This is a genomic window from Marinobacter sp. S0848L (assembly GCF_023016065.1).
Lineage (GTDB): Bacteria > Pseudomonadota > Gammaproteobacteria > Pseudomonadales > Oleiphilaceae > Marinobacter.
Genome location: NZ_JALKAQ010000001.1, coordinates 513,692 through 627,611 on the forward strand (window position 1 = coordinate 513,692; position 113,920 = coordinate 627,611).

General features: G+C 56.5%; 110 protein-coding genes and 1 other RNA gene (2 of these 111 cut by a window edge). 64 read left to right on the forward strand and 47 right to left on the reverse strand.

From position 1 onward, the window contains the following. Window positions 1-121: the 3' end of a response regulator transcription factor gene (locus MWU64_RS02440; protein WP_058342435.1), read on the forward strand. Its footprint begins 557 nt before the window's first position; the window shows 121 of its 678 coding nt (coding positions 558-678); the start codon falls outside the window, past its left edge; the stop codon is at window positions 119-121. 19 nt (window positions 122-140) lie between these two features. On the opposite strand, the gene MWU64_RS02445 is transcribed toward MWU64_RS02440, so the two are convergent. The 4 genes from MWU64_RS02445 to MWU64_RS02460 form a co-directional block, all read right to left on the reverse strand. Next, window positions 141-2,387 (reverse strand): NahK/ErcS family hybrid sensor histidine kinase/response regulator, encoded by a 2,247-nt coding sequence (locus MWU64_RS02445; RefSeq protein ID WP_247060768.1) that lies wholly within the window; start codon window positions 2,385-2,387, stop codon window positions 141-143. A 1-nt stretch (window position 2,388) separates the two neighbouring features. Continuing rightward, window positions 2,389-3,660, reverse strand: a complete 1,272-nt coding sequence (gene nosP, locus MWU64_RS02450) for a nitric oxide-sensing protein NosP (protein WP_247060386.1) — start codon at window positions 3,658-3,660, stop codon at window positions 2,389-2,391. Window positions 3,661-3,781: 121 nt separating this feature from the next. Next, complete coding sequence (locus MWU64_RS02455; protein WP_247060388.1) at window positions 3,782-4,879, reverse strand: porin; 1,098 nt, start codon at window positions 4,877-4,879, stop codon at window positions 3,782-3,784. A gap of 174 nt (window positions 4,880-5,053) precedes the next feature. Next, window positions 5,054-6,415 (reverse strand): WS/DGAT domain-containing protein, encoded by a 1,362-nt coding sequence (locus MWU64_RS02460; RefSeq protein ID WP_247060390.1) that lies wholly within the window; start codon window positions 6,413-6,415, stop codon window positions 5,054-5,056. Window positions 6,416-6,746: 331 nt separating this feature from the next. On the opposite strand from MWU64_RS02460, the gene MWU64_RS02465 reads away from it, so the two are divergent. Both MWU64_RS02465 and MWU64_RS02470 read left to right on the forward strand, forming a co-directional pair. Further along, window positions 6,747-7,670, forward strand: a complete 924-nt coding sequence (locus MWU64_RS02465) for an alpha/beta hydrolase (protein WP_247060398.1) — start codon at window positions 6,747-6,749, stop codon at window positions 7,668-7,670. An 84-nt stretch (window positions 7,671-7,754) separates the two neighbouring features. Then, window positions 7,755-8,504 (forward strand): hypothetical protein, encoded by a 750-nt coding sequence (locus MWU64_RS02470; RefSeq protein WP_247060399.1) that lies wholly within the window; start codon window positions 7,755-7,757, stop codon window positions 8,502-8,504. A 6-nt stretch (window positions 8,505-8,510) separates the two neighbouring features. Here MWU64_RS02470 and MWU64_RS02475 read toward each other — a convergent pair whose 3' ends face one another. Continuing rightward, window positions 8,511-8,789, reverse strand: coding sequence for a polyhydroxyalkanoic acid system family protein (locus MWU64_RS02475; RefSeq protein WP_247060401.1), 279 nt, complete (start codon window positions 8,787-8,789; stop codon window positions 8,511-8,513). 116 nt (window positions 8,790-8,905) lie between these two features. On the opposite strand from MWU64_RS02475, the gene ubiE reads away from it, so the two are divergent. The 10 genes from ubiE to MWU64_RS02525 all read left to right on the forward strand — a co-directional run bounded on the left by ubiE (window position 8,906) and on the right by MWU64_RS02525 (window position 15,492). Further along, window positions 8,906-9,688: a bifunctional demethylmenaquinone methyltransferase/2-methoxy-6-polyprenyl-1,4-benzoquinol methylase UbiE gene (gene ubiE / locus MWU64_RS02480; RefSeq protein WP_114334601.1), complete on the forward strand. Its 783-nt coding sequence runs from the start codon at window positions 8,906-8,908 to the stop codon at window positions 9,686-9,688. Then, window positions 9,688-10,329, forward strand: coding sequence for an SCP2 sterol-binding domain-containing protein (locus tag MWU64_RS02485; RefSeq protein WP_247060403.1), 642 nt, complete (start codon window positions 9,688-9,690; stop codon window positions 10,327-10,329). The genes ubiE and MWU64_RS02485 overlap by 1 nt, the downstream gene beginning before the upstream one ends. Continuing rightward, window positions 10,326-11,969 (forward strand): ubiquinone biosynthesis regulatory protein kinase UbiB, encoded by a 1,644-nt coding sequence (gene ubiB, locus MWU64_RS02490; RefSeq protein ID WP_247060405.1) that lies wholly within the window; start codon window positions 10,326-10,328, stop codon window positions 11,967-11,969. Before MWU64_RS02485 ends, ubiB begins: the two co-directional genes overlap by 4 nt. A 32-nt stretch (window positions 11,970-12,001) precedes the next feature. Continuing rightward, complete coding sequence (locus MWU64_RS02495; protein WP_247060407.1) at window positions 12,002-12,469, forward strand: DUF1643 domain-containing protein; 468 nt, start codon at window positions 12,002-12,004, stop codon at window positions 12,467-12,469. Window positions 12,470-12,527: 58 nt separating this feature from the next. After that, window positions 12,528-12,944: a phosphoribosyl-AMP cyclohydrolase gene (gene hisI / locus MWU64_RS02500; protein ID WP_247060409.1), complete on the forward strand. Its 417-nt coding sequence runs from the start codon at window positions 12,528-12,530 to the stop codon at window positions 12,942-12,944. 12 nt (window positions 12,945-12,956) lie between these two features. Continuing rightward, window positions 12,957-13,286, forward strand: coding sequence for a phosphoribosyl-ATP diphosphatase (locus MWU64_RS02505; protein WP_247060411.1), 330 nt, complete (start codon window positions 12,957-12,959; stop codon window positions 13,284-13,286). An 85-nt stretch (window positions 13,287-13,371) separates the two neighbouring features. Continuing rightward, window positions 13,372-13,599, forward strand: coding sequence for a Sec-independent protein translocase subunit TatA (tatA, locus tag MWU64_RS02510; RefSeq protein ID WP_247060412.1), 228 nt, complete (start codon window positions 13,372-13,374; stop codon window positions 13,597-13,599). An 11-nt stretch (window positions 13,600-13,610) separates the two neighbouring features. Next, the gene (tatB, locus tag MWU64_RS02515; protein WP_247060414.1) at window positions 13,611-14,006 is read left to right on the forward strand and encodes a Sec-independent protein translocase protein TatB; all 396 of its coding nucleotides are present in this window, start codon (window positions 13,611-13,613) and stop codon (window positions 14,004-14,006) included. Then, window positions 14,003-14,776 carry a twin-arginine translocase subunit TatC gene (gene tatC / locus MWU64_RS02520; protein WP_247060416.1) on the forward strand — a complete coding sequence of 258 codons (774 nt, stop codon included), beginning with the start codon at window positions 14,003-14,005 and terminating at the stop codon, window positions 14,774-14,776. The genes tatB and tatC overlap by 4 nt, the downstream gene beginning before the upstream one ends. Beyond that, window positions 14,773-15,492, forward strand: coding sequence for a 16S rRNA (uracil(1498)-N(3))-methyltransferase (locus tag MWU64_RS02525; protein WP_247060418.1), 720 nt, complete (start codon window positions 14,773-14,775; stop codon window positions 15,490-15,492). The genes tatC and MWU64_RS02525 overlap by 4 nt, the downstream gene beginning before the upstream one ends. Here the strand turns inward: MWU64_RS02525 and MWU64_RS02530 are convergent. From MWU64_RS02530 to MWU64_RS02550, 5 genes are all read right to left on the reverse strand, one after another. Continuing rightward, window positions 15,489-16,403, reverse strand: coding sequence for a DUF808 domain-containing protein (locus MWU64_RS02530; RefSeq protein ID WP_247060420.1), 915 nt, complete (start codon window positions 16,401-16,403; stop codon window positions 15,489-15,491). The two genes, MWU64_RS02525 and MWU64_RS02530, sit on opposite strands and share 4 nt — an antisense overlap. A gap of 68 nt (window positions 16,404-16,471) precedes the next feature. After that, the gene (locus tag MWU64_RS02535) at window positions 16,472-17,695 is read right to left on the reverse strand and encodes an FAD-dependent monooxygenase (RefSeq protein WP_247060422.1); all 1,224 of its coding nucleotides are present in this window, start codon (window positions 17,693-17,695) and stop codon (window positions 16,472-16,474) included. After that, complete coding sequence (ubiH, locus tag MWU64_RS02540; protein ID WP_247060770.1) at window positions 17,685-18,956, reverse strand: 2-octaprenyl-6-methoxyphenyl hydroxylase; 1,272 nt, start codon at window positions 18,954-18,956, stop codon at window positions 17,685-17,687. The genes MWU64_RS02535 and ubiH overlap by 11 nt, the downstream gene beginning before the upstream one ends. Before the next feature lie 19 nt (window positions 18,957-18,975). Next, window positions 18,976-20,295 (reverse strand): Xaa-Pro aminopeptidase, encoded by a 1,320-nt coding sequence (pepP, locus tag MWU64_RS02545; RefSeq protein ID WP_247060424.1) that lies wholly within the window; start codon window positions 20,293-20,295, stop codon window positions 18,976-18,978. Window positions 20,296-20,307: 12 nt separating this feature from the next. Further along, window positions 20,308-20,907, reverse strand: a complete 600-nt coding sequence (locus tag MWU64_RS02550; RefSeq protein WP_247060426.1) for a UPF0149 family protein — start codon at window positions 20,905-20,907, stop codon at window positions 20,308-20,310. A 180-nt stretch (window positions 20,908-21,087) separates the two neighbouring features. On the opposite strand from MWU64_RS02550, the gene MWU64_RS02555 reads away from it, so the two are divergent. Further along, window positions 21,088-21,642: a DUF2796 domain-containing protein gene (locus tag MWU64_RS02555; RefSeq protein WP_247060428.1), complete on the forward strand. Its 555-nt coding sequence runs from the start codon at window positions 21,088-21,090 to the stop codon at window positions 21,640-21,642. A gap of 2 nt (window positions 21,643-21,644) precedes the next feature. On the opposite strand, the gene MWU64_RS02560 is transcribed toward MWU64_RS02555, so the two are convergent. Beyond that, entirely contained in the window at window positions 21,645-22,160 is a 516-nt protein-coding gene (locus MWU64_RS02560) for a DUF3299 domain-containing protein (protein ID WP_247060436.1), read from the reverse strand. 162 nt (window positions 22,161-22,322) lie between these two features. On the opposite strand from MWU64_RS02560, the gene MWU64_RS02565 reads away from it, so the two are divergent. From MWU64_RS02565 to MWU64_RS02590, 6 genes are all read left to right on the forward strand, one after another. Next, on the forward strand, window positions 22,323-22,931 hold the full coding sequence (locus MWU64_RS02565) for an ABC transporter ATP-binding protein (RefSeq protein ID WP_348645537.1): 609 nt from the start codon (window positions 22,323-22,325) through the stop codon (window positions 22,929-22,931). Continuing rightward, window positions 22,928-24,205 (forward strand): ABC transporter permease, encoded by a 1,278-nt coding sequence (locus tag MWU64_RS02570; protein ID WP_247060440.1) that lies wholly within the window; start codon window positions 22,928-22,930, stop codon window positions 24,203-24,205. Before MWU64_RS02565 ends, MWU64_RS02570 begins: the two co-directional genes overlap by 4 nt. A 118-nt stretch (window positions 24,206-24,323) precedes the next feature. After that, on the forward strand, window positions 24,324-24,530 hold the full coding sequence (locus MWU64_RS02575) for a TIGR02449 family protein (RefSeq protein ID WP_247060442.1): 207 nt from the start codon (window positions 24,324-24,326) through the stop codon (window positions 24,528-24,530). After that, a complete protein-coding gene (locus tag MWU64_RS02580; RefSeq protein ID WP_247060453.1) occupies window positions 24,530-24,826 on the forward strand; it encodes a cell division protein ZapA in 297 nt (98 codons plus the stop codon). The genes MWU64_RS02575 and MWU64_RS02580 overlap by 1 nt, the downstream gene beginning before the upstream one ends. A 61-nt stretch (window positions 24,827-24,887) precedes the next feature. Then, window positions 24,888-25,067, forward strand: a non-coding RNA gene (gene ssrS, locus MWU64_RS02585) — 6S RNA. A gap of 4 nt (window positions 25,068-25,071) precedes the next feature. Continuing rightward, entirely contained in the window at window positions 25,072-25,668 is a 597-nt protein-coding gene (locus MWU64_RS02590; RefSeq protein WP_247060455.1) for a 5-formyltetrahydrofolate cyclo-ligase, read from the forward strand. Here the strand turns inward: MWU64_RS02590 and MWU64_RS02595 are convergent. Next, on the reverse strand, window positions 25,653-25,817 hold the full coding sequence (locus MWU64_RS02595) for a hypothetical protein (RefSeq protein WP_247060457.1): 165 nt from the start codon (window positions 25,815-25,817) through the stop codon (window positions 25,653-25,655). The two genes, MWU64_RS02590 and MWU64_RS02595, sit on opposite strands and share 16 nt — an antisense overlap. A 336-nt stretch (window positions 25,818-26,153) precedes the next feature. Further along, window positions 26,154-27,689 (reverse strand): threonine ammonia-lyase, biosynthetic, encoded by a 1,536-nt coding sequence (gene ilvA, locus MWU64_RS02600; RefSeq protein ID WP_247060466.1) that lies wholly within the window; start codon window positions 27,687-27,689, stop codon window positions 26,154-26,156. Window positions 27,690-27,823: 134 nt separating this feature from the next. On the opposite strand from ilvA, the gene rpiA reads away from it, so the two are divergent. The 3 genes from rpiA (at window position 27,824) to ppa (ending at window position 30,577) form a co-directional block, all read left to right on the forward strand. Continuing rightward, window positions 27,824-28,504, forward strand: coding sequence for a ribose-5-phosphate isomerase RpiA (rpiA, locus tag MWU64_RS02605; RefSeq protein ID WP_247060468.1), 681 nt, complete (start codon window positions 27,824-27,826; stop codon window positions 28,502-28,504). 135 nt (window positions 28,505-28,639) lie between these two features. Next, window positions 28,640-29,779, forward strand: coding sequence for an acyl-CoA dehydrogenase family protein (locus MWU64_RS02610; protein ID WP_247060470.1), 1,140 nt, complete (start codon window positions 28,640-28,642; stop codon window positions 29,777-29,779). 270 nt (window positions 29,780-30,049) lie between these two features. Next, on the forward strand, window positions 30,050-30,577 hold the full coding sequence (gene ppa, locus MWU64_RS02615; protein ID WP_247060472.1) for an inorganic diphosphatase: 528 nt from the start codon (window positions 30,050-30,052) through the stop codon (window positions 30,575-30,577). Window positions 30,578-30,655: 78 nt separating this feature from the next. Here ppa and MWU64_RS02620 read toward each other — a convergent pair whose 3' ends face one another. Both MWU64_RS02620 and MWU64_RS02625 read right to left on the reverse strand, forming a co-directional pair. Beyond that, window positions 30,656-31,708, reverse strand: coding sequence for a DUF2333 family protein (locus MWU64_RS02620; protein WP_247060474.1), 1,053 nt, complete (start codon window positions 31,706-31,708; stop codon window positions 30,656-30,658). A 7-nt stretch (window positions 31,709-31,715) separates the two neighbouring features. Then, entirely contained in the window at window positions 31,716-33,716 is a 2,001-nt protein-coding gene (locus MWU64_RS02625) for an EAL domain-containing protein (protein ID WP_247060476.1), read from the reverse strand. A 211-nt stretch (window positions 33,717-33,927) separates the two neighbouring features. Between MWU64_RS02625 and MWU64_RS02630 the strand changes: the two genes are divergently transcribed. The 12 genes from MWU64_RS02630 (at window position 33,928) to MWU64_RS02685 (ending at window position 47,472) form a co-directional block, all read left to right on the forward strand. Next, on the forward strand, window positions 33,928-35,538 hold the full coding sequence (locus MWU64_RS02630; RefSeq protein ID WP_247060484.1) for a diguanylate cyclase: 1,611 nt from the start codon (window positions 33,928-33,930) through the stop codon (window positions 35,536-35,538). A gap of 259 nt (window positions 35,539-35,797) precedes the next feature. Next, window positions 35,798-36,235 carry a type II 3-dehydroquinate dehydratase gene (gene aroQ, locus MWU64_RS02635; protein WP_247060486.1) on the forward strand — a complete coding sequence of 146 codons (438 nt, stop codon included), beginning with the start codon at window positions 35,798-35,800 and terminating at the stop codon, window positions 36,233-36,235. Between the two features lie 30 nt (window positions 36,236-36,265). Further along, a complete protein-coding gene (accB, locus tag MWU64_RS02640) occupies window positions 36,266-36,724 on the forward strand; it encodes an acetyl-CoA carboxylase biotin carboxyl carrier protein (protein ID WP_247060488.1) in 459 nt (152 codons plus the stop codon). Window positions 36,725-36,742: 18 nt separating this feature from the next. Continuing rightward, window positions 36,743-38,089, forward strand: coding sequence for an acetyl-CoA carboxylase biotin carboxylase subunit (gene accC / locus MWU64_RS02645; protein WP_247060490.1), 1,347 nt, complete (start codon window positions 36,743-36,745; stop codon window positions 38,087-38,089). A 2-nt stretch (window positions 38,090-38,091) separates the two neighbouring features. Further along, a complete protein-coding gene (gene prmA, locus MWU64_RS02650) occupies window positions 38,092-38,988 on the forward strand; it encodes a 50S ribosomal protein L11 methyltransferase (protein WP_247060492.1) in 897 nt (298 codons plus the stop codon). Between the two features lie 73 nt (window positions 38,989-39,061). Further along, a complete protein-coding gene (locus MWU64_RS02655; protein ID WP_247060494.1) occupies window positions 39,062-40,204 on the forward strand; it encodes a DUF3426 domain-containing protein in 1,143 nt (380 codons plus the stop codon). 212 nt (window positions 40,205-40,416) lie between these two features. After that, complete coding sequence (gene dusB / locus MWU64_RS02660) at window positions 40,417-41,412, forward strand: tRNA dihydrouridine synthase DusB (protein WP_247060772.1); 996 nt, start codon at window positions 40,417-40,419, stop codon at window positions 41,410-41,412. Next, window positions 41,409-41,726, forward strand: coding sequence for a DNA-binding transcriptional regulator Fis (fis, locus tag MWU64_RS02665; RefSeq protein ID WP_199005914.1), 318 nt, complete (start codon window positions 41,409-41,411; stop codon window positions 41,724-41,726). Before dusB ends, fis begins: the two co-directional genes overlap by 4 nt. A gap of 102 nt (window positions 41,727-41,828) precedes the next feature. Next, on the forward strand, window positions 41,829-43,409 hold the full coding sequence (gene purH / locus MWU64_RS02670) for a bifunctional phosphoribosylaminoimidazolecarboxamide formyltransferase/IMP cyclohydrolase (RefSeq protein WP_247060496.1): 1,581 nt from the start codon (window positions 41,829-41,831) through the stop codon (window positions 43,407-43,409). Window positions 43,410-43,431: 22 nt separating this feature from the next. Further along, entirely contained in the window at window positions 43,432-44,718 is a 1,287-nt protein-coding gene (purD, locus tag MWU64_RS02675; protein WP_247060509.1) for a phosphoribosylamine--glycine ligase, read from the forward strand. 115 nt (window positions 44,719-44,833) lie between these two features. After that, window positions 44,834-45,802, forward strand: a complete 969-nt coding sequence (locus tag MWU64_RS02680; protein ID WP_247060511.1) for an alpha/beta hydrolase — start codon at window positions 44,834-44,836, stop codon at window positions 45,800-45,802. A gap of 71 nt (window positions 45,803-45,873) precedes the next feature. After that, window positions 45,874-47,472 (forward strand): cation:proton antiporter family protein, encoded by a 1,599-nt coding sequence (locus tag MWU64_RS02685; protein WP_247060513.1) that lies wholly within the window; start codon window positions 45,874-45,876, stop codon window positions 47,470-47,472. Here the strand turns inward: MWU64_RS02685 and senA are convergent. The 3 genes from senA to MWU64_RS02700 form a co-directional block, all read right to left on the reverse strand. Further along, window positions 47,464-48,780, reverse strand: coding sequence for a selenoneine synthase SenA (senA, locus tag MWU64_RS02690; protein WP_247060524.1), 1,317 nt, complete (start codon window positions 48,778-48,780; stop codon window positions 47,464-47,466). The genes MWU64_RS02685 and senA overlap by 9 nt on opposite strands. Window positions 48,781-49,019: 239 nt before the next feature. Further along, a complete protein-coding gene (locus tag MWU64_RS02695; RefSeq protein ID WP_247060526.1) occupies window positions 49,020-52,130 on the reverse strand; it encodes a multidrug efflux RND transporter permease subunit in 3,111 nt (1,036 codons plus the stop codon). Further along, window positions 52,130-53,302, reverse strand: coding sequence for an efflux RND transporter periplasmic adaptor subunit (locus MWU64_RS02700; protein ID WP_247060527.1), 1,173 nt, complete (start codon window positions 53,300-53,302; stop codon window positions 52,130-52,132). Before MWU64_RS02700 ends, MWU64_RS02695 begins: the two co-directional genes overlap by 1 nt. A gap of 158 nt (window positions 53,303-53,460) precedes the next feature. Between MWU64_RS02700 and MWU64_RS15400 the strand changes: the two genes are divergently transcribed. Beyond that, window positions 53,461-54,051, forward strand: coding sequence for a TetR family transcriptional regulator (locus MWU64_RS15400; RefSeq protein ID WP_281496202.1), 591 nt, complete (start codon window positions 53,461-53,463; stop codon window positions 54,049-54,051). Here the strand turns inward: MWU64_RS15400 and MWU64_RS02715 are convergent. Beyond that, window positions 54,048-55,880, reverse strand: coding sequence for an SLC13 family permease (locus MWU64_RS02715; protein WP_247060529.1), 1,833 nt, complete (start codon window positions 55,878-55,880; stop codon window positions 54,048-54,050). The genes MWU64_RS15400 and MWU64_RS02715 overlap by 4 nt on opposite strands. A gap of 330 nt (window positions 55,881-56,210) precedes the next feature. Between MWU64_RS02715 and MWU64_RS02720 the strand changes: the two genes are divergently transcribed. Next, window positions 56,211-57,599 carry a sigma-54 dependent transcriptional regulator gene (locus MWU64_RS02720; protein ID WP_247060531.1) on the forward strand — a complete coding sequence of 463 codons (1,389 nt, stop codon included), beginning with the start codon at window positions 56,211-56,213 and terminating at the stop codon, window positions 57,597-57,599. Next, window positions 57,596-58,669 carry a transporter gene (locus MWU64_RS02725; RefSeq protein ID WP_247060533.1) on the forward strand — a complete coding sequence of 358 codons (1,074 nt, stop codon included), beginning with the start codon at window positions 57,596-57,598 and terminating at the stop codon, window positions 58,667-58,669. Before MWU64_RS02720 ends, MWU64_RS02725 begins: the two co-directional genes overlap by 4 nt. Window positions 58,670-58,698: 29 nt before the next feature. On the opposite strand, the gene MWU64_RS02730 is transcribed toward MWU64_RS02725, so the two are convergent. The 7 genes from MWU64_RS02730 to dauA form a co-directional block, all read right to left on the reverse strand. Beyond that, a complete protein-coding gene (locus MWU64_RS02730) occupies window positions 58,699-59,190 on the reverse strand; it encodes a hypothetical protein (RefSeq protein ID WP_247060535.1) in 492 nt (163 codons plus the stop codon). Window positions 59,191-59,194: 4 nt separating this feature from the next. Then, complete coding sequence (locus tag MWU64_RS02735) at window positions 59,195-59,887, reverse strand: C39 family peptidase (RefSeq protein WP_247060537.1); 693 nt, start codon at window positions 59,885-59,887, stop codon at window positions 59,195-59,197. Between the two features lie 13 nt (window positions 59,888-59,900). After that, entirely contained in the window at window positions 59,901-60,236 is a 336-nt protein-coding gene (locus MWU64_RS02740; protein ID WP_247060545.1) for a hypothetical protein, read from the reverse strand. A 56-nt stretch (window positions 60,237-60,292) separates the two neighbouring features. After that, the gene (locus tag MWU64_RS02745) at window positions 60,293-61,408 is read right to left on the reverse strand and encodes a hypothetical protein (protein ID WP_247060547.1); all 1,116 of its coding nucleotides are present in this window, start codon (window positions 61,406-61,408) and stop codon (window positions 60,293-60,295) included. A 377-nt stretch (window positions 61,409-61,785) separates the two neighbouring features. After that, window positions 61,786-63,384 carry an isocitrate lyase gene (locus tag MWU64_RS02750; RefSeq protein WP_247060549.1) on the reverse strand — a complete coding sequence of 533 codons (1,599 nt, stop codon included), beginning with the start codon at window positions 63,382-63,384 and terminating at the stop codon, window positions 61,786-61,788. Between the two features lie 245 nt (window positions 63,385-63,629). After that, window positions 63,630-65,576 carry an ion channel DMI1 gene (locus MWU64_RS02755; protein ID WP_247060551.1) on the reverse strand — a complete coding sequence of 649 codons (1,947 nt, stop codon included), beginning with the start codon at window positions 65,574-65,576 and terminating at the stop codon, window positions 63,630-63,632. A gap of 23 nt (window positions 65,577-65,599) precedes the next feature. After that, window positions 65,600-67,342, reverse strand: a complete 1,743-nt coding sequence (gene dauA, locus MWU64_RS02760; protein ID WP_247060556.1) for a C4-dicarboxylic acid transporter DauA — start codon at window positions 67,340-67,342, stop codon at window positions 65,600-65,602. Between the two features lie 97 nt (window positions 67,343-67,439). On the opposite strand from dauA, the gene MWU64_RS02765 reads away from it, so the two are divergent. From MWU64_RS02765 to MWU64_RS02775, 3 genes are read left to right on the forward strand one after another with little or no spacing between them, the layout of a single operon-like run. Then, window positions 67,440-67,628 (forward strand): CopG family transcriptional regulator, encoded by a 189-nt coding sequence (locus tag MWU64_RS02765; protein WP_133007315.1) that lies wholly within the window; start codon window positions 67,440-67,442, stop codon window positions 67,626-67,628. Window positions 67,629-67,646: 18 nt separating this feature from the next. After that, window positions 67,647-68,660 (forward strand): ChaN family lipoprotein, encoded by a 1,014-nt coding sequence (locus MWU64_RS02770; protein WP_247060557.1) that lies wholly within the window; start codon window positions 67,647-67,649, stop codon window positions 68,658-68,660. A 28-nt stretch (window positions 68,661-68,688) separates the two neighbouring features. After that, complete coding sequence (locus MWU64_RS02775) at window positions 68,689-69,396, forward strand: SIMPL domain-containing protein (protein ID WP_247060559.1); 708 nt, start codon at window positions 68,689-68,691, stop codon at window positions 69,394-69,396. Window positions 69,397-69,400: 4 nt separating this feature from the next. Here the strand turns inward: MWU64_RS02775 and MWU64_RS02780 are convergent, their stop codons facing one another. Next, window positions 69,401-70,468 (reverse strand): beta-N-acetylglucosaminidase domain-containing protein, encoded by a 1,068-nt coding sequence (locus tag MWU64_RS02780; RefSeq protein ID WP_247060560.1) that lies wholly within the window; start codon window positions 70,466-70,468, stop codon window positions 69,401-69,403. 171 nt (window positions 70,469-70,639) lie between these two features. Between MWU64_RS02780 and MWU64_RS02785 the strand changes: the two genes are divergently transcribed. The 6 genes from MWU64_RS02785 (at window position 70,640) to MWU64_RS02810 (ending at window position 77,470) form a co-directional block, all read left to right on the forward strand. Further along, window positions 70,640-71,683 (forward strand): acyltransferase, encoded by a 1,044-nt coding sequence (locus MWU64_RS02785; RefSeq protein WP_247060562.1) that lies wholly within the window; start codon window positions 70,640-70,642, stop codon window positions 71,681-71,683. Between the two features lie 175 nt (window positions 71,684-71,858). After that, the gene (locus MWU64_RS02790) at window positions 71,859-72,935 is read left to right on the forward strand and encodes a TRAP transporter substrate-binding protein (RefSeq protein WP_247060564.1); all 1,077 of its coding nucleotides are present in this window, start codon (window positions 71,859-71,861) and stop codon (window positions 72,933-72,935) included. A 106-nt stretch (window positions 72,936-73,041) separates the two neighbouring features. Then, complete coding sequence (locus tag MWU64_RS02795) at window positions 73,042-73,587, forward strand: TRAP transporter small permease subunit (RefSeq protein WP_247060566.1); 546 nt, start codon at window positions 73,042-73,044, stop codon at window positions 73,585-73,587. Next, entirely contained in the window at window positions 73,584-74,879 is a 1,296-nt protein-coding gene (locus MWU64_RS02800) for a TRAP transporter large permease subunit (protein WP_247060569.1), read from the forward strand. The genes MWU64_RS02795 and MWU64_RS02800 overlap by 4 nt, the downstream gene beginning before the upstream one ends. Before the next feature lie 156 nt (window positions 74,880-75,035). Next, the gene (locus MWU64_RS02805; protein WP_247060579.1) at window positions 75,036-76,346 is read left to right on the forward strand and encodes a cyclopropane-fatty-acyl-phospholipid synthase family protein; all 1,311 of its coding nucleotides are present in this window, start codon (window positions 75,036-75,038) and stop codon (window positions 76,344-76,346) included. Beyond that, window positions 76,346-77,470 carry an NAD(P)/FAD-dependent oxidoreductase gene (locus tag MWU64_RS02810; RefSeq protein ID WP_247060581.1) on the forward strand — a complete coding sequence of 375 codons (1,125 nt, stop codon included), beginning with the start codon at window positions 76,346-76,348 and terminating at the stop codon, window positions 77,468-77,470. Before MWU64_RS02805 ends, MWU64_RS02810 begins: the two co-directional genes overlap by 1 nt. A gap of 91 nt (window positions 77,471-77,561) precedes the next feature. Here the strand turns inward: MWU64_RS02810 and MWU64_RS02815 are convergent, their stop codons facing one another. The 4 genes from MWU64_RS02815 to MWU64_RS02830 all read right to left on the reverse strand — a co-directional run bounded on the left by MWU64_RS02815 (window position 77,562) and on the right by MWU64_RS02830 (window position 81,664). Beyond that, the gene (locus tag MWU64_RS02815) at window positions 77,562-78,500 is read right to left on the reverse strand and encodes a porin (RefSeq protein WP_247060583.1); all 939 of its coding nucleotides are present in this window, start codon (window positions 78,498-78,500) and stop codon (window positions 77,562-77,564) included. A gap of 35 nt (window positions 78,501-78,535) precedes the next feature. Further along, window positions 78,536-79,180 carry a DUF2057 domain-containing protein gene (locus MWU64_RS02820; RefSeq protein WP_247060585.1) on the reverse strand — a complete coding sequence of 215 codons (645 nt, stop codon included), beginning with the start codon at window positions 79,178-79,180 and terminating at the stop codon, window positions 78,536-78,538. A 183-nt stretch (window positions 79,181-79,363) separates the two neighbouring features. Further along, a complete protein-coding gene (locus MWU64_RS02825) occupies window positions 79,364-81,034 on the reverse strand; it encodes a choice-of-anchor I family protein (RefSeq protein ID WP_247060587.1) in 1,671 nt (556 codons plus the stop codon). A gap of 156 nt (window positions 81,035-81,190) precedes the next feature. Next, window positions 81,191-81,664 (reverse strand): Dps family protein, encoded by a 474-nt coding sequence (locus MWU64_RS02830; protein WP_133007303.1) that lies wholly within the window; start codon window positions 81,662-81,664, stop codon window positions 81,191-81,193. A 223-nt stretch (window positions 81,665-81,887) separates the two neighbouring features. Between MWU64_RS02830 and MWU64_RS02835 the strand changes: the two genes are divergently transcribed. Further along, window positions 81,888-82,187 (forward strand): DUF2061 domain-containing protein, encoded by a 300-nt coding sequence (locus MWU64_RS02835; RefSeq protein ID WP_247060596.1) that lies wholly within the window; start codon window positions 81,888-81,890, stop codon window positions 82,185-82,187. Here the strand turns inward: MWU64_RS02835 and MWU64_RS02840 are convergent. Then, complete coding sequence (locus MWU64_RS02840) at window positions 82,184-83,623, reverse strand: dihydrolipoyl dehydrogenase (RefSeq protein ID WP_247060598.1); 1,440 nt, start codon at window positions 83,621-83,623, stop codon at window positions 82,184-82,186. The genes MWU64_RS02835 and MWU64_RS02840 overlap by 4 nt on opposite strands. Before the next feature lie 136 nt (window positions 83,624-83,759). Between MWU64_RS02840 and MWU64_RS02845 the strand changes: the two genes are divergently transcribed. Beyond that, window positions 83,760-84,431, forward strand: coding sequence for a LysE family transporter (locus tag MWU64_RS02845; RefSeq protein WP_247060600.1), 672 nt, complete (start codon window positions 83,760-83,762; stop codon window positions 84,429-84,431). On the opposite strand, the gene MWU64_RS02850 is transcribed toward MWU64_RS02845, so the two are convergent. Further along, a complete protein-coding gene (locus MWU64_RS02850; RefSeq protein ID WP_247060602.1) occupies window positions 84,376-85,428 on the reverse strand; it encodes a 3-deoxy-7-phosphoheptulonate synthase in 1,053 nt (350 codons plus the stop codon). The genes MWU64_RS02845 and MWU64_RS02850 overlap by 56 nt on opposite strands. A 368-nt stretch (window positions 85,429-85,796) precedes the next feature. On the opposite strand from MWU64_RS02850, the gene MWU64_RS02855 reads away from it, so the two are divergent. Further along, entirely contained in the window at window positions 85,797-86,600 is an 804-nt protein-coding gene (locus MWU64_RS02855; protein ID WP_247060604.1) for a secretin N-terminal domain-containing protein, read from the forward strand. A 1-nt stretch (window position 86,601) separates the two neighbouring features. Here MWU64_RS02855 and MWU64_RS02860 read toward each other — a convergent pair whose 3' ends face one another. After that, a complete protein-coding gene (locus MWU64_RS02860) occupies window positions 86,602-87,117 on the reverse strand; it encodes a DnaJ domain-containing protein (protein ID WP_247060606.1) in 516 nt (171 codons plus the stop codon). Window positions 87,118-87,475: 358 nt separating this feature from the next. On the opposite strand from MWU64_RS02860, the gene MWU64_RS02865 reads away from it, so the two are divergent. Together MWU64_RS02865 and MWU64_RS02870 are read left to right on the forward strand one after the other, a co-directional pair. Continuing rightward, window positions 87,476-88,573, forward strand: a complete 1,098-nt coding sequence (locus MWU64_RS02865; protein ID WP_247060608.1) for an efflux RND transporter periplasmic adaptor subunit — start codon at window positions 87,476-87,478, stop codon at window positions 88,571-88,573. Further along, window positions 88,573-91,662, forward strand: coding sequence for an efflux RND transporter permease subunit (locus tag MWU64_RS02870; RefSeq protein ID WP_247060610.1), 3,090 nt, complete (start codon window positions 88,573-88,575; stop codon window positions 91,660-91,662). Before MWU64_RS02865 ends, MWU64_RS02870 begins: the two co-directional genes overlap by 1 nt. Before the next feature lie 54 nt (window positions 91,663-91,716). Here MWU64_RS02870 and MWU64_RS02875 read toward each other — a convergent pair whose 3' ends face one another. The 3 genes from MWU64_RS02875 to MWU64_RS02885 are packed head-to-tail and all read right to left on the reverse strand — an operon-like array spanning window position 91,717 to window position 93,294. Continuing rightward, window positions 91,717-92,502 carry a helix-turn-helix domain-containing protein gene (locus MWU64_RS02875; RefSeq protein WP_247060612.1) on the reverse strand — a complete coding sequence of 262 codons (786 nt, stop codon included), beginning with the start codon at window positions 92,500-92,502 and terminating at the stop codon, window positions 91,717-91,719. 30 nt (window positions 92,503-92,532) lie between these two features. After that, complete coding sequence (locus tag MWU64_RS02880) at window positions 92,533-92,682, reverse strand: hypothetical protein (RefSeq protein WP_247060614.1); 150 nt, start codon at window positions 92,680-92,682, stop codon at window positions 92,533-92,535. Between the two features lie 57 nt (window positions 92,683-92,739). After that, entirely contained in the window at window positions 92,740-93,294 is a 555-nt protein-coding gene (locus MWU64_RS02885) for an EAL domain-containing protein (protein ID WP_247060616.1), read from the reverse strand. A gap of 91 nt (window positions 93,295-93,385) precedes the next feature. Here MWU64_RS02885 and MWU64_RS02890 point away from each other — a divergent pair, with 91 nt between their 5' ends. From MWU64_RS02890 to MWU64_RS02905, 4 genes are all read left to right on the forward strand, one after another. Next, entirely contained in the window at window positions 93,386-93,697 is a 312-nt protein-coding gene (locus MWU64_RS02890) for a DUF3301 domain-containing protein (protein ID WP_023009553.1), read from the forward strand. A 111-nt stretch (window positions 93,698-93,808) separates the two neighbouring features. Next, window positions 93,809-94,735 carry an alpha/beta fold hydrolase gene (locus MWU64_RS02895; RefSeq protein WP_247060618.1) on the forward strand — a complete coding sequence of 309 codons (927 nt, stop codon included), beginning with the start codon at window positions 93,809-93,811 and terminating at the stop codon, window positions 94,733-94,735. A gap of 7 nt (window positions 94,736-94,742) precedes the next feature. Continuing rightward, window positions 94,743-95,825: a lipase secretion chaperone gene (locus tag MWU64_RS02900; protein WP_247060620.1), complete on the forward strand. Its 1,083-nt coding sequence runs from the start codon at window positions 94,743-94,745 to the stop codon at window positions 95,823-95,825. Between the two features lie 79 nt (window positions 95,826-95,904). Then, on the forward strand, window positions 95,905-97,287 hold the full coding sequence (locus tag MWU64_RS02905) for a HAMP domain-containing sensor histidine kinase (RefSeq protein WP_247060622.1): 1,383 nt from the start codon (window positions 95,905-95,907) through the stop codon (window positions 97,285-97,287). Here MWU64_RS02905 and MWU64_RS02910 read toward each other — a convergent pair. Next, entirely contained in the window at window positions 97,220-97,879 is a 660-nt protein-coding gene (locus tag MWU64_RS02910) for a response regulator transcription factor (RefSeq protein ID WP_247060624.1), read from the reverse strand. The two genes, MWU64_RS02905 and MWU64_RS02910, sit on opposite strands and share 68 nt — an antisense overlap. A gap of 206 nt (window positions 97,880-98,085) precedes the next feature. Here MWU64_RS02910 and MWU64_RS02915 point away from each other — a divergent pair, with 206 nt between their 5' ends. From MWU64_RS02915 to MWU64_RS02925, 3 genes are all read left to right on the forward strand, one after another. After that, window positions 98,086-99,405 carry a substrate-binding domain-containing protein gene (locus MWU64_RS02915; RefSeq protein WP_247060626.1) on the forward strand — a complete coding sequence of 440 codons (1,320 nt, stop codon included), beginning with the start codon at window positions 98,086-98,088 and terminating at the stop codon, window positions 99,403-99,405. Between the two features lie 131 nt (window positions 99,406-99,536). Beyond that, window positions 99,537-100,832, forward strand: a complete 1,296-nt coding sequence (locus MWU64_RS02920) for an aminotransferase class I/II-fold pyridoxal phosphate-dependent enzyme (protein WP_247060628.1) — start codon at window positions 99,537-99,539, stop codon at window positions 100,830-100,832. A 50-nt stretch (window positions 100,833-100,882) separates the two neighbouring features. Further along, window positions 100,883-101,707: an inositol monophosphatase family protein gene (locus MWU64_RS02925; RefSeq protein WP_247060630.1), complete on the forward strand. Its 825-nt coding sequence runs from the start codon at window positions 100,883-100,885 to the stop codon at window positions 101,705-101,707. A gap of 11 nt (window positions 101,708-101,718) precedes the next feature. Here MWU64_RS02925 and slmA read toward each other — a convergent pair whose 3' ends face one another. The 9 genes from slmA to MWU64_RS02970 all read right to left on the reverse strand — a co-directional run bounded on the left by slmA (window position 101,719) and on the right by MWU64_RS02970 (window position 110,255). Further along, the gene (gene slmA, locus MWU64_RS02930) at window positions 101,719-102,306 is read right to left on the reverse strand and encodes a nucleoid occlusion factor SlmA (RefSeq protein WP_247060639.1); all 588 of its coding nucleotides are present in this window, start codon (window positions 102,304-102,306) and stop codon (window positions 101,719-101,721) included. An 83-nt stretch (window positions 102,307-102,389) separates the two neighbouring features. Beyond that, window positions 102,390-103,199, reverse strand: a complete 810-nt coding sequence (locus tag MWU64_RS02935) for a thiazole synthase (RefSeq protein WP_247060641.1) — start codon at window positions 103,197-103,199, stop codon at window positions 102,390-102,392. 80 nt (window positions 103,200-103,279) lie between these two features. Beyond that, entirely contained in the window at window positions 103,280-103,480 is a 201-nt protein-coding gene (gene thiS, locus MWU64_RS02940) for a sulfur carrier protein ThiS (RefSeq protein ID WP_247060643.1), read from the reverse strand. A gap of 17 nt (window positions 103,481-103,497) precedes the next feature. Next, window positions 103,498-103,818: a DUF423 domain-containing protein gene (locus MWU64_RS02945; RefSeq protein WP_247060784.1), complete on the reverse strand. Its 321-nt coding sequence runs from the start codon at window positions 103,816-103,818 to the stop codon at window positions 103,498-103,500. Window positions 103,819-103,882: 64 nt separating this feature from the next. Next, window positions 103,883-104,686 carry a symmetrical bis(5'-nucleosyl)-tetraphosphatase gene (locus tag MWU64_RS02950; RefSeq protein WP_247060645.1) on the reverse strand — a complete coding sequence of 268 codons (804 nt, stop codon included), beginning with the start codon at window positions 104,684-104,686 and terminating at the stop codon, window positions 103,883-103,885. Beyond that, complete coding sequence (gene rsmA, locus MWU64_RS02955; protein ID WP_247060647.1) at window positions 104,679-105,509, reverse strand: 16S rRNA (adenine(1518)-N(6)/adenine(1519)-N(6))-dimethyltransferase RsmA; 831 nt, start codon at window positions 105,507-105,509, stop codon at window positions 104,679-104,681. The genes MWU64_RS02950 and rsmA overlap by 8 nt, the downstream gene beginning before the upstream one ends. Continuing rightward, window positions 105,509-106,516 carry a 4-hydroxythreonine-4-phosphate dehydrogenase PdxA gene (pdxA, locus tag MWU64_RS02960; protein ID WP_247060649.1) on the reverse strand — a complete coding sequence of 336 codons (1,008 nt, stop codon included), beginning with the start codon at window positions 106,514-106,516 and terminating at the stop codon, window positions 105,509-105,511. The genes rsmA and pdxA overlap by 1 nt, the downstream gene beginning before the upstream one ends. Continuing rightward, a complete protein-coding gene (locus MWU64_RS02965) occupies window positions 106,513-107,862 on the reverse strand; it encodes a peptidylprolyl isomerase (protein ID WP_247060650.1) in 1,350 nt (449 codons plus the stop codon). Before MWU64_RS02965 ends, pdxA begins: the two co-directional genes overlap by 4 nt. 68 nt (window positions 107,863-107,930) lie before the next feature. After that, window positions 107,931-110,255 (reverse strand): LPS-assembly protein LptD, encoded by a 2,325-nt coding sequence (locus MWU64_RS02970; protein WP_247060786.1) that lies wholly within the window; start codon window positions 110,253-110,255, stop codon window positions 107,931-107,933. A 239-nt stretch (window positions 110,256-110,494) separates the two neighbouring features. Between MWU64_RS02970 and MWU64_RS02975 the strand changes: the two genes are divergently transcribed. The 5 genes from MWU64_RS02975 to MWU64_RS02995 form a co-directional block, all read left to right on the forward strand. Beyond that, window positions 110,495-111,541: a phosphotransferase gene (locus MWU64_RS02975; protein WP_247060652.1), complete on the forward strand. Its 1,047-nt coding sequence runs from the start codon at window positions 110,495-110,497 to the stop codon at window positions 111,539-111,541. Then, window positions 111,538-112,230, forward strand: coding sequence for an N-acetylmuramate alpha-1-phosphate uridylyltransferase MurU (murU, locus tag MWU64_RS02980; RefSeq protein ID WP_247060654.1), 693 nt, complete (start codon window positions 111,538-111,540; stop codon window positions 112,228-112,230). Before MWU64_RS02975 ends, murU begins: the two co-directional genes overlap by 4 nt. After that, window positions 112,227-112,976: a molecular chaperone DjlA gene (locus tag MWU64_RS02985; RefSeq protein ID WP_247060656.1), complete on the forward strand. Its 750-nt coding sequence runs from the start codon at window positions 112,227-112,229 to the stop codon at window positions 112,974-112,976. Before murU ends, MWU64_RS02985 begins: the two co-directional genes overlap by 4 nt. Window positions 112,977-113,072: 96 nt before the next feature. After that, a complete protein-coding gene (gene rpe, locus MWU64_RS02990) occupies window positions 113,073-113,759 on the forward strand; it encodes a ribulose-phosphate 3-epimerase (RefSeq protein WP_247060658.1) in 687 nt (228 codons plus the stop codon). Beyond that, window positions 113,756-113,920 carry the beginning of a phosphoglycolate phosphatase gene (locus MWU64_RS02995; protein WP_247060661.1) on the forward strand. Its footprint extends 525 nt past the window's final position, so only the first 165 of its 690 coding nucleotides appear in the window; the start codon lies at window positions 113,756-113,758; its stop codon lies off the right edge, out of view. Before rpe ends, MWU64_RS02995 begins: the two co-directional genes overlap by 4 nt.

Here is a 113,920-nt window from a genome sequence, read left to right on the forward strand (position 1 = left end):
CGCAGAAACCACGGTCAAGGCCCACGTCTCCGCGATCCTGAGAAAGCTCGGTGTTCACAACCGGGTACAGGCTATCCTATCGGCTGGGGATGTGGACTTCAGTCAATATCTCAAACGCTGAACGCAGCCGGCATCAGCACTCAGCAACGCATCACGTGATTGAGTACACTCCTGAGCTTAAGCGGTTTGACCGGTTTGTTCATCAACAGGTAACCAAGCTCCCGGATATGCTGTTTCAGTTCATTGGTGTAGTTGGCGGTGATCATCAGGACCGGCGCTGGCTGTGAGCGCTGAGCATTGATCACTGCCACCGCGTCGACGCCATTTTCATCATTATCCAGGTGATAATCCGCCAGTATCAGATCTACCGGAGCCCTTGCCACATCTACCTGCCCTGCCAGGCCCTCGGCAGAAACAGCTGTGGTGACCCGGCAACCCCAGCCCTCCAGCAAGGTCTTCATCCCCTGGCAGATAGCCAGATCATTATCGATCACCCACACCCGGGCGCCTTTCAAACCACTATCGAGCATCGGCAGGTGAGGCCCTCGGGGTGCCGGTTGGGCTGACTGAAGTTCTCCGAGGGGCACCCGGACGCTGAACACGGAGCCTTTTCCCTCAACAGATGATACCGAGATCTCATGGCCCAACATCCGGGCAATCTTGTCAACGATAGCCAGGCCCAGGCCCAGCCCTTTGTCTGCCTGGGCACCCTTGGGGCGAATCCGTTTAAACTCCTGAAAGATTTCGGTGAGCTTGTCTGCCGGAATACCTGGCCCGGTGTCCCAGACCTGCAGCAACACGTGGTCATGCTCGCGACGGCAACCAAGCAGAATCCGGCCCTGGCCGGTATAACGAATGGCATTGGTCAGGAAGTTTCGCAGTATCCGCGCCAGCAACTGTGAATCCGACTGAACCACTGCAGAGCAGGGTACGAAATCCAGCCGCTGCCCTTCAGCCAGAGCCATCTGCCGGAACTCCCGGGCGATGTTATTGAGCAGATCCCGGAGATCAAAGGCGGTCACGTCCGGAGTGATCACTCCGGCATCCAGCTTGGAAATATCCACCAGTGTGCCCAGCAGATTCTCTACATCATCCAACGAAGTACTGACCGAACGCACAAGGCTCTCGGCCTTGGGCCCGAAGCTCTGCTCAAGTAATGCACTGGTGAACAAGCGTGCGGCATTAAGCGGCTGCAGCAGATCGTGACTGACAGCAGCCAGGAACTTGGTTTTAGAAAGGTTGGCCTGTTCAGCCTCCTGCTTCGCTTCCCGGAGACGGGCTTCCACTGCAGAACGTTCCGAAATTTCCTGCCGGAGTTGCTGGTTCAGGCCTGTCAAGGCGGCGGTGCGCTCTCGCACCCGGTGCTCCAGGTCGTCGTAGGCCTGCTCCAGCGCAATCGCGGTCTTGCGCCTTTCGGTGATGTCTCGGATCAGAACAAAAAAGCCGGTCACCTCGCCGGTTTCATCCCTGTTGGGCACATAGGAACGCAACATGTACCGCTGTTCACCATGCTCGCCGGTTTCCTCGAACTCAAAGTTCACACTGTGCCCGTCCAGTACTTCCAGTATCTGGGGCAGCAGACGCTGGTAGAACTCATCGGAATGCACTTGCTCCAGACGCTTGCCCAGTGGTGACACACCATTACGGCCATACCAGGCCTGATAAACCTTGTTGCAGAACTGGACGGTGAGGTCTGCCCCTACATAGGCAATCAACGCCGGCACATGGTCGGTGACGACCCGGATCCAGCGCTCGCTTTCTTCCAGCGCCTTGATGCGACGGGCCATTTCACTGTTCTTGACGTCGGTAATGTCAGAGTACAACACCACCAAGCCCCCCTCACGGGTAGCTCGTTCGGTCATCTGCACCCAGCGACCATTGGAGAGTAGGAAAAGTACCCCCTCAACATCCTCCTGACGATGCTCTTCCACAATCAAACCGGAACTCTCGGCAAGAGCTTTTACCGCATCGATATGGGTACCCGCTTTCGGCACCGACACGCGGGCATGGCGCCAGTAGCTCCGGAAACGGCTGTTGGTTTGAATCAGACGATGATCACAGTCAAACAGTACGAAGCCATCAGCGATGTTCTCAATGGCATCGCTCAGCCGCTGCCTCGAGGTTTCATCCTCTTCCCGAGCCCGGCTCAGCGCTTTATGACTCGCTTTAAGCTCATCCATGGCCAGGTTCAGGGCTTCGGTGCGTTCCCGTACCTGCTCGGCAAGAATGACCGAATGTTCAAACGCCGCATAGGGCGCAGGCTTATGTCCGGCACCGGATTCCACGCGAACAATCAGGGCATCTCGGATACTTCGGAGCCGCTGATTCTCCGCTTCCAACTCCGCAATCCGGCGGTCTTTATCATCCGGCAGGGGCTGCCCGTTCATACTAGCCGGGGAAGTCAGGCTGACCAATGACCACCCCCGTAAAAGTCTGGTTTATGTGCATTCCGTTGAACTGCTCCCCGTAGGAGTTAAAACCGACCACCTTATGTTCCCTCAGAAACGCCGAGACGGCATCCGATTGCTCGGTCAGCTCGGCTTCCAAACGCCGTAAAAAACAATCACAGGCAAGAGTCACCAAAGGCTTACCGACCACCCGCTCGGAGGCATCAAGCTGCGCCCGCACACTCTCAAGCAAAGACCCCGGATTCATAGCAGTCATCACAATGCCGGTCTCAACCGCACAATAAAACGTGAGACTGCCATCAGGGTTCACCCGCTGTATCGAACGGACAAAATAATTACCCCCGACTTTTACCCCCAAGGGCTGCAAGGCAAAAACCTCCCGGTCCAGTTGGGCAACGGGAACACTGACAGTGCGGGCGTATACCTCTGCAGCAGGCTCCGCGTTCAACTCAAAGACGGTACGCGTCTCTGGACAAGCTCGGGTTACCACAAGCTTATCCGCCTGTTCCTGCATGTGGTGCGTCGAAAACACTCGAAAATCCAGCGGTGTATTCACCAGCATCACCGTCGCCGCACTGCTGTGAAAGCGCCCGTCGAAAAAGACATGGGTACCGGCCAGGCGCTCATCGTCTCCGGCAGAACCACCGAACTGGGGTATCGAACCCAAAGCCGCATTCAGGGTTGCCAGAACAAGCTCTTCCCGACTCGAAAGGCCATCAAGCATGGTTATCGCGAAGGTATTGCCTTTAACGGGCGCCAAGCGGGCGTCACGACAAGTATTAAGCAACCGGTCAATCACACTCTGTGCGTTCTGCAGCGTGAAGCCGTCAAATTCATCGATCAGCGCGCAATCAATGGCAAAGTAGCGGGCATCAAACCCCAGCGCGCTGATGCAACCCCGGTCATACCCCTGCTCGGTGATCTCTCCCGCAGACGTACAGCCGTAGACTCGCGCATTCGGAAACGCCGCTTGAATCGCAGGCCCAAGGCGTTCCAGGTCAAATTCAACAGAGCAAAAGAACAGCACGCATCCGAGGTTTTCATGCTGAAGCTGCTCGGCAAGGTGCGCAGCGGCAAGTTCTGGTTCCCGTACGCTAACGCTGGCGGTTCGGACCGCCGGTTCCTGATTGTCTGCGTGCATTGAAAGGGCCCTTGGGCAACGGGGAGATTGCTCCGATTCTACGCCGTTGTCAGAACAGAGGAATTCGACTTCAGTGCTTTTTATTGGCTCGCCAAAACGGTGATAACCCATTGATTATTAACCTCATAAATCAATGGCCGGTGACACAGCCTAATTTCGGCACAAGAAAACCGGCACTTTAGTCGGAATAACAGGCGGGTGCCGGTGCCAGAACGGGCACCGGCCGGGCAGATTAGAAGGTTACAATCGCGCCCACAGCCAGGGTGTCAGTATCGACGACAGTGACATCCGATGACTTGGTTTTCTGCTCAAACAGGTTGTACTCGGCCACCAGTTTGAAGTTGCTGTTGACGTCGTGGAACACCGCAAACGAGGTGTTCTCGGTGTCAAAATCGCCCTGTTCCGAATCTGTTTCGCCATAAGACACCACAAACCGGTTCGCACCCAGAGAGTAAGAACCCTGTAGCAAGTAACCATCCGCATCGTCTTCTGACGCCAGAACAGAGTCGCTGATCAACACCGGCACATCCCCTTCCGATTTAAAACCGGACGCAGTCAACGAGAAACCCGCTACCGCTGCTTTTAGACCATAACCGACGCCCTTACTGTCAATTTCCGTTGTAGCATTCTCTGAGCTCTGGTGGCGACCATTTAACCAGCCGGTCAGAGCCAGCCCTTCAACATCAACACTGTAGGTAACCTCTGCTTCAAAACGAGGAAGCGATTGTTCAGAGCCCACGCCGGTTGTATTGGCCGGTTCAAAGATACCCGCAGCCACCTTCAGGCCACCCAAGTCCGGTGACCGATAGGTAATCTGCGCCGAAGGGTTTGGATAGGGATAACCGGTGCGGATATTACCGAAGGAGACCCCCGTCGCCGCGCCGGGAGAGCCAAACCCCATCAGTAATTCATCAAGGAAAATGTTGGAACGGGCATACAACCCGAAATCCTTACCGATCAGCACCTGACCAAAGTCACCGTCGACCGTGGCGTAGAGCTGGCGCACGTCAATACTGGTGTCGGTAGGCGACTGCAAACTGTCATTAATGGTGCTCCAGAATGAAGAGCGGCCACCAAGAGTCAAATCCCCTACTTCTTTACTGAAGTTGAAGCCGATGGTGTTGGGCAGAAAACCCATTTTGACGTCGGAATTGCGAACATCGCCGACCTTGTCATCACGATTCACATAAAAAGCATTGAAATAACCATCCGCGGAAAAAGCGGTTCCATCCTGATTGTAGATCTCAACGGCGGCCTGAGCCCCTGCGCTCCCTCCCATCACTACGGCTACCGCAAGTAACAACCCTGACTTTCTCATCTTATTGTTCATACATCCCCCGGTTATTGTTTGAAATCTGGGATCAGGAGCCATTGAACAGAACAACAGCCCCAGGCACATTTGCGCGCCTGAGGACCATAGTCAGGGAATGGAAAGTGGGAAAACATTGTTCGTGAGAGCAGGTTGCCTGCTTATTTGGGAGGCACTAAATATGGAACTTTCGACTTACGACTCACTGGAAAACTGCTCCAGTTCAGACAAACAATCCTCTAAAAAAGCATCAGGCGCTGCCAAAACGGCTTCATCGGCCACCACACCAAACTGCACCTGACCCGCATAACTGACCACGCTCACACCCAAACCGATATCGCCGGCCTGGGGCACCCAAAACATCTGCTCTTTAATCGCGCAACCGGCGAGGTATCGAGTTTCAGGCGTGCCGTGGACGTTGGATACCACGGCAGACGCTTTACGAAAAAACAAATCCGCCAGAGGTTTTCTTCCAACTTCCGGCAATAACGGTGCGCAAGCCGTTAGCCCCCAGGCGAGGCCCGGTTGAATGCTTTTTTTGAGCTTTCGGGTTTCATGCTTCACGCGGAACAAGCGCTCCAGCGCGCTCTCCCCGTCCACCGGCAAAGGTACGAAGACTGTACCAAAGCAATTACCGAGTTCACCGTCCTCCGGTTTGATGCCTTTGGGCATCTGAACGCGAATATCCACAGGCACCGCCGCATGCATCACCGCATCGGTCAGTTGTTCCGGTGTCAGCCCGAGCTTCGGGCGAACTGCGGCGGCCACGCAGGCCAGCAACACGTCATTAATGGTTGTATGGGTGTTTTTGGCGATCTTTCGGAAGCGTTCCAGCTCCACCGGTGTCGACCAACTGCAGCTTCGCCGTCCGAGCAAAGGTTGCTTGAGGTCAGACGGTGAATCTTCTTCCTCGATCAGAAACTCACTGATCTTGTGCACTAGGCGCGCACCGCTTTGTACGGCTTTACCCATCTGCTTTTGCGCCGCACCTGCGTTCGCCGCTGCGCGAGGGCCCCCCGTAGCACCCAGCTGGGTTAACATCGAGGTCAACCAGTGCTGGGCGGTTTCTGTCCACTGCCCCAGCTTAGGCTCTTCCGGCGCACCGTACAAAGCCGGATACTGTCGGGGAGATGACGGGCACAATTGTTCGAAAACGCCCAGCAGTGACAAGCCATCTGCGTAACAGTGATGGATCCTCAACACCAGCGCTGCCCCACCCTCGGCGTTGGGCGCCAGCCAAAACTTCCAGAGCGGACGATAAAAAGGTAAAGGGTCGTTTAAACGTTCGGCCACCCAGTGCCTTAACTGGGCCGGATCGAACGGGTCCTGAACAATGTCCAGATGGCGAGCGGGATTGAACGTGCGGTCTTCCTGCCAATACCAAGCAGGGGTTCGCCACACCGGGCGGTATCGAAAACGCTCCCAAGCGACCCAATAAACGTTCAGAAACTCCCGAAAGCGGGCTGCCGTCAGGCCTTCAACCCGAAGCATGACAGTGATGGTCATGGGGTTATCCGGCTGTTCCAAAGCCAGCCAGGCCGAATCCGAAGGCAGCATTAGATGCGATTGCTCTTGGCTCAAACCTGAAGTTCCCCGATGGCTGTCTTATTATTGAGTGTCCTGCATTGTGCCAGAGTCAGGGTACCGTCTCCATATACTAACCACCCCTCATAATTACAAAAAGTTACGTTACTCTTCGGTTTGACTCTATACTGAAGATATCGCTTAGTGCGATTGTTATACAAACGACAACCGAGCAAGTGCTTGGCCTAAAATCGTTATTTGTGCGGGCAACCGTGCCACTCCACAAATAGAACAATCGCGATACAACTGGAACACAAGCTACGAATCCCCCAATAACAAGTAGCTGTGCCGGGAGAAGCAAACTATGAAAGCCAGTCACATCCGCAAGCTGATCAAGCCGATCGACATCGCCTACTCCGAGATGTTCTCGGGCCGGGTCTACACCGTCGGTAAAGGTGCGGTATCCACTCGCAACCACAGCGGTGCGGCAGAGCACACGGTTATCGGCGTGCACGGCTTTCTGGAAAACCATTGTTACTTCACCCAGACCTACGATGCCCCCACAACGGAGCTGATTCTGCTCACCTGCAGCAATTACCACATCCCGGTCAACGGCGTGACACCTGAGCAGGCGGAGTGGGAAGTTCCGATCAAATACTTGGAAGGCACCATCGAATACGATGCCTGCATTCTGAACCAGGCTCTGCAGAATCTGCCGTCTACCCGAAATGTTCGAGTGCATGGCCATTCCCGGGGTGGCGCAGTCATTCTGGAAGCCATTCGCCAGTGGCCCGAACGGTACGAAGATGTGGAAGTCGTTCTGGAAGCCCCGGTTCTACCACAAGGCAAACTGCACGCGCTGGTTACAACCCTGCTCGAACCTGTCAGCCACGGCATGTGGCCCTGGATCATTCGATTGATCAACAGCGCTCCGCAGTCGGCCTACGGCCAGACGTTTTTTGGCAAGATGAACCCACGAAAACGCCAACTCCTGAGCAAACTGTTCTGCGCCACCAAAGATCACCTGACCATCGTGCGCAACATTGAAGACATCATGGAATGGATGGAACGTACCGATTGCTCGGTGTATCAGCACATTCGTTATGGAACCTTCCTGATCCCGGCCACCGACCACGTTCTCGACCGCACGGCTATGCTGGCCAGCGCAAAAACCAGCCCCACGACCATGCGCATTATCGAAACCGAAGCACCAAGCCACTTCGTTACCCTCGACAGCGTCGAATGGCTTCCGGACTTCGAGTCGCTCCCCAACACGGCCCAAGCCTGACCTTCGCCCGCACACCGCGGATGCACCCACGCCATGGCTTCGCTAAACTGAACGCTTTCAAGTTCAGCTTAGTGGAGCTCTGGCATGTATCGTGACCGCCTGATCACAACCGAAGTGCATACGGAAAATGCGCACAGGCTTAAACGCTTACTGCTCGAATACCACGATTTCCGCCAACTCAAATCCAGTCACCCGCTGCAAGAAGACACCCTCAAGCTGGCGGATTGGCAAGCCGAACGCTTGAAAGCCACCCATCATGATCTCTACCAACACCCGGGCTACCACACGGGCCTGGAATTTCTGCTGTCTGACCTCTATGCACCGGCCGGCATGACCCGCCGCGATGACAACGTTGACCGCATTTTCCCGAAAATGGTGAAGTGGTTACCCGACCATCTGCTGGGCACTTTTGCCGGTCTGGTGGAGCTGAACCTGGTCACCCAAAGCCTGGATCTGGAGTTGGCCGAGTGGTTTCATAAAAACGGCCGTGATGCCGAGCAAATTACCGCCGAAGATTGGTGTGAAGCCTACCGAGCCAGCGGCCAGCTAGAGATTCGTAAACGTCAGCTGGAACTGGTTGCCATCACCGGCCAGCAAATGGATCGATACGTGCGTAACCGCAGCTTAGGCTGGCTGCTGTCGATGACCCGGGGCGCCGCGGAGCGCGCCGAGCTGGCGGATCTTCACGGGTTTATACACCGTGGCTACACGGCGTTCCGGAAAATGGACAAAGTGGACGTGCTGATTGCGCGACTGATCAGCCGGGAGCAACGGGTAATGGAAAACGTACTGGCAGGCCACCCGGAGCCTTTCTCGCTATCGGGCGACCTGTAAGGCGGCTTACGCTTTGGTGATCTGGTCCAGCTGGGTATGAATTTCCTGCTCGATGCGAGACTTGAACGGACGCAGCATCAGCCCCAACTCCAGACGAATGTGCAGATCAGATTCCGCAATGTTGAGCTGGCCTTTCACGCCACTGCGCTTGAACTTGAGCTGATCGCCTTCCCACAGATAGTTCAGATCAAATTTCTGCGACAGGTCTTTGGCCAGAGTTTCGGCCGCCTCGCGAGCGTGTTCTTTGTCCAGTTCATGGGCACGGTGGATATCGATAACAGACATGAATCAGTTTTCTCAGCTATTTGGAAACGGTTTTACAGTGTAAGCCGGTAATAAACTTGTAGCCAACACCTCAACGGTTAGAATACAGCATTCAGTTTCTGACAGGACCATCTCCCATGAGCGAGCAGCAAACGCCAGGCACCCCCGGCAACAGCCAGGACGAAGTGACACATTTCGGTTTCCGGAACGTGCCGAAGAGCCAGAAAGCAAGCCAGGTGGCCGAGGTTTTCCACAGCGTCGCGGGCAAGTACGACCTCATGAACGACTTGATGTCGATGGGCATCCACCGCTTGTGGAAGCGCTTCACCATTGAGCTGAGCGGCGTTCGCCCCGGCCATCAGGTGCTCGACATTGCCGGCGGTACCGGCGACCTGACCATGAAGTTCTCCGATTTGGTAGGGCCTTCAGGCAAAGTGGTTCTGGCCGACATCAACGCGTCCATGTTGCAAGTGGGACGCAGCCGTCTGACCGATCGCGGTTACGCCGGCAACATCGAGTACGTTCAGGCCGATGCCGAACACCTGCCGTTCCCGGACAACAGTTTCAACGCCGTGTCCATCGCCTTCGGTCTGCGCAACGTCACCGATAAAGATCAGGCCTTGCGCGACATGACCCGTACCCTGAAGCCGGGCGGCAAACTGATGGTGCTGGAGTTCTCCAAACCCACCAATCCCCTGCTAAGCAAGGCCTACGACACCTACTCATTCAGCGCTCTACCGCTGATGGGGCAACTCTTTGCCGGTGACAGCGAAAGCTACAAATATCTGGCCGAGTCCATCCGTATGCACCCGGACCAGGACACCCTGAAGGGCATGATGGAAGACGCCGGCCTGGTGAACTGCAAGTACTACAACATGACCGGCGGCATTGTCGCGCTGCACGTAGGGATCAAACCCTGATGTTTCCCGGCCCCACGCTGTTGTCTGCGGCCAGCGCCATTGTCGAGACGGCCTTGAACCGGGCGCTGGCTTTGGACCCAAGCGGTCGTGATGCGTTGCTGAAGGCTTTGATAGGGCCCGTGCAATTCAACATCACCGCCCCGTTCGCCACCAGTTGGACCTTGACGCGGGTCGGTGACCAGGTGCAGGTGCGCAGCCAGCCGGACGACCAGGCCGTGCTCAGCATTTCCGGCAAACCGGTTGCTTTTGCCGCACTAGCGTTGGGCGACGATCGGGTATTCGCAGACGAGCGGCTTCGGGTGGCCGGTGACACAGCCTTGGCGCATCAACTGCAACGAGCAATGGACCAACTCGAACCCGATTGGGAAGCGGCGATGGCCCGGCACATTGGCGACGTGCCGGCCCACTTGCTGGGCAGAAGCATCCGCAACGCCGTGCAGTGGAGCCGCAACGCGTTCAACACCATGAACGCCAACATCGAAGAATACCTGCACGAAGAAAGCCGTGCCCTGCCCGGGCGCCGCGAACTGGAAGCCACTTTTGCGGACATCGACGAGCTCAACCTGCGCGCCGAACGTCTGGAAGCCCGCCTGAACCAACTGGAACTGTCTGGTAGCGATACCGATACGGAGAACCTGTGACACGCCTGCAACGCCTGTTCCGAATTGCCTGGGTATTTTGCCGTTATCGGCTCGACATCTTCTTGCCCCTGGCGGAACTGCCCACGCCTCTGAAAATCTTTTTCCTGCTGGCCCCCTGGCACCTGTTTCCTCAGCCCAAACTGAGCCGTGGTGACCGCTTACGCCTTGCCCTGGAAGAATTGGGGCCGGTCTTCGTCAAATTCGGCCAGATTCTGTCTACCCGGCGGGATTTACTGCCAGACGACATGGCGGCATCGCTGAAACAGCTACAGGATCGAGTACCACCCTTCCCCAGCGATCAGGCCCGAGGCATTATCGAACGCTCTCTGGGCGCTCCTGTATCGGAGCTCTTCGCCGAATTTGGTGCAGACCCTATGGCCTCCGCCTCTGTGGCGCAGGTACACCCCGCAACCTTGCGCAATGGCCAGCAAGTGGTGGTCAAAGTTCTTCGCCCGGGCATCGAAAAGGTCATTCGCCAGGACTTGGCGCTGATGTACCTGATGGCCGGTTTGCTCGAAAAATACTGGTCCGAAGGTAAGCGCCTGCACCCGGTCGAGGTGGTTGCCGATTACGACGCCACCATCCACGACGAACTGGACCTGCAACGGGAAGCCGCCAACGCCAGCCAGTTGCGCCGCAACTTTGACAATTCGCCGCTGATCTACATTCCGTTTATCGATTGGGATTACACCAGCAAGTCCGTGCTGGTGATGGAGCGCATCCACGGCATTCCCATCGCCGATGTTGAAGCGCTGAAAGCCGCCGGCGTGAACATGAAAGTGCTGGCGGAAAAAGGCGTGGAGATTTTCTTCACACAGGTGTTCCGTGACAGTTTCTTCCACGCCGACATGCATCCCGGCAACATCTTCGTGGACGTCTCTAACCCGGCAGACCCGCAATACATCGCCATCGACTTCGGCATTGTCGGCACGCTGGCTCCCGATGATCAAAGCTATCTGGCCCGCAACCTGCTTGCGTTCTTCCGCCGCGATTACCGTCAAGTGGCCCAATTACACATTCAATCCGGCTGGGTACCACCGGAAACCCGGGTTAACGAATTCGAGGCCGCCATCCGCACCGTGTGCGAGCCCATCTTTGAGAAGCCGCTCAAAGACATCTCGTTCGGGCACTTCCTCTTGCGCCTGTTCCAGACCGCCCGCCGTTTCGATATGGAAGTGCAGCCTCAGCTGGTACTGCTGCAAAAAACCCTGCTGAACGTCGAAGGGCTGGGCCGTCAGCTCTATCCGGATCTCGACTTGTGGAGCACCGCGCAACCGTTTTTGGAGAACTGGATGCGTAAGCGCATTGGCCCGTCAGGCTTAATCAAATCCTTACAGACGCACTTGCCGTCCTGGCTGGAGCAGTCACCAGAAATGCCTCAACTGGTTCACGATGCGTTACTGCAACTGCGAAGCGCCGGGCCGACGGAGCAACAAAATCAGGACACGCTGGCGTTACTGCGCGAACAGCAGCGCAAAACCGACCGCCGCTGGCGCCGGGGCATCATTGCGCTGGCACTGGTCGGTGTTGGCATCGCTGGAACCCAGCCGGGCGCAACCGAATGGGCGCAGAACGTGCCGCTGTGGTCGTGGGCACTGTTCGCCGGCGCGGGTGCGCTGGTGCTTCGGGGTAGCCGTTAATCATGTTCGTAACCACCAAGCGCTGAATCAAGATGGATACCCAAACCCATCTTTCGCCCTGTGGACGCTACCGCTATGCCCTCAGCCGGACCTGGGATGCGGACAAACCAAGCGTGATGATTATCGGCTTGAACCCTTCAAAAACCGACGATAACCCCACCATCACCCGCTGCACCAATTTTGCGAAAAGCTGGGGTTTCGGCGGGGTTCACGTGACCAACCTTTTCGCCTTTCGTGCCGCCACGCCGAATGAGCTGATAACCGTAGCCGAGCCAATTGGCGAAGCAAACGACGAGTGGCTGACGCGATGCGCACAACAATCGGCACTGGCGGTGGCAGCCTGGGGCAATTACGGCGCGCACCTGCAACGTTCAGCGCAGGTCAAACAACTGTTGCCTGATTTGCACTGCATCCGAATGAACAAGTCGGGTGAACCCGCCCATCCTTTGTACTTGAAGGCCAGTCTTATGCCTGTAAAACTACCGGTGCAATCTCGATGATGCGGGTTGAGCCTCGTACTTTTCGCCCTTGCACCTACCCTGTTCAGGATTCATCGAAATGAAAGATTTAGCAGATAACCTAAGCTCCTCCAGCTGGTTGGACGACATACTCTGGACCGAGGACGGCCTAGTACCCGCCATTGCACAAGACGCCGAAACCGGCGACATCCTGATGATGGCCTGGATGAACCGGGAATCGCTTCAGCTGACCGTTGAGGAAGGCCAAGCCGTGTATTGGTCACGCTCCCGTGGCAAGCTCTGGCGCAAGGGCGAAAGCTCCGGGCATCAGCAGGTGCTGAAAGACATCCGGCTGGACTGCGATGCCGACGTCATCTTGCTAAAAGTGGAGCAAAAAGGCGGCATTGCCTGTCATACTGGCCGCAGAAGCTGTTTTTACCGAACCCTGCAAGACGGCGAATGGGTCAGTGCCGAGCCGGTCCTGAAAGACCCAAACGCGATTTACGGCAGTAACTGAGGAGCAAACACCGTGAGTGATGTACTGGAACGCCTGGCTGAGGTGCTCGAGGCCCGCAAAGAAGCCGCCCCCGACAGCTCTTACGTCGCCAGTCTGCACGCCAAAGGCCTGAACAAGATTCTGGAAAAGGTCGGAGAAGAGTGCACCGAAACCTTGCTGGCGGCGAAAGATGCCGAACACTCCGGAGATACTCAGGATGTGATCTACGAAACCGCCGATTTGTGGTTTCACACCATGGTCATGCTGTCTCGCCTCGGCCTGAGCCCGAAAGACATTACTGACGAGCTGGCTCGTCGCTTCGACCTGTCCGGCTTGGAAGAAAAAGCGTCCCGGCAATCTTAAAGGGGTACCCCTAAGGAGTATTTCCGCCCAAGGTTGTCATTGGCGTACAATGTGAATAACAGAAACAATCGAACGAGGACCCCTCATGGGTATCAGTATCTGGCAACTTCTTATCGTACTCGGCATCGTTATTTTGCTGTTCGGAACCAAGAAACTCCGTAACATCGGCACCGATCTCGGCGGTGCAATTCGTGGCTTCAAAAAGTCCATGAATGACGAAGACGAGAAATCCGAGGAAGCTGACACTTTGGAAGGCCAAAAAGCCGAACAAACTCAGGCTGACGCGAAAACACAGGAAAAGCAAAAGAGCTGAGCGCCAACTGAATGTTCGATATTGGCTTTGTTGAGCTTCTTATTTGCGGCATCATCGCACTGCTCGTCCTTGGTCCGGAGCGGCTGCCGTCTGCTGCCCGGACGGCTGGCCGGTGGGTCGGTGGTGCTCGCCGTATGGTCCGACAATTCACGTCCGAACTGGACCGCGAATTGAAAGCGGAAGAGCTTCGGGAACAGCTGCGCAAAGCCGGTGATGTAGGATTGGAAGATGTCGAGAAGACCGTCAAAGGCGCACTCGACGAAGCCAAAAAGTACGAACACATGATTCTGCCGGAGAACAACTCGGCAAAGAGCAAACCCGCTCAGCCTGAAAGCGCCATATCGAACGACCAGCCAAGCAGCAATACAGACTCAACCTCAGGGAATTCGCCGGAAAGCCGTTCATGAGTTCATCACCCGAAGGCCAACAAGCGCCAGAAATGCCGCTCATAGAGCATTTGCTTGAGCTGCGTAACCGCTTACTGAAAATGGTTTTGGCCGTCATCATCTGCTTTGCAGTGATTTACCCCTTTGCCAACGACTTGTACCTGCTGCTGTCCCAGCCCCTGCGCGACTTGCTTCCCGAAGGTCAGATGATGATCGCTACAGACATCACCTCGCCCTTCTTCGCGCCTCTGAAGCTGGCTTTGGTCTTGGCAGTGTTTGCCGCCATTCCCGTCATTCTTTATCAGCTCTGGAGCTTTGTCGCGCCGGGTCTGTATGCCCATGAAAAACGCCTGGCGTTCCCGCTGCTGTTTACCTCGGTTGTGCTGTTTTATGGTGGCGCCACCTTCGCTTACTTTGTGGTATTCCCGCTGGTATTCGGCTTTTTTACCGCCATCGGGCCGGAAGGCATCATCGAATTGCCGGATATTGCCAGCTATCTGAACTTTATCCTGAAGATGTTCTTCGCTTTCGGCGTCGCCTTCGAGATCCCCATTGCCACGGTGCTCTTGATTCTTACCGGCGCAACCACCCCCAAAGATCTCGCCGCCAAGCGGCCTTATGTGGTGGTCGCCTGCTTCATCATTGGCATGCTGCTGACCCCGCCTGACATCATTTCCCAGACCCTGCTGGCAGTTCCCATGTGGATCTTGTTCGAATTCGGCATTTTATTCGGACGGCTGGCCTACAAAGAGCGGCGGGATACCGACGAGGAAGAGCTGGGCAGCCAATGAACCTGGCCTTATTGTTTGACGACGACTTCATCGCTTCGGACCGCGTACGGCTGCGCGGTCGTCGCTTTGAGCACCTGAAAACCGTACTCAAAGCCGGAGCAGGCCACAAACTGCCTGTGGGCCGCGTGAACGGTGCCATGGGTTATGGTGAGGTTATCCATCTCACGGACTCAGAAGCCGAGCTGCAGGTCTGTCTGGAGCACCCTGCGCCCGCGCCCTTGCCGCTGACTCTGATTCTTGCCATGCCCCGTCCCAAGATGTTCCGGCGCACGCTGCAAACCTGCGCCTCGCTGGGCGTGAAAGACATCTGGCTGATCAACAGCTATAAGGTGGAGAAAAGCTTCTGGCAAACGCCCTGGCTGTCCGAGGATAATCTGCGCGACAACCTGACGCTGGGGCTGGAACAATCCAAAGACACTCTGATGCCACAGGTGCACATTCGCCAGCTGTTCAAGCCGTTTGTTGAAGACGAATTGCCTGCGCTATTGGCCGGCAAACGGGCACTGGTTGCCCACCCGGGCACGGCCATTCCCTGCCCGACACATCTGAACGAGCCGGCGGCAATATGCATCGGCCCCGAAGGTGGTTTTACCGATTACGAAGTGAGAAAGCTGGAGGAAGCGGGTTGCCAAAGCGTGCACCTTGGCCCCCGGATTCTTCGAGTGGAAACGGCTGTTCCGGTGTTGGTCAGCCGTTTGTTCGACGCCTGCCTTTAAGCGTTTCGATTTTGCCAAAGCTTTATAACCGGCGTGAGAACGGCCACTAACACACCGCCGGCGATTAGCCCGAACAAGCCATCACCCAGGGTGGGAATTAAAACAGCACCAATGCCGCCTACCTCGGCCGCGAATCCTCGAATGGCCTCGTAAACCGGCGTTATGCCGTGTGTGAGAATACCTCCACCCACCAAAAACATGGCAATGGTGCCAACAATGGTCAGAGTCCTCATCATGTAAGGCGCTAACCACAGAATGCCGTCCCCGATGCGCTGAAGGACCGCCGAGTCTCTCTGGCTCAGGTACAGCCCTCCATCGTCAATTTTCACGATACCCGCCACCAAACCGTATACCACAACAGTCACCATCACCGCGACGACCGTAAGCACAGCAAACTGAATTCCAAGACTTTTCTCGGCCACGATGCCTAGAGTGATCGCAATGATCTCGGCGGACAGGATGAAATCGGTTCGAATAGCGCCTTTGATTTTTTCCCGTTCGACTTCTTTTAGATTAGCCTCGGGATTCTTTAGGGCTTCCCGAAGATTTTCCTTGTGCGCCTGCTCTTCCTTGCCGTGCAAGAATTTGTGGGCCACTTTTTCGAAGCCTTCGAAGCACAAGAAAGCACCACCAAGCATCAACAGCGGAATAACCAACCACGGAAGGAAAAAACTGATCGCTACGGCGGCGGGCACCAGAATGCATTTATTCAGCATCGAGCCTTTGGCAACGGCCCAAACCACCGGCAATTCCCGAGCGGGTTTAACACCGGCGACTTGCTGGGCATTGAGCGCCAGATCATCCCCCAACACGCCTGCGGTTTTCTTGCCGGCGACCTTGGTCATTAAGGCCACATCATCCAACATCGTCGCGATGTCATCGAGAAGGGTAAGAAGGCTGGCACCTGCCATAAACAATTCCTTTGTCTGCTGGGGTCTGGTTCGATCAGGAAAAGTTTACGGAATAGTCTGGGGCAGCGCTACCCGTCAATGCCCATGGCTTCGGCAGCAATTCGATTCTTTAGCGGTGCCAGCTTATTGAACCAGCGCATACCGGCATTGCGTAGCCACCGAACCGGCAATTCATCCCGGGCAAAGAGCTGCTTGAAGCCCTCCATCCCCGCCATCATGGTAAGGTTTTCGCCCTTGCGACGACGCTGGTAACGGGCCAGAACCAACTCATCGCCCGGGTTCAGGCCCAGCTCCTTCGCCCGGCCCAGCTCGTCCAGCAAAACCCGGACATCACCGTAACCGAGATTTGCGCCCTGCCCCGCCAATGGATGAATGGTATGGGCCGCATCGCCCACCAATGCCAGACCGTCGGTGACGTAATCTTTGGCGTGGCGCTGACGTAGAGGGAAGGAAAATCGTTTGGAAACTTCCCATACCTCACCGAGTTCACGTTCAATCGCCGCTTCGAGCTCTTGCCGGAAACTATCGTCATCGAGCGCCATCAGCCGACGCGCTTCAGCGGTGTCCTGTGACCAGACGAACGAACAGAAATGCTCGTCGCCAGCTTCGTTATTTAACGGCAAGAACGCCAGTGGCCCGGTGGGGGTAAAGCTTTGCCACGCAGTGAAGCGATGCGACTGACTGGTGCGCACCGTGCCCACAATGGCGTGCTGGTCGTAATCCCATTCCCGGGTAGCCAGGCTACTCCATTGGCGCAGGCGAGACATAGCACCATCCGCACCAACCACCAGATCAGCGGCTAGCAGGCGGCCGTCTTCCAGCTGAACACCCTCACCGCGCACCCAGCCTTGCACCCGCACGCCGTCAATTAGAGCAACGTCGCTCTCAACCAGGGATTCAAACAGGCCACGGACTATGTTCCGGTTTTCCACAATCGTGCCTAATGTGCGAGCATGGAGTTCAGCAGCATCAAAATGCACGCGACCCGTGCCGTCGCCGTCCCACACGATCATTTCCCGGTAGCCGCAATGCCGCCCCGCCTGCACGCGAGGCCAGGCTCCTAAATTCTGCAGTAAGCGTTCACTGGCCAGCGAAATCGCGCTGACTCTTGGCTCGAAGCTTTCAACGTCGGTCGCAGGTGACGGTTGATCGAGCAAATGCTCAACCGGCGCACCTTCCACCAGTCCTACCTGCCAGCCTTGCCGGGACAGCCCCAGCGCCAGTGCCGAGCCAATCATGCCCCCACCGACCACCAATATGTCGAAGCGCTGCTCCCCGGACTCATGACTCATGACGAACGGCCTCCTGATCGGCTTTAACGGACGGAATTGCAGCTTTGCGTCCACCTGTACCCATGGCCTTACGGGCAAACCAGCGTTTGGCTACGGGCACCAGATCCAACCCCATCAACCCCGCATCCCGAGCAAGCGCCAAAGGCGGCAGGGATTGCCCGAACACCCGAATCAGCGAATCCGAGAACTGCACGGTTTGCTGCCAGTCCTGGCGGTGCCTTTGCTGGTATTCGTTCAGCACCGACAACGAGCCAATCGATACGCCGTTATCTGTAGCCACGCGAAACTGTTCCACCAACGCCATCAAACCCCGTAATGCAAGGTTGAAGCCCTGCCCGGCCACCGGATGCAGAGCGTGGGCCGCATTCCCGACAAGAACCACGCCCGGGCGAACCGCTTCGTCCACGGTGGTCAGTTTTAAGGGGTAGTGGTTGCATTGGCCAATGCGCGTGATGCGCCCCAAACGCCAGCCGAAGCGCTCTTGCAGGGAGCGGCATTTGTCTTCGTCGGCCTGCTCAAGCAAGGTTTCCAGTTCCTCATCGCTCAGGGTCCAGACCAGCGCAGAGTCGTGTCCGGCACGGGCCGGTGAGCCTTGGGGCAGCATGGCCATGGGGCCAGACGGTGTAAAACGTTCAAAGGCCGTGAACTGGTGAGCCTCGCTGGTGGTGACGTTGGCAATCAATGCATTTTGGCCATAATCCACCGTGCGCGGCTGAAAACCCAGTTTTTCCCGCAAGCCGGAACGGCCGCCATCGGCCACCACCAGACACTGGCCCGTCAACTCCTGCTCTTCGCCATCCTTGCGGATGCTGACTCGTACGCCTTGACTGAGCGGTGCCATATCGGCCACTTCAGCCGGCGCTTCCCAGCGAATATTGGCCGCCAGTAAGGCTCGCATCAGGCACAGCCCCATCCAGCGGTTATCCGCTACATAACCCAAGGCTTCCTGCTGGTGATCTTTGGCGTGCAGACGAGTCGCCCCGAACCGGCCACGATCCGAAACATGAATGTGCCGAATTGGCGTGGCGTGTTCCGCCAGCGCGGACCAGAGCCCAAGCTCTTCAAAAATAACCCGGGAACCCCAGGCCAGTGCCGTGGAGCGGGCATCGTAACTGGGCTGATAATCGTCCGGCAGCGCGTCAGGCGACAACGGAAAACTCTCGACCACGGTCACCCGAAGTTCCGGCACCACTCGCGCCACGGCCAGCGCCAAAGTCGCGCCAGCCAGACCGCCGCCGGCGATGATCAGATCGGTATCCATTCGGGTGTCGGTCACAGGGTCAGTCCGCCATCAACGCTTCAATATCGGCTACGGTTTTCGGCACACCGTCGGTCAATACCCGGCAACCGTCTTTGGTGACCACAACATCGTCTTCAATGCGAATGCCGATGCCACGCCATTTTTCATCAACGCTGGTGTTGTCCGGCGCAATGTACAACCCCGGTTCCACCGTGAGCGCCATACCGGGCTCCAGCTGGCGCCAGGCATCGCCGACCTTGTAATCACCCACATCGTGAACATCCAGACCTAGCCAGTGGCCGGTCCGGTGCATGAAAAAGGGTTTGTAAGCTTCTTCAGCAATAGCGTCATCCACACCTCCCGACAACAGGCCCAGATCGATCAGACCTTGAGTCAGCACCCTCAGTGCCGCTTCATGGGAGTGGTTCCAGTGGTTGCCGGGGCGGACCGCATCAATGGCAGCGTACTGTGCTTCCAAAACCACTTCGTAAAGCGCTTTTTGCTCCGGGCTGAACTTACCGCTGACCGGGAAGGTGCGGGTAATGTCCGAGGCGTAGCAATCGAGCTCGCAACCGGCATCGATCAATACCAGATCACCCTCTTTCAGGGGCGCACTGTTCTCGATGTAATGCAAAATGCAGCCGTTTGCACCACTGCCAACGATCGACGGATACGCCGTTGAACGGGCCCCGTGATCCATAAAGGTACGAATCAGCTCAGCTTCCAGGTTGTATTCGTAGCCACCCTTGCGAGCGCGTTTCATGGCGTTGCAGTGAGCCTCGGCACTGATCTCGGCGGCTTTGGCCATCACCTTCACTTCGCCGGCGCTTTTGTACAAACGCAGGTCGTGCAACAGATGTTCAAGAGCGACAAATTCCCCGGGGGGATGGGCGCCCGCCCGCACTTTGCTGCGAATCACTTTGACCCAATCCATGACCCGGGTATCGAAGGCATCGTCTTTACCCAGCGGGTAATACACCCGGCTTCGGCCTTCGATCATGCCAGGCAAGATGTCGTCGATATCTGCGATGGGGAAGGCATCATCCAAACCATACTGCTCGATGGCACCTTCGGGGCCCACCAAAAAACCATCCCAGAGTTCTTTCTCGGGGTTTCGCTCTTTACAGAACAGCACCGCTTCGCCGTGCTCCCGCCCCGGAATCAGGGCCAAGACGGCTTCCGGCTCGCCAAAGCCGGTCAGGTATTGAAAATCACTGTCTTGGCGAAACGGGTGCAGTACGTCCCGATTTCGAACCCGTTCCGGCGCTGCCGGCAGGATCGCAATGCTGTCCGGTGCCATCAAGCCCATTAACTTGCGACGGCGCTCAGCGAACTCTTTGGTCGAAATCGTTACAGCCATGATGTCTCCTGATCAGTGCAAAGTCGGCGCGTTGCCTGCGGGTTTCTCAGGCTCGTTGAATTCGGTGAATACGGTCAGCGCGCCCAGCCGAACATACTCGGTAATTTCCAGTAATTGCTGTTCACTTTCTTCATCCGATTCTTCTTCGTCCGACAGCTGGCTGATGGCCACCAGGTCTTCTATCAGCTCACGGATTTCATCCGGTGCCTGACCCAGTGATGCGCCGGCCGCCAGTGCCATGCCTTCCAGAAAACCGCGAACCCAAGACACCAGGGCTTCGAGGCGCTGTTCAATGGCGTAGTCGTCGTCCGGCAACAAAGGCTGGAAGCTCATGTCCGAAGACTGCAGCTGCGCCAGTGTTTTCGCGTACGCGCCGTTCATGAATGGCGCCAGCTTTTCAGACTCTTCCAGAGCCTGTTCAGCCAACCCCATGTGATCACAAACCATGGCCAGCCATTCCTGCTCGGTGATACGAGTGCCTGCCGACAATTGACCACACAGTACGCCGTGCAGCTCGGACGGATGGCTGAAGGCCTTATGGGCGGTGAACACGTTGGCCCATTGCTCAAACTCTGCAGCTCGGGCGGCAGCGGTGGTATCAGTTTCAGACATGAAACAGCAGCTTCCTGTATCGGGGGAGTCACTTGCCAGGCAAGGAACTCCGGTCATATTTAGGGCTATATCCTAGCATTCCACGGCACGTGTGGCACGGTCGTCGGTTCTCGGGCTTGCTTTTCTGAACGCCCAAGAAGAATATGTTATAACATATCCAAAATTCGCAAAGGCAACCCAATGAAACTCAAGCACTCTCTGACGCTTACCGGCGCTCTGACATTTGCACTTTATGGCGGCCCAACAGTCGCGCAGCAAAATCTTCAGGCACACCAGCATGGAATGGCCGAGCTGCAAGTGGCGGTTTCAGGCGAACAAATCGATGTGCTGTTGCGATCACCCGCTTACAATCTGGTTGGCTTTGAGCATCCGCCACGTTCCGCCGAACAGCATCAAACGGTCAAATCCGCCGTTGACTGGCTTAAGCACACCGCCTTGGTCGATACCCCTCAGCAACAATGCTCGCCCGAGCAGTCCGATGTGCTGACCAGTTGGAACGACCCGCACGCCGATCACCATGACCAGAGTCATGATCACGACCACTCAGGACACAGCGATATCGAGATCACCCAACGCCTGCACTGCCCCGGGCTTTCCGATACGAATAAACTACAAACCACGCTCTTTCAGCGTTTCCCCGGTTTGGAACAGCTCAATGCGCAATGGGTCAGCCCGAAAGGCCAGAACGGCACCCGTCTGACGCCCGGCAAGCACCGGTTTCAGCTTGGCCGATAGCGTCACTCGGTATAGGGTTCAACGGCGCTGGCCTTGATCGAATAGGACGACGCACCAATGGCATTTTCCGTTTTTTCGAGGGTCAGTTTCCCCTCAATCCAGACCGGGTCGTACAGCGCCTGCAAGGTGAACCCGTCCGGATATTTCACATGGATAATCTGGTTGGGCGGTGGTGGCGGCACATGAATGCACGCGCCGTAGTATGGCACCAGAAAGAATTCGAGGATGCGCATGTCTTTGGTGGTTTTCAGAGGTACCACGAAACCGGGAATCCGGGCTTCCACATTGGCCATTTCGGGCACCACCCGACCGGTCATAATTTCATCCGGAAGCAAAGCCGGCCCGTCACCTTCGTGCACTACCTCCGGCAGATTTTCAAGCAACGCGAGGTCTTCGGCCGGCATCAACTCAAGCCAATCAATTTCTCTGGGTTTAGCCTCAACCAGGCCGGAAACCAAAACGAGGACAAACAGTCCAAAGCCCGCCAATATTGCACGAGCATTCAAGGCCAGTGACATGAAACGCTGCTCCACTTGGGGTATGTCAAACGATTACGGCCATCATACAACGGAACTCAAACAGCCGACATGAACATAGAGACAGCTCAACCTCCTTCCGGTTCACTCGCCATCCAAACCCGCCAACTCCGGTTTCGATGGCCAAAACAGCAAGCCCCCCTGATGTTTCCCGACATCCAGCTCCATCGCGGCGAACATCTTTTTTTACGCGGCGCCAGTGGCACTGGGAAAAGCACACTGCTCAGCTTGCTGGCAGGCATGATGTTGCCGGAAACGGGGGCCGTGAACCTGCTTGAAACCAATCTGAGCACGCTAAAAGGCGGCGCCCGGGACCGGTTCCGGGCCGACCATATGGGCGTTATTTTCCAGCAATTCAATCTGGTGCCTTATCTGAGCGCACTGGCCAATGTCACCCTACCGTGCCGTTTATCCACAAGGCGCCGGAACCAAACTCAAGGTAACCCCGAGACAGCCGCAACAGCCCTGCTGCAACAGCTTTCGATTCCCGACGCGCTCTGGCACCGACCGGTCACCGAGATGTCCATTGGCCAACAACAACGGGTAGCCGCAGCACGCGCCCTGATCGGCTCACCGGAAATCATCCTGGCGGATGAACCCACGTCGGCACTGGATACCGATAACCGCGACCGCTTTATCGAGCTACTCCTGACGCTGGCCCACGAGCACCGTTGCTCCGTCGTGTTCGTCAGTCACGATCAGAGCCTCGCGAATCATTTCCACCACCAACGGTCACTGGGAGGTGAATCATGAGCAAGCTTCGCCTAACGCTCTCGTTGGCAACCGCCAGCCTCTGGTACCGCCGCCGGGTGTTGGCCATGGTATGCCTGACGCTTACTCTCAGTGTCACACTGTTGCTGGGCATTCAATACCTGCGCACCGAAGTTCGGCAATCGTTCACCAGTACCATCTCCGGCACCGACTTGATCGTCGGCGCCCGCAGCGGACAGCTGAACCTACTGCTGTACACCGTTTTCCACATCGGGAACGCCACCAACAACATCCGCTGGAGCAGCTTCAAACATATTGAAGACGACCCGCGGGTTAACTGGGCCGTTCCGATTTCTTTGGGAGACAGTTACCAAGGCTACCGGGTGGTGGGCACCAACGGCCGGTTTCTGGAAAGGTTTCAGCATGGCAACGACCAGCCACTGAAGCTGGCTCAGGGCCAATGGTTCTCACAACTGTTCGATATCACCCTTGGTGCGGAAGTCGCCCGGCAGCTTCAACACCAATTGGGCGATCAAATTGTGTTGTCTCATGGTGGCGGGCGCACCAGCTTCTCCAACCACGCCGACCTGCCCTTCCGGGTTTCCGGCATACTGCAAGCCACCGGCACGCCGATTGATCAAGCGGTTTATATCAGCTTGGAGGCGATGGAAGCCATGCACGTGGGCTGGGAATCCGGTGTTGCCATCCCGGGCCGCACTTTGTCGGCCAGCTCGGCCGAGGCCCGCTCCTTCACCCCAGACGCTATCACCGCCATCCTGCTGGGTCTGAAAAATCCGATTATGACCTTCCAGCTGCAACGTGAACTGAGCCAGTTTCCGGGCGAGCCACTGTCGGCCATCTTGCCCGGCGTCGCACTCAGCGAACTGTGGCGTATGATGGGCCAGTTTGAGCAGGTTCTTCTGGGGATCAGTGTGTTCGTCGTCGCCACCAGCCTGATCGGTTTAATAGCAGTGCTGTTAACGATTCAGTCGCAACGCCATCGGGAAGTGGCGATTCTGCGCGCTGTGGGCACGCCTCCGAGCCTGATCGCCGGGCTCTATAGTTTGGAATGCGTTCTGCTCGCGCTCGCATCCTGCAGCTTCAGCCTGTTCATCGGCGCAGCGCTCATAGCGAGCCTCAGCCCCTGGCTGCTGACGCATTACGGCATTCACATCGGCTTACGTGCGTTGAATCCGGATGAATGGCTGCTGCTCAGCATGGTGCCGGTGGTCGCGTTTGCGGTTTCGCTGGCGCCAGCCTGGCACCACTGGCGGAAAAGCCGAACCTTATCGTTCGGCAACAACAACCCGAACTAACCTGACTTCAAAGGTGACACACTTCACGGAGCCCGCGCCATGACAATGCGGTAAATTGACCGCTGTGGTGCGGGCACTTATAGTTACTGCAATCCAAATTACTCACACTGAGCACGTCATGGAACAGTCCGAAGTACAGTTGTTAGCGGACAAGCTGGACAAGTTGATCGAGCGCTGCGAAAAGCTCGAGAGAGACAACGCTTTACTGCGTGAATCGCAGGACGATTGGAATCGGGAGCGGGCCCAGCTTATGCAAAAAAACGATCTTGCCAAAAACAAGATTGAAGCCATGATTGGCCGCCTTCGGGCACTGGAGCACCACTGATGTCACAGCAGTCAACCACCGTTGAAGTCCGGATTCTCGACAAAGAGTACCTGGTGGCCTGTCCGCAGGAAGAGCAAGAGGCGCTACTGCGTGCCGCTCGGCATCTGGACAACAAAATGCGTGAAATCCGCGCTACCGGCAAAGTGTTCGGCACCGAGCGCATTGCCGTGATGGCCGCATTGAATATTACGCATTCCCTGCTGGAGCGAGACACTATGTCTGAAGCTACCAGCACCCTGCTAAAAGCCATGGATAACCGCCTGGACAAGGCGTTGGGCGAATCCTCTGACCGCTAATCTCAGAAAGTCTCGGCGAAGGGGGTTGCAATCGGGGCCGGCCTTGGCCCTATAATGGTTCAACTTCCTGGGCTGTTCGCTGGTCGGGTACGTCCTCGAGCCGATGCGCTTTACCCAGGTGACCACTTCAGGGCATTGTGAGCACGTCCCCCGCGGGGGAAAGCCTAATATGTCACAGCGGTCGCCGACCTTGAACTTTGGGTTCAAGGGCTACATCCGATAACGGCAGCCCGGGAAGCTTTATTTTGAACACCCTTTCCAGAAGCGATCTCCGCAAAGAATTGCGCAGCCTGCGCAACGATCTCTCTTTCGAACAACAGCAACAAGCCTCAGAGCACCTCGCCCTGAATCTGCTTCGTCATCCCGATTTATATCGCGCGAAACACATCGGCATTTATCTGGCAAATGATGGCGAAATCGACCCGCATTTGTTTATTGATCTGGGGCGGCACAAGAACATTCACTTCTATTTGCCGGTGTTGCATCCGGTTTATCCCGGAAAGCTGGTCTTCAGCCCCTATCGGGATGGCACGGAACTAACGCCGAACCGTTTCGGCATTCCCGAGCCCCCGTTCCCGGAAGCCAGATGCAGGCCTGCCTGGTCTTTGGATGCGGTTCTGTTTCCGCTGGTGGGCTTTGATGAGCAAGGCGGTAGATTGGGTATGGGCGGTGGCTTCTATGACCGCACCTTTGCGTTCAGCAGAGTTCGGCCGGCTATGGCACCGAAGCTGATCGGGCTTGCCCATGAGTTTCAAAAGGTGGAAGCGTTACCGATCGAACCGTGGGACGTGCCTCTCCACGGCGTGGTTACTGATAAGCAGTGTTATCAGTTCCGGCGGTAGTCGGCTGACTGGACCAAGCTGGTAGCGGGAACGTCTCTGGCAGATCGTTTGTCTTCAGAGGCTTGAAGGGTTGTGGTCACACCGGTAATTACCAGACCAACAGCAAAGATGAACACAATGGTGCGGATGATGTCTGGCTTGTTACCCATGGGGCGTATTCCCGTTATTCTTTGAACTAAATGGCTGGAAAATCAGGTGGCTATTCTTGATATCAAGAATTAGACGAAAGACTAACATCTAATTTCAGTTTTACAATTTTTGACGGATTACGATTACGTAAGGGTTTGATGACGTTTGCGTGACAAACCCAAAAGCTATGGTAACGGCGATTGGCCGGCCGAAGCAGTGGCTGAACCCCCTGTCGAAACACGCTCCTTCGGCCCATCCTTGGGGCGCTTGGGCTCCGCCATCCATGGCTCCGCACAGTTTCGACAGGGGGTTCAGCCACTACTTCTACTTAGGGTTCCTGCTTGCAAACTAGCGTTTTACTCGGACTTGCCGTTACCGGCTCCCAAGAACAGCTTGTAGGCTTCGTTGTCGGTCATGTTCTCGTAACGGAAACCGACCTTCTCCAGCATCTCTTCGAACGCCGAGGTTTCGTCAGGGTTCACCTGCGCGCCAAGCAGAACGCGGCTGTAGGCGGCGCCATGGTTGCGGTAGTGGAACAGGGAGATGTTCCAGCGGGTGCCGAGTGACATCAGGAACTTCAGCAACGCACCCGGGCGCTCGGGGAATTCAAACTGATACACCACTTCGTTGGTGATCGAGGGCGCGTGGCCGCCGACCAGGTGGCGAATGTGTTGTTTCGCTATGTCGCTGTCGGTGAGGTCGGTAACGGAATAGCCGTTTTCGCGCAGGTCTTGCAGCAGTTCTTCCCGGCCTAGCCCTCCAGCTTGTATCTGGATACCCACGAAGATCACCGCCTGCTGGGCATCCGCGTAGCGGTAGTTGAACTCTGTGATGCTGCGCTTGTGCAACGCTTTGATGAAGGTTTTGAACGCGCCGGGCTGCTCCGGGATGGTCACCGCCAGCACGGCTTCGCGCTTTTCACCGATTTCGGTGCGTTCGGAGATATAACGCAAGCGGTCGAAGTTCATGTTGGCACCGCTGAGTACACCGGCCAGATTTTCGCCTTCGAGCTGCTCCCGCGCGATGTATTTTTTGATACCTGCCACAGACAACGCACCCGCGGGTTCTGCGATGGAACGGGTGTCTTCGAACACGTCTTTGATGGCCGCACAGATTTCATCGGTGCTGACGGTGATCACTTCATCGACGTTGTCTTTGCAGATGTTCCAAGGCTCTTCACCAATCTGCTTAACCGCAACGCCGTCGGCAAAGATGCCTACTTCGTCCAGCACCACCCGTTCACCGGCGGCCATGGCGGCCTGCAGGCAGTTGGAATCTTCCGGCTCTACGCCGATGACTTTAATATCGGGGCGCAGGTATTTGATGTAGGCGGCCATGCCAGCGATCAAACCACCACCGCCAACCGGGATAAACACAGCATGCAACGGCTGAGAAAACTGCCACATCAATTCCATGGCTACCGTGCCCTGCCCGGCAATCACGTCCGGGTCATCATAGGGCGGGATGTAGGTATACCCGTGTTTGGCAATCAGTTCCTGCGCATGAGCGGCCGCTTCGTCAAAGGCATCGCCTTTAAGCACCACTTTGGCCCCTCGCTCGCGCACGGACTTCACTTTAATGTCCGGTGTGGTTTGCGGCATGACGATGACCGCTTTGATGCCCAACTGCTTCGCCGACATGGCCACACCCTGAGCGTGGTTACCGGCGGACGCGCATATCACGCCCTTGGCTTTTTGCTCGTCCGAGAGCTGAGCAAGCCGGTTGTACGCGCCACGAATCTTGAAGGAAAACACCGGCTGCAGGTCTTCACGCTTGAGCATAATATTGTTGCCAAACCGTGCGGACAGACTACGGGCTTCAGTGAGCGGTGTTTCGATGGCGATGTCGTACACCCGCGCATCGAGGATCTTCTTGATGTAACGTTGCGGCATGATGGTTCCGGTTGCTGATGATCGGATTGGAAAAAACGTACAGTTTAGGAAGTTTGCACGGTTGCCGTCTACAAGCAGAACGCCCGCAGGCGTATAATGCGGTTAAATTCATCCGATCTCACCCGGAGCGCCCCATGACTCAGGACGAACTCAAAAAAGCCGTGGCCAAAGCCGCCATGGACCATATTGCCCCACACCTGAATCGCAAAAGCGTTGTCGGGGTTGGCACCGGCAGTACGGCGAACTTCTTCATCGATTTTCTGGCCGATTACAAAAACGAGTTTGACGGCGCCGTCGCCAGCTCCGAAGCTACCGCTGAGCGCCTGAAGGGGCACGGCATCCCGGTGTACGACCTGAACGCGATCGACGAACTGGAATACTACGTAGACGGTGCCGATGAAACCAACGAACGATTAGAACTCATCAAAGGCGGCGGCGCAGCGCTTACCCGTGAAAAAATCGTCGCAGCGGTCGCCAAAACCTTCATCTGCATCGCCGACGACTCGAAAAAAGTGGATATCCTGGGCGCATTTCCCCTACCGGTTGAAGTCATCCCCATGGCCCGCAGCCACGTTGGCCGCGAGATCGTAAAACTCGGCGGCGACCCGGTGTATCGTGACGGTGTCACCACCGACAACGGCAACATCATCATCGACGTTCACAACATGGACATCTCCCGCCCGATTCAAGTGGAAGAACGCATCAACAACATTGTTGGCGTGGTTACCAACGGCCTGTTCGCACGTCGCCCAGCCGACTTGTTGCTACTAGGCACCAGCGAAGGCGTAAAAAGCATTCCTCGCCAAGGCGATTAATACCGCTGCGCAAGGTCCCCAAAAGCCGGTTTATCAGCCGGCTTTTTTACAGTGCAACCATAAAACCAAGCGCTTGCTTGGTGCCAATATTTGAGCGACACTTGGGCTACTCCAAAAATAACAAGGAACGCCAACGTGTCTGACTACTTCAACGAAACCCACGAACAGGTGCGCCTGACCGCCCGTAAATTCATCGAAACCCACGTTCGACCTTATATCGACGACTGGGAAGAAGCTGGCGAGTTTCCACGAGACATCTACCAAAAAGCCGGTGACGCCGGCCTTCTCGGCATAGGGTTCCCTGAAGCACTAGGGGGCATTGGCGAAGGCGACATCTTCATGAAAGTAGCTGCCTCCGAAGAACTGATGCGCTCCACCTCCGGCGGTTTCGTGGCCAGCCTTGGCTCCCTCGATATCGGTTTACCGCCCGTTGCCAAGTGGGCAAAGAAAGAGATTCGGGAACAGCTCGTACCCCCGGTACTGCGCGGCGAAAAAATCTCCGCCCTCGCCATCACTGAACCCGGCGGTGGCTCCGACGTCGCCAACATCAAAACCCGAGCGGTTCGCGAGGGTGACCACTACATCGTCAACGGCAGCAAAACCTTCATCACCAGCGGCACCCGCGCCGACCACTACACCGTTGCCGTGCGCACCGGAGGCGAAGGCCACGCGGGTATCAGCCTGCTGCTGATCGACCGCGACATGCCCGGCTTCTCCAACGGCAACAAACTCCGCAAAATGGGCTGGTGGGCCAGCGACACCGCCGAACTCTACTTCGAAGACTGCCGAGTCCCCGCCAACCGCCTGATCGGCGCCGAAAACGCCGGCTTCATCGCCATCATGAGCAACTTCCTGGCCGAACGCCTGAGCCTGTCCATCATGGCCTACATGACCGCCCAACTGGCCTACGAAGCGGCACTGGATTACACCAAACAACGCCAAGCCTTCGGCCGCCCTGTCTCCGGCTTTCAGATCACCCGCCACAAACTCGTGGACATGGCCACCCAAATCGACATCGCCCGGGAATACACCTACCGCTGCGCAGCCCTCATGCAAGCGGGCAAAAACCCCATCAAACAAGTGGCGATGGCGAAAAACTTCTCCGTGGACGTCTGCGAAAAAGTCACCCGCGAAGCCGTGCAACTGTTCGGCGGCATGGGCTACATGCGCGAATCTGTGGTTGATCGCCTGTACCGCGACGCCAAGATTCTCTCCATCGGCGGCGGCACCACTGAAATCATGAAAGAACTGATTGCCAAACAGATCAGACTGTAGATTTCGGAAATTACTGAATCGGGCTTGCCCTGAAGCTGGAAAGGGCCTCTGGTGGCCCTGTCCGAAAACGTGGAGCGCCAAGGATGGCGCGACCGAGCCCTACAGGGACGTATTCACGGGCGTTTTTCGGACAGGGCTGCCAGAGGCCCGCTTGCACCCAAAGCCAAGCCGCCACCAACGTTTAGTTTCGAATGCCTGTAGAGTCCCGTATAATTGCGCCCACTTTTCGAACACCGTTAAACGAACCTAACGTATCAGGAAGGAACTCACATGCAATTCGACAACATCCCAGCGGGCAAAAACCCGCCAGAAGACATCTACGTAGCCATCGAAATCCCGGCCAACAGCTCCCCGGTCAAGTACGAACTCGACAAAGACATGGGCGCCCTGCTGGTAGACCGCTTCATGGCCACCCCCATGTTCTACCCGGCCAACTACGGCTTCATCCCTCACACCCTGGCTGACGACGGCGACCCGCTGGACGTACTGGTTGTGACCCCATACCCGATCCAGGCGGGCTCTGTTATCCGCTGCCGTCCGGTTGGCGTACTGAACATGGAAGACGAAGCCGGTGGCGACGCCAAACTGGTTGCCGTACCCCATGACAAGCTGACCACCATCTACCACGACGTCAAAGAAATCGACGACCTGCCAGCGCTTCTGCGCGACCAGATTCGTCACTTCTTCGAGAACTACAAAACTCTCGAGCCAGGCAAGTGGGTAAAAGTACAAGGCTGGGGCAACGCTGCCGAAGCCAAGCAAGCCATCGTAGACTCGGTTAACGCCTACAAAGGCTAATCGCGTTTCGGGCATAAAAAAACCGGGCGACTCTTTAGAGCAGCCCGGTTTTTTATTCAACAAACATCCAAACGGGCATCAGCCCCGCGACAACAAGTCCCGCATATCACTGATCGCTGCGTTCGCCCGCGACAAGTAAGCCGCCATCGTCAACGAGTGGTTCGCCAACACACCAAACCCACTGCCGTTCAGAATCACCGGGCTCCACATAGACGCTTGGGTGCCTTCCAGCTCGATGATGATCTGCTGCACACTCGCCATCGCATTCTTGTCTTGCAGCACCTTGCGGAAGTCCACCTCCATCGCCCGGAAAATATGCAACAACGCCCAAGCCGTGCCGCGCGCTTCATAAAACACGTCATCAATCTTGGTCCAGTCGGTTTTCACATCCTCACCGTTGACCGCCTCAGACAGCGGGTCACCGTCGTCCATATTCGCCATAGTTTCACTGACCGAAGCTTTACCGACACTTTCACTCAGAGTTCGGGACAAGCTGCCCAAACGCGTTTCCAGGTCTGCCAGCCAGTTGTTCAGGTTGTCTGCCCGGGCGAAAAACTGAGCATTGCTTTGCTCAGGATCCGACAAACGGTTCAGGTAGCGTTTCAGTGCATTGATGCCGCGACGGTATTCGTTTTCCGTGGACGGAATCGCCCAGCTTTCACTGTCAAAGTGTAACTGCGGCTCGGCAATGGTCAGGTCCGGATCTTCCGCAGACTGGCTCTGCGACCGGCTGATGTCTTTGCGAAGCGAACGGGACAAATCCCGCAGTTGCACCAGCACGCCGTATTCCCAGTTCGGCATGTTGTCCATCCAGAGTCCGGGAGGAAAGATATCATTCGAAATGTAGCCACCCGGCTTATCCAGCAGCGTTTCAGCCAACCGGATCATAGTGGCCGTGGTGGCAAATCCGGCTACCGGTTCACGTTCCATCGAACTGGCCAACGTGCGGGTATGCTCCCGCACCGAGAAGCTGTCCGGCTCACTGCTCCAGATGACGCCCAACACAATGGTAATCAGCAGGTACACCACAAGCAGCGCCAAGATAAACTTGCCGATTACGCCGCTGCCACCGGTGTAATCCTGAACATCTTCTTTCTTGTCCTTGAAGTACTGTCTGATTTTCCCCGGCATAAAACGTTTACTCTCCTGTTGATTTCTCGTCGGCCGCAAAGGGTCGGCCCAAATGGTAGCCCATGGCGCCATCGATACCCAATTTACAGAGTACCGAGTATTCCGCACCTCTTTCTACACCCGTAGCGAAAACTTTCACACCCCGACTGCGGGCAATGCCGATAACCGACTCGAGCCAGAACCGGTTATCCTCGTGGCTATCCAGATCATGAACAAAACTGTTATCAATTCGCAAAGCGCTCAACGGCAGGTTCCGCAAGTAATTGAACGGCACCCCACCCACACCAAAGCGGTCCACCAAAACCGGAACGTTCCGTTTAACCAGTGCCCGAATCAATTGACTCGCCTGCGCGCGGTGGTGGTGCAGAGTCATTTCAGAAATGCCTACCCACAAACGGCGATTGAGTGTGTCGGCAGAACCCAGCATCTCCAGCAGGTCTTCCCGGAACGTATCATCGGCTACCGAGGCCGAACCTAACGAAATCGCGAGCTTTTCGTCTGGTTGATTCTCAAGGCGCTCAAGAACGCTGGCGACCAGCGCTCGATCAATATCGGCAATCAACCCGAGGCGTTCCGCCATCGGCACAAACGCGCCCGCCTTCAATACACCCTCTGGCGCGCAAATTCTTGAAAACACCTGATAATACTGAAGTTCCTGATCAGGGCCCTGCACCATTGGCTGCAACCAAAGTGACAAGCGCTTCTCTTGAATAGCATCGTTAATGATGTCGCGCCATGTGTCCATCGTGTGATTACTGTTGCCACTGGCATCCTTGATCCAGCAACAGGACTCCTCACGTTGCTGAGCAGTCCGCAACGCCGTGTCTGCGGCCGCCAGCAAATCCCGGACATCCGCCTCTTTCGATGCAATCGCCAGCCCCGCATGCACAAACGTTTCAAGTGGCGCGGCCATATCCGCATACAGCCCATCAAGCTTCTCGACTATTCCCTCACACCACACTTTCACATCCACAGCCGAGGCACCGGGCAGATACACGGCAAATTCCGCCCCGGTTCGTCGGCCCGCAAATGCTCCGGCGTGTTTCATCACAAACGCCTTAACAACCTTGCCCACCTGCCTCAGCACCTCGTCGCCGTCTTCGCGGCCGTGGCTTTGGTTGTAGTCAGCAAAACAGCTCAGCTGAAGCAGCATCAGCACCCCGGGTGCGGATTTCTCCTCGGATTCAACCTCCACCTTCAGGCGCTGATCAAACGCGCTGCGGCTTGCAAGCCCGGTCACCGCGTCTTCGTTGTTCACTTTTCGCAAATGCTGGATCAACTTTCCCTGGCCGGCGAACAGCTGGCCCAGATCGTCCGCCATCTGATTCATCGCCTCGGTCACCTGGTTCAACTCCCGGGTAGAACGCATCTCCACCCGTTCTCTGAAATCCCTACGACTTAGTGCCCGGGCCTGCTTTTCCAATGCTTTCAGCGGCTTCAGCAAACGCCGTAGCAAAAGCCCTAAAGCCAGCATGCCGATACCGCCAATGACAACCACCCCGGCCAACAAGCCCACCGTAATTCGCCAGAGATCGTCGTAAGCCCGGCCCAGGTTGCTGACCACCTGCACCGTGCCCAGCTGCGCCCAACCACGTACCACTTGCGCCGTCCCTTCCGGTTTGGGCAATGTCGCCAGCTGCACGAACCAAGCGGGGGCTATCCGCGTTCTTAAGGGCATAGAACGGCCCGCCAGCATAATTCCTTCATGACCAACAAATTTCACTGACAGGTAGCTACCGCTATCGAAAACGGCATCAATCAACGAGGAAGCGGCAACGATGTCGGAGGCATCAACGGCTTTGGATAACGCCACGCCGGTGGCGGTTGCCGCGTCTTGTGCGTGCTCTAAGTGCTGCGACGAAACGTAATCCCGGAAGGTATTAAAGGTCACCGAAAAAATGGCCAGCAATATGAGCACCAATAAACTGCCGGTGAAGAGCAACAACAATGCCCGAAGGCTCAGCACGCCATATTGCCGCTGCCTGTTCGCTACCTGCACCATTGCCATATAGCTCCAAGACCTGGGACTGAATCCAAAGATGCCCTCAACTCTGTGACCACTTTCAAGAGTTGACAAACATTTACAAAGTGCCGTCTACGTCGACAACATTAAACACTATAGACTCTACCCAAGGACTATGAAGCCTTTGTCTAACCTGATCACGAAATAAGTTCGTCCTGCCGGACAGAACAACCTATAACAGAAAGGCACGAGCACAATGAGCGACGAAAGCCAGAAGGAAAAACTCAGGCAACATTTTGCCCGCCGCGTCACCACCCAAGCGCGCGTTGTTCTGGATACCTGGCAAAAAATTCACGATGACCCTGCGCAAGCCCAACTGTTCCGGGAAGCACTGGAATCCGCCGCCGACAAATTGGTGCGCTACGCCCGTCGCTTCGAGATGGAAGCCCACGCTCGCGCCGGCGACCGCATCCTGGACGCGCTGACCCAATGGCAGACGGGCACCTCGCTCAGTGCCGATCATCAGCAAACCCTTGAAGGGTCGATGGAAGCGTTGCGTCACTGCACTCAACGCCGCAGCGACGAAAACAATGATGCGCCCCACCCGTTCCGCCGAACCCCCGTTTACCTCGCGCTTGCTGACGAAGAGTCGGCAGCCAGACTGATCAAGCAACTCGAATTCTTCGGTTTCCGCGCTTCGGCCTATCAAACGCCCAACGAGTTGATGGCGGCGTGTGCAGTAAGCAAACCTGAAACTATCCTCATCGACATCAACTTTGGCGGGGGAGCGTCTTCGGGCATATCCACCATTGAGCACCTGCAGGAACAGCACGACACCCCCATCCCCATTATTTTCATGAGCGACGAAGACGGCTCGATCGAAACACGACTGAGAGCGTCCCGGTGTGGTGGCGAAGAGTTTTTCTACCCGGCGGTTGATCCGGGCCAGTTGATCGAAAAAATCGAAACCTATACCCACGGCAATACCGTCGAGCCCTACCGGGTATTGGTGCTCGACGACTCCCGAGCCCAGGCGAAATTCATGGAAACCGTGCTGAAAAAAGCCGGCATGAACGCCCACATCATCACCGACCCGATGCGGATCATTACCGCTCTGGAGGAATTCTCGCCCGAGATCATCCTGCTGGATATGTACATGCCCGGTTGCACGGGCATGGAGATTGCCCGTGTCATTCGCCAACAGGACAGATTTCACAGCGTACCGATTATCTATCTGTCGGCCGAAGACGACGTTGGTAAACAACTGCACGCCATGAGCCTGGGCGGCGATGATTTTCTCACCAAGCCGGTTGACCCCAAGCACCTGATCGCCACGCTGCATAATCGGGGCCGCCGTGCCCGCTCGTTACTGGCACTGATGATTCGCGACAGCCTGACGGGGCTGTTCAACCACACCCATACTCTGTATCTGCTGGAGCAGGAAATCGGTCGGGCGCGCCAGAAAGATCAACCGCTGTGCTTCGCCATGATCGATCTGGACTATTTCAAGAAGGTGAACGATACCTTCGGCCACCCTATTGGTGACCGGATCCTTCGAAGCCTGTCGATGTTCCTGAAACAGCGGCTGCGCAAAACCGACCACATCGGTCGCTATGGCGGTGAGGAGTTCGCACTGATTCTGCCCAACACCCGCCCCAGCGACGCTCGAAACGTGGTCAACGAAATCCGGGAACGGTTTTCCGAACTTGTGCAAGAGGCCGGTGATCGCCAATTCAACGTTACCTTCAGCTGCGGGCTGGCCGCATGGCAGGGCGACAGCTCACAATCGCTGTGTGAGCGCGCTGACCGGGCCTTGTACGTCTCGAAAGCCAATGGCCGAAACTGCGTGACACTGGCCGAAGATTGATCTCCTCCGGACCGGGCTTTCTGCCCGGTCCATGAAACCAATGTCGAATACCCGCCCTGATCGCCATCGCCGACAATGCTAGCCATCAACGAAATGTCATCGCGCGTGAGGCAATTGCTGTGTAATCTTTTTCAGGATCAAAAGTCGTATCCGAAGATTGTCAAAAAGTGTTGATCTGAAGCGAATAAGTACGCACCATTCAACCAAACTGTCGTTATCTTCGGCGATCCTGTCAAAAACAAACAAGGCAAATTTCATCATGTCGACCATACTTGTCCTACATGGCCCCAACCTTAATATGCTCGGCACACGCGAGCCGGAGGTTTATGGCCATGAGACGCTGGCAGACATTGACGACCGCTTGCGCCAACAAGCTTCGGAACAAGGCCATCATCTGCTGCATCTGCAATCCAATGCAGAGTACGAATTGATTGACCGCATTCACGAAGCCCGGGCTGAAGGGGTGGACTTCATCATTATCAATCCTGCTGCTTTCACCCATACCAGTGTCGCCTTGCGGGACGCATTGCTGGCATCGGGCATCCCGTTCATTGAAGTGCACCTGTCGAATGTGCATGCACGGGAGCCGTTCCGGCACCACTCGTATTTTTCAGATATCGCCCAAGGCGTTATCTGCGGTTTAGGCAGCCAGGGTTACGATCTTGCTTTACAGGCTGCCCTGCAAAAAATTCACTGATAGACCAGAGACAACGGGACTGGAATAGTTATGGATATTCGCAAAATCAAAAAACTGATCGAACTGCTCGAGGAGTCTGACGTCGAGGAGCTGGAAATTCACGAGGGCGATGACTCCGTTCGCATCTCCCGCCGCCGTGAGCAAGCTGCCGGCCAAGTCGTCAGCCACTACGCTGCACCCGCACCTCAAGCGGCACCGGCACCTGCCAGTGCGCCTGCGCCTGAAGAAGCGCCTGCCGCATCTGCTGCCATTAATGGCCATGCGCTGAAATCACCGATGGTGGGCACCTTCTACCGGTCACCGTCACCGTCTGCACCGGCCTTTGTGGAAGTGGGCCAATCCGTCAAGGCTGGCGATGTCATCTGCATTGTTGAAGCCATGAAGATGATGAACCAGATCGAAGCAGACAAGTCTGGCACCATCACCGAAATTCTGGTCGAAAATGGCCAGCCGGTGGAGTTTGACCAACCTTTGGTCGTCATTTCCTGAATCTGGTGATTGCTACCCATGGCTATGTTAGAGAAAGTTCTGATCGCAAACCGCGGTGAAATCGCCCTGCGCATACTCCGCGCCTGCAAAGAGCTGGGCATTAAAACGGTGGCGGTTCACTCGCAGGTAGACCGCGACCTGATGCACGTTCGCCTGGCAAATGAAACCGTATGCATCGGCCCGAACAGCCCGACAGACAGCTATCTGAACATCCCGGCAATCATCAGTGCTGCGGAAGTGACAGACGCTGTTGGCATCCATCCCGGCTACGGCTTTCTGGCAGAGAACGCCGACTTTGCCGAACAAGTCGAGAAAAGCGGGTTTCGCTTCATCGGTCCCAGCGCTGAAACCATCCGCCTGATGGGCAACAAAGTATCAGCCATCGAAGCGATGAAGAAAGCGGGCGTGCCCACGGTACCCGGCTCAGACGGCCCGCTCACCGATGACGATGAGCGCACGCTGCAGGTTGCCCGGAAAATCGGCTACCCGGTCATGATCAAAGCGGCTTCTGGCGGCGGCGGTCGCGGCATGCAGGTGGTCCACTCAGAGGCTGCGCTCCTGAAAGCGGTTCAGATTACGCAGACGGAAGCGAAAAACGCTTTTGGCGATCCGACGGTGTATCTGGAAAAGTTTCTGGAAAAGCCTCGCCATGTGGAAGTTCAGATTCTGGCAGACATGCACGGCAACGTGATTCATCTGGGCGACCGGGACTGCTCGCTGCAGCGCCGCAACCAGAAAGTCATCGAGGAAGCGCCTGCCCCGAACCTGAACCCTGAATCCCGGGAACGCACACTCAAAGCCTGTGTCGATGCCTGCAAGGAAATTGGCTATGTCGGTGCCGGCACCTTTGAGTTCCTGTATCAGGACGGCGAGTTCTACTTCATCGAGATGAACACTCGAGTGCAGGTGGAACATCCAGTGTCCGAGATGGTGACTGGCGTCGATATTGTCCGGGAGCAACTGCGCATTGCCAGTGGTCTGCCACTGGAGTACAGCCAGGACCAGATCAAAATTTCCGGCCACGCGATGGAATGCCGGGTGAACGCCGAAGACCCCAAAACCTTTGCGCCCAGCCCCGGAAAAATCAAGCATTTCCATGCGCCCGGCGGCAATGGTGTGCGTGTCGATTCGCACCTGTACAGCGGTTACACCGTGCCGCCCTACTACGACTCTCTGGTGGCCAAACTGATCACCTGGGGTGCAGACAGGGACATCGCACGCAGGCGCATGAAGAACGCATTGGATGAAATGCTGGTCGAGGGCATCAAGACGAATCAGCCGCTGCACCGAAAACTGGTGCGCGATGGAGGTTTTAAACAGGTAGACTTCACCATTCACTACCTCGAAAAACTGATACAGGATTAACCATGCCCTGGATACAACTCCAGATTCCAGCTGATCCCGACACTGCGGATCAGCTGGAAGACCTGCTAATGGAAATGGGTTCGGATGCCGTTTCCATGGAAGACGCCGCCGACCAACCCCTCTACGAACCCGACCCGGGCACAACCCCCTTGTGGAGCCAAACCACCGTCACCGGCCTGTTTCAATCGGATCGGGATATCGAGCAGCTGTGCTCTGACATCCGGGACGCCTGGCATCAACAAACCCAGCAAACGCTGGCCGAAATCGATGTCACGCTGGTCGAAGACAAGGATTGGGAGCGGGCCTGGATGGATGATTTCCATCCATTGCGCTTTGGCGAGCGTCTCTGGATTGTTCCCAGCTGGCACGACGCCCCTGACCCGGATGCCGCCAACCTGCTGCTGGACCCCGGCCTCGCGTTCGGCACCGGCACCCACCCGACAACCGCGCTTTGCCTTCAGTGGCTGGACGGCCAGGATGTCGATGGCAAGCAAGTGATCGACTACGGCTGTGGCTCTGGCATTCTGGGTCTTGCCGCTCTCCTTCTGGGCGCGAAACACGTCATTGGCGTAGACACCGATCCTCAGGCTTTAGAAGCCAGTCGGGAAAACGCCCGGCGCAACAACGTTGAAGACGACCGGCTGGACCTCTACCTGCCCGGCAGCGATCCCGATACCCAAGCCGACGTCATGCTCGCCAACATTCTGGCCCAACCGTTGATTGGTTTGGCGTCCCGTTTGGCCGCCCTGACTCGTACCGGCGGCAGCCTTGTACTCTCCGGTATTCTGTCGAATCAGGCCAGAGAAGTCATGGAAGCCTACGAACCTTGGTTTATCATGGACGAACCCGAACAAAAAGAAGAGTGGATACGCCTCACAGGACGGCGCAAGGGCGAGTGACGAAGCAAACGTTTACGTCTAAACTGCGTGGTTCCTAGTAACCACGCAGTGACGAAGCGTTCAGGATAACAGCATGACCCAAAGCAGCCTGCAAACACAGTGCCCCGAGTGCGCCACCCGGTTTCGGGTAACGGACGAACAGCTCAGTGTCGCGGGAGGCAAAGTCCGCTGCGGCCACTGCATGGCCATCTTTAATGCAAAAGAGCACCCGATAGCGGCCTCTGGGGTGGCAGCGTCATCCGCCGCTCCTGCCAGCGACAAACCTTCAACCCCTCCAGACGCCAGCCACGACGACGCCCGCAGCAGCGTGATTGACGACGACTTTGTTTTCGCTGACAACCCCGAAGAAGATGCGGAAGAAGGCCTTTATGCAGGCGACAAGCTCACCTTCTCCGAAGACGAACTGAGCGAAAGCTTTCTCTCGGTTGACGACCACCACAACGAGAACTTCTCTGACGACCACCAAGACTCGATCAGCGCGAACGTCGATGAGAGCTGGGCCGAAGCCATGCTCTCAGACGATCATCCCGCACCGTCCGAGAAACACCCCAAAGCCCCAGAACCAGAGCCGGAGCCGGAGCCGGAGCCGGAGCCGGAAACAGAGTCTGCCAACTCTGCCTCAGACGACAGCGCTGACGAGGTGGGCGACCCCATGATTAGCCACACTCGCCCGGACCAAACGTCGGCCACTTTGTACCAGGATTTGCGACGAGATCCGGTATCGGTTGGCGGCGGAGCCGGCCGCCTTCGAACGGTGCTGTGGAGCCTTGTAACACTTGCACTGCTAGGACTCTTGGTGGCCCAGGCTACCTGGTTCCAGTTTGACCGGCTCTCCGCCATCCCACAGCTACGACCCTTTTACGAAAAAGGCTGTGAACTGGCCGGCTGCGAACTCAAGCCACTGGTCAACGTGGACGCCATACAAAGCCGCAAACTGGTGGTTCGCACAGCCCCGGACAACCGCAACCAACTGATTGTCGATGCAGTCATTATCAATCGCGCCAAGTTTGAGCAGCCATTCCCTTCTATTGCTCTGACCTTTTCCAACTTGAATGGCGATGTTGTAGCGCAAAGCGTGTTCAGCCCCGAAGAGTATATTACCGGTGACGGCGAGGCTCTGGAAAACATGCCGACCGACACCCCGGTCAAGATTGCCATCCGAATTCGTGACCCGGGACGCGACGCGGTCAATTACAACCTACTGTTCCGTCCGTAGATACCGATAGGCCAGACAACGTTCTACAGTCGGTCGAGTAAAAGTCAACCAGACAGAGCGAAAAATAATCAACTTTTTCGCTCATTTATCCCTTCAATCAAACTGCCCTCGGCGGTATCATTACCGCCCTTCGGGAATCAGTCGTTCAGATTTTGAGCAACGACGAAAAACCGAACCTTGCTAAACCCGCTGTGACACGGACTCAGATCATGCTGCCAACGGCAAAAATCGGGCCGTACACCCTGCCCAACCCATTGATAGTTGCACCCATGGCCGGTGTAACAGATCGCCCGTTTCGACTCTTGTGTCGAAGAATGGGTGCTGGTTTGGCGGTATCTGAAATGGTCATAGCGGACAGCAAGCTCTGGCATACGCGCAAATCTCGCACCCGGATGAACCATCAGGGCGAACCCGAACCCCGGTCAGTGCAAATTGCCGGCGGCGACCCAGATATGCTGGCCAACGCCGCAAGGCAAAACGCCGAATTTGGTGCCCAGATCATCGACATCAACATGGGGTGTCCAGCTAAAAAAGTCTGCAACAAGGCCGCTGGTTCGGCCCTGATGAAAGACGAAAAGCTGGTTCAGGAAATTCTGGAAGCGGTCGTCAACGCCGTCGATATTCCGGTGACACTGAAAATGCGCACAGGTTGGGATCGCGACAACCGCAACGCCAAAACAATTGCAAAAATGGCAGAAGACGCAGGCATTCAGGCCCTCGCTGTACACGGCCGCACAAGAGCCGACAAATACCTGGGCGATGCCGAATACGACACCATTGCCGAAGTAAAAGCCAGTGTGGGTATTCCGGTGTTTGCCAACGGCGACATCACCACACCGGAAAAAGCCCGGCATGTATTGGCCTACACCGGCGCAGACGGGTTACTGATCGGCAGAGGCGCGCAAGGCCGGCCATGGATTTTTCGGGAAATCATGCATTTTCTCGAAACCGGCGAACACCTTGCAGCACCGCCCCTGACGGAAGTGGAGCAGATTCTCCAAGAGCATCTCGCCGAACTGCACAGCTTCTACGGGGAAAAGATGGGCGTGCGTATCGCCAGAAAACATGTGGGCTGGTATCTGCAGACCCACGACGAAAGCAAACAGTTCCGCAGTCGCTTCAATGGGATCGAAGACCCACTGGAGCAAAAAGACAGCATCGCACAGTACTTTGCACGCTTACGAAATGGAGAGGTATTCGCAGCATGACCGCTGAGACTTTGGCACACGATAATCTGAGCACCCCGGCCAACGATGAATCACATCAGTTGCACACGGTAAACGGCAGCGGCAATAGCGTCACCCTGCGCGACAGCGTAGAAGTTGCTTTGAAGAACTACTTCGCGCAACTGGACGGAGCGCCCGTCACCGACGTATACCAACTGGTGCTTTCTGAAGTTGAAGCGCCCCTGCTCGAGCAGGTAATGAAGTACACCCGCAACAACCAGACCAAAGCTTCCACGATGCTTGGCCTGAACCGCGGAACCCTGCGCAAGAAACTGAAGCAATACGGTCTGCTATAATCAGACATGACCCTCAAGGGCCTCCCGGATTCGTTCGCGAGGCCTTTGTTCTTTATATTCAGGCTAACCCCCGGCTTATCTGAACAGCGAAGAAACTGAACCATGGCAAACCAGGCTAACACCCCCGTCCGTCGCGCCCTGATCAGCGTGAGTGATAAAACCGGCATCGTCGATTTCGCACGTGCCCTGACCGAACGCGGCATTGAGCTGCTGTCTACTGGCGGCACCTTCCGGCTGCTGCAGGAAAACAAGGTACCGGTCACCGAAGTGTCTGATTACACCGGTTTCCCGGAAATGATGGACGGCCGGGTGAAAACCCTGCATCCGAAGATTCACGGTGGCGTTCTGGGCCGTCGCGGTACTGACGACGCGATCATGGCCGAGCACGGCATCAATCCGATCGACATGGTGGTGGTCAACCTCTACCCGTTCGAAGATACCGTGGCGAAACCGGATTGCGATCTGGCGACCGCCATCGAAAACATCGACATCGGTGGCCCGACCATGGTTCGCGCTGCGGCCAAAAACCACAACGACGTCGCCATTGTTGTTAACTCGACGGACTACAGCCGTGTGCTGAAAGAACTCGAAGAGAACGACGGCGACCTGACCTACAACACCCGTTTCGATCTGGCCGTCAAAGCGTTCGAACATACCGCGGGTTACGACGGTGCCATCGCCAACTATCTGGGCGGGCGCACACCCAACAACGACAACGCCGATTTTCCCCGCACTTTCAACACCCAGTTTGTGAAGGTTCAGGACATGCGTTACGGCGAAAACCCACACCAGCGCGCCGCTTTCTATGCCGAAAGCAATCCGCGTGAAGCCTCGGTTGCCACTGCCAAGCAGCTGCAAGGTAAAGAGCTGAGCTACAACAACGTCGCCGATACCGACGCTGCGCTGGAATGCGTAAAGCCCTTTGCTGATCCGGCCTGTGTCATCGTGAAGCACGCCAACCCGTGCGGCGTTGCCATTGGTGCCGACATTCTTCAGGCCTACGACCTGGCCTTCGCGACCGATCCGACCTCCGCCTTTGGTGGCATCATCGCCTTCAACCGCGAGCTGGATGCGAAAACCGCCAAGGCCATCGTTGATCGCCAGTTTGTGGAAGTCATCATTGCCCCGAGCATCGCGCCCGAAGCGGTAGAAATCGTCTCTGCCAAGAAGAACGTGCGCCTGCTGGCCTGTGGCGAATTCGACAGCCACCGTGCCAAGACCATGGACTACAAACGCGTTACCGGCGGCCTGCTGGTTCAGGACCGCGACCTGGGCATGGTCGCCATGGAAGACGTGAAGGTAGTGACAGAGCGCCAGCCCACCGAACAGGAACTGAACGACCTGTTGTTCGCCTGGGAAGTGGCCAAGTACGTTAAATCCAACGCCATCGTGTATGCCAAAGCCGGCCGCACCATCGGTGTCGGCGCGGGCCAGATGAGCCGCGTATACAGCGCCAAGATTGCCGGTATCAAAGCCGCCGACGAAGGCCTGGAAGTGAAAGGTTCGGTCATGTCTTCCGACGCCTTCTTCCCGTTCCGTGATGGTATCGATGCCGCCGCCGCAGCGGGCATTACCGCGGTGATTCAGCCGGGCGGCTCCATGCGCGACCAGGAAGTGATCGACGCGGCCAACGAACACGGCATCGCGATGGTCTTCACCGGCATGCGCCACTTCCGTCACTGATCAACGCATTCAGGAGCACAACATGAACATTCTGATTATCGGCAGTGGCGGACGTGAACACGCACTGGCCTGGAAAGCAGCCCAATCACCACTGGCGGACAAAGTATTTGTCGCACCGGGTAACGCCGGCACCGCCCGCGAGCCCGGTTTGGAAAACGTCGATCTCGACGTTATGGATCTGGACGGCCTGGCCAACTTCGCCGAACAGAACAGCGTTGGCCTGACCATCGTTGGCCCGGAAGCCCCGCTGGTGGCTGGCGTAGTCGATAAATTTGAAGAACGCGGCCTGCGCATCTTCGGCCCCAGCGCCGGATCGGCCCAGCTTGAGGGTTCCAAGGCCTTCACCAAGGACTTTCTGGCGCGCCAGGAGATCCCGACGGCTGATTACGCCAACTTTACCGACGTTGACGAAGCCCTCGCTTACGTTCGTGAAAAAGGCGCTCCGATTGTCGTCAAAGCCGATGGCCTGGCGGCCGGTAAAGGCGTCATCGTTGCTATGACTCTGGAAGAAGCCGAGGACGCTATTCGCGACATGCTCGCAGGCAACGCCTTCGGGGATGCAGGCAGCCGTGTTGTGGTCGAAGAGTTCCTGGACGGTGAAGAAGCCTCGTTCATCGTCATGGTGGATGGCAAGAACGTACTGGCCATGGCCACCTCTCAAGATCACAAGCGCGTTGGCGACGGTGACACCGGCCCTAACACCGGTGGCATGGGTGCTTACTCTCCTGCTCCCGTGGTCACGCCTGATGTGCACCAGCGCATCATGGAGGAAGTGATCATGCCCACCGTCAATGGCATGGCCGCAGAAGGCCACCCGTACACGGGTTTTCTTTACGCTGGCCTGATGATCGACACCACCGGCGCGCCCAAGGTGATCGAATTCAACTGCCGCTTCGGCGATCCGGAAACCCAGCCGATCATGCTGCGCATGAAATCAGACATCGTTGAGCTGTCTCTGGCCGCCGTTGACGGCACCCTCGATCAGTGTGATTCCGTTTGGGATGAGCGCGCCTCGGTGGGCATCGTTCTGGCCGCCGGCGGCTACCCGGGCAGCTACAACAAGGGCGACGTGATTTCCGGCTTGCCGGAATCGGAAGTAGACGGCGAAAAAGTCTTCCACGCCGGCACCAGCCTGAAAGACGGTGACGTTGTCACCAACGGCGGTCGCGTCCTATGCGCGACCGCCTTGGGTAATACCGTCACCGAAGCTCAACAGCGCGCCTACGACTTGGCTGCAAAAGTTAAGTGGGACGGTGCTTTCTGCCGAAAGGACATTGCGTACCTGGCTATCGCCCGTGAACAAGGCTGATTCGTAACACCGTTCACACGCACTGTCAGCCCGGTCATTGACCGGGCTTTTTTATGCCGTAATGTAAAGCCCTTTCCAAGGAACAAACGGCCTAAAAGCCCGAGGAACCACACCTATGCTGAAATCATCACCACTGACCTTAGTGCTACTGCTAACCTCTGTACTGCTAACCAGCGCCTGCTCTCGCCACAGTATTTATGAAACGGCCATCGATTGGGAACGCTCCGGTGCGGGGCTGGAAGCCAGCACAATCAACGTTGGCGAGCTCGACATCGCCTACCTCCACAACCGTGAAGCCAACAACGGCGACACCGTCGTTCTGGTTCACGGCTTTGCCGCCAATAAAGATAACTGGACCCGCATGGCCGGGGAACTCACAGACGAGTTCAACGTCTACGCCATCGATTTGCCCGGCCACGGTGACAGCAGCAAACCGATGGATCTCGGCTACCGGCTGGAGCAGCAAGTCAGCCACCTTGCCCGCATTCTTAAAGCCCTGAAAATCGAACCCATGCACATGATGGGCAACTCCATGGGCGGCGCAATTACCGCGCTCTATGCGGCGACCTACCCCGAGCAGATAAAAACCGCGGTTCTGTTTAATCCCGCCGGGATTCTGGAATACCACAACGAACTCACCGAACTGGTGCTTGCCGGCGATAACCCGTTGATTCCCACCCAGCCCGGCGACTTCGAGCGTCTGGTCGATTTTGCCATGGAGGAAAAACCCTTTATCCCATGGCCTATTCTGGGTGTGATGGAAGAGAAGGCCATTGCCAATCAAGACATCAACAAGGTGATCTTCGCCGACATCCGCGAAGCCGGTCTGAATTCCGATTTTCGCGATGCCATCAAACACATCGAAGATCCGGTTCTGATTGTCTGGGGTAAAGAAGATCGCGTGCTGGATTACCGCAACGGAGCCCTGTTCAAAAAAGACATTCCGGGTGCCCGACTGACCATACTTGAAGGCATCGGACACGCGCCGATGATCGAAACACCGGAAGAATCCGCTCAGTTGTTTCTCGACTTCTCCAGACCCTACCGGTCAGAAAACGACAAAGATCAAATGGCAACGCGTTAGCCGTAAATCGACTTCAATGCGGGGAAAAAACAAGGTAGCCTTCTTGTTCTGTTCCCCGGTAAGAGCCTTTCATGCCTGAAGCGATCTGGATTTCTTTTGCCTTTGGCCTCGGCCTGCTGATCAAAATGGTGCACCTGCCACCGCTGATCGGCTATCTCGCCGCGGGTTTTATCCTCAGCGCCATGGCCGCAAACCCGTCTATCCCGATCTCGCCGGAACCCACCGCCGTGCTGGATCACATTGCCCATCTGGGCGTTTTGCTCATGCTCTTTACCGTCGGGCTGAAACTGAAACTGAAATCGGTGATCAGCCCGGAAGTCATTGGTGGCAGCCTGCTGCACTTCACAATAACTGCCCTTGTCTTCGCGCCCGGCATTTATCTGATTCTTGAGGTCAGCTGGTACACCGCGCTGATGCTGGCGATCGCCTTGTCGTTCTCCTCAACTGTGCTCGCCGCAAAAGTACTGGAAAACAAACGAGAACTGCGCGCGTTCCACGGGCGAGTGTCGATTGGCATCCTGATCATGCAGGACTTGATCGCGCTGGTGGTGATGAGTCTGGCGGCAGGGCAAACACCGTCGCAATGGGCGCTGATCGTATTTGGCCTGCCCTTGCTTCGCCCGGTTCTGTACAAACTGCTGGACGCAAGCGGCCATGAAGAACTCTTGGTCCTGCTTGGTTTGTTACTCGCACTGGTGCTGGGAGGTTTGGGCTTTCAGGCCGTCGGGCTCAGCTCGGAACTCGGCGCACTGGTATTCGGCGCCATTCTGGCCAACCATCCGAGAAGCCAGGAACTGGCGAAATCCCTGTGGAGCGTGAAAGAAATCTTCCTGGTGGGGTTCTTTCTTCAAATCGGCATTGACGGCCTGCCGGGCAAAGATGCCATCCTCTTCGCCGTTATTGTGGCCTTGATCCTGCCTTTGAAAGGTATTTTATTCTTCTTCCTGATGCTGCTTTTCCGCCTGCGTGCGCGCAGCAGCTTCCTGACTTCATTGGCGCTGACCAACTACAGTGAATTCGGCCTGATTGTGGCCAGCGTTGCCCTGCCCGAATGGCTGGTTCCCCTGGCTTTGTCGGTCGCCTTGTCATTCCTGATATCCGCACCGCTCAACCGTTTGGCACACCCACTGTATGAGCGCTGGAGCCACCGCTTGGTGCCCTTCGAAAACGACCGACGGCACCCGGATGAGCTGCCCATATCGTTGGGCGACACCCGCGTTGTGGTGATGGGCATGGGGCGAACCGGCACTGCCGCCTATGATGCCCTGAGCGACACCGAAGCCCGGCTTATGGCTCTGGATTCCGATTTAGCCAAAGTCGCGCGGCACCAGAAACAGAGCCGTAACGTGGTCTACGCCGACGCGGAAGACAACACCTTCTGGGAAGCCCTGCACATGCCTTCCGTGGAAGCCGTCATTCTGGCCATGGGTGACATAGAAGCGAAACTGATCGCCGCCCGCATGCTGAGAAAACTCGGCTTCACCGGCTACATCGTCGCCCACACCATGTATGAAGACGAAGCCGAACGCATACGCGAAGCCGGAGCCAACGCGGCCTATCTCACCATGAGTGAAACCGGCGTTGCCTTAGCCTCTCACCTGGAGAAAATCGCCCCGAAAGTCTTCGAACCCGAGGCAACACTCTCTCAGCCTAAACAGCCATCAACCTAAAGCGCAAGTACGAAAACCAGTAAACACATCGTTTCTCTGAGGCAGATACGCCTGCCGATAGGTGCCACGAATCAGGCTTGAGGTCGTGGCACAACTCCCGCCACGAGTGACCTTGTGGTCACCGAACTGAAGCGTTGACATAAACGGGTACATATCCACCTTGAAGCCGTCGTACGGCAAAAACTGGTCGCTGGTCCACTCCCACACCGACCCCAGCATCTGCCGACAGCCAAACGCACTGTCACCCGCCGGATAATCAAACACCGGGTTCTGCGCCATCGATCGGCCGTTCATATCTACACGAGATGCGTCCGGCGCATCATTACCCCAAGGGTAACGCCGGAACACCTCACCCGGCCGGTTCGCCAAAGCGGCCACCTCCCACTCATACTCCGTCGGCAACCGCCGCTCCGCCCAACGACACCACGCCTCCGCCTCCCAGTAGGAGACATGCGTCACCGGCGCATCCGGGTTCAACGGCAACCACTGATCAAACAACCGAACCTGCCACTGCCCGTCCTGACACCGCCAATACACCGGGTGCTCCGGAGCCGACTCCAGCCACTGCCGGCCACCAAACGACCACAGCTCCGGCCGCTGATAACCACCATCCTCAACGAACGCCAGAAACTCCCGATTCGACACCAGCGTGCGACTGATCGCAAACCCCGGCAACGGCACCTCAAACCGCGGTTTCTCCCCATCAAAGGCAAAATCCTTCGCGGCAAACGCCTCCGAAGCACCAGGCATCCCGACCACCCAACGCCCCGCCGGCACCTCCACATCCCCGGCGACCGCCTCACCCGGCGCCGGCCGATCACCAACGAAATCCGTCGGAGCCGGATAATTCACCGTCTGACGACACCAGATCAACGACTCAATGTGCATGTTCTGATGAAAAATCGCATAGCGATACAGATACAACTCCTGATCCGTCAGCTCACAGCCACGAATACGCTCCGCCACCCGGTCATAAACCGTATGGAAGTATTCCAGCGTCTCCTCACGCCCGGGAAACAAATCCCGGCGCCAACGATCCCGATGCTGCACATGAAACGAATCCCACAGATCGTCCATCGCCGGGTTATAACTCGCCAAACCGTCCAGCAGCTTGAACACAAACACCTCATAGAAGAACGCCGAATGCCCCATCTCCCACAGCGGCGGATTCACACCGGGGTGATAGGGAACATCCAGCTGGGTGTCGGATAACGAATTGATGAGTTGTTCTGTTCGAGTTCGGGCGAGCATCAGCTCATCAAGCAACTGGGCTTTTGTTTCAAGAACAGACATCGAGTTTAGCTTCACTGAAAGGATCTCCCTGCGTCTGGGAATCGGCAGAGGGGAGGCGCTTCCAAAAATGTGCGTAGCCATGGATGGCGAAGCAGAAGCGCCACATGGATGTGCCGAAGGAGCGGTTTTTGGAAGCGCCTCCCCTCTGCCGGTTCTTACTCCCATTCAGCATAACAACAAAAAACCGCCGAGGGCAGAAACCCAAGGCGGTTCAATAACATTCACAAAGAACTGACCGAAATCAGCCCTAATGGTCAGGCCTTCTTACGCTGCTTGCGCCAATCCCCAAAGTCCTCAATCAACTTATAGAACAAAGGCACAAAAAACAGCGCCAAGGTACTGGCCGCCAGCATACCACCAACCACCACCGTACCAATCTCCTGACGACTCACAGCACCCGCGCCGGAACTGAACGCCAACGGCAACGACCCCACAATAAAGGTCAACGCCGTCATCATAATCGCCCGGAAACGCTGACGCGCCGCCGCACTGGCCGCCTCAAATGAACTCATACCCGACTTCCGGTTCTGCGCCGCAAACTCCACAATCAGAATCGCGTTCTTCGCCGCCAGCCCGATCAACACCAACAGCCCCACCTGGAAATAAATATCGTTCGGGAAGCCACGCCACAACGACGCCAGTGCCGCCCCAAACACCCCAAACGGAACCGCCGTCGCCACCGCCACCGGCAAACCCCAACGCTCATACTGAGCCGCCAGAATCAGGAACACCAGCAACAAACCCATGCCAAATGCCATGGCACCGGAGTCTGCGGAATCCTGCAACTGATAGGCTTCACCGGTCCAACCGACCAAGGTATCCCGATCAAACTGTTCAGCAGCGACAGCTTCCAACGCCGCCAGTGCCGCACCCGTGGTATAGCCCGGGCCAGGGTCAGCCAGCAGTTTCGCCGCCGGATACACGTTAAACCGGTTCAGAATATCTGGACCACTGGTACGCTCCAACTCAACCAACGAGCTGAGCGGAATCATCTCGCCGTAATTGGAGCGCACAAACACCTTACGCAAATCTCCCGGATGGCTACGGAACTCGCCTTCCGACTGAAGGTTCACCTGCCAGTTACGGCCCTCCAGCGTAAAGTCGTTCACATACAAACCACCAAAGGTGCTCTGCATGGTCGTAAAGATCTGATCAATGGGCACGCCGGCTGCCTGAGCCTTTTCACGGTCCACGTTCGCCTTGTAACGAGGAATACCAGTATCCAGCGTCACCCGCACGTTAGTCAGTTCCGGCCGGGCATTCGCGGCCTGCGTGAACTTGTCCGATATCGCCTTAATCTCGGCAGGGGTACGTCCACCTCGAGCCTGAATGTAGCCCTCCACACCACCGGTGGTCGACAGGCCTTGAATCGGTGGCGGCGTAAAGGCAATTACGAACGCTTCCGGCATGCCAAAGCCAATACCCATGATCTTCTTGGCAATATCGGCGGCACCCTGGCCCTCGCCTTCACGCTCCGCCCAATCTTCCAGCGTCACAAATGCGACACCGCTGTTGGTGCGAAGCGCACTGGAAATAATGTCGAAGCCGGCAAAGGCTACGACATCTTTCACTTCCGGCAGGCTTTTCATTTTCGCGGCCAACTCATCCCGGGCATCTTCCGTGCGGCTCATCGCCGACACCGGGGGCAATGCATAAGCGGCCAACACAAAGCCCTGATCTTCCTGCGGCACCAGCCCTGAAGGCATCTTATTCATCAGGAACACCACGCTGCCCAGCATGGCCGAAAACAACAGCACGCCCACAACCGCGTGCCTCAGCAGCCAGTCCACCACGCCTGAGAAACCTGTGGTCAACTTGTCGAAGCCAGCATCAAACCAGCGGAACACGGCCAGCTGTTTGTTTTCTTTACCCAGCAACATGGCACACATAGCCGGGGTCAACGTGAGCGCCACAACGGCGGAGATGACCACCGATACCGCAATGGTGATCGCAAACTGCCGGTACAACTCACCACTGAGCCCGCCCAAAAACGCCACTGGAGCAAACACGGCCACCAGCACCAATGTTGATGAAATCACCGCGCCGGAAACCTGGCCAATGGTGGTCACCGCAGCATCGTAGGCGGTCATGCCTTTCTCTTTAATCAGCCGTTCGGCGTTTTCCATGATGATGATGGCGTTATCCACCACCACCCCGATGGCCAATATCAACCCGAACAGAGTCAGCAGGTTCACCGAGAAGCCCAGCGCCTGCATGCCCGCAAAGGTACCGATCAGCGACACCGGAATGGCCATCAACGGTATCAGGGTGGCACTGAGGTTTTGCAGGAACAGGAAGGTCACCAGAACCACCAGAACCACCGCCATAATGAAGGTGCTGAACACCTCCTGAATGGAGATATCGATAAAGCGGGTGGTGTCATAAGGAACGCTGAATTCCAGGCCTTCCGGGAAACGGTCCGAAATCTCTGCCATCGCCTTGTTCACGGCTTCCGCAGCATCCAGGGCATTGGCGCCCGGCTGCAGATAGATACCCATAGGTACGGTCGCGCTGCCGTTATAAATCGCCGCAAAATCATAGTTCAGGGCACCCAATTCAATCCGCGCTACATCTTTCAAACGCAAAGACGCACCTAGCTCGTCACTGCGCAAAATCACTTCGCCGAACTCTTCAGGGCTGGTCAGTCGGCCGGGGGCCGAGACACTGAAGGTGAACGCCTGCCCTTTCGGAGCCGGTTCTGCGCCAATTCGACCGGCGGCGAACTGGGCGTTTTGAGCGCGCAACGCATTCGCCACATCGCCCGGGGTCAGTTCGTACTGCGCCAGCTTGTCGGGCCGCAACCAGATTCGCATCGAGTAATCCTGGGCACCGAACAAAGAGGCGTTACCGATGCCGGGTAAGCGCACCAGCTCGTCGAGCACGTTCAACAAGGCGTAGTTGGAAATCTCCACCACGTCCATGGAATTGTCGGGAGACGACAGGGCAATCACCTGTAAAATCGACGTCGAACGGGCCTCAACTTTCAGGCCCTGGTTACGAACGGATTGAGGCAAGCGCGCCAGCGCCTGCTGTACCCGGTTGTTCACGTTAATGGTGGCCTGATCCGGATCGGTCCCGATCTCGAACGACACTGAGATCCGGAAACTGCCGGAATCGGTCGCGCTGGATTCCAGGTAGATCATATCGTCAACGCCGTTGATCTCCTGCTCCAGCGGTGCGACCACTGAATCAGAAATCACGTCTGCACTGGCACCCGGGAATCGCCCGTCTACCACAACTTGCGGCGGCACCACGTTCGGGTATTGCTCCACCGGCAAACCAAGCAATGCCAGCGCACCGCCCAAAGTAATAATAATCGAGATAACCGTCGCGAATATCGGCCGGTCTATAAATGTGCGCAACATCAGTTCGCACCCTCCCGAGCATCGTCATTGGTAATCTTCACGGGTGCGCCCGGGCGAAGATTGGTCAGGCCAGTAACAATGAACTGGTCGCCGGCGTCCAGTCCTTTCAAACTAATCTGGCGGCCGTTGGTCACAGGACCCAGCTCGACGCTGCGGGCCTGGGCTTTGCCTTCGTCATCAACCACGTACACCATGGGTCCTTTGGGGCCCTCGGCAACGGCGGCTTCCGGCACCAAAACGATGTTTTCAAAGTTCTGGAGCTCAACCCGCACTCGCACAAACTGCCCCGGCACAATGGCATGCTCCGGGTTCGGGAAAACCGCTCGCGCCGACACAGAGCCGGTGCGCGGGTCCAGAGTAGATGCGGTAAAGTCTATCCGGCCTTCCATTGAGTATTCCTCGCCATTTGCCAACACCAGCCGGGCCGATACGTCCTGAGCTTCATCAGAACGGGCCATGCCTTCCGTTGCCGCACGGCGAATACTGGCGTCGTTTTCCGGCAACGCGAAGCGCACATGCACCGGGTCGAGCTGAACAATCGTTGTCAGCAAGGTGCCCGCGTCCACCAAACTGCCCTCCGGCAGATCCTCAAGACTGGTCACGCCACTTAATGGCGCCGTCACTTCGGTGTACCCACGGTTCAGTTCCGCTTTGGTCATTCCCGCCTCGGCAACCGCCAAATTCGCTTTTGCCAACTCCAGAGCCGACTCGGCAGAATCACGATCCCGTTCACTTACGGCTTTGCGCTTGTACAAAGACGAGATTCTGGCCCACTCCCGCTCTGCCTGACGTACATTTGCTTCGGCCACCTGACGCTGTGCCCTGGCCAATTGGTATGCGGCCTCAGCCGGTTTGGGGTCGATACGGAACAGCGAATCCCCGTTCTGCACCATTTGCCCTTCTGCATATAGCCGTTCTTCAAGCACGCCACTGATTCGCGCCCGCACTTGCACTTCCCTCGCACCCCGCGCCCGCCCGGCATAATCCTGACGCACTGTGGCGTTACTCAATTCGGCGGTTTCTACGGTCACTGCAGCCGGCGGGAAGCCACCGCCACCTTGCTGACCTGCACTGTCTTCACTGCCACAGCCAGCCAGCATCAACAACGCTGACAGGCTTGCAATAATCAACCCGGTGCGGGTAGCTGGGCGATGAAATAATTCCATGGTCATGTGCGTTCTCCTGAACACGAGGCAAGATCAATCCGGGTAAAAAAGCAGGTTAGAACGGCCTGCAAAATTAGCACGCTAACATACATTCATTCGTGTATGTATGTAAACATTTATTCCGCTATACTGACGGTATATACCGACATTACAGTTACGAAATCATGGCACGGAAAACCAAAGCAGAAGCAGCAGCCACCCGCGAATCCATTCTCGATGCCGCCGAGCAGGTCTTTTTTGACAAGGGCGTTGCACGCGCGTCACTGGAACAAATAGCCCACACCGCCGGTGTAACCCGGGGCGCTATCTACTGGCACTTTCGGAATAAACAGGACGTTCTTGACGCCATGCTTGAACGGGTACGCGCACCGCTGGGCGAAATGCTGGAGAGCGGCGACAGCATTGATAACCTGAAAGCCATGTGTGTCTTAGCTCTGCGAAAGCTGGCCGAAGACAAACACTACTTCCGGGTGCATTACATCTTGCTGCACCGCAACGAATCCGATCAGGCACTCAACCGCCACCGCGAGTTGTCCGCCGGTGCAATCACCCAACTGATTGAGGTGATGAAATTACCGGAAAACCGTAAGCGCCTCCGTTCTCACCTCACTCCCGAACAGGCTGCCTATCTGTTACACACGCAAATGCTCGGCCTGTTTTTTCACTGGCTAACCGCACCGGAACAATGGCCTTTGGGAGATACGGCCCCCACCCTGATCGAAACCGTGTTCTTTGGTCTGCTGGTAGACAACTAAGCCCACACCCAAAGAATCACCGGCACCGCGACCATGATCACCACCAGAGAGAGCGGCAGCCCCAGCCGCCAGTAATCGCCGAACTGATACCCACCAGGTTCCATCACCAACGCATTGGATTGGTGACCAATAGGAGTCAGAAAAGCACAAGAAGTTCCCACCGCAACGCCCATTAATGCCGCATCCGCCGGTAAACCTAATTGAACAGACAGGCCCAGCGCTATCGGTGCCACCAATACCGCCGCCGCTGCGTTATTCACCACGTTCGACAACAACATGGATCCGGCCAGAATAATGGTGAGCGCCACCCAGTTTGCCTGGCCCTGCGCCACACTTAAAATCTGGGCGGCAATAAGATCTGCCCCGCCGGTCGTTTCCAGCGCCTGACCCACCGGGATCATAGCCGCGAGCAACACGATGACCGACCAGTCAATCGCCTGATAGGCTTCATTGGGATCCAGAAGCTGAAACACCACCATCGCTACCGCACAGCCAACCAACGCCACCTGCGGCGCAAGCAGTCCCGACAGAATCAGGGCAATGGCTCCCATGAACAGACCACCCGCCAGCCATAGGCTGTTCCGCCGCCCCAGCGACAGCTCGCGCTCCGCCAGAGGCAAGCAGCCGAGCGTTTGGAGCGTCGCCATCAAAGTGCTTTCATACGCCTGCACCAGCAGAATGTCTCCGGAGCGAAACCGTATGTCGGATACCCGCTGGGTTAACCGGTGCCCTTGCCGGGCTATTGCCACCACGTTCAAGCCATACCGTTCACGAAGATTGAAACGGTTGGTTGTGCGACCGATAAGCTGGGATGATGGCGTAATCACCGCTTCCATGAGCCGGACATCGCCAGTCGCTATTTCTTCCTCTCGCTCTTCGCGGACTTGCTTGGCTCGTGCCTGTCCTTCCTCACTCTCGCCGGATTCTTCTTCATTGTCCTCGACGGTGTTCGCTAACGTTAGTCCGGTCTTTTCGACAAATTCTTGCAGGCTTTCGGTATCCGCCTGTACCAACAACACATCATCTTCCCTTAACACTTTATAGGGAGACGGAGCCGGCGAACTTTTCTCATTTCGGATAAGCGCCAAGACCGCTACGCTTTTCTCTTCCTCGCCCGACGTCAGCAAGTCATGCAATGTACTGCCGGCGTAATCACTGCCATCTGGCACTCGCAGTTCGGTGACATAATCCCCCACATTGAAAAACGCTTCGCCATCGTCAGGATCAACCCGCTTGGGGGTAAAACGCCAACCCACAAGCCCAATAAACACAATTCCCGCCAGCGTGATCGACAGCCCCGCCGGTGCAAAGTCAAGCAGCCCGAAACTGCCTCCTTGTCGATAGCTGGCAATAATGATGTTGGGCGGGGTGCCAATAAGCGTGATGGTGCCACCCAACAGCGATCCGAAAGCCAGCGGCATCAGTAGAAAGGACGGTGAACGGCCAGATTTTCGCGACATCCAGATCGCGACCGGCATCAGCAGAGCCAAGGCTCCGACGTTATTAATAAACGCGGAGCACAAGGCAACAACGCCCGTTAACGTCACCACCTGCAGTACCGCATTGTGTCCGATCCTGGCCAGATAGCGGGCAATCGCATTAACCACCCCACCGCTGACCAGCCCCTGGCTGATCACCAATACCGCGGCCACAGTAATCACCGCCGGGTGGCCAAAACCGGCAAAAAGATCACCCGCCGGCACCAATCCCGTAACCGCGACCGCCAACAACGCCAGCATAGCCACTACATCAAAACGCAGCCGGTTCCATACGAACATGATCAGCGTAACCGCAAGCACCAAGAAAACTATGCCTTGCTCAACGTTCAATAGCGCACTCCTTTTTCGGGCTTTCTTGCAGCATACAACAAAGCCCGGAAAACGAGAGACTGACCGAACAAAAGCGTCAAACATTTATACACCTCACGATGACGGCGTGCGCCGTGACACGCCGCAACTTGCTGTATCAATGCGATTACGGTTTTTCTGGCACGCAATCTGCGGACCTCCCGTGGTAAATGGGATAGTTACAGCGACAGACACTGTCGCCGCAGGTCACACAGGACAGTGGCCGGGTATAACGCCGTACCGGTAAAGCAGTCTTCCCTGAACGACTGGCAGCCCTATTTCCAAGGCACACTCCTGCGGAGCAACGTCTATATGGAAAAGCGACCGCTTGTATGGTTGTCAGCGGCACACCAAAACACCTTCACCCGAGGCGTGTTACAGCCATGCTGGCACCTGATTGAATACGATTTTTATCAACCGGTACCGTTGTTTCCCAACACACCCGAAGCGGCGAAAGTGGGTGTGCTGGAACTCCCGGAAAACGTCGAGGACGACCTGCCGAAACTGGAAAGCTGGCTTGAGACCCTCGGCATGATGTATTGGGTCGCCATTGCCCCGGAAAAGCCAGACAGCCAAACCTCTACTGCCCATCTGATCGTTCGTTATTGCTCCGACTTTCATACCCAACCCGTAGATACGGAACGCTTAAACACCGTGCTGGGCCATCTGTGGGGTATGGCATCTATGAAGGAAAGTACCTGCCGCGCCAACCTACACGATTATGGCGATTTGGCTCTGCTGGGAAACTCGCCCGCCATTCAGAAAGTGCATAGCCTTTTGCGGCGTTATTCAGCCACTCTGGAATCGGTTCTGATCAGCGGTGAAAGCAGCACAGGAAAAGACGCAAGCGCCCGGTTTATCCACCGCCACTCTATACGTGCCACCGGCCCATTAATCTTCGTGAATTGCGCCGCGCTACCCAGCACGCTTACCCAAAGTGAACTGTTTGGCTACGAAAAAGGCGCATTTACCAGCGCTCAACAATCCCATCCGGGCCGGCTTGAACAGGCAAACGGGGGAACACTGGTCTTTTCGGGTATCAACGAGCTGCATCTGGAACAACAATCCGCGTTGCTTCGTTTTCTGCAGGAAGGCGAGGTTCAGCGTGTCGGTAGCAATTCGCGCATTTCAGCGAACGGCCGAGTCATCGCAACCACCACCCAGCCCTTGCCCGAGCTGGTTGCCGTGGGGTTGTTCCGAAGTGATGTGTATTTCCGCCTGGGGAACCTTGAAGTGGTGCTTCCACCATTACGGGATCGTTGCGAAGACATTCCAACCCTGGCTCAGGCTCTTCTTGACGCTTCGTTTCCCGGCATGAAACAAAAGAGCCTCAGCAGCGCCGCCATGCATTGTCTGATTAACCACTCATGGCCCGGCAACCTGCAAGAGCTGCAAAACCGCTTACGTCGGGGCGTTCTGCTCAGCGAACAAAGCACCATCGAACCCAGCGATTTAGGGCTACGCCCCCTCGGGGCCGGCCGATCTCAGCCATCTAATCTGAGCCTTCAATCGTTCCGGGACCTAGCCGACCAACAAGCCCTCGTTTGCAGCCTGCGCCTGTCCAACAACAACCTGTCTGAAGCGGCACGGGTTCTGAAGATATCGCGCGCGTCTTTCTACCGTTTGCTCAAAAAACACGCACCCCACTCTGCCAGCCAGCCTTTTCAGCAAAAACCTGCACCCAAGGGAGACACCACATGAAAACCAAAACCGGATACCTGATCGCGCTCAGCCTGTGCCTGTCACCCGTGAGCAGCTTTGCAAAACCGGAACACCAAATGCGCCCCGGCGCGGTTACTGAAGCTCGAAAAAAAGCAGCACAGGAGCAAGAGAAAGCCTCAGACATTGCGTCCATCACCGCTGACCGCGGCATCGTTACGAAGCCCGGCCGGTTTATCATTGAACCGGCACTGTCTCATGCTCACAGCACCTCCACTCTGGTGGCCATCGAAGGCTATACCGTTATTCCGGCCCTGCTAATTGGCCTGATTAACATATCCGAGGTTCAACGGGATATTTTTGTTGGGGCGATATCATTCAAGTACGGTTTCACCAGCCGGCTGGAAACTTCCTTACGCATTCCCTATTTGAGTATTAACGAAGACATACGCGAGCGTGATGTTTTTGACGGCACGCCCGTTGACACCCTCAGAGAGTCGTCCGGCGACGGATTGGGGGATATCGAACTCACGGTGCGCTATCAACTCAACGATGGCCTTGGGGGCTGGCCCTACGTGATCAGCTCGCTCAGAGTGAAAGCGCCGACCGGCGAAAGTCCCTACGATGTCGATCAGGAGACTATTACCGACAGCCAAGGCAATCCGATCGGCGTTGAACTCACTGACCGCCCCACCGGCTCGGGTTTCTGGTCGTTCGAACCGGGCTTGTCGTTTATTTACCCGTCGGACCCGGCCGTTCTGTACGGCAACCTGAGCTATGTCTACACCCTGAAAGACGACAAGGGTTTTGAAAACGGCAACACCATTGATCCGGGAAACGTTGTGCGCTTCGGTTTCGGCATGGGGTTCGCCTTTAACGAGCGAACATCGTTCAGCATCGGCTATGACCAATCGATTATTGGCGACACCTCCTATGAACGTGACCTTGACATGTTTGCCGCCAACTTTGATCGCATTCAGATTGGATCGCTGTCGTTCGGACTGTCGCAACGAGTGAGATCGAACGCCACACTGAGCCTTACGGTCAACGTTGGCGTAACGGAATCGGCGCCAGACACTGAAATCACACTGAAACTGCCCATCAGCTTCTAACTTAGGGCGGGCGATTTCACCCGGGCGATCTAGCGGCCTAAAAACGGCAGGGTGGGGTTTTTCATGTGATCCGGGAGTCGATAGCCGGCCCCCAGGTTTCTTAATTCGATATTAAGCTGGCGTGCATTCTGGATAACCGTGCCATTCAGATCATTCTGGATCAGCGTCAGCCAGCCCCCGGAACCCGAGGATGCAGACACCAGGGCCTGCCCGTTCGGGGTGGCATCCACCAGGCTGAGCATGCTCTGAACCTGGTGGGGCACCACGCTTTCATTGCCCATCTGATTGAGGTTCGGAATCGTCAAACGATTCACCGCCAGGGTGTCTCCATTAACCGAAATAACCTGTTCAAGCCCGATCGAAATCTCGAAGTTGTCGAGAACAAATCCTCCTCGTTGCGCAGCAAGTTCGACATCGGTCAACGGCTGCGCAACCGACAGGCTTTCCGCGTTAACAGGCAGGACGCCCGCAACCAACCCGACCACCAGCCCGAACACCCAAACTCCGTATCGATGTTTCATGGCGCTACCACTCCCTAGACGACGGCCAGTATGGCAAGGTATGGCCAAGTGACGGACCGTCCTGTCCTTTATTCAAAGGAGCCCGCACGACCTGTGGCCAGTCTCCTGCCGCAAGGAACGTGCTACGCCCCTGCTTGACGTGGCTGCGGATTACAAACGCAGCTCCATCCCAATATCCTTCAAATTCAGCCCGTGAATACGCTTTTAATCCGCGCGCGGGGTCCCCAACCAACACCTCATCGTCGCTGATCCCTTTGATGACCACAAAGTGACGAAAACCCTCAAGATTCATCAGCACAATCACCGGCAAACTCACCTGCTCCCGTATACCCGATAGCGGCATGCGAAAGCCGTCAGCCTGGTAACCTTTCGATGCCAGAAACCGCTTCATGTCCAGCATGGAGAAACCTTCTTTACGCACTTTTTCTGGATCCGCTATCGCGAACATTCCGGTGAACACGTCCTGTTCCGAAACGTCGTGGCTGTAGTGGTAAGTGAGCAATGAAGCAATAGCGGCCGAGCCGCAACTGTAGTCATACTGCTGCTGCATCACCGAACTGAAACGCTGCTCCCTGAAACTGCTGACATCAACCGACAACTCACCCGCCAGCCCCGGCAAGGTAACGGTGCCAGCGAACGCGGTGGACCAGAGAACCACAGCGCCAACAAAACTGACGACAAACAGCTGCTTAACCATGGCCCACCTCCTGTCAGCGATTGATCAGAATGTTTACCTGAGTGCTGTCCTGGATCACCACTTGGTTTCCGCTGTTCTGGATCACCGTTGCGATACCGCTCATGTTGTCGAAGGCATGGTCGGAAATGCTGTTTGCTCCGGTCACCACATTGCCTGACAACCTGTTACCCGTCACCGTCGCCATCTGGTCGGTATCGTTAAACTGCAACTGTAACGGTACGCCCTGACGACCACTGGATTCAGCCAACTGGTCCGGCGCCAAAGGCTCTACGTCGAGCAATCCCTCCGCATATGCCAAGCCGCACCACATCAACGACAGTACACAGATCACCCCTTTGATGTATCCCATGACGGTTCCTCCCGGAACGCACGGCCGCACCGTTAATCCGGTGCGACCGGTCTTCCTCAGTTACCGCCGGTGGTCAGGTTAGACATCACACTGACGTTCGCCTGAGTGACACTGCCATGCCCGGTGTTCTGGGAAATTGCACCCACACCGGTGAAGTTAGCGGAACCACCCGAGATTTCGTTGTGGTTCATAACGTCGGTGTAAGAGCCTTCAGCATTGGCGTCGCCATAAGTAACGCTGGTGCCGCTTACTGTACCGGCCAGGTCTGCATTGTTCAGGAACACATGCAGGTTCAGGTTGGCAGTACTGTTATCGGAGTTATCGGAGTTATCCGAGTTGTCGTTGTTGCTGTCCGCTGTGTTGTACGAATCATTGGTGCTGTTGTCAGCGTTGTCAGAGTTGTCAGAGTTATCGGAGTTGTCGGAGTTATCCGAGTTGTCCGAGTTATCTGAGTTATCTGAATTGTCGTTGTTGCTGTCTGCTACGTTGTTCGAATTGCGGGTACTGTTATCCGAGTTGTCAGAGTTATCGGAATTATCCGAGTTGTCTGAATTGTCGGAGTTATCAGAACTGTCTGAATTGTCCGAGCTATCAGAGTTGCCACTGTCTGCGATCTTGAACGAATCGGTCACATTGGTGCTGTTATCCGAGCTGTCGGAATTGTCAGAGTTATCCGAATTATCGGAGTTGTCTGAGTTATCCGAGTTGTCGGAGTTATCGGAATTATCTGAGTTATCCGACATATCATTACCACTGTCAGCGATTTTGAACGAATCGGTCACATTGGCGCTGTTGTCGGAGTTATCAGAGTTGTCTGCATTATCCGAATTATCGGAGTTGTCTGAATTGTCCGAGTTATCGGAGTTGTCAGACATGTCGTTACCACTGTCCGCTATTTTGAACGAATCTGTGGCGGTAGCACTGTTGTCGGAGTTATCCGAATTATCCGAATTGTCGGAATTGTTCGAGTTATCCGAATTGTTCGAACTATCCGGGTAATTCGAGTTGTCGTTACCCGAATTGGTGTTTCCGGAATTGTCATTGTTAGCCGTCGCGTTATCGACAGCATTGGTGTTCGGGTCACCGTCACCACCTACATCTGCATAGGCCACACCTGACAAGCCCAGACCTAATGCAACAGCAATCGCTAGCAAGCTTTTCTGAGTTTTCATGATATCGCTTCCTTCTAACATCATTGCACTTCTCTTTGGCCCGCCCCGCTCGACTACTGTTGCTGACATCCGAATAGGTCAGACCCTCGAAAGCACTAAAGCCATTACCGTGCCACATTGCCCTCATAAATTGTCAGGCCTCTGATTTTTAAGAGAATAAAAAAGAAATGCCGTTCGTTATTGCGCATCACCGCCGCTCCAGACTGTTTCAAATCTGGTACAACCGCGCGCTTCAGGACAGGGGTTTCTCAAAATATGCGTTCACTTTCAGACTGTTAGCGATTGAACACTTGTCAGCCTTTCTGACGTTATTCCAGACACAAAAAAAGCGGCCCCGTTTCCGGGGCCGCTTTTAAACACTGCTTAGGTCGTCGAGATTAGATGTTCTCGAACTGACCCATAGTGTTGTCTTTACCGCCAGCCTTCAGCGCAGCTTCACCTGCGAAGAATTCTTTGTGGTCGTCACCGATGTTAGAACCAGCCATGTCCTGGTGCTTAACAGTAGCGATGCCCTGACGGATTTCCTGACGCTGAACACCAGCAACGTAAGCCAGCATACCTTCGTCACCGAAGTAGCCTTTCGCCAGGTTGTCAGTAGACAGAGCGGCAGTGTGGTAAGTCGGCAGAGTGATCAAGTGGTGGAATACACCCGCTTCACGTGACGCGTCACGCTGGAAGTTACGAGTCCACTCATCAGCCAGCTCAGCCAGCTCGGTGCCGTCGTAGTCAGCACTCATCAGACGGTCGCGATCGTACGCAGATACGTCTTTACCTTCTTCCTTCCAAGCATCGAATACCTGCTGACGGAAGTTCAGAGTCCAGTTGAAGGACGGGCTGTTGTTGTAAACCAGCTTGGCATCGGGAACAACTTCCTTGATGCGGTTTACCATGCCAGCGATCTGACCAACGTGAGGCTTCTCAGTCTCGATCCACAGCATGTCTGCGCCGTTCTGCAGGGAAGTGATGCAGTCCAGAACAACACGGTCTTCACCAGAGCCAGCTTTGAACTGGAACAGGCCAGATGCCAGACGCTTCGGCTTCAGCAGCTTGCCGTCAGACTTGATCACAACGTCGCCGTTCTCGATCTGGGAAGCGTCTTCGATGTACTCGCCATCGATGAAGCTGTTGTACTTGTCGCCCAGGTCACCCGGCTCGTTAGTTACAGCGATCTGCTTGGTCAGGCCAGCACCCAGTGAGTCGGTACGAGCAACGATAACACCGTCGTCTACACCCAGCTCAAGGAACGCCAGACGAACAGCGTTGATCTTAGACAGGAAGTCGGCGTGAGGAACGGTTACTTTACCGTCTTGGTGGCCACACTGCTTCTCGTCAGAAACCTGGTTTTCGATCTGGATGCAGCATGCACCCGCTTCGATCATCTTCTTAGCCAGCAGGTAAGTCGCTTCGTCGTTACCGAAACCAGCGTCGATGTCAGCAATGATCGGTACAACGTGAGTTTCGTGGTTGTCGATCTGCTTGATCAGCTCTTCAGCTTTAGCAGTGTCACCAGCTTTCTCAGCGGCTTCCAGGTCACGGAACAAGTGGTTCAGTTCCCAGGCATCGGCTTGACGCAGGAAGGTGTACAGCTCTTCGATCAGGCCAGGAACAGAAGTCTTCTCGTGCATAGACTGGTCAGGCAGAGGACCGAACTCGGAACGCAGAGCGGCAACCATCCAGCCAGACAGGTACAGGTAACGACGCTTGGTGCTACCGAAGTGTTTCTTGATAGAGATCAGCTTCTGCTGACCAATGAAACCGTGCCAGCAACCCAGAGACTGAGTGTACTTGGAAGTGTCGGCATCGTAAGCGGCCATGTCTTCGCGCATGATCTTCGCGGTGTACTTAGCGATGTCCAGACCAGTCTTGAATTTGTTCTGGGCGCGCATGCGGGCAGCGTGCTTAGGGTTGATGGCGTTCCAGGTCGGGTTTTGCTTGACGAGGGATGCGATCTGATCAACGTCTTGTGAGTAGGGCATGATCTCTATCCTTTCTACGTTTGTGTTCAAAAGGGGCGAATTACTGCTGCCAGGCAGTAGTCGCTGCCAGCCTGCTAGTAAGTGGCGAGCATTGGCTGACGTTGGGCGACACTTTACTGCCTTCAATCTTATAATTGAAATTTATATTATGTATTTCCGGCATTTTTCTTATGAATAGTGCGTCGAACCACTTTCACCTCAAACACTTGCAGTTCTCACTCTTTCTCAAAGGCGTTGGGCGCCGCTCAGGTTCGACACATCACCAGAAGCTGGTCACCTTTGCGAAGGTCCAGGTATTGCTTTCGCGGTGGGTTTATCTGCAGATGCCGCCCACGCTCATCGACCGCTTCACGACGAACGCCCAGAGCGATCTCTCCTCTGGCCGCCAGAGTTTTCTCCAGAAACTGAAAATCCGCACTGGCGGGCAGGGGGTAATCGTCAGGATCCCGGAACTGGATTTCCGCGCCCCCCACGGTAAACAACTCGTCGAGCACCACTCTCAACTCCCGGCGCAGCGCCACCTGCGCCAGCACATGGCTCAGAATCATCGGGCTTATCAGCATCTCGCTCTGATGGTTATGCATCAGATGCCGGTTGTCCGGATCACTCAACTCCAACAACACCTGCGGCCTTACCCGAGTTTCCGCCAGTATGTCTTCCAGCTGCAGGTACCCCACCATTGCACGGGCGTCGGCTTCTTCGTCTGAGCCGATTCGGTCGCTGCTCAACAGCATCACCGTGTCGTATGACGCCGGGTCGAGCTTGCGGAGCTCGCCTTCCACCATGTAGTCGGCCTCCAGTAAACGGCCGTTCACGTTACTCATATCCACACCGTAGCCCGACATTTCCCGTTGCCGGTCCTGCAAGGGTGTCGCCGAGACCATGTCCAGCTCGAACTCCCGGTCCGGGTAGCTGCCGAACTCCGCCACCAAGCCCGGCACCCGACGGTTCCAGCCCAGCACCAGCACACGGTGCCTGCCTTGTCGCGCCGTGGTTCTGGCTTGCGCCGGCAGCCGTTCAATAGGTGGCAGCGGTTCTCGCTTGGGATCCGGCCCGGTATCGGCATAGTCTCGGGCCAGCAACACCACCCGATCTTCGTTTCGAATCACGGTATCCGAAGAGGCCAGCAGATTGACCGTCCAACCTCCGGCCTGCGCCGGATGCAGCAGCCCTAACACGATCGCATCGGGCCTTTGTGCGGCCAGCTCTCCAAGCGTCAGGCCCTCAGCGGTTTCACCACCCCGAACAAAGATCTCATTGCCTTCACCAGCGGTCAGTAGTTCGTTGTAAACTTCCGACAAATTCGGGTGCAGAACGTTTTGCACCATTAACCGACTGATGGTGGAATCACCCGCAACCACCTCAACAGCCCCGGGATACGCCCGCTCAATCACCGACAACTTGCGCATATCCTGAATTTCGGCGACAACAAACGGCAGCGGTACACCCAAATGGCGGGCCTGTGCCGCAATCGACAGCAGCGCTTTTACCGTTTCCACATCCGAGGTTACCGGGCTTTCGGCATCGTAGCCCTGGCTCGGCACAATCACGGCGGCTGCATCCAAACAGGCCACACGATGTAAAGCATCAGGCTGAATCGCAGAACCGCTGCGCAGGATCACCTCACGGGCGCGCCGGCCCACCCCCGGCTCGTTACGCAGCTCGTAGAGTTGTTCAACACTGGCTTCGTCCGCCAGCACCACAAGGCGCAACCGTTGGGTGTCGTGCTTTTCCAGGAATCGCCGCATCCGGCCGGATGAACCAAACAACTCGGCGACAAGAGGGGGTGTTTGTGCGGTCCAGCCGAGCACGACCACATGATTTCTCAGGGTAACGGGGGTCAGCCCCAGCTCCAGATCCGTCATTTTGGCGATCAACCAACGGGTCAGAATGGCCACCAGGGTGCCCATAAACACCACATAACCAAGGAGCGTCAGCAGGGTCGAGACGATGCGCTGCCAGGCGCCGACGTCGTCGCCCAGATACCCCGGGTCAGTAAGGCGTAAAAACGCCCACCAGATCGCTGCGCCTGGGTCTTCAAACTCACCGCCTTGAGGCACCACCAACAGGCCACCGATAAGCGAGATCAGGCCTATAAAAAGCCCGACCACCAATAATTGAAAACCCGCGCCTTTCAGTAATTGGCGCTCCAGAACAAATTTGACTCGATCAATAATTCGAAATGGCAGCATGACGTCCCTCTTTTGAGAGCAGTTTAACGCAGATTCTGCAGAGAGCCAGAAGCGGCTGCCTCCAAAGCAGATGCCAACGTCGGATAGAACTGGCTGACACCCGGCTCCGGCTGCACGCCGGCACGGGCCAGAGTCCGCAGGGGCTGGAACTGAAGATCAGCAATGACTATCTGAGTGTTGGCCTCGCGACAACTCGCAATCAGTTTATTAAGCGCTGACAGGCCGCCGGCGTCCAACACAGTCACACCATCCATATACAAAACAAGCCCGCACGACTGCCGTGACAGCGCCGCCAACTCTCCAAAAATCCGGTCTGCCGCCGCGAAGAACAGCGGGCCATTAATTTTGAATACCTGCCAGTCTTCCGATAAGCCGAACTGCTTGACCCGCTCACTGCCGGAAATGTCAGTAACCTTGGTCATCTGCGCCATTTCCCGCATGAACAACACCGCCGCCAGCAGCACCCCTGCGGTTATGGCAATCACCATGTCCAGCACAACGGTCAGGCTGAAACAGGTCAGAAAAACCAAGACATCCATGCGCGGCGCGGTTTTCAGAAGGTGAACGGCTTTCGGCGCTTCACTCATATTCCAGGCCACCATGATTAATAAAGCCGCCATCGCGGGCATTGGAAGGTAGGCCAGCACGCCGGCCAGAGAAACCAACGCCAGCAAAACCACCAAGGCGTGGATCATCGCCGACACCGGAGACTCAGCACCGGCGCGATAGTTGGCAGCAGATCGGGCAATCGCGGCCGTCGCGGTAATGCCACCGAAAAACGGCACCACAATGTTGCCAATACCCTGCCCCATCAGCTCGCTATTCGCGCTGTGGCGCTTGCCGGTCATGCCATCCAGCACCACCGCACACAACAACGACTCAATGGCCCCTAACATGGCAATGGCAAACGCCGCCGGTAACAACTCCTGAAGCATCGCCCAAGACAAACCCACCGGTTCGCCATCTGCATTCAACTGCTGCCATGGCCAGGTAAATTCAGGCAAGAACGGCGGGATGCCAGCCCCTGTGCTGCCGTCCGGTAGCAAGTAGCTGAAGCGGGAACCTATGGTTTCAATTGCGGCTCCGTTGGCATTGAACCAAAGCGCCAACAGGCTACCAATCACCACCGCCGGTAGGTGCGGCGGCACCGGGGTTCTCAACCGGGGCCAAAGCAGCATAACCGCCAAGGTTGCTGCCGCGACCAAGGTACTCATGCCGTCGAGCGCTGGCATCTGCTGGGCCAGCACCGCCAGCTTGTCCCAATAGGGCTCGGGCATACTTTCAACCGACAAACCAAAGAAATCCTTGACCTGTAAGGTGGCAATGACCACCGCAATGCCACCGGTAAAGCCGAGCGTGACCGATTCCGGGATGTACTCGATAAAACGCCCTAAACGCATGAGCGCCATCATCACCAGCAGCACACCCGACATCAGCGTGGCCAGCAGCAAGCCGCCCAATCCATAGTTCTGGGCAATGGGGTATAAAATGACAACAAAAGCGGCGGTGGGGCCAGAGATGCTGAACCGGCTACCGCCCAACAACGCGATAATAAAGCCGGCAATGAAAGCGGTATACAAACCGTATTGGGGAGCCACACCACTAGCGATAGCCAGAGCCATAGCCAGTGGAATGGCGATGATGCCGACGGTAACACCGGCCATCACATCCTTGAAAAAACGGGAGCTGGTGTAACGCTCATCAACGCAGGCTTCGCGAAGTGCGTGGGCAAATCTCAAGGAAAAAAGATGAGCGCGATGCGGCATGAGCAAGCTCCAGGTTGCGAAGACAGGCTTACAATTATATGCTCATCGTAATAACATTCAATGTTAACCTGATTAACATGTAAGGCACTCTGAAATCATGACGAAAGAAAATCGTACCGCGCGCCTAACTCTTCTTATCGACCCCGACAAAAAAGCTGTATTCGAAGAACTCTGCAAGCAGGACGATGTCACCCCCTCTCAAAAGGTTCGGCAATTCATCCGCGAGTACGTGGAACAAAAACTGGGGGAAGATTGGCGCGAACAACGTACCAAAGACCTCGACTAACCAAGGCTGCCTGCGTTTATGATAAAGCTTTCACTCACTCCGCTGATCGCTGCGGCTGCGCTTATCTCATCGGGCTGCGCCCTAACGCAGGCACAAGGCGAAGCCGGCATCCCGGCACCGGCAACGCTATACGAAAGCGTAGTAATTGACTCAAACTCTCGCCAGCCGGTATCACTTGAATACGTCGCCGACGCACTGTCCAAAGCTGACGTCGTTATTGTTGGCGAGTATCACGGACACCCTGGCTCCCACCTGCTTCAGACCCGGTTGTTAAAACACCTGCACAACCAGAACCCGCACATCACCCTGACTCTGGAACAATTCAATCTAGACCATCAAAGCGATCTGGACGACTACCTCGCCGGCGAAACGGGTGAAGCGGAGATGATCGAAGATACCAATGCATGGGACAATTATCGCGGTTCATACCGGCCGATAGTGGAATACGCGCGCAACCACAATCTTCCGGTGATCGCGGCCAATGCCCCTGCGCAAACGGTTCGCTGTGTCGGTCGGATTGGGCCGGCTTATCTCAATGCGCTACCCGATAATCAACGGCAACAACTGCCCGCTCATCCCTTTCTGGACACGCCGGCGTATCGGGAAAAGTTTATTGAAGCCATTTCCGGTAGCCACGGTTCAAATGACCCGGCGATTTCAGAACGCATGGCCAGCGTCTACAAGGCGCAGCTGTTGCGCGACAACACCATGGCCAGCCGCATTTTGCAGGCTAGAAAAAACCACCCGGGGCATCAGGTACTACACCTGACCGGCACTTTTCACAGCGAAGAGGGTCTCGGCACCGTAGCTCTGCTGAAAAAGCGTGCGCCAAAGCTGTCTGTTGTTGTACTGAGCCCCGTATTTTGGGTTGCAGAGGAAGCATCTCCTTCTCTGGAGTCACAATTGGGCAAGGGCAACTTCTTATACTTGACCCAACCGTTGCCCAAGGAATATCGTGATCCCGACCGACAGAACAAAGCCATGAAACAGCGTTTTAGTGGCCGATCGGACACCCACTGCACCACCGAATAGTGAGCAACGACCAAAAGGAAATGGATCCATGAAAGTACTCGTTGCAGTCATCCTTGGGCTGAGCGTCGTTATCTCGGCCTCACTATTAAAGGATGGTCTCACCGGGCTGAAAACCGGAGACCGCTATGTCACCGTCAAAGGTGTCGCGGAACGGGAAGTGAACGCCGACCTCGCGCTCTGGCCTATTCGCTTTGTCGCCAGCGGTAAAACCCTGGAACAGGCTCAAGCAAAAGCCCGAAGCAGTCGGGAAGCCATCATGGCATTCCTGAAGTTCCAAGCCATTGAGAGCAGCGCGGTGGAGCTGCAAAGGCTCGACGTCACCGATACCCGGGCCAATCCGTATCAAGGTGAAGGCGAGCAGAAATTCATCGTCAATCAAACCCTGATGGTGCGCAGTACGCAGATCGATCGCATCCGCCATGCCGCCCAGAATGTCAGCGAACTGGTGGACTCCGGCGTCCTCTTGTCTTCCGACTACGGTCCCGGCGGCCCAACCTATCTATTCAACGGCCTGAACACCATCAAGCCGGAAATGATCGCCGAAGCCACCGAATCAGCCCGCGAGGCGGCAAGCCAGTTTGCCCGGGATGCCAACGCCAGTCTCGGCGGTTTGCGCAGAGCCAATCAGGGGGTATTCCAAATCCTTGCCCGGGATCAGGCACCCGGAATTTCTGAACAGCAGCAACCGGTGAAAATCGTACGAGTGGTTTCTACCTTCAACTACTATCTGGAATAACCTGTTACTGGGTTTGCACCATCTCATCGGTCACCAGATAGTCGCCGGCGAGCCAGCGCATAATTTCGCTGGCCGCCGGATGATCGAACGCATCGTAGGTGTGTGCCAAGGCCTGCTTGCGCTCATCACTCAAGCGCCCCAATCCTGCATCCTGGAGACTCAACAGGTCCTGCTGAATCTGATTTGCCAAGGCTTCACCCAGCAGCTCCCGGGCGGCATGGTGAAACGCTTGTCCGTACTGATAGTTCGGCCCTTGCCGATAGGATTCCAGCAATGTCAGCGCGGGTATTGCCGTTAACGTAGGTTGCAAAGCCGGATTAATGGCATGGCCGGCCAAGTGCGCCGCATTTGCTGCCGGCCGGCCGGTGAACGCCCTCAGGTGCAGGTGCCGTGACATTCGGTCGCCATCGTTCACCGGATAGTTGTCCCACAACACCGGCTTTCGGCCCAGCCGGTCGCCCACCCGTTTCAGGTGCCCCGAAGAGATTTCCCGGGAGCACACCTCTTCACCGGTCCAGAATACCCGCACATCCTTATCAAGCTCGGCACCCAAGGTTTCCAGATAGTCCGTAGGCCGCTCCCCAAACACCCGGTCAAGAACCGGGTCATCGGAGTAATAGGTTGGGCAGATACTGAACGTGGTGGCGTCGCTGTGAGCTTTCACCCAGCGCATAATCTCAGCCTGAGTACTGGCCAGCGACGGCGTGCTCGAGTGCATATCGTCAAACAGAATCGCCAGCTCCTGCACGCCAATTCGATCTAGCGCTTTCAGTTTTGCGGCCAGCGCGTGGCGCGCATTCTCGTCGAACTGATTGAAAATCTCGAACGGGCTCAACCCCACGCCAAAGCGCACGCCTTCGCGATTGCACAATTCGGCAAACGCGACCAAAGCGGCAAACTCGTCCGCCGGATGCGGTTCCTGCCAACGCCGTCGTAAATAAGGGTCAGCCTTGGGCGCGTACAAATAAAAACCATAACCATGCCCTGCCAGCGTTTTCAGCAACTTGCGTCGCTCGGTCCAGCTCCACATCGGGCCATAAAATCCCTCAATCACACCGAGTTCAACTGTCATACCTTGCTTGCTCCCTGACACTGGCTTTTAGACATCATACACCCGCGCTGAAACTCTCTACGAACCTTCAACCATGAACAGATGGTCAGTTGCGGGCAACCGAACTGTATACTTGCCCGCCTTCAGGCCGGCTATCATGAACCTACATCGTCACCGGAACGTACCAACGCCATGCAGAATAACCAAAGTCGCCTGACCGCCTTGGATGCACTTCGCGGCATTGCCGCGCTTGGCGTTGTTCTGTTTCATTATCTGCCTTACTACAACGAACTGTACGGTCACAGCTTTGACAGTCCGGCCTTCCTGGAGTTCGGGCGCTACGGTGTGCACCTGTTCTTCATGCTCAGCGGGTTCGTCATTTTCATGACCTTGGAGCGCACCCAAACCGCCGGCTGGTTTGGTCTTGCCCGAGCGTTCCGACTGCTACCCGCATTGTGGGCGGGCATCGCTTTGACCTTTCTGTCCGTGCATTGGCTGGGGCCCGAAGACCGAGCCGTCGCGCCGGTGTCGGCGCTTTTAAACATGACCCTTCTGCACGAATATCTGGAGCATCCGCATGTTGATGGCGCTTATTGGAGCTTGGTGATTGAAGCCACCTTCTACGTCTGGATCGCCCTGCTCTTCTATGGCTTGAAAAGCTGGCAACGACTCCGGCCCGTGCTCTGGTGCTGGACCGCCGTCAGCTATATCGGCGTACTCTGGTGGAAGGCCATCCCCGAACCAATGGACTTTCTGGTAAAGGACCTTCTGTTCGTGCGTTATGCCCCGCTGTTTATGAGTGGCATGCTGCTCTTTCGCTGGCACAAGTATGGCAAACCTCCTGGCACCGACGTTGCTTTGCTGGTGCTGACGATTGGCCATTGCCTGATCGCGTACAAAGCGCCCTACAATCTATTCGTACTGGCATGCTATGGCGTATTCATTCTGGCCGCGAGTGGTCGTTTGAACATGCTGTCACGGCCGGGGTTACTCTGGCTGGGCAGCATTTCCTACACCCTCTATCTGGTCCATCAGAATATCGGGTACGGGCTGATTACGCTGTTTTATCAATGGGGCGTGCCCGGGCCTGCAGGTGTTGCTCTGGCGCTTGCTGCCGCAATCGCTTTGGCTGCAGCCCTGCATTATGGCGTTGAAAAACCGGCCTTAAGGGCCTTCCGCCTGTGGCGCAACTATCGCACCCGAACCCCGGCTGTCAGCTCCGGAGAAAGTGCCTGAACGCGCTTTGCCAACCTCGTTCCCGCACTAGACATATGTCGTAATTCGCACATTTTTTGATGCACTCTGCCCGCCAAGCATGCAAACCTGAACTAAACTGTTCAGCAGTACCCGCTGGCACAATTGCTCAGCTCCCTGACACACAATTAAAACAATACAACAGGTTGGACAAACCATGAAAATCCGCACGTTTATATCAGCGACCGTGCTCGCTGTAGCCACCACGTTTTCAGCTTCGCAAGCTCTGGCCCAAGAAAAATTCACACTGAAACTGGCCGAAACCTGGGGCCCCAACTTCCCGATCTTTGGTGACACCACCAAGCGTTTTGCCGAAACCGTCGAGAAAATGTCCGACGGCCGCCTGCGCATCCGCATTGATTCAGCCAACAAGCACAAAGCGCCGCTCGGCGTGTTCGACATGGTGAAGGCGGGCCAGTACGACATGGGCCACTCCGCTTCTTACTACTGGAAGGGCAAGGTGCCCGAAACCCTGTTCTTCACCAGCATGCCCTTCGGCATGAACGCCATGGAACAATATGCGTGGTTCTACCATGGTGGTGGCATGGAGCTGATGCAGGAAGTATATGAGCCCCACAACATGTTGTCGTTTCCCGGCGGCAACACCGGCATTCAGATGGGCGGCTGGTTCCGTGAAGAGATCAAATCACTGGACGATCTGAAAGGCCTGAAAATGCGGATTCCGGGCTTTGCCGGAGAAGTCTTCGCAGAAGTGGGCGTTAATCCCACCAACATTGCCCCGGGTGAGCTGTACACAGCACTTGAACGCAACACCATTGATGCGGTCGAGTGGGTCGGGCCGGCGCTGGACTTGCGCCTTGGTTTCCAGCAAATCGCTGACTATTACTACACCGGCTGGCACGAGCCTGCGACCGAGCTGCAGTTCCTGATCAACAAGCGCGTTTGGGAAAAACTGCCAGCAGACCTGCAAGAAATCATGCGCGTGGCCATGCGCACCGCATCCTACGACATGCTGGTACACTCACAGCACGCCAACGCGGAAGCTTGGGCAAACATCAAGAAAGAATACCCCAACGTACAGATCAAACAGTTCCCGGCTGACATCTTCCAGGCCATGTACGATGCCAACAAGAAACTGCTGAAAGAAACCGCTGAAGAAAGCCCGATGGCCAAGAAAATCATCGATTCACAGCTGAGTTATCAGCAACAAAGCCGTGCCTATACCGAAATTTCTGAACGTGCCTACCTCAACACCATGGGAGAAGTTGAGTAAACTCTGGGCCATGCTGAATCAGAGCCGGGATCGCTCTTGAAAGTGGTTCCGGCTTTTTTCATTAATAAAACAAACAAAACATCCGCTCAGCGGAGGAAGAGGTTTAATGCGCTGGATTATCAAACTGGACGAAGGCCTGGCCTGGCTCTCGAAACTTTGCGGCTGGATCGCCTGCGTGGCCATGATCCTGATGGCCGCCAACGTATTTTATGACGTTGTCGCACGCTACGTGTTCAGCGATGTGTCAATTGGCATGCAGGAAATGGAGTGGCACCTTTATTCCGTGGTGTTTCTGCTGGGCATTCCCTACGCCCTGCGCACAGACGGCCACGTTCGAGTAGACGTGTTCTACACCAACTGGAAGCAAAAAAACAAAGCCTGGATCAATCTGATCGGCGCGCTGATCTTTGTCATCCCCTTCGCGTATCTGATTGGTGTCTATGGTTACAGCTTCGCGGTTGATGCCTATGAAATGGGCGAAGGCAGTGGCGACCCGGGCGGGTTACCTCATCGCTGGATCATCAAATCGGTTATTCCGATCAGCGCCATCTTCATGGGCACAGCAGGCCTGAACATGGCTACCTACGCCATCCGCGTTCTGGCCGGTGACAAATCCTACGAAAACGAGAACAGCGCAGGAGGCCTCGCATGATCGGTATGATTATGTTCCTCGTGGCCCTGGTCATGCTGATGTTCGGGTTCCCCGTTGCCTTTACTTTCGGTGGCGTTGCGCTGTTTTTTGGCATCTTCGCCGAAGGCATGGATCTGTTTGCCTTCATGCCTTATCGCATCATGAGCGTCATGCAAAACACGGTGCTGATGGCCGTGCCGTTGTTTATCTTCATGGGCGTGATTCTTCAACGCACGAAACTGGCCGAACAGCTGCTGACCTCAATGGGCCGTTTGTTCGGTGGCCTGCCGGGTGGTTTGGCCATTTCCACCATTCTGGTGGGCGCGCTACTCGCAGCCTCGACCGGCGTGGTCGGTGCCAGCGTGGTAGCCATGGGGTTAATCTCCCTGCCGGTTATGCTGGCCCACAATTACGACAAGCGTTTGGCGACAGGGACCATCTGCGCATCCGGCACCCTGGGACAAATCGTGCCGCCCTCAATCATCCTGATCATTCTGGGTGACGTACTGGGCTTACCGGTTGGCGATCTGTTCAAAGCGGCCGTGGGGCCGGGAATGCTGCTGATTGGCCTGTATGTTGTTTACATCCTGTTCCTGACACGGCTAAAGCCACAAACCGCCCCGGCCATGCCGCCCGACGACAGCATCAGCCGCAGCAGGGAAATCCGCAATGCGCTGTTGGCCATTATCCCGCCCTTGGCGTTGATTGTGGTGGTTCTGGGTTCTATCTTCACCGGCATTGCCACACCCACCGAATCATCGGCGCTGGGTGGTGTTGGCGCCGTGATTCTGGCCATCATTTACCGCCAGTTCAGTTTTAAAATGGTGTGGGATGCCTCCAAAGATACGGTGAAAGTCACAGCCATGGTCTTCGCGATTCTCATCGGCGCCACGGCCTTCTCCATGGTGTTCAGTTACACCGGCGGCGACTACCTGCTGGAAGAATGGTTGCTGATGCTGCCCGGCGAACAGTGGGGCTTCATCATATTAGCCATGGTGGTGATTCTGGTGCTGGGCTTCTTCATCGATTTCGTGGAGATTTCCTTCATCATCGTGCCGATTCTGGCACCGGTGGCCGAAGCCATGGGCATCAATATGCTCTGGTTTGCCATCCTGATTGCCATGAATCTGCAGACCAGCTTCCTGACGCCGCCCTTCGGATTTTCGTTGTTCTATCTCAAAGGCGTTGCGCCCGCCGAGGTGAAAACAACCGACATCTACAAGGGCATTATTCCGTTTATTCTCATTCAAATTCTGGTGTTGGCGATGATCGTCATCTTCCCGGGATGGTTCGGAATGAGCTCCACCTACTAACCGCCTCAGGGCAAGCCGGCCGGATTGCTCCCGGCCGGCTTGCCCTCTGCTTCCTCAGCTTGCCCAAACCTGATCAGTTTATATACAATTTAACAAGTGCGACTCTCAGCCTGGCTTTCGAGGCCGCCTGGTACTAAACCAACGGGAGCCTGAGTTATGTCTAGCAGCAACGCCCGCAAGGTTACGCATTCCGGCAAGGACGCTCCGCACCTTCTAAGCATTCCGCGGGAAGCGCCTCTTCCCGATCGGGAACCCTACAGCTACGAGCGCTGGCTGCTCGACAAGTTCATCCGTCTGGCCGGTTCTCCGCCCATTCGCTTCCAGCTGTGGAATGGTGACCGGATTGAACCGCAGCAACAGGCCGCACGCTTCACCTTAACCCTGAACGATTCCAAAGCGCTCTATGCTTTGGTCACCGACCCGAATCTGGCCATGGGTGATCTCTATAGCTCAGGGCGACTCGACATCGACGGTGATCTCGCCGAGTTTCTGGAAACCGTGTACCGCTCGGTTCACGCCGCCCGGCAACAGTGGCCAAAATGGCTGGATAACCTTTGGAAGAACCCGAACCCCCGTTCGTCCGGCCTGTCGCAAGCGAAAGAAAACATCCATCACCATTACGATCTGGGCAACGATTTCTACAAGCTGTGGCTGGATCAGGCTGAAATGCAGTACACCTGCGCCTACTACGAACGCCCGGACAACACTCTCGAACAGGCGCAACTGGCCAAACTGGAGCACGTATGCCGGAAACTTCGGCTCAAACCGGGCATGACCGTCGTCGAAGCCGGCTGTGGCTGGGGCGGTTTGGCTCGTTATATGGCGCGCAACTACGGCGTAACCGTTAGTTCCTACAACATCTCCCGGGAACAACTCGACTACGCCAAAGCGGAGGCTCAGCGACAAGGGCTTGACGGCCAGATCCTTTACATCGAAGACGACTACCGAAACATTGAGGGCGAGTACGACGCGTTTGTATCGGTGGGAATGCTGGAACACGTCGGCAAAGACCACTACCCGGCCCTTTCTGATTTGATTAAACGCTGCCTCAAACCTCATGGTATTGCCTTGCTGCACAGCATCGGACGCAACCGGCCCATGCTGATGAACGCCTGGATCGAGAAGCGCATTTTTCCGGGCGCTTACCCGCCGAGTATTGCCGAATTCATGCAGATCTGTGAACACAATGACTTTTCCGTACTGGATGTGGAAAACCTGCGCTTGCATTACGCCCAGACGCTAAGCCACTGGATGGAGAATTTTACCCGGCACGAGGACACCGTGACCGCGATGTACGATGAAAGCTTCACCCGAGCCTGGCGATTCTATTTAGCAGGCTCAATCGCCGCGTTTCGTGCGGGCTCGCTGCAACTGTTCCAGGTTGTTTTCAGCCATGGCGACAACAATCGGGTACCGCGAACCCGTCAGGATTTGTACGCCACCCCGACCACACCGGAGCAACCATAATGGAAACTTTCGATGCCATCGTCGTGGGCGCCGGCCCGGCCGGCTCCACCCTCACCCATGCTCTGGAGAATGCCGGCAAGAACGTTTTGATTATTGATAAGGCGTCGTTTCCCAGAGACAAAACCTGCGCTGGCTGGGTAACGCCGGCGGTGCTTGAAAGCCTTGATATCGATATCAACGATTACCGTCATGACCGAACGTTGCAATCGATCAGCCGATTCCGGATCGGCATGATGGGCCAGAGCCCCGTGGAAAATTGTCATGGTGGAGTGGTCAGCTACGGCATAAGGCGCTGCGAATTCGATGCCTATCTGCTGGACCGAGTTCAGTCCCGCAAACAACTGGACACCCCGGTAAAATCCATCACCCGGGCTGACGACCTTTGGCAGATAAACGAGCAGTGGCAAGCTCCGCTCTTGATCGGAGCGGGCGGGCATTTTTGCCCGGTCGCCAAGCAGATCGGCTCTGGCCCGGGCAAACACGAAACCGTCGTAGCCGCCAAAGAAGTGGAATTCGAAATGACGTCTGCTCAGGCCAAAGCGTGCGAAGCTCGGGGTGACACGCCGGAACTGTGGTTTTGCCGCGACCTCAAAGGCTACGCCTGGGTCTTCCGCAAGGGCAACTTTCTGAACATCGGCCTGGGCCGTGAAGACAACCACCGGCTGACCGACCATCTGGAGGACTTTGTTCAAGAGATGAAACAGGCCGGTCGTATTCCCGGCGATTTACCCGACCGTTTCAAAGGCCACGCTTATCTGTTGTACGACCACGCCGGGCGGCCGCTGGTCGATGACGGGGTATTATTGGTGGGGGATGCGGCGGGGTTGGCGTACACCCAAAGCGGTGAGGGCATTCGACCCGCCATTGAATCCGCATTGATTGCGGCCCAAGTCATTCTCGACGCACCGGATTACTCCGCCTTATCTCTTCGCCACTATGGCGAGCACCTTGCCAAACGCTTTGGCCACCGCTCCAATGAACGGGAATCGGCCTTCGAAATGCCGGACTGGCTCAAACAATCCCTTGCCAGCACCTTAATGCGCTCTCACTGGTTTACGCAGAAGGTAGTGACGGAAAAGTGGTTCCTGCATCAGCAAATCCCGCCGCTGCAGATCGCGGTGTAAAATGCACAAAGGCCGGGCAATAGTGCCCGGCCTTTGTTTTTCCTCGCACCAACCGTTGGCGTGGCCACGGCTGGCGTTTTGGAAGTGTTGCTTAGAACTTCACACGCATACCGGCAAGGAAGCCCATGTCAGTGTCGTCTTCATCGGTGTCAGCAATTTCAGCAAACACGCTGACGTTCTTGGCCGTCGGGAATTTGTAGGTCACGTTCGCGTACCAGGCCGTCACGTCGTCACTCTTGTCTTCTTCCTGATTCTGCATGCCGAGTGCGACAGCAGTGGTGCTAGTAACGTCGACGGTCGCTGCAATGTTGTACAACGTCGTCTCAAGATCCGTGTTGCTGTCATCGGTGACACTGTAGTCAGCGGCCAGACCAAACATGCCGAAGTCGTAACCGGCGCTCAGACCCCAAGTGTCTAGGTCGTCCAAGCCAATGGGCGTATTACGCTGGTACGCAGCAGCCAGTTCCAGGCCGGCAATTTCCGTAGAAGCAAACAAATCAAAGAACTCGCCGGTGATGCCGCCTTTGTCCTCGGCCTCCAGTTCGTAGGAAGCAACCAGGTAGACGTTGTCCAGTTCTACATCAACGCGGAAGGTATCGTCACCATCCGTTTTTACGGCGTCAAACTGATCTTCGTCTAACGGCGATTCATAAGCTTCTTCGATGCCGAATTCGTCAGACGCAAAGTTTTGCTTACCCATGGATAGCGAAGTAACGCCGTACTGGATACCAACGTAGGCTTCTTCAATCGGCTCATCGACATCTTTGCCGTTGGCGTGGTCCTTGAAGTCAAAATCCAGGCGACCGAAGGCTTTCATATCGTTGCCCAAATCGTAGCTCACGTAGTTCTTCAGCTCCAGGTCATCAAAATCTACGTACTCATTGGTGTCGTCACCAATTTTCTTGCGCAACTGAACTTGGAAATCACCGTTCAGTTTGTATGTAAAACCATCTTTTTCATAAACAGTCGCGGCATTTACAGAACCTGCAGCAACAGTAGACACAGCAACAGCCAGAAGAAGCTTTTTCATTATTTACAACTCCACGTTCATTTTTGGTTTAGTGTTTATCGGTTGCTGGAATCGACCCAGCGGTCCCACTCTTTTCGAGTTTGTTCGTCAGCTTTCAGATACCAGTAGCGCAGCATCCTGCTGACCATTTCCTGATCCGGATCAGCTTGCGGATCCAGTAATGATCCCTCTGGGTTCATTTGCAGCTCCGCACCGGTGGTCTGCGCTCTCACAGCCACCGCCGCAATTGCGCCAGACCGGTTATAAGCGGCCAGCTCTTGCGGGTAGTCCCGCACCAACTGAAAGCCCTCCTTCTCGAGCACGTCGGCAGTGAACGCCACGGCTCGGCCCTGATCATCAATCAGCTGCCAACTTCCCTGCTGATTGAAGTTCGCCATTTCATGTCGGGTATCGATTCCCGGAGCACTTAGCTTCAGCTCCGTATCCTCAGCGCTGACACGCACAACAAAGGCATCGCTGGTTTCCCGGATCTCTTCCCGACCGATTTCGGTGGTGCACTCCACCACCAGCTGCTGTGTGCCGTTAGCCAGCGTAAGGGACTGACCGGAGGAGGCGGTTTGTTCGCTGCCCTGCACTGCCTGCACGTTCACACAAGACCCAAGCGTCAGCTGCACCTCAGCCAGAGCTGGCAGTGGCAGTAGTGCAATCATCAAACGGGTAATACGGGTAAATCTCGTCACGTTCTGAATCCGATAAGTGGTCACCGGCAACGGTGTTGAATCAACTGGAATGACACTATGGAGGGGGGGTATGACAGCGCTATTACAACGCGATATGGGCAGGCCGTTTTTATTACTCAGTATCCGGAAACAATAAAACCGCACCCGAAGGCGCGGTTTTTTTAGGCAATTAAGGCTTAAGTATCAGTGTGTTGATGCCCCGGCCACCTCAATTCGGTAGAGCGTGGTGGTACCACTTACCTCGTTACCCACCGCCAGGATCGGCTGGCCGACCGGACTGTCTTCTGCCCGAATGAACGCCATGCCCTCGGGCCCCAGATCTCCGGCCTTGCCAGCTTCAACCTCCGCCGTGCTGACAGAGAAATCCCGGTTATTCAGGTACTGCACGAATTGTGGGCGCTGAGGATTGGTGACGTTGTACACCATAATGCCCCCCACTCGCTCCAATCCGATAAAGGCATAATTCTGACCCTGGATCTCGCCAACGGCCACGGCTTCGGGTTCCGGCCCTTTATCATCAGAACGGTCATCGACACCGTTCTCATCGTTGGTTGCATTGAAGCCTTCAGGAATCAGATTCGCCGTGATGCGCTCGAAGTCGTTGCCAGAATCAAACACTCGTTGCCCGTGCTCGTTCCAAATAGAGAACGACCGGGCACCATAGCTATAGAGCTCACCGAACACGCAATCTTTCTCTACATCCGTGGCCTTGTTGGCCGGATCACAGCCGTTGATCACGCCTAGAGTGGAGGTGACCTTCAAGCGACCCAGATTGGCCTTGTCCTGCAGTTCTTTGCGCTGCGCCTCGTTACCGAAAGCCTCGCTCAGTTGCAGATCTTTCACCCGGAACTCTTCGCTGAAACCGTCGTAATCCCGAGAGTCGCCTTCGTTGGCGGTAATGTAATAGGTCTTGCCGTTGTAGCCATAGCTGGCAATCGCATCGGGCTGATACATGCCTTTAACGGGCCAGTTCTGAAGGTTGATACCGCCATCCTTGTTACTGGCATCCATCTCGTTGCCCAGCAGGCGATGATCTTTGAATCCCAGCGGTAGAACATCGACAATCCGGGCACTCTCAATATCCAGAACGGCCACCGCATTGTTCTCCTGCAAGGTTACCCAGGCTCGAGTATTGTCTTGGGAAACCGCAATGAACTCTGGCTCGAAGTCCTGAGCGGCTGAAGCCCCCGGTCCAAAGATACGAATACCGGATTCACGCAGTTCCTGTTCACGACCGTTGTAGGCACGGAAGTCCGCGGTTTTAACCGTCGCGTTTGCAACACCGCTGGCAAGGTCGATCACGCTCACGGAGCCTTCCGGGTCTGTGGTGTAGTCGTCGCTCGGTTCGCCCTCGTTAGCCACCAGCACTTTTTGACCATCGCGGGTAAAGGTCACCATGTCTGGCAGCGCACCCACCGTAACCTCACCCACTTTGGACAAGTCGGATGAGTCGTAGAACACGACCTTGCCTTTCGCCTGCTTCACTTCCGCCTCGATGGCTACGGCCACCAGATCTCCATAAACCGCGACACTGTTGGCAGACGCCCCTTCCCGGCTGGCGTCGATGGTGTCGATCAGTGCAGGAGTCGCCGGGTTGCTAATATCCAGCACATCCACCGTGGCAGCCTTGGCGTTAACCACAAACAGCCGCTGGTGAGAGGGATCGTGCGCGATGATTTCCGCCGCACTTTCATCAAACACATCGCCTTCTGGTACATAGCTGCCCAGCACACTCAGCTCAATCAGCCCGGGCACTTCAGCGTTGCCCCGAGAGTCAGTGTCGACTGCACAGGCTGCAAGGCTGCCCGCTGCAGCGAGAATGGCGGAAGTCAGGAGAGCACGTTGAAAAATCATGTTTACCTCGGGTTTTCGTCGACGTTGTTTAAATGACGACCCACCCTATGGCAAACAGATGACAGAAAAGGGGCGAAAATAAGTCAAGTTGAAGACATACGTAAAAAAATGGCGACTCCAAGAGCCGCCATTTGAGATGCCGTCGCTTTACCGGGTTTAGTGGCCCAAGTAGCTCCGGTACATCCAGACCGTTTTTTCCTGCTCTGAAATGTAATCGCTCATCAGCGCAGCTGTGCCTTCGTCGTCAGATTCGCCGGCAAGGCTAAGAATGTCACGCTGTTTTGCGATCAGCTTACTGAAGCTATCCACAATGTTGCTTACGGCTTCTTTGCCATCCGAAACGTTCTTGCGCTCAGCCACTTCCGACTGCTCAATGTATGTGCTGTAAGCGTGAGCCGGAACGTGGCCCAACGTCAGAACGCGCTCGGCGATTTCATCAATTTTAAGCAGCAGATCGTCGTACAGTTCTTCAAACTTCGCGTGCAGCTCGAAGAAGTTCTCGCCCTTAATGTTCCAGTGGTATCCGCGAACGTTCATGTAAAAAATCTGGTAGTTCGCTAAAAGCCCGTTCAAGGAATCCGCCAGCTTCTGCGTTTGTGCTGTATCAAGACCGATAAAATTCTTACCCATGATGAACCTCCTGGTTTTATTTTGGGCTTTCGCTAATTAAGACAATAAGCCCTTTTGTTGCGCTATTGAAGTTTAGTTCTCCAATCGCATCGATAGTGAATGGCCATAAACTCAACCAAAAACCTATAGGTCTGCACTATCAAATCCACTTGAACATTCTATTTGAGAAACGCTCTCATTTATCTTGTAATGACGTTAACACATCATCCTCGCGGAGAAAGTCATGAGCGCGTTAAAACACTTTGTTCACAATCACGGATCACACGTTGACCAATCGCTGCTGAAAACCATCACGTTTGCGGTCACTCACTTCACCGTTGCGTTCTCCGTCGCTTACCTGTTAACCGGAGATCTTCTAATCGGTGGGTTGATCGCCATGGTGGAGCCGGCCATCAATACCGTTGCTTACTTCTTCCATGAAAAGATGTGGGCACGCCACAGCCAGAATTCAACCACTTCAGCTGAAAACCGTTTTCAGCCCACGCCACAATCCGGCTGGTCGTCAGCGTCAAACCCGGGCTAACTGCCCGGGCCACAGTCCATGCACTCATCGACCGCTTCCGGCCCTTCCTCCAAATGGTAAAGAAGGTTTTTCAGGGCGGTTCTTAACCCTTCTTCAATAACCGGGTGGTAAAACGGCATCGCCAGCATCTCGCTAACGGTCATCCGTTTTTGAACACACCAGGCCAACAAATGCGCGATGTGTTCAGCTGCCGGGCCAAACATCTCGGCACCCAGAAACAATCCGGTTCGGTGTTCGCCGTACAGCCGCAACAAGCCGCGATTCTTACCGATCACCTTACTGCGGCCCTGATCTTCAAAGCTGACCTCTCCAACGGCAAAACAGCCCTCGCATTTTTTATCGACGTCGTGAATGCTTAAACCGACAGAAGCAATCTGGGGGTCGGTAAATACCACCCCCATCGAGGCCTTTCGGATGACCGCGCGGACATCGGGCCAGCTACCGGCGTTATCTCCGGCAATGCGGCCTTCGTCTGCGGCTTCATGCAGCAAAGGGCGCTCGTTGTTGACATCACCAACCAGAAAAATATGGCTATCGCCGCAGCGCATGGTATTGGGGTCAACATCTGGCATACCGCGGTCGTCCAGTTCGATGCCCGCGTTCTGGATATCAAGGTTATCGATATTCGGCCGCCGCCCTGTCGCCGCCAACAGATACTCGAACGTATCCTTATGCTCCTGCCCGTTTTCCACCCAGGTGATCTGTACTCCAGTTTCAGTGCGCTCGATTCGCTTCGTTTCAGCCTTCGCGCTCAGCGGGAACTCCTCACCAAACGTTTGTAGCGCATAATCACGGATTTTCTCATCGCGAATGCCGCCAACGCCGCCGCGCACGCCAAACAGCCGAATGCGAACACCTAGCCGGCTCAGCGCCTGCCCCAGCTCCACACCGATTATCCCGGGGCCAAACACGGCTACCGATTCCGGCAGGTCGTCCCAGCTGAAAATATCGTCGTTCACCACCAACCGATCTTTCGCACCGTTAAACATGTCCGGGACATTGGGCCGCGACCCCGTGGCTATCACAATGCGATCAGCGATCACCTCGGTGTCTTCGCCGACAATCAAACGGTGCGGGTCCACAAAGCGAGCATGGCCCATCAACCGCAGTTCCTCTGGCTGATTTTCCATGGACCGAACCACCGATTGCACAAACCGGTCACGTTCGTTGCGCACGCGTGCCATCACCTGGCGGCCATCAATCTTGATGCCGGCAACCTGCACACCAAACTGACCAGCCTGGCCCGCATTATGGGCGCTTTCGGCAGCAGCGATCAGCAGTTTACTGGGCATACAGCCCACTCGCGCACAGGTGGTGCCGTATTGCTTAGCCTCGATCAACACCACCTTGTCGGTTTTCTTTCGTGCCCGCTGGTAAGCCACCATACCTGCGGTACCGGCACCGATAATGGCCACATCGACTTCACGCTTTTCCATCAGGCCTCCTCAAACAACATTTCGCTGAGTTTTCTATAACTTACGCTTCGAGTATAGAAGCATATTGACTCATGACAGGTGAAAACGATAAAAAATCCGCTTATGCTTTCGGGTTTAACCAGGATGGAGACAACAGGTGCAGGATTACTGGCTGGAATTTCTTACCGTGGCATTGATTCATCTGTTGGCCGTTGCCAGCCCCGGGCCAGACTTCGCGGTGATGCTGCGCCAAGCCATCACCCAATCACGCCGAAACGCGATGCTCAGTGCCGTCGGGATCGGTCTGGGTATTTTGCTGCACGTTGGCTATTCGCTACTGGGCATCGGGTTGATCATTCAGCAATCGGTGATGCTGTTTACCGTGCTGAAGATTGTGGGTGCTCTGTATTTGTTGTGGATCGCCTGGCACTGTTTGCGGGCCAAGCCCGGCGGCGTTCATGTCGAAACAAAGAATGGCAAGGCGCAGTCAGGTTGGGCGGCGTTCCGCCTCGGTTTCCTGACCAACGTGCTTAACCCGAAAGCGACGCTGTTTTTCGTGTCCTTGTTTTCCGTGGTCATCAACCCGGGGACACCGGTGCTGCTTCAGGCCGGCTACGGCCTCTACATGGCAATAGCCACCGGCTTGTGGTTTACCTTGGTGGCGCTGTTCTTCACCCACCCCCGTGTCCGCCGAGGTTTCAACCGGTTCGGACACTGGCTCGACAGGGTCATGGGCGGTGTTCTGGTGCTGCTGGCCGGGCAGTTGCTGTTTTCTACAGTGAGCGGATCAGAGCCTCTGTCTGCTCCCACCCCAGGCACGGGTCAGTAATCGAGCAGCCGTAAACCAAGTCTTCGCCGTCGTCCTGGCGGCCGAAGGCCAGGAAGCTCTCCAGCATCAAGCCCTTGATGTGGCTGTTGCCATTGCGCTTCTGCGCCATCACCTCATGGGCAATCTCGACTTGCCGTTCCGCCTGCTTGCAGGCGTTATCGTGACTGCAGTCGACCATCACAGACGCTGACACACCAGCGCTTTGCAATTCCTTCACCGCCCGGGCAATGCTTGTTTCATCGTAGTTGGTGACCCCTCGGCCGCCACGCAGAACCAGATGGGTATCCGGGTTTCCAGCGGTGGTGATCATCGCCGGCGCGCCCGAGTGGGAAATGCCCATGTGATGATGGCTGTGCGCCGCCGATTTCATGGCGTTGATCGCCACAGACACGCCACCGTCGGTGCCGTTCTTGAAACCGGTAGGCATGGGCAACCCGCTGACCAGCTCGCGGTGAATCTGTGATTCAGTGGTGCGAGCGCCAATGGCCGTCCAGCTCACCAAATCGCCAAGGTAATCCATCATGAACGGGCTCAAGGCTTCGGTGGCCAGCGGCAAACCCAGTTCAGACAGCGCCAACAGCAACTTTCGGGAACGCACCAGCCCCTGGTTCAAATCGCCCTCTCCGGTGCGCGCCGGGTCGTACAACAGCCCTTTCCAACCCACCGTGGTGCGAGGTTTTTCGAGGTACGCGCGCATCACAATCAGGAACCGGTCACTGACCTCATCCGCGAGCGCTTTCAGCTTGGTGCCGTAATCCAACGCAGCCTGTTCATCGTGAATCGAGCAAGGCCCGATAACGATCAGCGTGCGCGGGTCTTCACCCTTCAGCACATTGCGAATCTGCTCTCGGTAGCCAGCGATGGCCCGGGTCAGAGGCTCGCCGGCAGGAAACTGTTGGCGCAGCTCATTGGCGGTTGGCAGCTTCGCTTCCTGACGAGGCTGGCAAGTGGTCGACGATACTGAGTCCAACGTTTCAGTTTTCAGAGGCATGTTCATATCCGTGTTCCCGTTTTCCCTAAGTCAGAATCAAAAAAGCCCCGGCTGGGCTACCAGTCGGGGCTTTTTGAGTCCGGTGGCAGCCTGGGTTGTTTGCCGGGCTGCCTTCCTCGCTAAATTCGGTCGATGAAGATCTTATGGGCGGCCCGAGCTCTGGCTAAAATAAAAGCCATAACCACACCACCAAAAATACACAGCAGAACCTGCGGCCTTCAGGTTTTCACCGAAAGCTTTCAGAACATTCAATTGACAGGCTGCGTGTAGTGTCTTCATGCTTTTTACTATATACCCACGGTTTTAGGGTTGGCAACCGGCAATGCTGATTATTTTATCATCAGCTGTCGGCATCAAGGATTGTGGAGGTCTGCATGAATATCGAAAAACCGAGCTGGTTCGCCCGTTTCACAACACTCGGGATGGTCTGCCTGCTGGCCTTGTCCGTCGTCACCACCCACGTTCAGGCCGAACCCGAAGCCCGCATTTATCAGCTGAAGAACCGGACCGCTGATGATGTTTCCCAACAGATTCGTGCGCTCTATCAACAAGCTCCTGTTTCTGTGACCGCCCGGGGCCTGCAATTGGTGGTTCGAGGTGAACCGGAGCTGCTGGACGAAATTGGCACCTTGGTGAACACGCTGGACGTACCACCGGTGCAAATGCGCATCAGTGTTCGCTACCTGCAGGACATCGGCGGAAAACAATCCGGGGCCGGCGTCAGTATTACCAACAACAAAGCGAACGCTCGTGTGCAAAGCCGCACCTACAGCACCAATTCCAACAGAGTCCGCCAACTGGTTGTTCAGGACGGTCAGTCGGCGCACATCACCTCGGGTAATGTGCGCAGCTTGCCGTTCGCCGTTCAGGGTGGGCGAAACCCGGCGATGATTCTGGAAAGAGTAGAAACCCGGAGCGGCTTCGTGGTGAGCCCGCAAGCCATATCGGATCAAGCCATAGAATTGAACATTGTTTCTTTCGAGGAAGACCCGGCCGCGCTGGAAGGCTATGAAACCGAAGCGCTGATGACCATACGCCGGGTTCAACCCGGGCAGTGGGTTGATCTTGGTGGCACCCGGACGGAAGATACACACCAGCGAGACGGCATTCTCTATCGGGCAAACGGCAAGCAAGCCGACAATCAGTCGATTGAAGTAAAGGTGGAGGTTCTGCCCTGACTTAAACGCCGCGTTTGCCCAGCAACAGATCGCGGGCCTCATTCAGCTTGGCCGCCAGATAATCATTGCCGCCACGATCCGGATGCAGTTTCTGCATGAGTTTCCGATGGGCAGTAACTATGTCATCCCGGGAACATCCCGGTTGCACACCCAGAATGTCGCAGGCCTCTTGTTCTGACATCGTTCCGGAGCCTGAAGCATTTTGGCCGGCCGAAGCGCCATTCGGGCCATCCGCACCATCGTTTTGAGGCCCCGACGAATCGCCCATCATTTTTCGAAATAAAGGCGCATAACGCAGCAGCGCCGGCAACTTGCGTAATAAAGGAATGAGCGCAGCCACCGCCGCAGTCAAAACATGCACTCGCCCGGTCAGCACCATAAACAGCAGCATCGCGCCGCCTGCCACCAGCACAATTTTCCAAATGGCGGCTTTCTGCCCCTGAGGAGACAAAGCACCCCACTTTTTAAGCACAACGAATACTGCGATGGCCAGAGCCAGGCCAAGTACCAGCTGCATAATTCATTATTCTCCTATCGCGGCTCGCGGATCATCACACCAACGGTTGATAGCCAATGTACTGCGTTCAGCGGTGTCACGCACGAATCAAATTCAGCCGTCTGCCCCCAAATTACTTAATTACACCTACTATTGATGAAACTGGCGTTAATTTGCACAAAAAATGGTCTTATAAAGCAACCAAGCTAATGACAAAACAGTACAACTTTTGTAGCATGCTACGCGCTACGCTTACTGACCATTTGCGTCTATTTTAAATGCAATCGTCATCAGCTCTTAACTCGCCATAACAAGCTTCCGCTTTTCTTAGTCTTGGCGACGGAATACGCATCAGGAAACCAGCCCCAGGAACTCATCTATGCGCACCGCATCCCGTTTTGTCATCGCCATCGTTTTTCTAGGTCTCGTCCTCGGCGGTATCTTCGGCTACAAATTCATGCAATTTGGCCAACTGAAAGAGATGCTGTCACAGCCTCAACCGCCCGCTATTATCTCGGTTACGCAATCAACAACCGAGAATTGGAAGCCGTCTATCAAAGCCGTTGGCAGCATTGAAGCCGTAAACGGCATCGCCGTATCCAATGAAGTTCCTGGTGTGATCAAATCCATCAACTTCGAATCCGGCGACAACGTCAAGAAAGGCGACATCCTGATCGAACTGGATGCCGCGATTGATGAAGCCGCCTTGCGCACCCGCCGGGCCGAGGCTCAGTTGGCAGACCAGGATTTCAAGCGAATCTCCGATCTCCTGCCCAAGCGCGCGGTGTCACAGTCTCAATACGATACGGCAAAAGCCAATTACGACGCCGCTCGTGCTCGCGTCAACGAAGCGCAAGCGCAGCGCGACAAGAAAATCATTCGCGCACCGTTTGATGGCAGGCTCGGCATTCGCATGGTCAACCAGGGTGAATACCTGCCGACCGGTAGCCCGATTGTCGAAGTGAACATGCTCGACCCCATCTACGTGGATTACACCCTGTCCGAGAAACACCTCGCCAACGTTGAAAGTGGCTTCCCGGTTTCGGTCACCGTGGCCGCCGTGCCAGAGCACACGTTTGAAGGCAAAGTCAGCGCGATCAACACCTCAGTCAGCCCGGAAACCCGTACCGTACGGATCCGCGCCACCCTGAACAACGAGGATCACCTACTGCGCCCCGGCATGTTCGCGACCATTCAGACCGGCCAGCCCAGAGACAACAAGGTTGTCACGCTTCCGCGTACCGCGATCTCTTACAACACCTACGGCAATTTTGTGTTCGTTGTCACCGATAACGACAAGGACGAGCAGGTTGTTGAACGTCGCACGGTCACCACCGGTGAGGTTCGCAATGGCCGCACCGCCATCACTTCTGGCCTGGAAGCAGGTGAAACCGTGGTTTCCAAAGGCCTGTTGAGACTGCGTGCCGGCCAGCGCGTCAAGATTCAGGACGAATCCGACAAGGAGGCGTCTGAATAATGCGTTTCACCGACATCTTCGTCCATCGGCCGGTTCTCGCCACGGTGGTCAGCTTGCTGATCCTGTTGGTGGGCGCCCGGGCCGCCATGGAAATGGAAATCCGCCAGTACCCGAAACTGGAAAGCACCACGGTAACCGTCACCACGGCGTACCCCGGTGCCAGCTCGGATCTGATCAAAGGTTTCATCACCACACCTCTGCAGCAAGCCATTGCGGAAGCCAGTGGCATCGAATACCTGACCTCCACCAGCTCGCAAAGCGTATCGACCATTCAGGCCAAAATGGAACTGAACTACGATGCCAACGACGCTCTGGCGGAAATCCAAGCCAAGGTGGCCAGTCAGCGTAACGTGCTGCCGGCAGAAGCCGAGGACCCGGTCATTACCTCCACCACCGGCGACAGCACCGCGCTGATGTACATCGCGTTTTACAGTACCGAGCTGGATGTCCCGCAAATTACCGATTACCTGACCCGTGTTGTGCAGCCGAAACTGCAGGCGCTGCCCGGTGTCGGTAAAGCCCAGCTGCTGGGCCGAACCTTTGCCTTGCGGGTATGGCTGGACCCGGAGCGTCTGGCCGCAGTAGACATGACGCCCACCGAAGTTGCTGCCAAGCTCAGAGCCAACAACTATCAGGCCGCTGTGGGTAAAACCCGGGGCAAATACACAGAAATCAGCCTGACCAGTGACACCGACATTGCCGACCCGGATGCGTTCCGCAATCTGGTGGTCAAGCAATCCAATGGCACGCTGATTCGGCTGCAAGACATTGCCCGTGTTGAACTCGGCTCCCAGGACTATGACAAGATTGCGCTGTATAAAGGCCAACCGGCTACCTACGTCGCCATCGAAATCGCGCCGGGCGCCAACCCGCTGACCGTTGCAGATCTGGTGAAGTCCGAACTGCCAGACATTGAAAGCCAGCTACCCAGCGGCATGGGAGTGCGACTTGCGTACGATGCCTCAGACTTTATCGAAGACTCCATCAACGAGGTAATAAGTACCCTGATCGAAGCCATGATCATCGTACTGGTGGTCGTGTTCCTCTGCCTGGGCTCAATCCGGGCCTCTGTGGTACCTTCCATTGCCGTCCCGCTGTCTTTGATTGGCGGCGCGTTCATCATGCTTATTTTTGGCTTCTCCCTAAACCTGCTGACTCTGCTGTCGATGGTTTTAGCGATCGGTCTGGTGGTGGATGACGCCATCATCATGGTGGAGAACGTTCACCGACACATAGAACAAGGTGAGTCACGCTTCGAAGCCGCCATTAACGGCGCCCGTGAAATGGCGACCCCGATTATCGCCATGACCACCACATTGGTGGCGGTGTACGTGCCTATCGGTTTCATGGGCGGGCTGGTTGGCTCGCTGTTCACCGAATTCGCGTTCACGCTGGCAGGCACTGTAGTTATCTCCGGTATCGTCGCCCTAACACTCTCACCCATGCTGTCCGCCAAGGTGCTGAAGCCTCACGGCGAGCCCGGAAAATTCGAACAGTTGGTCGAGAAGTTCTTCAACGGTATAGCCAATGGCTACAAAGCGGCACTTTCATCGTTGATGCAAACCAAATCGGTTGTCGTATTCTTCGCATTAGTGGTGTTGGGCTCCATCTACTTCATGCAGATGATGAGCCAGAGCGAGCTGGCCCCTACCGAAGATCAGGGCATTCTGTTCCATCAGGGCCTTGGCCCCGAAACATCCACCTTGGACTATCTGCTTGAACACGGTCAGGAAGTGCAAGGCCGCATGTCGGAGCTGCCGGGTTACAAAGAGGACTTCATGATCATCGGCATTACCAGCCCGAACGCCGTGTTTGGCGGCTTCAAAATGGCGCCATGGAGTGAACGTGAAGTCAGCCAATTCGATATTCAGCCAAAACTGGATGCCGAACTGAAGAACGTAACCGGCTTACAAACAGCCGTATTCCCGCTGCCTGCATTGCCGGGTTCTGGCGGCGGCCTGCCCTTCCAGTTCGTGGTCAGCACCGGTGGTAGCTATGAACAGCTGGATCAGGTGGCCGACGAAATTCTTGGTAAGGCGATGCAGAGCGGGAACTTCATGTTCCTGAAAAAGTCCATCAACTTCGACAAGCCGGTCACCAAAATTCACATCGACCGTGACCGCGTAGCTGACCTCGGCCTTTCGATGCAGGAAGTCGGCCAGACGCTGGCCAGCATGCTCAGCGGCGGTTACATCAACCGCTTCAACATGGAAGGCCGCTCGTATCAGGTGATTCCGCAGGTTGATGATCAGTTCCGCCCAAGCAAAGAAGCGCTGGACGAATACTACATTCGCACAGGCAGCGGAGAACTGGTTCCGCTCTCCAGCGTTGCCAGCTTCAACGAAGAAGTCGAACCGTCAAACCGCACCCAGTTCAACCAGCAAAACTCGCTGACACTGGAAGGCGTGGTGATGCCGGGCGTAGCCGACGGCACCGCGATGGACTTCATCGAAAAGACCGCAGAAGAAGTGTTCCCGCAAGGCTTCAGCTTTGACTACACCGGCGCCTCACGCCAGCTGGCGAATCAAGGCAGCGCGCTGGTGGTGACCTTCTTCCTGTCACTGCTGGTGATTTATCTGGTACTCGCCGCCCAGTTTGAGAGCTGGCGCGACCCGATTATCATTCTGGTGTCCGTACCCATGTCGGTGGCCGGTGCCATGGTGTTTATCGTGCTTGGTTTTGCCACCATGAACATTTACACCCAGGTGGGGCTGATCACGCTGATCGGGGTGGTGTCCAAAAACGGTATCCTGATCGTGGAGTTCGCCAACCAGCTGCAAAAAGAGCGGGGCCTGAACAAGGTCGATGCCGTGGTCGAAGCCGCAGCCATTCGTTTGCGCCCGATCATCATGACCTCACTGGCCTTGATCTTCGCGATGGTGCCGCTGCTGATTGCCGTAGGTCCGGGCGCCGAAAGCCGCTTTGCTATCGGCCTGACCATCAGTGCTGGTCTGGGCATTGGTACCCTGTTCACGGTGTTTGTGCTGCCGGCGTTCTACATTCTGCTGGCCCGTGACCACCATGGCTCGGCAGCCGATGAATACGGCAACGACGAAGAGTCATCACAGGTGCCGGCGAGCAACCACTAACCCCGCACAGCAACACAAAAAAGCCCGGCATGGCACCATGTCGGGCTTTTTTTGTCAGGAAGCAACGATCCTGTCCGGCGCTTCCAACGCTGCCTCTCCCGTCTGCAGACGGCGGCGCCACTGGACGGTCTCGCTGGGCAACTCACCGAAATGTTCCCGGTACAGCGCAGCAAACCGCCCCAGATGTGAAAATCCCTCATCGGCGGCGTACCAGGAAATATGGGGCACATCACACTGGCAATCCACCAGCCTGCGCCGTACCCGGATCAACCGACAGCGCTGGTAGAAACGGTAGGGGGTCATTCCGGTTTCCCGCTTCATCAGATAATACAGATTGCGCTCGCTGACCCCGGAATGGTTTGCCAGCTCCTGCAAATCGAACTCCCAGGCGGGCTCCATGCGGATTTTGTCGATAACCCGAAGAAGCCGGCGATCGAGCTCTGGGGGCGTTTCGTTGGGTTCACAACCACCCTCTCGGGCGATGTTGTCCAGTTCGTCAAACAGGCTATCGGCCGCAGCGCAGGCATCGTTGTGATCCTGGAAGAAGTTGGAGCGCAACAGAAAGTGATTCACCCGTTCCGCCATCCAGGCTAACACCCCCTGCCCTGGCCTGGCGCTGCCGCACCATTGTTCCGGGTTTAACAGAATCAGCCGGGACTGCCCGCAGGCGCGCTCGGAAATTGCCTGGCTGGAGGTGATGGCGGCCATCGGGAAAGCCGGCTGTCTGCAATCGCCATTCACCAATACATCGCACTGCCCCGATACCGGCACCACCAGCAATGTCCCAGGCAGTCCGCACAGATGCACCTCGGCATCCTGGGCCAGATCCAGGGCACACACGACCCCACGGTCAACACTCAGGGAAGACAGCTACCCAGCAACAGTTTGCGGCCGCTCAAGAGTGAGACCAACGTCATCACAGGCCAGCAACTCACGGATAGCCGCCTGCCATTCGCCGGCTGCAGCGCGATTGAGTCGAAGGTAGGCATCCAGATCCGGTTTGGCAGTGAGATTGCGCATACAGCGTGAACAGGCAGTGAGTGAGCTTGCTGTTTTAAGCCAGCGTGCCGCAAACCCCTAGCCAAATCTTGCAAAACGGCAAGAAACGGGACGGAGTTTGCCTGTTAATTGATTCTTATCAATCCAGTGGCAGCTCATCCAGGGGGACGGCCGGGCCATCAAATAGCCCTGACCCCGGTGACACTTCAATTCCTGGAGCTTGCGTTTCTGAATCTCGGTCTCGATGCCCTCCGCTACCACCTCCAGAGTCAGCGCCTCGGCGATGGCCAGAATGGCGGAGACAATCCGCGAATCCCTGCCATCCTGCCCCAGCCGCTGAACAAACTGCTGATCGATCTTGAGCACATTCACAGGTAGCGCATGCAGATACGCCAGCGAGGAATACCCGGTACCGAAGTCGTCAATGGCAACTACCACTCCCTTGTCACCGAATTCCCGGAGTTTGTCCAGGCAACGGCGTGACAGGTTCATCAGGTGGGTTTCAGTAATCTCGATTTCCGGCTGCCAGCCAACCTGTCGAACCCGTTCGAAGAAAGGCTCCAACAATCCATCCAGCCGGCCATCAGCAATCTGGCGGGCGGAAATGTTAATGGCCAGACATCGACCCGGCAATTTCCCGAGCCGGCACAATAGGGTAGTCTGGCGATTCGTGGGGGATGGAGGCTTCGTCCCCTTTGCAATCACCCACAGGATTCCCCGTGCCTTGACCCTAGCAACCCTCTTCTGGCTGTTTGTCGCCGGTTTCGCCATCTGGTACTGGTGGCGGGCCAAAGCCATCAAAGACTTTGTCTTGCAGGCTGCTCACCGGTACTGCAAATCCATGGACGTAATGCTGCTGGACGACGCCGTTTATCTTCGCGGACTCTGGTTCAAGCGCGATCAGAACGGAAAACTGCGAGTGTGGCGGCGTTTCCTGTTCGACTTCACCACCACCGGCGAAGAGCGTTACACCGGCCGTATCATCATGCTTGGCCAGAGCATCATTCACACCGAACTTGAACCGCACCGATTCTGACCGACTGTCACCGGAGCCGTCTCACCCAAATGGGCGATTACCGGCACCTGTGTTCATCCGCGATACTCCCTGTTGCATGTCGACAACCAACAAAAACAACAGGAGTCATCTATGCGTTTTGCCATGCCCATCCGGCTTGTGGCCGGAATTCTCATGCTGGTGTTCTCGGTACTGAGCCACGCCAGCTACACCCAGACCCGTCATCCGATTGTGCTGGTACACGGTGTAACCGGCTTCAATACCCTTGGCGGTCTGATCAACTACTTCCACACCATTCCCTGGAACCTTGAACGCAGTGGCGCAAAGGTCTATACCGCCAGCGTGTCCTTCGTGAACAGCAGCGAACAGCGTGGCCAGCAACTGGCCAACTACGTCAACAGCCTGGGCCACAGCAAGGTCAATCTGATGGCGCACAGTCAGGGTGCCCCCACCTCCCGGGTGGCAGCGGCCCTGATTCCCCACAAGATCGCGTCGGTCACGTCGATTGACGGCGTGAACAAAGGCTCCAAAGTCGCTGACGTTATCCGGGGCATCATCCCTCCCGGCAGCTATGTTGAAGGGAGCGCCGACGCCATTGCCAACGCCCTGGGCGGGCTGATTAATGCCCTGTCCGGAGCCAGCAACCCCCAGGATGGTATTGCCGCCCTGGAAACCCTGACCACTCCAGGCACCACCAGCCTGAACGACGCCCTGGGCTGGAAAGGGGTTAATCGTAATGCCTGCGCGGGTACCAGCGAAGATATCTGGATCAGTGGCCAGAAGATCAAGTTTTTCTCCTGGACCGGACGCGCCGTATGGACCAACGTGTTAGACATTACCGATCCGTTCCTGGGCGTGACCTCCCTGGCCTTTGGCAGCGAGCCCAATGATGGTCTGGTCGGCGTCTGCGCCACCATGATGGGCAATGTCATCGGCACCCACTACGACATGAACCACGTCGATGCGATCAACCATCTGCTGGGCGCCCGCTCTCTCTGGACCAACCCGGTCTCACTCTACCGCAGCCAGGCCAACCGTCTGAAAAACCGCGGTCTGTGAGGTGGTTATGAAGCACCAGTCCACCCGGAAACTGCGGTGGCTGCTTCCCGTTGCCCTGCTGGCCATTATGGCCAGCAGCGGCCTCTGGTACTGGCAGGCACCGGATTCAGAACCCAGGCCAGACCCGGCAGAAACCTTTGCCAGTGCGCCTGCTGTCACGCCACCGGAGGTCACCCAGGCATTGGCCCCGGTTCCCTCCAATAAGGAACCGCCACACCAGACACCCACCAGCCTTCCCGACCAGAACTTTGCCCGTTCCCTGGCCGGCACGGATATCGACGGCGTCCTCAAGGCAGACCGCAACGGCGAGTTGATTCTGGACCTTGGCGTTCGCGACTTCTTCGATTACTTCCTGAGCGCCGTGGGTGAAGTCTCACCAGAGGCCGCCATCGGACAGATCCAGTCCCTGGCCCGCAACTATCTACCGGAGCCGGCCGCCAGCGATGCCATGGTTCTGCTCGACCAGTACCTGGCTTACAAGCAGGCTGCGTTACAGCTGATGCAGACGGAACTGGATCCGAGCCGACAACACGACCCTGTCTACCAGCTAACCGCCCTCGGCGATGCCCTGAGCAGCCTGAAACAACTGCGCCGTTCGACCTTCAGCCCGGACGCACATCAGGCGTTTTTCGGCGAGGAAGAGGCCTACAGCGAGTACACCCTGGCGGCCATGAGTATCCAGCAGCGGGAAGATCTTTCCGATCAAGGCAAACAGGCGCTGATTGAATGGCACCGCAAACAGCTGCCGGAGTCGCTTCGGACAACCGAGCAACGACTGCAGAGCGAAACCCGCGAGCATCAGGCCCGACTGACTGCCCTGGAGAATACCGAAGCACCGGAAGCCGCCGGCCGGAAGCTGGTGGAGCTGGGCATGGACCCGGAAAGTGCCGAAGGGGTCGTCAGTTACCTTAAACAACGTGAAAGTTTTGATCAGCAGTTTTCCGAGTTCGAACAGGCTGTTGACGCCGAGGATCTGGAAGGCCTGGCCGGAGCAGATCGTCAGAAACATAAGGATGCCCTGCTGGAGCAATACTTCCCCGATGAACAGAGCCGAACCTGGGCCCGACTCAGAATGCTGAACCAAAGCTGACCACTCTGTGCTCTGGCTCCCGAAATCCGGAGCCAGAGCGTTCTAGAATCGGAGCTTGTGTTCCGTGGATATCCCGATCATGACGGCCGAACAAATCCAACAGCAACAGGCCAGAGGCTTCCTGACCCTGCGTTTTGTGCCGGCACTGGAAGCCGACTACCGCAAAGCGCGTTCTGCGTTAATCCGTCAACGGGCGAGATTGGCATCTATCGCTGGCCTGCTGCTCTTTCTGGTGTACGCCCTGGTAGACCTGATGACCCTGCCAGCCGAGCTGGCCCGTCTCGCGGCTGGAATAAGACTGGCCATTACCTGCCCGATCATCGCCCTGGTTCTCTGGCTAGCCCATCGGGAAACCCCCGACGACCACCACTTCGAGCGGCTGTATGTGTTTGCCTATATCGCCGGAGGCCTGAGCGTCATTGCCATTATCCTGGCCGCCCGCTGGCACAGCTACCCTCTGCCTTATGAGGGCATGATACTCATGCTGATGTTCGGATACTTTGCCATGGGACTGCCTTTTTTTTCCGCCTCGGTGGCCTCCTTTGTTCTGGTGTGGACCTACCTGCTGACTGAGCTCTGGGCCGGCAACCCCGCCACCACCACCCTCACCAATCTGTTCTTTCTGATGACCGCAAATGTCATTGGTATGGTCGGCGCCTGGATCAGCGAGTACCGTCACCGTGCCCACTTTCTCGACCGCCAGCTCCTGGATCTGTTGCACCAGTCCGCCAGGAACGAGAGCCGTCGGAAAACCGAGCTGATCACCGCGGCCAGCCATGATCTTCGCCAACCCCTGAATGTCATCGACCTGACGCTGGAAACGCTGCAACCTGAACGCGAACACTCCGAGGTGATGAATCAGCTTCGTGATACCGTGGGTCAGCTCCGTAATCTGCTGGGAACGGTGTTCGACAGCGCCCGACTGAACGAGGGCATGATTCAGCCGGAACTCCAGCCTGTGCAACTGAACCATACGTTGCAGGAGCTTGAAGATCTGCTGTCAGACACCTTGTCCCGTCGCGACATCCGCCTGGACATTGCCCCGGCCGAGCCCGGGCTGGCCTTGACCGCGGATCCCAGCTTGCTGTTGCGAGTATTGCAGAACCTGGTCATCAATGCCGCCGACCACAGTGGTGGCCAGCGCATTCAGGTCAACACGGTCACCACCGGGAACTGGGCCCGCATCCGGGTGTGCGATGACGGGCGCGGGCTGCCGGAAAGCCTGCACACACAGGTTTTCGACCCCTACATTCGTGCCGGTGCCAGCCACCAGGCGGGGCTTGGGCTGGGCCTGACCATCGTGCGCGAATTCTCCCGGCTCATGGGCGGGCAATGTGGAACCGAATCATCCTCGGGCCGGGGCGCGGTATTCTGGGTGGCACTGCCGGTTGCTGTTACAACCAGCCCAGGGCCCGGGCCCGGTTCACGCATTCAGTCCGATTGTGCACCCCCAGTTGGGTAAAGATCGCTTTCAGGTGGGTTTTGACCGTGTGTTCAGTCAGGCCCAGGCTCTGGCAGATGCGTTTGTTGGGAAACCCTTGGGCGAGGAGCGTCAGCACTTCGAGCTGACGTGGTGTTAACGGGGTCTCCGACACCAGAGCCGCCATACCCCCGGGGAAATAGCCCTGCCCCCGCCGTACCGATTGCATCATACGAACCAGTGCCGCCCGGCCGGCCGATTTGGCCAGAAACCCCGCCGCCCCGGCCGTTCGCACGGCCCTGACGGTGCTTTCGTCCTCACTGCTGGAGATAATCACCACCGGCGGGGTGTTCCGCAAGCCAGCCAGACGCGGCAACAGCGAAAGTCCGGCTTCTCCGTTAAGTGCCAGGTCAAGTAATACCAGATCGACCCCGGTGCCATGGACCAGTTGCTCGGCCGCGTCCTCCAGCGTGCCCACCGTGACCACCGAGAGCGCCAGTTCCTCCTGCCGGATCAGGCCCGCCAGCGCCAGCGCAAACAGGGCGTGGTCATCGACCAGCAAAACCTTCTCAAAGGCTGTGGTTCGATGATGTTCTGCCGAAGATGAGCCATGCCGGAGCGATGTCACATGCATGATAGTGCCCCGCTGTGTTTGTTTTTGTTACTGTGGACACCCCACTATAATCCAGCAAGCCCGGCGCCTCAGCGGCCTGCTTAACACTTTCTTACAAAAGTATTGAACCTTTCGCGCCATCTGATCTCGCCTGAAACATAAATGTCATATTTCTGAAGCATCCTTCCGGCATCACAACCATCTGATCTGAAAAGGTTTTCAACACGATGCCTGATTTCACAAGGAAGACCGCCGGCCACTGGCTGGCAATGCTTGCAAGCGCCAGTCTCTGCGCCAGCGCCAACGCCCATGAGCTGGAAATTCACGGCTCCAACACCGTCGGCGCCACGCTGGCCCCCATGCTGGTGACCGGGCACCTGGAACAAATCGGTAAGGGCGCGGTTAACGCCGAATCCACCGGCGTGGAAAACGAAAAAATCCTGAGCATTGCCAGCGACGATGGCCCTCTGAGCGTGCTGGTGGCGGCCCACGGTTCAAGTACGGGTTTTCGGACACTGGCCAGCGGCCAGGCTGACATCTGGGCATCCTCACGACCGGTGAAACCGGGCGAAGCACAACAGGTCAGCACACAGGCAGACCTGACTGCGCTCGAAAGCGAGCATGTGATCGCCATCGATGGCCTGGCCATACTGGTGCATCCGTCCAACTCCGTCAGCAGCATGAGCATACAGACGCTGGGGCAGATCTTTGCCGGCGAAATCCGCAACTGGTCAGAACTGGGCGGCCCGGACCGTGCCATCAGCCTGTACGCCCGGGACGACCGCTCCGGCACCTGGGACACGTTCAAATCCCTGGTTCTGGGAAAAACCTACACACTGGACAGCAGCGCCCTGCGCTATGAATCCAACGACCAGCTTTCCGACGATGTGTCCCGGGACCCGGGCGGCATCGGCTTCTCCGGGCTGGCCTCGGTGCGCAACAGCAAGCTGCTGGCCATTTCCGACGGCAATGCCCCGGCCCTGAAGCCAAACCAGCTCACCGTGGCCAGCGAAGACTACCCGCTGTCACGCCGGCTGTTTATGTACACCATGGGCAACAAGACCCCGGACTTCGCCCGGGAGCTAATTGAATTCGCCCTGGGCAACGAAGGCCAGGCGCTGGTGGCCGAATCCGGTTTTATTTCCCAGAACCCCATTGCCGTGAAGCCGGAATTCGACAGCTCGGTGCCGGACACCTTCAAGCGCCTGACCGCCGATTACCAGCGCCTGACCGTAAACTTCCGGTTCTCCGAAGGCCGCACCAAGCTGGATAACAAGGCCCAGCGTGACCTGCTGCGGGTGATCGATTACCTGGAACAGCACGGCCGCTCTGCAGATGACCTGTTACTGATCGGCTTTGCCGACGCCCAGAGCCACGAATTGCGGGCCCAGATAATTTCCGAGCTGCGGGCACTGTCGGTTCGCAAGGCACTGTACCAGGCCGGACTGGACCGGGTAGCCTACACTGGTTACGGACAATACATGCCTGTAGGTGGCAGTGGTAACCAGCGCAACGGACGGGTGGAAGTGTGGATCAGGGCCCGGTAAGCGGTCCCGGTGGCTGGCCTTAGACCAAGGTCGGCTGCCGCACTTCGGCAATCACCTACCATCAGCCAGCGCAAACGGATGGTTGCGTTTCCTATACTGCCATTGTCACCACCAACCAACAGACCGGGACAATGGACATCAAAAACGACCACCACTTTGCGATCAACCTGAACGTCCGGGGCATTCAGCCTTCAGCCACCCTCCGCATCAACGAGCAAAGCAACCAGCTGCGCGCGGAAGGCAAAGACATCATTAAACTGGGTTTGGGGCAGTCCCCGTTTCCGGTTCCCGAGCGGGTCGTACAGGCCCTCAAAGACCACGCACACGAGAAAGACTACCTGCCGGTCAAAGGCCTTAAAGGACTGCGAGAGGCGATTTCCGGGTACATCAACCGCAGCGAGCGCATGCGCTCCACTTGGGAAGATGTGCTCATTGGCCCAGGTTCAAAAGAACTGCTGTTTATCCTGCAGCTGGCCTACTACGGCGACCTGCTGATTCCGCGACCGAGCTGGGTATCTTATGCGCCGCAGGCTCGCATCATCGGCCGTTCTGTTCATTGGTTGCCGACACACGCCGAGAACAATTGGCAGCTGACCGCCGAAGAGCTGGACATCATCTGCCGGGATGACCCGTCACGCCCGCGCATCCTGATTCTGAACTACCCCTCCAATCCGACCGGTTGCACCTACACCGATGACCAGTTGCTGGCCATCGCCAACGTAGCGCGCAAGTACAATCTGATCTTGCTGTCGGATGAAATCTACGGCGAAGTGCACTTCGAAGGCCGCCACAAGTCCATTGCCCGGTACTACCCGGAAGGCACCATCGTCAGCACGGGTATGAGTAAATGGCTGGGTGCCGGTGGCTGGCGTTTGGGCACATTCATCTTTCCGCCCGAACTGCGCCCGCTGCAAGACGCCATGGCGATCATTGCCAGCGAAACCTTCACCTCAACGGCTGCGCCGATTCAATATGCCGCCATCACCGCCTTCAACGGCGGTGACGACATCAACAACTATCTGAACGACTCCCGACGGGTACTGAAAGTGGTCGGTGAATACGTTCACCGCCGCCTGACCGACATGGGCGCCGTCGTGCGCAAACCGGAAGGTGCGTTTTACGTCTTCCCCGAGTTCTCGAACTTCAGCGAACGCTTGGCGAACCGCGACATTAAAACCTCGCAGGCGTTCTGTTCGGCCTTGCTGGAACAGACCGGCGTCGCCATCCTTCCGGCCAGTGACTTCGGTTTCGTACCGGATCACATGGGGGCTCGTCTGGCGTTTGTCGATTTTGACGGCGCACAGGCGCTGACGCTCGCCGCTGGCGACTACGCCGATCAGGAACTGGCGGACGACTTTGTCCATCAGGCATGCCCACGCATCGTGCTGGCCATGGACAACATGGAGAAGTGGCTGAACAGTTTGTAGTACCCCGGCGTGTTAGACTGGCACCCTCACTTAATCATCACGGGGGTGCCATGTCTGATTCTCTGTCTCTTCGCGACATAACCGATTTCGCCGAAGCGCTGGCCAAAGACGCCGGAGAGCTGGTCCGCCGCGAACGGGAAGAAAGCACCCTCCGCACCGATTACAAAGACCAGACCGAACTGGTCACCCACGCCGACGTTCTGGCCGACGAGTTCATCACCAACGCTATTCGCAAGCGCTTCCCCGAACACCGCATCTTGTCGGAAGAAACCATGCCGGACCTGACTCAGGCCGAGCATCTGGATACCCCGCTGTGGATCATCGACCCCATCGACGGCACCGTGAACTATGCTTACGGGCACCCGCAGGTGGCGGTTTCCATTGCTTACGCTGAACGCGGGCAGGTGCAAGTGGGCGTGGTGCATGCGCCCTTCCCCGGTGAAACCTTCCGGGCCACCAAAGGCGAAGGCGCGACGTTAAACGGGCAGGCAATTCAGCACAGCGGCGCCACCTCACCCAGACAGTCGCTGTTCGCCACCGGTTTTCCGTACACCAAAGACCATCTGGAACCTCTGATCAAACGGTTGGATGCCATGATTCACCAGTGTCGCGATCTGCGCCGCATCGGCTCTGCCGCGCTAGATATCTGCTGGGTGGCCTGTGGCCGGCTGGATATTTACTACGAAAACGTCAGCCCGTGGGATTTTGCGGCGGCGCGCCTGATCGCCTGGGAAGCGGGCGCAACGGTGGGCCATTTCGGTGAGGTACCCGCCGGCTACCCGGCCGACCTCTGGGGCCGGGACATTCTCATCTCGGCACCCGAGGTGTGGGAGCCGGTGCGCGCCATTCTGCGGACCGCCTCCGGCTACGAGTAATCCGGGGCGACTTAGCCCCAGACTGCTTCAGACACCAGCGCCCAGGCTTCATCGAAGTCTGCGCTTGGCAAGCGAGAGAAAGACGAACGCACAAAGCGTTGAATGCGCCCTTCCAGAAACACCATCACAAAGTCGGCGCCACGAGCCGCACTGGTGCGAGGGCGCAAGCCCTGCCGGATTTCGCCTTCTTTCAACGATTGGCGCAGCTGGGTTTCCAGGCGTTCATAAAACTGGGATGCCCGCTTGCGAAGGGATTCGTCTTCGCCCATCAACGCATCGCCCGTGAGCACACAGCACAGGCCCGGGTTGCGCTCGGAGAACACCAGTACCAGATGCACGATCTGCTGCAGGCGCACCCGCACATCGTCCTGCTCTTGCAGGACCACCTGACAGCGGGAAAACACCGCGTCTTCCGCGAATTCGATCAAGGCTTCGAACATCTTCCGCTTGCTGGGAAAATGCCGATACAAAGCCGCTTCGGTCACACCCACCGACTTGGCGAGGCCGGCGGTGGTAATGCGGGCCCCCGGGTCTTTTTGCAGCAATTCAACAAGAGCCTGCAGGATCGTCTCCCGCCGGCTGGGTTTTGGCTTGGTCATATAGGGATTACAGCGCTCTGGAATTCTGTTTTTAATTTTATACGCCCTCTCCTCGAACGGGAGAGGGTCATGAAAGACACGGTTTAGAAGAAAGTACCGTCAATCGGAGACGAAGCACTGGCGTAGAGTTTCTTTGGCATACGGCCAGCCAGATACGCCTCGCGGCCGGATTCGATGGCCAAACGCATGGCGTTTGCCATTCTGATCGGATCTTTGGCCTGAGCAATGGCGGTGTTCATCAACACGCCGTCACAACCCAGCTCCATCGCGATGGTGGCATCCGAAGCCGTGCCGACACCGGCATCAACCAGTACCGGTACTTTGGCATTTTCCACAATCAAACGAATGTTGTAACGGTTCTGAATACCCAGGCCGGAACCAATCGGCGCACCCAGCGGCATGATGGCAATACAGCCCATCTCTTCCAGACGCATCGCCAGCAACGGGTCGTCCGAGCAGTACACCATCACCTTGAAGCCGTCTTTGATCAGCTCTTCGGCGGCCGCCAGCGTTTCCGGCATGTTCGGGTACAGGGTTTTGTGCTCACCCAGCACTTCCAGTTTGACCAGATCGCGGCCGTCGAGCAGTTCACGGGCCAGTTTGCAGGTGCGCACGGCGTCTTTCGCGGTGTAGCAACCGGCGGTGTTGGGCAGAATGGTGTAGCTGTCCGGTGAAATCACATCCAACAGGTTCGGCTCGTCCGGGTTCTGCCCAAGATTGGTACGACGCACGGCCACCGTCACAATCTCTGCCCCACTGGTTTCAATGGCGTGGCCAGTTTCCATCAGATCGTTGTATTTTCCGGTCCCCACCAACAAGCGGGACTGGTATACCTTGCCTGCAATTTCCAGAGGCTTATCTTCGGGAAGCTGGATTTCCGGTGTATCTATCATAACCTACCTGAATTGTATGAAAAAAGAGGGGCGTTCACGGTTCGTGAACCTGGCGGGAGCCGACCACATTGGAGGTGGAATCAACCACCACCAATGGCATGCACAAGCTCTACCCGATCGTTTTCAGTGAGGGCAAATTCCGCATGCTTGCTGCGAGGCACGATGTCCTCGTTCACCTCGACCGCGACCCGTTTGCCGGTCAGCGCAAGGTGCTCAATCAAAGCCGAAATGGTCACTCCGTTCGGGAGTTCCATAACTTCTCCATTAACCTGAACCTGCATAGCTCTGCTTTTCTCCATCATCGTTTCAACGCTGCTGCCGCCAGCAGCGCCCAACCAATCATCAGGCAGACCCCACCCATCGGGGTGACCGGCCCAAGCCAATGAACACCGGTCAGCACCAACAGATACAGGCTGCCGCTAAACAGAAAAATACCTGCCAACCAGAAACCACAGGCAATGGTCAGCAAGCGGTGATTCAGGCGTAGTGCGGGCATCATACTCGCCACCACCAACGCCAAGGCGTGGTACATCTGATAACTGACGGCGGTCTGGAAAACTTCCAACCCCCGTTCGCTGACAATATGACGCAGGCCATGAGCACCAAAGGCGCCGGCCATCACCGCCAACAAGCCAGCAAAGGCACCGGCTATCAAGGCCCAGCGCAACACAATGGTTTTGGGGCTAACTGCAATCACAGTGAACTTTCTCCCCGCTATTGAGGTTCATCAGCGTCAGGGCACCGCCCCACACACAGCCGGTATCCAGCCCAATAAAACGGTCACTACCGGTATCGCCTTCAATGGCGGCCCAGTGGCCGAAAACAACCCGCACGTCATCTTGGCGGGGGTAACTGAACCAGGGCGCGTACCCTTCCGGCGCGCTGTCGGCCGATTCTTTCGCCGTTAGCTCAAGGCTACCGTCGGGCGCAATAAAACGCATACGGGTGAAATAGTTAGTAATCACTCGCCAACGGTCCATACCTGTGAGGGTATCACACCAGCGCTCGGGCTTATTGCCATACATTTGGCTGAAGTACTCGCCGGCATCGCTGCCCTGAATCACAGCCTCTACTTCGCGAGCGCAGGCCACCGCCTGATCGACATTCCATATATGGGGCAATCCCGCGTGGGTCATCACCAGATTGCGATCCGCATCGTGTACACACAATTTCTGCTGGCGAAGCCAGTGCAGCAAGCGGTCACAATCCGGTGCTTCAAGAATGTCGTGCAACGTGTCTTTCTTCTTCGGGCTATGGCCACCCAAGGCCACCGCCAACAGGTGCAGGTCGTGGTTGCCCAGCACCACCTTGGTGGCATCGCCCAAACCTTCGAGATAGCGCAAGGTAGCCAGCGAGGACGGCCCCCGATTGATCAAATCACCGGCTACCCACAGCCGGTCCCGCGAGGGCGAGAAATCGACCGTGGCCAACACATCCCGCAATCGCTCGTAACAACCCTGAATATCGCCAATGGCGTAGTCAGTCATTACTTACCTCTTCTGAATTGCCGTTCGACGATTTCGAATCCGCCAGCAGGTCAGCAATACGCACGTAATCGGCCAGGCTCAGGTTCTCTGGGCGCAAGCCATCGTTGATATCCAGCGACTGCAGTTGCTCTACCGTTACCATCGCCCCCAGCGCCTTACGCAGGGTTTTTCGACGAGCATTGAACGCCGTGCGCACGACCGATTGAAGGGTTTTCAAATCCTTGGCGGGGTACGGTAATTCTTTGTGGGGCACCAACCTAACAATGGCGGAATCCACCTTCGGGGCTGGCCGAAACGCACCCGGCCCAACTTCGAACAACGGCTGCACTTTGCAGAAATATTGGGCCATGATGCCCAAGCGGCCGTAGTTGTTGTCACCCGGCACCGCCGCCAAGCGCTGCACCACTTCTTTTTGCAGCATGAAGTGCATGTCTTGCACTACACCGGCCTGGGCCAGCAGGTGGAAAATCAGTGGGGTCGAAATGTTGTACGGCAAGTTACCCACAATACGCAGCGGGCGGTCGGTTGCCAGCTGGCTGAAATCAAAGCTGAGCGCATCGGCTTCGTGGATTTTGAAATCCGGGTAGTTGAAAAACTTGGTCCTCAGCACCGGAATCAAATCCCGGTCCAGCTCAACCACTTGCAAGCGTGGGTTGATCGCCAAGATTTCTTCGGTAATCGCTCCCAAACCCGGGCCGATTTCAACGATCACGTCTTCGGGCTTCGGGTTGATCGAGCGGACGATCTTTTCGATCACGCCCGGATCGTGCAAAAAGTTCTGGCCGAAGCGTTTACGGGCCTTGTGGCCATGTTGATTACTCATTAAAGCTCTCCGGCTGTAGCCGCCTGACGGCAGCGGGCCATGTGTTCACCTACGCGAATGGCTGTATGCAGGCTGCCAGCATCGGCCTTGCCGGTGCCAGCCAAGTCCAAAGCGGTGCCGTGGTCTACCGAGGTGCGCACAATCGGCAGCCCCAATGTAATGTTGACCGCACGGCCAAAGCCTTGATACTTCAGCACCGGCAGGCCCTGATCGTGGTACATGGCGAGTACCGCATCGGCATCGTTCAGCCAATGCGGTGTGAATAAGGTGTCTGCCGGCAGCGGGCCGGTCAGCAGTATGTTTTCCTGGCGAAGTTGATCCAACGTGGGCTCAATCACTTCGATTTCTTCCCGGCCCAAATGGCCGCCTTCGCCAGCATGGGGATTCAGCCCGGTGACCAGTATGCGGGGCTGCTCGATGCCGAAGAAGGTTTTCAGATCAGCGTTCAGAATCCGCGTCACTTGCGTCAGACGTTCAGGGGTAATCGCCGCCGATACGTCTTTCAGAGGTAAGTGAGTGGTTACCAAAGCAACCCGGAGTTCTTCCGTGGCCAGCATCATCACCACCCGCTCAACGCCGCATAATTCCTGCAGGAATTCGGTATGGCCACTGAACGCAATACCGGCTTCGTTGATCACGCCTTTGTGGACGGGCGCGGTAACCATGCCATCAAAGTCGCCGCTCAGGCAGCCTTGGGCCGCCAGCGTCAGCGTATCCAGCACGTACTGACTGTTGCCGGTATTCAGTTTGCCCGCTTCGGTAAAGTCACAACCGTCTGCGTGGCAAACGGATAGGTGCCCTGCACCAGTTTCCGGCTGCATGCCCGGCTGCCAGTCGTGCAGTTGCACCGCAAGGCCCAGTTGCCGGGCCCGCTGTTCCATCAGGTTTTTGCCGGCAACCACCACAATGCCTGCAGCTCGGTTTTCACTCGCCAACTGCAAACACAGCTCCGGCCCGATTCCGGCCGGTTCGCCGGCGGTCAGCGCCAGAATGACCGGTTTCGTCATGATGCCTCTTCGCCCTCTTCCTCGCTGCTTTCGTTCATATCAGCGTACTCGCCTTTGAATTCAATAAAGGCTTCGTCGCGAATCTCCCGTAACCAGTTCTGCAGCTCGGTTTCGAACTTACGCATGTAAATCGCCTGACGCGCTTTCGATGCACGGCTCTCTGCCGTCACGTCCTGATTCCGGCGCTCTTCCACCAAAATCAGGTGCCAACCAAACTGGGAACGAACCGGGCCGTACACTTCGCCAATCTGAGCGTCGGTCATGCCCTTCTCGAATTCCGGCACCATCTGGCCGGGGCTGACCCAACCCAGATTACCGCCGTCGGAACCGGATACCGAATCATCGGATTCTTTACGCGCCAGCGCTTCGAAATCAGCGCCGTTTTGCAACTGCTGATACAGGTCGCGAATCTTGCGCTCGGCTTCCGCTTCGGTCACGGCCTCAGACGGGCGGATCAGAATGTGGCGGGCTTTATGCTGTTCGACAAAGGTTTGCTGCTCACCGCCGCGCTTGTCCATCACCATCACCAGATGGAAACCGCTGTTGTTTTCCAGCACTTCGGAAGGCTCACCCTCTTCCAGATTCGGAACCACCGGCGCAACCAGCGAAGGCAGCTGGCTTTCGGCGCGCCAGCCCATGTCGCCACCTTCAAGGGCGTTGCTGGCATCCGATTCGGCAACCGCGACTTCACGGAAATCCCGGCCGTTCAGGATTTGCTCACGCAAACGCTCGGCGGTTTCACGGGCTTCATTGACCGACGCTTCGTTACCGAGATCGTCCACTTGGATAAAGATGTACGCCAAACGGTACTCCGCACCCTGGCTGCCCGACGCTTTCTGGGCCTGCAGGTAGTTTTCCACTTCGCGGTCGGTAATCCGAATGCGGTTACCCACGCGGCTCTGCTGCACACGGCTGGTCAGCATCTCGTTACGAATCTGCTCCCGAGCCTGGCGGTAAGTGACACCTTCTTCCGCCAGCTGTTCTTCGAACTGGGCCAGCGTCAAACCGTTGCTGGCGGCTATGTTGCTCAGGGTTTCGTTCAGCTCGTTATCGCTGATCCGCATGCCCATTTTGTCGGCCATTTGCAGCTGAACCGATTCCACAATCAACTGCTCAAGCACGCGCTCTTCCAACATCTTGCGAGGTGGCAATCCAGTGCCTTGGGTGCTCAAACGGCCAATGATGGTGTTCAACCGTGCTTCCAGCTCGGTTTGCAGAATCACACTGTCATCGACAATGGCTACCACACGATCCAATACTTTTCGTTCCGCTTGGGCTGCCACTGACAAAGCCATCATGGTCAGTGCCATCAGCAGAGTCAGTCCGTGGCGTACAGTCGCCTTCATAGTCACCTCTTGGTTTTTAAATTCTCAGCCGCCCCGGCGTGCGTCAGGGTTAACAGCCTTAGTTCGTTTTAACGGTATGTAGTTCCAAAACGGCGGCGTTCGCGCTCGTCATAACCGTAGATCGCATCACCGATGCTGTTAGACGCACCGCCGCTGCCACCAAGCCCTTTCAGCTCAATGCGGAACAGCAAACGGGTATCTAATTGTTCGTCATCGGTCAGGTAGTTCTGATGCACCACCTGGAAGCTCCAGCAGCAGTTGTTATATTCGAGACCCGCCAGCGACCCCACCGTGCGGTCGAGCTCTGAGTCCCACACCCAGCGGCCAATAGCGCTGAGTTTATTGGTTACCGGGAATACCGTGCCAATATCGGTCTGTTCAAGTTCATCCGGGCGGCTGTAGGTGTGGCCCAGCGTAGCCAAGTAGCGGTAATCCTCGGAATGGAAGATCAGCTGGCTACGCCCCTCTTCGGTTTTCTGGGTGTCGTGGTCCCACAGCCCCGAGGTGCGAATTTCCAGATTATCCAGCGGGTTCAGGACCAGCTCGCCCGCCAGCGGTGAATTGGCACGGTCTGATGCCCCTTCACCAAACAAATTCACATCCCGGTCATCAAAGTAGCGGATCTGGCCGATACTGATCCGTGCACGCTCGGCACCGGTGATCAGATCGTTGAACCGGCTGGTCAGGGCCACCGTGAGTTGGTTCGCATCGCCTACCCGGTCGCCGCCGTTAAAGCGGTTACGCTCGAACAGCTGGTCAAAGCGGAAGCTTTTCACATCGGTGTCAAAATCCGGGATCTCGTTCTGGTCCGCGTCGGCATCGGCCCAAGCGTAGTACAACCGTGGTTCCAGTGTCTGGTTATAAGGAATATCAAACAGGCTGGAGCGGCGGTCAAAATACAACCCGTTATCCCATTCAAACACCGGCACCGTGCGGTCAATGCGGCTGTTACCCAGCGTGTAATCTTCCAACTCGTAGCGGGTGTAATCCAGGCTCACCGAAGGCCGGCTAAAGCCCCACAGCGCCCTCATGGGCAACGCCACTTCCGGAATGGCCCGCAAGCGATGGCCGTTGGCCTTGTCCAACCCGGTCAGGGTGTTGTTATCGCGGTAAAACCAGGTGTACTGACTTTCGACTCCCGCCTGAAACGAACCCACATCCACCGCGCCAGCGTAAAGCACTTCCGGCAGCTGAGCATACGGCTTGTTAACGTCGGCAATGCGCTCAGCCACGGTTTGGTAATCGTTCAAATAGGCATCGAAATACTGGTACTGGTCGGAGTAGCTGACCCCGCCACGGCGCTGCAGATGCGTGGTTTGGTCAATTTCCAGCGAGCGGTTCAAATCGCTCAGGTAATCTTCATCCGACACCACGGAGAAATCACCGTAGCCTCGCCAACCGCCACCGAAATTGGCACGGGTGGAGAAATCCAGTGCCCAGCGTTCACCGTCGGCACCCGCGACTTCGTCTTGGTAAGCCGAGTCATCATTGATATACCCCAGCTGCAACACCGATTCGCCATACTGACTCAGGTAACGCCCTTCCGCTTCGGTGAACAAACCGCGGCCATGAATATACTGGGGCGTAAGCGTGGCATCGTAATGGGGTGCCAGGTTCAGGTAATAAGGCAGTGCAAAGAAAGCACCGCTGCCGGCACTTGAAGACCCGAACTGCGGGTACAGAAACCCGGACTTACGGCGGTCGTCAATGGGGAATGTAATGTAAGGCCAATAGAACACGGGCGCATCCAGCACTTCCAAGCGCACGTGCCTGGCCGAGCCAAAGCCTTCGGCCTGATCCAGCTCGATGTCAGAAGCGACGATAGCCCAATCATTCTGACCCGGGCCACAAGTGGTGAGCAGCCCATCGGTGATCACCACCTGATTCTCACCCACCCGCGACAACGACGATGCCTCGCCACGAAGCTCGGACTGGTGCAGCAGGAAGGTCGCCGTGTTGATGTCCAGCTGGCCGGAATCGGCCGAGTAATGGGCGTTCTCACCGGTCAGCAAAAAGCCCTCGCCGCGGCTGACCATCGGGCCTTGCAAACTCAACTGGCCGGACTGAGTGTTATAGCGGGCTTCCGAACCAGAAGCCTGAAAACCGCCCTGGCGCAGACGCACGTCGCCCTTCAGATACAGCTCGGCATCTACCTCATAGCGGGCATCCAGCGCGCTGGCTTCCAACGGCTGATCGCTTCCTGCCCCGGCAGGAAACACAGGAACCTGTCCACTCGCAGACGTAGACGGCAAATAGCCTCCACCGCAGAACACCGGAACCTGAGCCTGCACTTCCGGGGGCAGCTCGCTTCGGGGGCGCCAATCGATCTCCGCCGCGCTCGGCGCCGGGCGGTTATGCTCTTCCGCAATAGAGGCCACTGGCGCAACAACCATTGCCAGCAAAAGCCCGGTTAAACGGGGCTTAAACCACAACTGCTGACGGTAACGGCTGGGCACGACGGCAGGCTTCCTGTTTCAGATGAATGGTGGCTGTTTTCGAGAACAGCTGCCTAGTTTACACGCGCCCCCCGAGCTTGTTAACGGAAACACCGCTGCAAATCCGTTTTACGCTCTTTATACTCCTCTGCTAACGTTGCTACACAACAGAACAACTCAGGAATTACCATAAAATCATGGATACCCGTCTGCAGCAGCTGACCGATTGGGTCAGGCAATTTCCCGGTTTTGACAGCGCCAGCCCGGAACCCGTTTCCGGTGATGCCAGCTTCCGCCGTTACTTCCGGGTATGGCGGGAAACCTCCGGGCAAGCGCGCACGCCGTTCATCGTGATGGACGCGCCGCCCGAACACGAAAACTGCGAGCCCTTCGTTGCCATTGCCAAACACTGGCACCAGCACGGCATCCACGTGCCCGACATCGCCGGCGAAGACCTCAGCCAAGGCTTTTTATTGCTGGAAGACTTCGGCGACAACCTGATGCTGGGCGCAACCACCGCAGACAATGCCGACACCTACTACCAGCAAGCGCTGGATGAACTGGTACGTATCGCCCAGCAAACGGCACCCGCGAATTACTCGTTGCCGCACTACGACGACGCCATGCTCGACCGGGAAATGGCGCTCTTCCCGGACTGGCTGCTGGAACAGCACCTCGGCCTGAACCTCAGCAATCAGGAACGGGCGCTGCTGGACACCACCTTCAGCCTGTTAAAAGAAAGCGCCCTGACCGAACCGGAAGTGACCGTGCACCGGGACTACCATTCCCGCAACCTGCTGATCCGCGACGGCCAAAGCGCCCCCGGCGTGATCGATTTTCAGGATGCCGTGATCGGCCCCGTCACTTACGATGCCGTCTCGCTATTGAAAGACTGCTACGTGCGCTGGCCGGAAGAGAAGATTGCACAATGGCTGGAACACTACCGCGTGGCCAGCCTGAATGCCGGCCTGCACAACGCCGACCCGGAAACCTTCCGCCAGTGGTTCGAGCTGATGGGCATGCAACGCCACCTGAAAGCCGCCGGTATATTTGCCCGGCTGGCGATTCGCGATGGCAAAACCCGTTATCTGGGCGATATTCCCCGCACCGTCAGCTACATCCGCGATGCTAGTTCCCGCCAGCCAGCCTTCCGACACTTCCATGAATGGCTGTGCTGCACGGTCATCCCCGCGATTGAAAACACAATTGGCCCGGTGCCTATCCCGGAGAAACACTCGTCGTGAAAGCCATGATCCTGGCCGCCGGCAAAGGCGAACGTATGCGCCCACTCACGCTGACAACCCCGAAGCCCCTGCTTCGCGCCGGCGGCCGGCCGTTGATCGTGCACCACTTGAACAACCTGAAGCAGGCCGGATTTCAGCACGTGGTGATTAACCACGCCTGGCTGGGTGAGCAAATCGAACAACAGCTCGGCAGCGGCCAGCAATTCGGATTGAATCTGCACTACTCCCCCGAAGGCGAACCACTGGAAACCGCCGGCGGCATCGTGCGCGCGCTGCCCCTGCTTGCTGCTCATGACGACGACTGGTTTCTGGTGATCAACGGCGACATCTGGAGCGACTTTCCACTCGACCAATTGCAGCCACCGGCCGACCCGAACTGCGATGCCATGCTGGTGCTCACCGACAACCCCGAACACCATCCGACCGGTGATTTCCAGCTAACGCCGGAGGGCCTGCTATGCTCTGAAGGCGAAACCAAGCTTACGTTTACCGGCATCAGCCTGTTGCGCCGCCGCCTGTTTAACGGGCTCGACGACACCGCCGGCAAACTCGGCCCAGTGCTTCGCGATGCCATGGCACAGCAGCGGGTACGTGGTTTGAAACATTCTGGCCAATGGATTGATGTCGGCACCCCAGCCCGGCTGGAACAACTCAACACCTTGCTGACGGAAAGCGCGCCGCAACCATGACCAACGCCAAAGGGCCGTCTTTGCCGGCAAGCATTGAAACGGTGTTCTCGGACCTGCTCCACGAGTTGTCCAGTTGCGGCCATCAGGCCACCACCCTGATTGAACGTGCCCGCTTGCCGCGCCGCTGCCGAAAGCCCCTGTTTTTCTTTTTGGGCTACATCGCCAAAGCCGATGGCCGGGTGATGGAAGGCGATATCCGCTATGCGGAATTATTGATGAAAGCGCTGCGGCTATCATCGCGCCAGCGCAAAAAGGCCATCGAACAATACCAGCTCGGTAAAGAGGCCGACGGTGTCGCATTCCATCGTGGGCTCTGGAACCGCATCATGGCGAAATTATCCCCCGGCGCCGCCATCAAAATGGCCATGTGCCTGTGCCACGGTGCGCAGATTCTGGGTAAACCCAGCAAAGAACGGCGTTACCGCTGTGAAGACGCCATCGACAACCTTGGCCTGCCCATGGCGGTCAGCGACGACATTTTTGCCAGCTACGCCAGCAAAGTGTGGATTCGCTCCGCCAGCACCGTCGAGAAGCCCAAAAACTACGAACAGGCCTGCGAGATACTGGGCGTTACCCGCCGCGACAATTTTGAAACCATCAAGCGTACCTACCGCAAGCGCCTGTCCACCTGTCACCCGGACAAACTCGCACAGCAAAGCCTGTCTCCGACCGAGCTCGCCGCCGCCAAAGATCAGTTGCTGCGCTACCAACAAGCGTGGGAGTTGATCAAACGCCATAACCGTTAACAAAACCACATCCCTCGCGCTGCGAAAACCGGCGACAAGCTGATAGACTTACAAGCTTTAACAGCTGCCGTAATTCACCTGATCGAGAGTGCGCCGATGAACCCTTTCCTGATTGCTCCGTCTATCCTCTCCGCCGATTTCGCCCGTTTGGGTGAAGAAGTCGATAACGTACTGGCCGCGGGTGCCGACGTGGTGCACTTCGACGTGATGGACAATCACTACGTGCCCAACCTCACCATCGGCCCCATGGTGTGTGAAGCATTGCGCAAGCACGGCGTTACCGCACCCATCGACGTGCACCTGATGGTGTCTCCGGTGGACGAATTGATCCGCATGTTCATCGATGCCGGTGCCAGCTACATTACTTTCCATCCGGAAGCGTCCAGCCATGTTGACCGCTCTCTGCAACTGATCCGTGACGGCGGCTGCAAAGCCGGGCTGGTGTTTAACCCGGCCACGCCACTGAGCTACATGGATTACGTGATGGACAAACTCGACATGGTACTGATGATGTCGGTTAACCCGGGCTTCGGCGGACAGAAGTTCATCCCCGGCACCCTCGACAAACTGCGGGAAGCCCGCAAGCGCATCGACGACAGCAACTACAACATCCGTCTGGAAATCGACGGCGGCGTGAAAGTCGACAACATTCGTGAAATTGCAGAAGCCGGTGCCGACACCTTCGTAGCCGGTTCTGCCATCTTCAACACCCCCGATTACAAAGCCACCATCGACGCCATGCGCGACGAACTGGAACAGGCCCGTAAGGTTATAGGCGGATGAGTTTAAAAGGACTTTTTAACCCCCGGTGGCCTGCTGCCGCCCTGTTTGATCTGGATGGCACACTGGTAGACAGCGCACCCGACCTGGCAGCCGCCGTTGATGACATGCTCACCAAACTGGGCCGAAGCCCGGCCGGGCTTGCCAACGTACGCGACTGGGTA

Excerpts from the sequence above, each read along its gene's own strand:
- MWU64_RS02795 (WP_247060566.1), top strand. The coding sequence starts at position 73,042 with ATGCGCTGGATTATCAAACTGGACGAAGGCCTGGCCTGGCTCTCGAAA.
- MWU64_RS02565 (WP_348645537.1), top strand. The coding sequence starts at position 22,323 with ATGTTTCCCGACATCCAGCTCCATCGCGGCGAACATCTTTTTTTACGC.
- MWU64_RS02580 (WP_247060453.1), top strand. The coding sequence starts at position 24,530 with ATGTCACAGCAGTCAACCACCGTTGAAGTCCGGATTCTCGACAAAGAG.
- MWU64_RS02620 (WP_247060474.1), bottom strand. The coding sequence starts at position 31,708 with ATGCCGGGGAAAATCAGACAGTACTTCAAGGACAAGAAAGAAGATGTT.
- MWU64_RS02570 (WP_247060440.1), top strand. The coding sequence starts at position 22,928 with ATGAGCAAGCTTCGCCTAACGCTCTCGTTGGCAACCGCCAGCCTCTGG.
- MWU64_RS02630 (WP_247060484.1), top strand. The coding sequence starts at position 33,928 with ATGAGCGACGAAAGCCAGAAGGAAAAACTCAGGCAACATTTTGCCCGC.
- MWU64_RS02525 (WP_247060418.1), top strand. The coding sequence starts at position 14,773 with ATGAACCTGGCCTTATTGTTTGACGACGACTTCATCGCTTCGGACCGC.
- MWU64_RS02750 (WP_247060549.1), bottom strand. The coding sequence starts at position 63,384 with ATGCCCTACTCACAAGACGTTGATCAGATCGCATCCCTCGTCAAGCAA.
- MWU64_RS02790 (WP_247060564.1), top strand. The coding sequence starts at position 71,859 with ATGAAAATCCGCACGTTTATATCAGCGACCGTGCTCGCTGTAGCCACC.
- MWU64_RS02835 (WP_247060596.1), top strand. The coding sequence starts at position 81,888 with ATGAGCGCGTTAAAACACTTTGTTCACAATCACGGATCACACGTTGAC.
- MWU64_RS02655 (WP_247060494.1), top strand. The coding sequence starts at position 39,062 with ATGACCCAAAGCAGCCTGCAAACACAGTGCCCCGAGTGCGCCACCCGG.
- nosP (WP_247060386.1), bottom strand. The coding sequence starts at position 3,660 with ATGGGTTATCACCGTTTTGGCGAGCCAATAAAAAGCACTGAAGTCGAA.
- MWU64_RS02465 (WP_247060398.1), top strand. The coding sequence starts at position 6,747 with ATGAAAGCCAGTCACATCCGCAAGCTGATCAAGCCGATCGACATCGCC.
- MWU64_RS02945 (WP_247060784.1), bottom strand. The coding sequence starts at position 103,818 with ATGGCCGGCGCCTTTGGTGCTCATGGCCTGCGTCATATTGTCAGCGAA.
- prmA (WP_247060492.1), top strand. The coding sequence starts at position 38,092 with ATGCCCTGGATACAACTCCAGATTCCAGCTGATCCCGACACTGCGGAT.
- ppa (WP_247060472.1), top strand. The coding sequence starts at position 30,050 with ATGCAATTCGACAACATCCCAGCGGGCAAAAACCCGCCAGAAGACATC.
- aroQ (WP_247060486.1), top strand. The coding sequence starts at position 35,798 with ATGTCGACCATACTTGTCCTACATGGCCCCAACCTTAATATGCTCGGC.
- MWU64_RS02555 (WP_247060428.1), top strand. The coding sequence starts at position 21,088 with ATGAAACTCAAGCACTCTCTGACGCTTACCGGCGCTCTGACATTTGCA.
- rpiA (WP_247060468.1), top strand. The coding sequence starts at position 27,824 with ATGACTCAGGACGAACTCAAAAAAGCCGTGGCCAAAGCCGCCATGGAC.
- MWU64_RS02985 (WP_247060656.1), top strand. The coding sequence starts at position 112,227 with ATGACCAACGCCAAAGGGCCGTCTTTGCCGGCAAGCATTGAAACGGTG.
- MWU64_RS02855 (WP_247060604.1), top strand. The coding sequence starts at position 85,797 with ATGAATATCGAAAAACCGAGCTGGTTCGCCCGTTTCACAACACTCGGG.
- MWU64_RS02905 (WP_247060622.1), top strand. The coding sequence starts at position 95,905 with ATGACGGCCGAACAAATCCAACAGCAACAGGCCAGAGGCTTCCTGACC.
- MWU64_RS02595 (WP_247060457.1), bottom strand. The coding sequence starts at position 25,817 with ATGGGTAACAAGCCAGACATCATCCGCACCATTGTGTTCATCTTTGCT.
- MWU64_RS02765 (WP_133007315.1), top strand. The coding sequence starts at position 67,440 with ATGACGAAAGAAAATCGTACCGCGCGCCTAACTCTTCTTATCGACCCC.
- fis (WP_199005914.1), top strand. The coding sequence starts at position 41,409 with ATGACCGCTGAGACTTTGGCACACGATAATCTGAGCACCCCGGCCAAC.
- MWU64_RS02560 (WP_247060436.1), bottom strand. The coding sequence starts at position 22,160 with ATGTCACTGGCCTTGAATGCTCGTGCAATATTGGCGGGCTTTGGACTG.
- thiS (WP_247060643.1), bottom strand. The coding sequence starts at position 103,480 with ATGCAGGTTCAGGTTAATGGAGAAGTTATGGAACTCCCGAACGGAGTG.
- MWU64_RS02695 (WP_247060526.1), bottom strand. The coding sequence starts at position 52,130 with ATGTTGCGCACATTTATAGACCGGCCGATATTCGCGACGGTTATCTCG.
- MWU64_RS02865 (WP_247060608.1), top strand. The coding sequence starts at position 87,476 with ATGCGCACCGCATCCCGTTTTGTCATCGCCATCGTTTTTCTAGGTCTC.
- MWU64_RS02770 (WP_247060557.1), top strand. The coding sequence starts at position 67,647 with ATGATAAAGCTTTCACTCACTCCGCTGATCGCTGCGGCTGCGCTTATC.
- MWU64_RS02460 (WP_247060390.1), bottom strand. The coding sequence starts at position 6,415 with ATGCTGCCTTCGGATTCGGCCTGGCTGGCTTTGGAACAGCCGGATAAC.
- MWU64_RS02925 (WP_247060630.1), top strand. The coding sequence starts at position 100,883 with ATGTCTGATTCTCTGTCTCTTCGCGACATAACCGATTTCGCCGAAGCG.
- MWU64_RS02445 (WP_247060768.1), bottom strand. The coding sequence starts at position 2,387 with ATGAACGGGCAGCCCCTGCCGGATGATAAAGACCGCCGGATTGCGGAG.
- MWU64_RS02475 (WP_247060401.1), bottom strand. The coding sequence starts at position 8,789 with ATGTCTGTTATCGATATCCACCGTGCCCATGAACTGGACAAAGAACAC.
- accB (WP_247060488.1), top strand. The coding sequence starts at position 36,266 with ATGGATATTCGCAAAATCAAAAAACTGATCGAACTGCTCGAGGAGTCT.
- dauA (WP_247060556.1), bottom strand. The coding sequence starts at position 67,342 with ATGCCGCATCGCGCTCATCTTTTTTCCTTGAGATTTGCCCACGCACTT.
- MWU64_RS02840 (WP_247060598.1), bottom strand. The coding sequence starts at position 83,623 with ATGGAAAAGCGTGAAGTCGATGTGGCCATTATCGGTGCCGGTACCGCA.
- MWU64_RS02530 (WP_247060420.1), bottom strand. The coding sequence starts at position 16,403 with ATGGCAGGTGCCAGCCTTCTTACCCTTCTCGATGACATCGCGACGATG.
- MWU64_RS02900 (WP_247060620.1), top strand. The coding sequence starts at position 94,743 with ATGAAGCACCAGTCCACCCGGAAACTGCGGTGGCTGCTTCCCGTTGCC.
- tatB (WP_247060414.1), top strand. The coding sequence starts at position 13,611 with ATGTTCGATATTGGCTTTGTTGAGCTTCTTATTTGCGGCATCATCGCA.
- MWU64_RS02725 (WP_247060533.1), top strand. The coding sequence starts at position 57,596 with ATGAAAACCAAAACCGGATACCTGATCGCGCTCAGCCTGTGCCTGTCA.
- MWU64_RS02965 (WP_247060650.1), bottom strand. The coding sequence starts at position 107,862 with ATGAAGGCGACTGTACGCCACGGACTGACTCTGCTGATGGCACTGACC.
- MWU64_RS02920 (WP_247060628.1), top strand. The coding sequence starts at position 99,537 with ATGGACATCAAAAACGACCACCACTTTGCGATCAACCTGAACGTCCGG.
- MWU64_RS02950 (WP_247060645.1), bottom strand. The coding sequence starts at position 104,686 with ATGACTGACTACGCCATTGGCGATATTCAGGGTTGTTACGAGCGATTG.
- pdxA (WP_247060649.1), bottom strand. The coding sequence starts at position 106,516 with ATGACGAAACCGGTCATTCTGGCGCTGACCGCCGGCGAACCGGCCGGA.
- ilvA (WP_247060466.1), bottom strand. The coding sequence starts at position 27,689 with ATGCCGCAACGTTACATCAAGAAGATCCTCGATGCGCGGGTGTACGAC.
- MWU64_RS02680 (WP_247060511.1), top strand. The coding sequence starts at position 44,834 with ATGCTGAAATCATCACCACTGACCTTAGTGCTACTGCTAACCTCTGTA.
- MWU64_RS02720 (WP_247060531.1), top strand. The coding sequence starts at position 56,211 with ATGGAAAAGCGACCGCTTGTATGGTTGTCAGCGGCACACCAAAACACC.
- MWU64_RS15400 (WP_281496202.1), top strand. The coding sequence starts at position 53,461 with ATGGCACGGAAAACCAAAGCAGAAGCAGCAGCCACCCGCGAATCCATT.
- purH (WP_247060496.1), top strand. The coding sequence starts at position 41,829 with ATGGCAAACCAGGCTAACACCCCCGTCCGTCGCGCCCTGATCAGCGTG.
- MWU64_RS02910 (WP_247060624.1), bottom strand. The coding sequence starts at position 97,879 with ATGCATGTGACATCGCTCCGGCATGGCTCATCTTCGGCAGAACATCAT.
- MWU64_RS02775 (WP_247060559.1), top strand. The coding sequence starts at position 68,689 with ATGAAAGTACTCGTTGCAGTCATCCTTGGGCTGAGCGTCGTTATCTCG.
- MWU64_RS02830 (WP_133007303.1), bottom strand. The coding sequence starts at position 81,664 with ATGGGTAAGAATTTTATCGGTCTTGATACAGCACAAACGCAGAAGCTG.
- rpe (WP_247060658.1), top strand. The coding sequence starts at position 113,073 with ATGAACCCTTTCCTGATTGCTCCGTCTATCCTCTCCGCCGATTTCGCC.
- MWU64_RS02535 (WP_247060422.1), bottom strand. The coding sequence starts at position 17,695 with ATGAGTCATGAGTCCGGGGAGCAGCGCTTCGACATATTGGTGGTCGGT.
- tatC (WP_247060416.1), top strand. The coding sequence starts at position 14,003 with ATGAGTTCATCACCCGAAGGCCAACAAGCGCCAGAAATGCCGCTCATA.
- MWU64_RS02810 (WP_247060581.1), top strand. The coding sequence starts at position 76,346 with ATGGAAACTTTCGATGCCATCGTCGTGGGCGCCGGCCCGGCCGGCTCC.
- MWU64_RS02850 (WP_247060602.1), bottom strand. The coding sequence starts at position 85,428 with ATGAACATGCCTCTGAAAACTGAAACGTTGGACTCAGTATCGTCGACC.
- MWU64_RS02785 (WP_247060562.1), top strand. The coding sequence starts at position 70,640 with ATGCAGAATAACCAAAGTCGCCTGACCGCCTTGGATGCACTTCGCGGC.
- MWU64_RS02735 (WP_247060537.1), bottom strand. The coding sequence starts at position 59,887 with ATGGTTAAGCAGCTGTTTGTCGTCAGTTTTGTTGGCGCTGTGGTTCTC.
- MWU64_RS02485 (WP_247060403.1), top strand. The coding sequence starts at position 9,688 with ATGTTTCCCGGCCCCACGCTGTTGTCTGCGGCCAGCGCCATTGTCGAG.
- MWU64_RS02895 (WP_247060618.1), top strand. The coding sequence starts at position 93,809 with ATGCGTTTTGCCATGCCCATCCGGCTTGTGGCCGGAATTCTCATGCTG.
- MWU64_RS02730 (WP_247060535.1), bottom strand. The coding sequence starts at position 59,190 with ATGAAACATCGATACGGAGTTTGGGTGTTCGGGCTGGTGGTCGGGTTG.
- MWU64_RS02470 (WP_247060399.1), top strand. The coding sequence starts at position 7,755 with ATGTATCGTGACCGCCTGATCACAACCGAAGTGCATACGGAAAATGCG.
- ubiE (WP_114334601.1), top strand. The coding sequence starts at position 8,906 with ATGAGCGAGCAGCAAACGCCAGGCACCCCCGGCAACAGCCAGGACGAA.
- MWU64_RS02975 (WP_247060652.1), top strand. The coding sequence starts at position 110,495 with ATGGATACCCGTCTGCAGCAGCTGACCGATTGGGTCAGGCAATTTCCC.
- hisI (WP_247060409.1), top strand. The coding sequence starts at position 12,528 with ATGAAAGATTTAGCAGATAACCTAAGCTCCTCCAGCTGGTTGGACGAC.
- MWU64_RS02860 (WP_247060606.1), bottom strand. The coding sequence starts at position 87,117 with ATGCAGCTGGTACTTGGCCTGGCTCTGGCCATCGCAGTATTCGTTGTG.
- MWU64_RS02755 (WP_247060551.1), bottom strand. The coding sequence starts at position 65,576 with ATGCTGCCATTTCGAATTATTGATCGAGTCAAATTTGTTCTGGAGCGC.
- MWU64_RS02455 (WP_247060388.1), bottom strand. The coding sequence starts at position 4,879 with ATGAACAATAAGATGAGAAAGTCAGGGTTGTTACTTGCGGTAGCCGTA.
- MWU64_RS02805 (WP_247060579.1), top strand. The coding sequence starts at position 75,036 with ATGTCTAGCAGCAACGCCCGCAAGGTTACGCATTCCGGCAAGGACGCT.
- MWU64_RS02745 (WP_247060547.1), bottom strand. The coding sequence starts at position 61,408 with ATGAAAACTCAGAAAAGCTTGCTAGCGATTGCTGTTGCATTAGGTCTG.
- MWU64_RS02915 (WP_247060626.1), top strand. The coding sequence starts at position 98,086 with ATGCCTGATTTCACAAGGAAGACCGCCGGCCACTGGCTGGCAATGCTT.
- MWU64_RS02550 (WP_247060426.1), bottom strand. The coding sequence starts at position 20,907 with ATGTCTGAAACTGATACCACCGCTGCCGCCCGAGCTGCAGAGTTTGAG.
- slmA (WP_247060639.1), bottom strand. The coding sequence starts at position 102,306 with ATGACCAAGCCAAAACCCAGCCGGCGGGAGACGATCCTGCAGGCTCTT.
- MWU64_RS02870 (WP_247060610.1), top strand. The coding sequence starts at position 88,573 with ATGCGTTTCACCGACATCTTCGTCCATCGGCCGGTTCTCGCCACGGTG.
- tatA (WP_247060412.1), top strand. The coding sequence starts at position 13,372 with ATGGGTATCAGTATCTGGCAACTTCTTATCGTACTCGGCATCGTTATT.
- MWU64_RS02685 (WP_247060513.1), top strand. The coding sequence starts at position 45,874 with ATGCCTGAAGCGATCTGGATTTCTTTTGCCTTTGGCCTCGGCCTGCTG.
- pepP (WP_247060424.1), bottom strand. The coding sequence starts at position 20,295 with ATGGCTGTAACGATTTCGACCAAAGAGTTCGCTGAGCGCCGTCGCAAG.
- accC (WP_247060490.1), top strand. The coding sequence starts at position 36,743 with ATGGCTATGTTAGAGAAAGTTCTGATCGCAAACCGCGGTGAAATCGCC.
- MWU64_RS02815 (WP_247060583.1), bottom strand. The coding sequence starts at position 78,500 with ATGAAAAAGCTTCTTCTGGCTGTTGCTGTGTCTACTGTTGCTGCAGGT.
- MWU64_RS02825 (WP_247060587.1), bottom strand. The coding sequence starts at position 81,034 with ATGATTTTTCAACGTGCTCTCCTGACTTCCGCCATTCTCGCTGCAGCG.
- MWU64_RS02970 (WP_247060786.1), bottom strand. The coding sequence starts at position 110,255 with ATGGTTGTTGCGCCAGTGGCCTCTATTGCGGAAGAGCATAACCGCCCG.
- MWU64_RS02700 (WP_247060527.1), bottom strand. The coding sequence starts at position 53,302 with ATGACCATGGAATTATTTCATCGCCCAGCTACCCGCACCGGGTTGATT.
- purD (WP_247060509.1), top strand. The coding sequence starts at position 43,432 with ATGAACATTCTGATTATCGGCAGTGGCGGACGTGAACACGCACTGGCC.
- MWU64_RS02575 (WP_247060442.1), top strand. The coding sequence starts at position 24,324 with ATGGAACAGTCCGAAGTACAGTTGTTAGCGGACAAGCTGGACAAGTTG.
- rsmA (WP_247060647.1), bottom strand. The coding sequence starts at position 105,509 with ATGAGTAATCAACATGGCCACAAGGCCCGTAAACGCTTCGGCCAGAAC.
- MWU64_RS02935 (WP_247060641.1), bottom strand. The coding sequence starts at position 103,199 with ATGATAGATACACCGGAAATCCAGCTTCCCGAAGATAAGCCTCTGGAA.
- ubiH (WP_247060770.1), bottom strand. The coding sequence starts at position 18,956 with ATGGATACCGATCTGATCATCGCCGGCGGCGGTCTGGCTGGCGCGACT.
- MWU64_RS02625 (WP_247060476.1), bottom strand. The coding sequence starts at position 33,716 with ATGGCAATGGTGCAGGTAGCGAACAGGCAGCGGCAATATGGCGTGCTG.
- MWU64_RS02495 (WP_247060407.1), top strand. The coding sequence starts at position 12,002 with ATGGATACCCAAACCCATCTTTCGCCCTGTGGACGCTACCGCTATGCC.
- MWU64_RS02800 (WP_247060569.1), top strand. The coding sequence starts at position 73,584 with ATGATCGGTATGATTATGTTCCTCGTGGCCCTGGTCATGCTGATGTTC.
- MWU64_RS02880 (WP_247060614.1), bottom strand. The coding sequence starts at position 92,682 with ATGCGCAATCTCACTGCCAAACCGGATCTGGATGCCTACCTTCGACTC.
- MWU64_RS02780 (WP_247060560.1), bottom strand. The coding sequence starts at position 70,468 with ATGACAGTTGAACTCGGTGTGATTGAGGGATTTTATGGCCCGATGTGG.
- MWU64_RS02740 (WP_247060545.1), bottom strand. The coding sequence starts at position 60,236 with ATGGGATACATCAAAGGGGTGATCTGTGTACTGTCGTTGATGTGGTGC.